This window comes from Paenibacillus sp. B46(2026) (assembly GCF_056786355.1).
Map to the genome: position 1 here is coordinate 173,015 of NZ_CM165907.1, position 115,343 is coordinate 288,357.

At 46.6% G+C, this 115,343-nt stretch carries 93 protein-coding genes, 1 tRNA gene, 1 other RNA gene, 1 pseudogene and 1 riboswitch (2 of these 97 running past the window's edge); of the genes and pseudogenes, 75 read left to right on the forward strand and 21 right to left on the reverse strand.

The window, feature by feature from the left end; translation table 11 throughout:
* The 10 genes from AC1S8V_RS00845 to AC1S8V_RS00890 all read left to right on the forward strand — a co-directional run.
* Positions 1 to 672, forward strand: the final stretch of a protein-coding gene (locus AC1S8V_RS00845; RefSeq protein WP_482072061.1) for a tetratricopeptide repeat protein. 1,062 nt of this gene lie to the left of the window's left edge; only the last 672 of its 1,734 coding nucleotides appear in the window; the start codon falls outside the window, past its left edge; it ends in the stop codon at positions 670 to 672.
* Between the two features lie 175 nt (positions 673 to 847).
* Positions 848 to 1,807 carry a thioredoxin-disulfide reductase gene (trxB, locus tag AC1S8V_RS00850; RefSeq protein ID WP_482072062.1) on the forward strand — a complete coding sequence of 320 codons (960 nt, stop codon included), beginning with the start codon at positions 848 to 850 and terminating at the stop codon, positions 1,805 to 1,807.
* A gap of 162 nt (positions 1,808 to 1,969) precedes the next feature.
* On the forward strand, positions 1,970 to 3,001 hold the full coding sequence (locus tag AC1S8V_RS00855) for an AI-2E family transporter (RefSeq protein WP_482072063.1): 1,032 nt from the start codon (positions 1,970 to 1,972) through the stop codon (positions 2,999 to 3,001).
* Positions 3,002 to 3,444: 443 nt separating this feature from the next.
* Entirely contained in the window at positions 3,445 to 4,395 is a 951-nt protein-coding gene (locus AC1S8V_RS00860) for an ROK family glucokinase (RefSeq protein WP_482072064.1), read from the forward strand.
* Positions 4,396 to 4,446: 51 nt separating this feature from the next.
* Positions 4,447 to 5,346, forward strand: coding sequence for an RNase adapter RapZ (rapZ, locus tag AC1S8V_RS00865; protein ID WP_017691251.1), 900 nt, complete (start codon positions 4,447 to 4,449; stop codon positions 5,344 to 5,346).
* 13 nt (positions 5,347 to 5,359) lie between these two features.
* The gene (locus AC1S8V_RS00870) at positions 5,360 to 6,346 is read left to right on the forward strand and encodes a gluconeogenesis factor YvcK family protein (RefSeq protein WP_482072065.1); all 987 of its coding nucleotides are present in this window, start codon (positions 5,360 to 5,362) and stop codon (positions 6,344 to 6,346) included.
* A 6-nt stretch (positions 6,347 to 6,352) separates the two neighbouring features.
* A complete protein-coding gene (whiA, locus tag AC1S8V_RS00875) occupies positions 6,353 to 7,285 on the forward strand; it encodes a DNA-binding protein WhiA (protein WP_482072066.1) in 933 nt (310 codons plus the stop codon).
* Positions 7,286 to 7,551: 266 nt separating this feature from the next.
* Positions 7,552 to 7,821: an HPr family phosphocarrier protein gene (locus tag AC1S8V_RS00880; RefSeq protein WP_056695263.1), complete on the forward strand. Its 270-nt coding sequence runs from the start codon at positions 7,552 to 7,554 to the stop codon at positions 7,819 to 7,821.
* Between the two features lie 155 nt (positions 7,822 to 7,976).
* Positions 7,977 to 8,729, forward strand: a complete 753-nt coding sequence (locus AC1S8V_RS00885; protein WP_482072067.1) for an SIMPL domain-containing protein — start codon at positions 7,977 to 7,979, stop codon at positions 8,727 to 8,729.
* Positions 8,730 to 9,115: 386 nt separating this feature from the next.
* Positions 9,116 to 10,213, forward strand: a complete 1,098-nt coding sequence (locus AC1S8V_RS00890; protein ID WP_482072068.1) for a stalk domain-containing protein — start codon at positions 9,116 to 9,118, stop codon at positions 10,211 to 10,213.
* Positions 10,214 to 10,379: 166 nt separating this feature from the next.
* Here AC1S8V_RS00890 and clpP read toward each other — a convergent pair whose 3' ends face one another.
* A complete protein-coding gene (clpP, locus tag AC1S8V_RS00895) occupies positions 10,380 to 10,976 on the reverse strand; it encodes an ATP-dependent Clp endopeptidase proteolytic subunit ClpP (protein WP_017691245.1) in 597 nt (198 codons plus the stop codon).
* 177 nt (positions 10,977 to 11,153) lie between these two features.
* A tRNA-Arg gene (locus AC1S8V_RS00900) sits at positions 11,154 to 11,228 on the reverse strand.
* A 427-nt stretch (positions 11,229 to 11,655) separates the two neighbouring features.
* Between AC1S8V_RS00900 and AC1S8V_RS00905 the strand changes: the two genes are divergently transcribed.
* The 6 genes from AC1S8V_RS00905 to eno all read left to right on the forward strand — a co-directional run bounded on the left by AC1S8V_RS00905 (position 11,656) and on the right by eno (position 18,991).
* Entirely contained in the window at positions 11,656 to 12,681 is a 1,026-nt protein-coding gene (locus AC1S8V_RS00905; protein WP_482072069.1) for a sugar-binding transcriptional regulator, read from the forward strand.
* 106 nt (positions 12,682 to 12,787) lie between these two features.
* Complete coding sequence (gene gap / locus AC1S8V_RS00910; protein WP_017691243.1) at positions 12,788 to 13,795, forward strand: type I glyceraldehyde-3-phosphate dehydrogenase; 1,008 nt, start codon at positions 12,788 to 12,790, stop codon at positions 13,793 to 13,795.
* Positions 13,796 to 13,946: 151 nt separating this feature from the next.
* On the forward strand, positions 13,947 to 15,128 hold the full coding sequence (locus tag AC1S8V_RS00915) for a phosphoglycerate kinase (RefSeq protein WP_036674741.1): 1,182 nt from the start codon (positions 13,947 to 13,949) through the stop codon (positions 15,126 to 15,128).
* Positions 15,129 to 15,164: 36 nt separating this feature from the next.
* Complete coding sequence (gene tpiA, locus AC1S8V_RS00920) at positions 15,165 to 15,917, forward strand: triose-phosphate isomerase (protein WP_017691241.1); 753 nt, start codon at positions 15,165 to 15,167, stop codon at positions 15,915 to 15,917.
* Position 15,918: 1 nt separating this feature from the next.
* On the forward strand, positions 15,919 to 17,463 hold the full coding sequence (gene gpmI / locus AC1S8V_RS00925; RefSeq protein WP_482072070.1) for a 2,3-bisphosphoglycerate-independent phosphoglycerate mutase: 1,545 nt from the start codon (positions 15,919 to 15,921) through the stop codon (positions 17,461 to 17,463).
* 241 nt (positions 17,464 to 17,704) lie between these two features.
* A complete protein-coding gene (gene eno / locus AC1S8V_RS00930; protein WP_062837741.1) occupies positions 17,705 to 18,991 on the forward strand; it encodes a phosphopyruvate hydratase in 1,287 nt (428 codons plus the stop codon).
* Between the two features lie 120 nt (positions 18,992 to 19,111).
* Here the strand turns inward: eno and AC1S8V_RS00935 are convergent, their stop codons facing one another.
* Positions 19,112 to 19,483 (reverse strand): DUF8051 family protein, encoded by a 372-nt coding sequence (locus AC1S8V_RS00935; RefSeq protein ID WP_482072071.1) that lies wholly within the window; start codon positions 19,481 to 19,483, stop codon positions 19,112 to 19,114.
* 100 nt (positions 19,484 to 19,583) lie between these two features.
* Positions 19,584 to 20,387 (reverse strand): DUF6597 domain-containing transcriptional factor, encoded by an 804-nt coding sequence (locus AC1S8V_RS00940; RefSeq protein ID WP_482072072.1) that lies wholly within the window; start codon positions 20,385 to 20,387, stop codon positions 19,584 to 19,586.
* 213 nt (positions 20,388 to 20,600) lie between these two features.
* Here AC1S8V_RS00940 and secG point away from each other — a divergent pair, with 213 nt between their 5' ends.
* From secG to AC1S8V_RS01045, 21 genes are all read left to right on the forward strand, one after another.
* Entirely contained in the window at positions 20,601 to 20,834 is a 234-nt protein-coding gene (gene secG, locus AC1S8V_RS00945) for a preprotein translocase subunit SecG (protein WP_062837740.1), read from the forward strand.
* 557 nt (positions 20,835 to 21,391) lie between these two features.
* The gene (rnr, locus tag AC1S8V_RS00950) at positions 21,392 to 24,190 is read left to right on the forward strand and encodes a ribonuclease R (protein ID WP_482072073.1); all 2,799 of its coding nucleotides are present in this window, start codon (positions 21,392 to 21,394) and stop codon (positions 24,188 to 24,190) included.
* Positions 24,191 to 24,451: 261 nt separating this feature from the next.
* Complete coding sequence (gene smpB, locus AC1S8V_RS00955) at positions 24,452 to 24,934, forward strand: SsrA-binding protein SmpB (RefSeq protein ID WP_482072074.1); 483 nt, start codon at positions 24,452 to 24,454, stop codon at positions 24,932 to 24,934.
* 523 nt (positions 24,935 to 25,457) lie between these two features.
* Positions 25,458 to 25,822: a transfer-messenger RNA gene (gene ssrA, locus AC1S8V_RS00960) on the forward strand.
* 109 nt (positions 25,823 to 25,931) lie between these two features.
* Entirely contained in the window at positions 25,932 to 26,582 is a 651-nt protein-coding gene (locus AC1S8V_RS00965; protein WP_482072075.1) for a hypothetical protein, read from the forward strand.
* 97 nt (positions 26,583 to 26,679) lie between these two features.
* The gene (locus AC1S8V_RS00970) at positions 26,680 to 26,877 is read left to right on the forward strand and encodes a hypothetical protein (protein ID WP_310342033.1); all 198 of its coding nucleotides are present in this window, start codon (positions 26,680 to 26,682) and stop codon (positions 26,875 to 26,877) included.
* The gene (locus tag AC1S8V_RS00975; RefSeq protein ID WP_482072076.1) at positions 26,870 to 27,442 is read left to right on the forward strand and encodes an ATPase; all 573 of its coding nucleotides are present in this window, start codon (positions 26,870 to 26,872) and stop codon (positions 27,440 to 27,442) included. The genes AC1S8V_RS00970 and AC1S8V_RS00975 overlap by 8 nt, the downstream gene beginning before the upstream one ends.
* A 213-nt stretch (positions 27,443 to 27,655) precedes the next feature.
* Positions 27,656 to 27,985, forward strand: coding sequence for a hypothetical protein (locus tag AC1S8V_RS00980; RefSeq protein WP_482072077.1), 330 nt, complete (start codon positions 27,656 to 27,658; stop codon positions 27,983 to 27,985).
* A 240-nt stretch (positions 27,986 to 28,225) separates the two neighbouring features.
* Complete coding sequence (locus AC1S8V_RS00985; protein WP_482072078.1) at positions 28,226 to 28,588, forward strand: hypothetical protein; 363 nt, start codon at positions 28,226 to 28,228, stop codon at positions 28,586 to 28,588.
* Between the two features lie 565 nt (positions 28,589 to 29,153).
* Complete coding sequence (locus AC1S8V_RS00990) at positions 29,154 to 31,280, forward strand: cache domain-containing sensor histidine kinase (RefSeq protein ID WP_482072079.1); 2,127 nt, start codon at positions 29,154 to 29,156, stop codon at positions 31,278 to 31,280.
* On the forward strand, positions 31,271 to 33,022 hold the full coding sequence (locus AC1S8V_RS00995) for a response regulator (RefSeq protein ID WP_482072080.1): 1,752 nt from the start codon (positions 31,271 to 31,273) through the stop codon (positions 33,020 to 33,022). Before AC1S8V_RS00990 ends, AC1S8V_RS00995 begins: the two co-directional genes overlap by 10 nt.
* Positions 33,023 to 33,167: 145 nt before the next feature.
* On the forward strand, positions 33,168 to 34,481 hold the full coding sequence (locus AC1S8V_RS01000; RefSeq protein WP_482072081.1) for an extracellular solute-binding protein: 1,314 nt from the start codon (positions 33,168 to 33,170) through the stop codon (positions 34,479 to 34,481).
* A gap of 182 nt (positions 34,482 to 34,663) precedes the next feature.
* Positions 34,664 to 35,533: a carbohydrate ABC transporter permease gene (locus AC1S8V_RS01005; protein WP_076210184.1), complete on the forward strand. Its 870-nt coding sequence runs from the start codon at positions 34,664 to 34,666 to the stop codon at positions 35,531 to 35,533.
* Between the two features lie 15 nt (positions 35,534 to 35,548).
* Positions 35,549 to 36,424, forward strand: a complete 876-nt coding sequence (locus AC1S8V_RS01010; RefSeq protein ID WP_482072082.1) for a carbohydrate ABC transporter permease — start codon at positions 35,549 to 35,551, stop codon at positions 36,422 to 36,424.
* Between the two features lie 186 nt (positions 36,425 to 36,610).
* Positions 36,611 to 37,240 (forward strand): polysaccharide deacetylase family protein, encoded by a 630-nt coding sequence (locus tag AC1S8V_RS01015; protein ID WP_482072083.1) that lies wholly within the window; start codon positions 36,611 to 36,613, stop codon positions 37,238 to 37,240.
* 150 nt (positions 37,241 to 37,390) lie between these two features.
* On the forward strand, positions 37,391 to 39,724 hold the full coding sequence (locus AC1S8V_RS01020) for an AAA domain-containing protein (protein WP_482072084.1): 2,334 nt from the start codon (positions 37,391 to 37,393) through the stop codon (positions 39,722 to 39,724).
* Positions 39,724 to 40,092 carry a DUF2726 domain-containing protein gene (locus AC1S8V_RS01025; protein WP_482072085.1) on the forward strand — a complete coding sequence of 123 codons (369 nt, stop codon included), beginning with the start codon at positions 39,724 to 39,726 and terminating at the stop codon, positions 40,090 to 40,092. The genes AC1S8V_RS01020 and AC1S8V_RS01025 overlap by 1 nt, the downstream gene beginning before the upstream one ends.
* Positions 40,093 to 40,208: 116 nt before the next feature.
* Complete coding sequence (locus AC1S8V_RS01030) at positions 40,209 to 41,462, forward strand: mechanosensitive ion channel family protein (RefSeq protein WP_482072086.1); 1,254 nt, start codon at positions 40,209 to 40,211, stop codon at positions 41,460 to 41,462.
* A gap of 429 nt (positions 41,463 to 41,891) precedes the next feature.
* Positions 41,892 to 42,788: a glycine betaine ABC transporter substrate-binding protein gene (locus AC1S8V_RS01035; protein WP_482074356.1), complete on the forward strand. Its 897-nt coding sequence runs from the start codon at positions 41,892 to 41,894 to the stop codon at positions 42,786 to 42,788.
* Between the two features lie 413 nt (positions 42,789 to 43,201).
* A complete protein-coding gene (locus tag AC1S8V_RS01040) occupies positions 43,202 to 44,014 on the forward strand; it encodes a phosphatidylinositol-specific phospholipase C (RefSeq protein WP_482072087.1) in 813 nt (270 codons plus the stop codon).
* 205 nt (positions 44,015 to 44,219) lie between these two features.
* Complete coding sequence (locus tag AC1S8V_RS01045; protein WP_482072088.1) at positions 44,220 to 45,074, forward strand: aldo/keto reductase; 855 nt, start codon at positions 44,220 to 44,222, stop codon at positions 45,072 to 45,074.
* Positions 45,075 to 45,313: 239 nt separating this feature from the next.
* Here the strand turns inward: AC1S8V_RS01045 and AC1S8V_RS01050 are convergent, their stop codons facing one another.
* Positions 45,314 to 48,484 (reverse strand): alpha-mannosidase, encoded by a 3,171-nt coding sequence (locus tag AC1S8V_RS01050; protein WP_482072089.1) that lies wholly within the window; start codon positions 48,482 to 48,484, stop codon positions 45,314 to 45,316.
* Positions 48,485 to 48,683: 199 nt separating this feature from the next.
* Between AC1S8V_RS01050 and AC1S8V_RS01055 the strand changes: the two genes are divergently transcribed.
* Positions 48,684 to 49,625, forward strand: coding sequence for a helix-turn-helix domain-containing protein (locus AC1S8V_RS01055; RefSeq protein ID WP_482072090.1), 942 nt, complete (start codon positions 48,684 to 48,686; stop codon positions 49,623 to 49,625).
* Positions 49,626 to 49,747: 122 nt separating this feature from the next.
* On the opposite strand, the gene AC1S8V_RS01060 is transcribed toward AC1S8V_RS01055, so the two are convergent.
* The 7 genes from AC1S8V_RS01060 to AC1S8V_RS01090 all read right to left on the reverse strand — a co-directional run bounded on the left by AC1S8V_RS01060 (position 49,748) and on the right by AC1S8V_RS01090 (position 57,812).
* Positions 49,748 to 50,431, reverse strand: a complete 684-nt coding sequence (locus AC1S8V_RS01060; protein WP_482072091.1) for an ABC transporter ATP-binding protein — start codon at positions 50,429 to 50,431, stop codon at positions 49,748 to 49,750.
* Positions 50,431 to 51,552, reverse strand: a complete 1,122-nt coding sequence (locus tag AC1S8V_RS01065) for an ABC transporter permease (protein ID WP_482072092.1) — start codon at positions 51,550 to 51,552, stop codon at positions 50,431 to 50,433. The genes AC1S8V_RS01060 and AC1S8V_RS01065 overlap by 1 nt, the downstream gene beginning before the upstream one ends.
* Positions 51,553 to 51,677: 125 nt before the next feature.
* Positions 51,678 to 52,244 carry a TetR/AcrR family transcriptional regulator gene (locus AC1S8V_RS01070; protein ID WP_482072093.1) on the reverse strand — a complete coding sequence of 189 codons (567 nt, stop codon included), beginning with the start codon at positions 52,242 to 52,244 and terminating at the stop codon, positions 51,678 to 51,680.
* Between the two features lie 376 nt (positions 52,245 to 52,620).
* Positions 52,621 to 53,622 carry a 4-hydroxythreonine-4-phosphate dehydrogenase PdxA gene (gene pdxA / locus AC1S8V_RS01075; RefSeq protein ID WP_341005757.1) on the reverse strand — a complete coding sequence of 334 codons (1,002 nt, stop codon included), beginning with the start codon at positions 53,620 to 53,622 and terminating at the stop codon, positions 52,621 to 52,623.
* Positions 53,619 to 54,914, reverse strand: a complete 1,296-nt coding sequence (locus tag AC1S8V_RS01080; RefSeq protein ID WP_482072094.1) for a four-carbon acid sugar kinase family protein — start codon at positions 54,912 to 54,914, stop codon at positions 53,619 to 53,621. The genes pdxA and AC1S8V_RS01080 overlap by 4 nt, the downstream gene beginning before the upstream one ends.
* Positions 54,915 to 54,977: 63 nt before the next feature.
* Positions 54,978 to 55,964: a 2-keto-3-deoxygluconate permease gene (locus AC1S8V_RS01085; protein ID WP_482072095.1), complete on the reverse strand. Its 987-nt coding sequence runs from the start codon at positions 55,962 to 55,964 to the stop codon at positions 54,978 to 54,980.
* A 165-nt stretch (positions 55,965 to 56,129) separates the two neighbouring features.
* Entirely contained in the window at positions 56,130 to 57,812 is a 1,683-nt protein-coding gene (locus AC1S8V_RS01090) for a PrpR N-terminal domain-containing protein (protein ID WP_482072096.1), read from the reverse strand.
* Between the two features lie 230 nt (positions 57,813 to 58,042).
* Between AC1S8V_RS01090 and AC1S8V_RS01095 the strand changes: the two genes are divergently transcribed.
* The 26 genes from AC1S8V_RS01095 to AC1S8V_RS01220 all read left to right on the forward strand — a co-directional run bounded on the left by AC1S8V_RS01095 (position 58,043) and on the right by AC1S8V_RS01220 (position 92,167).
* Complete coding sequence (locus AC1S8V_RS01095; RefSeq protein WP_482072097.1) at positions 58,043 to 58,261, forward strand: hypothetical protein; 219 nt, start codon at positions 58,043 to 58,045, stop codon at positions 58,259 to 58,261.
* A 240-nt stretch (positions 58,262 to 58,501) separates the two neighbouring features.
* On the forward strand, positions 58,502 to 59,209 hold the full coding sequence (locus AC1S8V_RS01100) for a PspA/IM30 family protein (RefSeq protein WP_482072098.1): 708 nt from the start codon (positions 58,502 to 58,504) through the stop codon (positions 59,207 to 59,209).
* A gap of 128 nt (positions 59,210 to 59,337) precedes the next feature.
* Entirely contained in the window at positions 59,338 to 60,369 is a 1,032-nt protein-coding gene (locus AC1S8V_RS01105) for a TFIIB-type zinc ribbon-containing protein (RefSeq protein WP_047841485.1), read from the forward strand.
* Positions 60,366 to 61,166: a TPM domain-containing protein gene (locus tag AC1S8V_RS01110; protein WP_482072099.1), complete on the forward strand. Its 801-nt coding sequence runs from the start codon at positions 60,366 to 60,368 to the stop codon at positions 61,164 to 61,166. Before AC1S8V_RS01105 ends, AC1S8V_RS01110 begins: the two co-directional genes overlap by 4 nt.
* 78 nt (positions 61,167 to 61,244) lie before the next feature.
* A complete protein-coding gene (locus AC1S8V_RS01115) occupies positions 61,245 to 62,294 on the forward strand; it encodes an SPFH domain-containing protein (protein ID WP_482074357.1) in 1,050 nt (349 codons plus the stop codon).
* A 247-nt stretch (positions 62,295 to 62,541) separates the two neighbouring features.
* Entirely contained in the window at positions 62,542 to 62,772 is a 231-nt protein-coding gene (locus AC1S8V_RS01120) for a DUF896 domain-containing protein (protein WP_341131828.1), read from the forward strand.
* Positions 62,773 to 62,903: 131 nt separating this feature from the next.
* Positions 62,904 to 63,857, forward strand: a complete 954-nt coding sequence (locus AC1S8V_RS01125; RefSeq protein ID WP_482072100.1) for a ring-cleaving dioxygenase — start codon at positions 62,904 to 62,906, stop codon at positions 63,855 to 63,857.
* A 115-nt stretch (positions 63,858 to 63,972) separates the two neighbouring features.
* On the forward strand, positions 63,973 to 65,061 hold the full coding sequence (locus tag AC1S8V_RS01130) for a low temperature requirement protein A (protein ID WP_482072101.1): 1,089 nt from the start codon (positions 63,973 to 63,975) through the stop codon (positions 65,059 to 65,061).
* A 266-nt stretch (positions 65,062 to 65,327) separates the two neighbouring features.
* Entirely contained in the window at positions 65,328 to 68,111 is a 2,784-nt protein-coding gene (locus AC1S8V_RS01135) for a glycoside hydrolase family 3 C-terminal domain-containing protein (protein WP_482072102.1), read from the forward strand.
* A 188-nt stretch (positions 68,112 to 68,299) separates the two neighbouring features.
* Entirely contained in the window at positions 68,300 to 68,491 is a 192-nt protein-coding gene (locus AC1S8V_RS01140) for a hypothetical protein (protein ID WP_062837718.1), read from the forward strand.
* A 444-nt stretch (positions 68,492 to 68,935) separates the two neighbouring features.
* Positions 68,936 to 69,700: a copper homeostasis protein CutC gene (locus AC1S8V_RS01145; protein ID WP_482072103.1), complete on the forward strand. Its 765-nt coding sequence runs from the start codon at positions 68,936 to 68,938 to the stop codon at positions 69,698 to 69,700.
* Positions 69,701 to 69,730: 30 nt separating this feature from the next.
* Positions 69,731 to 71,212, forward strand: coding sequence for an alpha-L-fucosidase (locus tag AC1S8V_RS01150; RefSeq protein ID WP_482072104.1), 1,482 nt, complete (start codon positions 69,731 to 69,733; stop codon positions 71,210 to 71,212).
* The gene (locus AC1S8V_RS01155) at positions 71,193 to 72,962 is read left to right on the forward strand and encodes a beta-galactosidase (protein ID WP_482072105.1); all 1,770 of its coding nucleotides are present in this window, start codon (positions 71,193 to 71,195) and stop codon (positions 72,960 to 72,962) included. The genes AC1S8V_RS01150 and AC1S8V_RS01155 overlap by 20 nt, the downstream gene beginning before the upstream one ends.
* 267 nt (positions 72,963 to 73,229) lie before the next feature.
* Entirely contained in the window at positions 73,230 to 74,096 is an 867-nt protein-coding gene (locus AC1S8V_RS01160; protein WP_482072106.1) for a sugar phosphate isomerase/epimerase family protein, read from the forward strand.
* A 253-nt stretch (positions 74,097 to 74,349) separates the two neighbouring features.
* Positions 74,350 to 75,408 (forward strand): Gfo/Idh/MocA family protein, encoded by a 1,059-nt coding sequence (locus AC1S8V_RS01165; RefSeq protein ID WP_482072107.1) that lies wholly within the window; start codon positions 74,350 to 74,352, stop codon positions 75,406 to 75,408.
* 391 nt (positions 75,409 to 75,799) lie between these two features.
* Positions 75,800 to 77,215: an alpha-L-fucosidase gene (locus AC1S8V_RS01170; RefSeq protein WP_482072108.1), complete on the forward strand. Its 1,416-nt coding sequence runs from the start codon at positions 75,800 to 75,802 to the stop codon at positions 77,213 to 77,215.
* Between the two features lie 432 nt (positions 77,216 to 77,647).
* The gene (locus tag AC1S8V_RS01175) at positions 77,648 to 78,625 is read left to right on the forward strand and encodes an ABC transporter permease (RefSeq protein ID WP_482072109.1); all 978 of its coding nucleotides are present in this window, start codon (positions 77,648 to 77,650) and stop codon (positions 78,623 to 78,625) included.
* Positions 78,626 to 78,640: 15 nt separating this feature from the next.
* A complete protein-coding gene (locus tag AC1S8V_RS01180) occupies positions 78,641 to 79,549 on the forward strand; it encodes a carbohydrate ABC transporter permease (protein ID WP_017691189.1) in 909 nt (302 codons plus the stop codon).
* A 129-nt stretch (positions 79,550 to 79,678) separates the two neighbouring features.
* Entirely contained in the window at positions 79,679 to 81,316 is a 1,638-nt protein-coding gene (locus AC1S8V_RS01185) for a type 2 periplasmic-binding domain-containing protein (protein WP_482072110.1), read from the forward strand.
* Positions 81,317 to 81,493: 177 nt separating this feature from the next.
* Positions 81,494 to 83,713 (forward strand): helix-turn-helix domain-containing protein, encoded by a 2,220-nt coding sequence (locus AC1S8V_RS01190; protein ID WP_482072111.1) that lies wholly within the window; start codon positions 81,494 to 81,496, stop codon positions 83,711 to 83,713.
* Positions 83,714 to 83,758: 45 nt separating this feature from the next.
* On the forward strand, positions 83,759 to 86,071 hold the full coding sequence (locus tag AC1S8V_RS01195) for a glycoside hydrolase family 3 N-terminal domain-containing protein (RefSeq protein ID WP_482072112.1): 2,313 nt from the start codon (positions 83,759 to 83,761) through the stop codon (positions 86,069 to 86,071).
* Entirely contained in the window at positions 86,068 to 89,214 is a 3,147-nt protein-coding gene (locus tag AC1S8V_RS01200; RefSeq protein ID WP_482072113.1) for an alpha-mannosidase, read from the forward strand. The genes AC1S8V_RS01195 and AC1S8V_RS01200 overlap by 4 nt, the downstream gene beginning before the upstream one ends.
* Positions 89,215 to 89,280: 66 nt before the next feature.
* Positions 89,281 to 90,156, forward strand: coding sequence for a sugar phosphate isomerase/epimerase family protein (locus tag AC1S8V_RS01205; protein WP_482072114.1), 876 nt, complete (start codon positions 89,281 to 89,283; stop codon positions 90,154 to 90,156).
* A gap of 12 nt (positions 90,157 to 90,168) precedes the next feature.
* Positions 90,169 to 91,041: a sugar phosphate isomerase/epimerase family protein gene (locus tag AC1S8V_RS01210; protein WP_482072115.1), complete on the forward strand. Its 873-nt coding sequence runs from the start codon at positions 90,169 to 90,171 to the stop codon at positions 91,039 to 91,041.
* 187 nt (positions 91,042 to 91,228) lie between these two features.
* Positions 91,229 to 91,456 carry a hypothetical protein gene (locus AC1S8V_RS01215; RefSeq protein WP_017691180.1) on the forward strand — a complete coding sequence of 76 codons (228 nt, stop codon included), beginning with the start codon at positions 91,229 to 91,231 and terminating at the stop codon, positions 91,454 to 91,456.
* A 282-nt stretch (positions 91,457 to 91,738) separates the two neighbouring features.
* Entirely contained in the window at positions 91,739 to 92,167 is a 429-nt protein-coding gene (locus tag AC1S8V_RS01220) for a VOC family protein (protein WP_482072116.1), read from the forward strand.
* Positions 92,168 to 92,269: 102 nt separating this feature from the next.
* Here the strand turns inward: AC1S8V_RS01220 and AC1S8V_RS01225 are convergent, their stop codons facing one another.
* Positions 92,270 to 93,118: a hypothetical protein gene (locus AC1S8V_RS01225; protein WP_482072117.1), complete on the reverse strand. Its 849-nt coding sequence runs from the start codon at positions 93,116 to 93,118 to the stop codon at positions 92,270 to 92,272.
* Between the two features lie 222 nt (positions 93,119 to 93,340).
* Between AC1S8V_RS01225 and ytxJ the strand changes: the two genes are divergently transcribed.
* The 3 genes from ytxJ (at position 93,341) to AC1S8V_RS01240 (ending at position 95,995) form a co-directional block, all read left to right on the forward strand.
* Entirely contained in the window at positions 93,341 to 93,880 is a 540-nt protein-coding gene (ytxJ, locus tag AC1S8V_RS01230; RefSeq protein WP_482072118.1) for a bacillithiol system redox-active protein YtxJ, read from the forward strand.
* A 112-nt stretch (positions 93,881 to 93,992) separates the two neighbouring features.
* On the forward strand, positions 93,993 to 94,760 hold the full coding sequence (locus AC1S8V_RS01235) for a spr1630 family ClpXP-sensitive toxin (RefSeq protein ID WP_482072119.1): 768 nt from the start codon (positions 93,993 to 93,995) through the stop codon (positions 94,758 to 94,760).
* Positions 94,761 to 94,798: 38 nt separating this feature from the next.
* On the forward strand, positions 94,799 to 95,995 hold the full coding sequence (locus AC1S8V_RS01240) for a spr1629 family repressor/antitoxin (RefSeq protein WP_482072120.1): 1,197 nt from the start codon (positions 94,799 to 94,801) through the stop codon (positions 95,993 to 95,995).
* 168 nt (positions 95,996 to 96,163) lie between these two features.
* Here the strand turns inward: AC1S8V_RS01240 and melA are convergent, their stop codons facing one another.
* Positions 96,164 to 97,465 carry an alpha-galactosidase gene (melA, locus tag AC1S8V_RS01245; protein WP_482072121.1) on the reverse strand — a complete coding sequence of 434 codons (1,302 nt, stop codon included), beginning with the start codon at positions 97,463 to 97,465 and terminating at the stop codon, positions 96,164 to 96,166.
* A gap of 203 nt (positions 97,466 to 97,668) precedes the next feature.
* Between melA and AC1S8V_RS01250 the strand changes: the two genes are divergently transcribed.
* The 6 genes from AC1S8V_RS01250 (at position 97,669) to AC1S8V_RS01275 (ending at position 103,975) form a co-directional block, all read left to right on the forward strand.
* Positions 97,669 to 98,496: an AraC family ligand binding domain-containing protein gene (locus AC1S8V_RS01250; RefSeq protein WP_482072122.1), complete on the forward strand. Its 828-nt coding sequence runs from the start codon at positions 97,669 to 97,671 to the stop codon at positions 98,494 to 98,496.
* Positions 98,497 to 98,573: 77 nt separating this feature from the next.
* Positions 98,574 to 98,766, forward strand: a riboswitch (cobalamin riboswitch).
* A gap of 167 nt (positions 98,767 to 98,933) precedes the next feature.
* On the forward strand, positions 98,934 to 99,872 hold the full coding sequence (gene nikB, locus AC1S8V_RS01255; RefSeq protein ID WP_482072123.1) for a nickel ABC transporter permease: 939 nt from the start codon (positions 98,934 to 98,936) through the stop codon (positions 99,870 to 99,872).
* On the forward strand, positions 99,873 to 100,706 hold the full coding sequence (gene nikC / locus AC1S8V_RS01260) for a nickel transporter permease (protein WP_482072124.1): 834 nt from the start codon (positions 99,873 to 99,875) through the stop codon (positions 100,704 to 100,706). It begins immediately after the preceding gene.
* Positions 100,707 to 100,720: 14 nt separating this feature from the next.
* A complete protein-coding gene (locus tag AC1S8V_RS01265) occupies positions 100,721 to 102,313 on the forward strand; it encodes an ABC transporter substrate-binding protein (protein ID WP_482072125.1) in 1,593 nt (530 codons plus the stop codon).
* Positions 102,313 to 103,110, forward strand: a complete 798-nt coding sequence (locus tag AC1S8V_RS01270) for an ABC transporter ATP-binding protein (RefSeq protein ID WP_482072126.1) — start codon at positions 102,313 to 102,315, stop codon at positions 103,108 to 103,110. The genes AC1S8V_RS01265 and AC1S8V_RS01270 overlap by 1 nt, the downstream gene beginning before the upstream one ends.
* Positions 103,100 to 103,975 carry an ABC transporter ATP-binding protein gene (locus AC1S8V_RS01275; protein ID WP_482072127.1) on the forward strand — a complete coding sequence of 292 codons (876 nt, stop codon included), beginning with the start codon at positions 103,100 to 103,102 and terminating at the stop codon, positions 103,973 to 103,975. Before AC1S8V_RS01270 ends, AC1S8V_RS01275 begins: the two co-directional genes overlap by 11 nt.
* A 385-nt stretch (positions 103,976 to 104,360) precedes the next feature.
* On the opposite strand, the gene AC1S8V_RS01280 is transcribed toward AC1S8V_RS01275, so the two are convergent.
* The 7 genes and pseudogenes from AC1S8V_RS01280 to AC1S8V_RS01310 all read right to left on the reverse strand — a co-directional run bounded on the left by AC1S8V_RS01280 (position 104,361) and on the right by AC1S8V_RS01310 (position 112,885).
* Positions 104,361 to 107,303, reverse strand: coding sequence for a DUF5704 domain-containing protein (locus AC1S8V_RS01280; protein ID WP_482072128.1), 2,943 nt, complete (start codon positions 107,301 to 107,303; stop codon positions 104,361 to 104,363).
* Positions 107,304 to 107,751: 448 nt separating this feature from the next.
* A complete protein-coding gene (locus AC1S8V_RS01285) occupies positions 107,752 to 109,023 on the reverse strand; it encodes an S-layer homology domain-containing protein (RefSeq protein ID WP_482072129.1) in 1,272 nt (423 codons plus the stop codon).
* Between the two features lie 328 nt (positions 109,024 to 109,351).
* Positions 109,352 to 109,681 carry a chaperone CsaA gene (gene csaA, locus AC1S8V_RS01290; protein ID WP_482072130.1) on the reverse strand — a complete coding sequence of 110 codons (330 nt, stop codon included), beginning with the start codon at positions 109,679 to 109,681 and terminating at the stop codon, positions 109,352 to 109,354.
* A gap of 111 nt (positions 109,682 to 109,792) precedes the next feature.
* Entirely contained in the window at positions 109,793 to 110,425 is a 633-nt protein-coding gene (gene udk, locus AC1S8V_RS01295; RefSeq protein WP_433749518.1) for a uridine kinase, read from the reverse strand.
* Between the two features lie 216 nt (positions 110,426 to 110,641).
* Positions 110,642 to 111,208: pseudogene (locus tag AC1S8V_RS01300) on the reverse strand (VanZ family protein).
* Positions 111,209 to 111,249: 41 nt separating this feature from the next.
* Positions 111,250 to 112,368, reverse strand: a complete 1,119-nt coding sequence (locus AC1S8V_RS01305) for a DUF4179 domain-containing protein (RefSeq protein ID WP_482072131.1) — start codon at positions 112,366 to 112,368, stop codon at positions 111,250 to 111,252.
* Positions 112,352 to 112,885, reverse strand: a complete 534-nt coding sequence (locus tag AC1S8V_RS01310) for an RNA polymerase sigma factor (protein ID WP_482072132.1) — start codon at positions 112,883 to 112,885, stop codon at positions 112,352 to 112,354. The genes AC1S8V_RS01305 and AC1S8V_RS01310 overlap by 17 nt, the downstream gene beginning before the upstream one ends.
* Positions 112,886 to 113,217: 332 nt before the next feature.
* On the opposite strand from AC1S8V_RS01310, the gene AC1S8V_RS01315 reads away from it, so the two are divergent.
* Positions 113,218 to 114,054, forward strand: coding sequence for a PRD domain-containing protein (locus AC1S8V_RS01315; RefSeq protein ID WP_482072133.1), 837 nt, complete (start codon positions 113,218 to 113,220; stop codon positions 114,052 to 114,054).
* 139 nt (positions 114,055 to 114,193) lie between these two features.
* Positions 114,194 to 115,343, forward strand: partial view of a beta-glucoside-specific PTS transporter subunit IIABC gene (locus tag AC1S8V_RS01320; protein ID WP_482072134.1) — the 5' portion only. 776 nt of this gene lie beyond the right edge of the window; the window shows 1,150 of its 1,926 coding nt (coding positions 1-1,150); it begins with the start codon at positions 114,194 to 114,196; the stop codon falls past the right edge of the window.

Consider the following 115,343-nt stretch of genomic DNA (forward strand, 5'->3'; position numbering starts at 1 on the left):
CTGCCATTTGATGAGCAGTTCAGACAGTGGGAGAACTATGGTAACGGGATACCTGAAGAAATGAAGAATGATCCACTGATTCGTTCATCGTTCTTCTGGGCTTTGCGTCATGGTGATCGGGCAACGAAGCTGCAGGTTATTCATGCGCTTGGAATGATCGGCGATTATGAGGTACAGCAGGCGCTACAATCTTTCATTGAAGAGCCAGGAGAAGAACCCGATTTACTTGAGGCAGCACGAGTTGTGCTGAACGGATTGAAATCGGTTGAACATGATGATCGGAATACTCAGGTGGTTCGAACCCTGTCTCCTGTAGCCTTGAAGTCCATTGGGAAAGCTCAATCCACATCAGAGCAAACGGAATCTCACTCCACTGCTCATTGGCAAGCTGTTGTTGATCGAGCACTGCAAATGTCTGAGGCAAAGGCCGAGTTGCAGCATGAGATGGAACGGATCTGGACGGATTATGTATCCCGGGTACATCCGGAGGTTCCGGGTACGAAGCAGATTGAGGGTTGGGCTGCAGGACTTGAATATTTGGCTGCAAAGAATCACAGTCGACCCGTCACCTATCAAAGCATAGCTGAGCGGTATGGGATATCGGCATCAACGGTTAGCAAATATGCCAAGCAGATCCATCGCGTGTGCAACAGTAACCCGCCACTTGTATAGAATGTTCAGTGTGCTTCAACTCGTTTTCAGAAAGACATCATCAGGTGAAGGATACAACAACCGGGAAAACGGGTAAACTTAACGAATGGGCCTCGAAAACGCCTGTAGGATATCATCTTGGCAAGTTCATCGCTAGTACAATACACATTCACCTTATCAAGGAGGCTGTATCTATATGTCTAAATACAGAACGATTGTGATCGGAACGGGACCTGCGGGTCTGACAGCAGCGATATATCTGGCTCGTGCTAATCTGAACCCACTGGTTATTGAAGGTCTTCAGCCGGGTGGTCAATTGACGACGACAACGGAAGTTGAGAATTTTCCTGGTTTCCCGCAAGGTATCATGGGTCCTGAACTGATGGATAACATGCGTAAGCAAGCAGAACGTTTTGGAGCGGAATTCAAAAACGGTTGGGTGGAAGAAGTTGATTTTAGCAAACAGCCTTTCAAGATCAAGGTTGGCGGAATCGGCGAATTGGAAGCTGAATCGATTATTATCTCCACAGGTGCTTCTGCTCGTTACCTCGGTATTCCGGGCGAGCAGGAAAATGTGGGACGTGGTGTAAGTACATGTGCAACATGTGACGGTTTCTTCTTCCGCGGCAAAAAAATCGTGGTTGTGGGCGGTGGTGACTCCGCAATGGAGGAAGCGAGCTTCCTGACTCGTTTTGCAACGGACGTCACATTGGTTCACCGCCGGGATGAATTGCGTGCATCCAAGATTATGCAGGATCGGGCTCGCAACAATGAGAAGGTGAAGTGGGCGCTGAACCGTACTCCACTTGAGGTTGTGCCTGAAGCAATGGGTGTCAAAGGGCTGAAGGTACGCAATAATGAGACGGGGCAGGAAGAGTTGCTTGAAGCGGATGGCGTATTCGTTGCCATTGGTCACACGCCAAATACCGGATTCCTGGGTAATGCGATCACACTGGACGAACATGGTTATGTTGTGGTTAAACCGGGAACAACGGAGACCAATATTCCGGGTGTATTTGCCTGCGGTGATGTTCAGGATACGAAGTATCGTCAAGCCATTACGGCAGCCGGATCAGGTTGTATGGCTGCGATGGATTGCGAGAAATTCCTTGAAGGAAGCATTGTGCATGACTGGAGCGAAACGTTGGATAAGTAAGCATGACATCCGTGAGGTTAGGCATAGGCTAGAAATAAGAGACAACGGGAAGTCTCATAAAATGAGAGAAGCCGGAAGGCTTCTCTTTTTTTGAAACTATAGTGGGCATGAGTTCGTATACATATGGGGCATATTAGCTGTGAGGTGAAGATTTTGGGGGAAATGATAAAAGATTGGTTACAAAATGCAACAGTGAGACGGTTTTTGATTCTGCTCTTATTCTGTTTAATTTTGTTCAGTATGGGGAGTATGCTGCACATGATTCTGCTGTTGTTCCTGGTGACGTATGTCATGAACAGGCTACAGCATTTCATTACAGGTGGCCTGAATCGGCTGTTTCCGGTCAACTATAAAGTCGTGGTCATCCTGCTCTATATGATCGTTATCGCAGTGATTGTGCTTGGTATATCCAGATATTCACCGCGGATTGTGGATCAGGTCGTTCAGTTGACGAACGAGATTATGAAATTTCTGGACAGTGCAGATGGTGATAATTTTGCTTCCAAGATTGCGGGTTACCTTCAATCCTTCGATATCAAAAATTATACCAATGATGCATTGAAATATATTTTTGCTTTGAGCAAATGGTTGGAGTTTATACTGCTCGTTATCATTCTGAGTCTGTTCTTCTTGTTGCAGAAGCAGGAGATATCCAAATTTACGTCCAAGTTCAAAACAAGCAAAATCGGATGGTTTTATACGGAAGTAGCTTACTTGGGCGATAAATTTGTTTCTTCTTTCGGTAAAGTGATTGAGGCACAATTGCTGATTGCTGTATTCAATACGGTGCTGACGATGCTGGGGCTCTGGATTCTTGGATATCCGTATTTGTTCGCATTGACCATTCTCGTATTTATGTTAAGTTTGGTGCCTGTGGCAGGGGTGATCATCTCCCTGGTGCCGCTCTGTCTGATTGGGTATCAGATGGGTGGACTGAAACTGAGTATTATCGTGATCATCATGATCATTATCATTCATGCGCTTGAAACCTACTTCCTGAATCCGAAGCTCATGGCACACAAGACGAAATTGCCGATGTTCTATACCTTTATCGTACTGATTCTGTCGCAACATTTCCTGGGGATCTGGGGACTGATCATTGGTATTCCAATCTTCGTCTTCCTGCTCGATATTCTGGATGTGAACAAGATGGAGAAGACAGAAGAGCCGGTACGTGTGGAAACGAAGTTATAATGTAAGAAGATCAACCGAGTTTAATCAAATTCTACAACTTCAAATTTTTATAAAAGTAAGGGCGCCTTCCATCTGCGGAAGGCGCTTTTGTGTTGGCAATACCTTCATTCGGCAGCTCGCTGCATGAGAATGACAGGTGGTGGGGTGGGTGAGATGGGTCACCACTCTGAGGTGACGATGATCATCTTTTACGAATGGAACGAGTGAAGATGCAATATCATGAGTTGAGGCTTCCTCTGCTATGGAGGAAGGAATAAAGCGTACGTTTATAAACGAAGGTAATCCGATTGTATACGTATTCAAAAATGGTGTGTGATGTGGTTCACAACCCTAACGGAGCATAGTGTATCCAAGGTCTTATCGTCTTGACCCAGGCGTATCCTTCAATTATAGTTGGTACGTAGGACTTAAACTATTTTAGATAGATAAAGGTGGCTTGCAGCATGTCTGAGAAAATCTACGTTGGGGTCGATCTCGGCGGAACAGCAATCAAGGTCGGTATATGCGATGAACAAGGTCAGCTAATGCATACGTATGAAGGACCGACTGAAGTGGATAAGGGCGTAGACACGGTCATCGCCAACATCGAGAAGTATGTCCGACATATCGTAGCCAAATCACCTTACAGTTGGGAACAGCTTGAGGGTGTAGGTGCTGGAGTGGCCGGTTTCACGAATGTACGCGAGGGAATTATCGTTCATGCCCCTAACATCGGATTTCGGAATGTAGCCATTCGTTCGATTCTGGAAGAACGTCTGGGCAAGCCAATCAAAATAGATAACGATGCGAATGTAGCTGCACTGGGTGAAGTATGGGCAGGTGCAGGAAAAGGCGTAGACAATTGCGTATGTTATACCCTCGGTACGGGTGTTGGCGGAGGCTTGATCCTGAATGGAAACATCTATCAGGGATTCTCAGGTATGGCGGGAGAACTGGGGCATATTAGTGTTGTACCTGATCTGGAGGCCATCAAGTGCGGCTGTGGTAAAATGGGATGTGTTGAAACGGTATCGTCTGCTACAGGAATTATCCGTATGGCGAAGGATGCAGTAGAACGCGGTGATCATACGTCACTGGCACTCGTCGACAAGATTGCAGCCAAGGAAGTATTCGATGCTGCGAAGGCAGGCGATGAGGTGGCACAGCGCATTGTAAACCGTGCGGCCTTCTACCTGGGCAAGTCCATGGCTACTGTAGCAGCTGTCATTAACCCGGAGATGTTCATCATCGGTGGTGGCGTATCCAAAGCGGGTAATTTCTTGTTTGATGAAATTCGTACCGTATTTGCTAGTTTGACACCGGAACCGCTGCAAGAAGGGGTTCAGATCCTGGAAGCTACACTTGGTAATAATGCAGGTATTGTGGGTGCAGCAGGTCTTCTCTTGCGTTCCTAGTAACCTCGTAACAATATACGAAGACAGCAATATGATAAGGAGGGGACATTTATGCTTGAAGGTGAAGGCTCACCAGGCACAGGCGCCACGCTCATTATCATTACGGGCATGTCCGGAGCAGGTAAAACGATTGCAGTACAGAGCCTGGAGGATTTGGGTTTCTTCTGTGTGGATAATCTGCCGCCGGTATTGATTCCAAAATTTGCGGAACTGATTGAACAGTCGAATGGCAAGATTGGTAAAGTTGCATTGGTTATCGATCTGCGCGGGCGTGAATTCTTTACGGCTCTGTCCGAGTCTTTGAACTATATTAAAGATCATTTTACCATTCATTGCGAAATTTTATTCCTGGATGCTACAGATTCTGTACTTGTTCAACGTTACAAAGAAAGCAGGCGCAGACATCCGCTGGCTCCTGAGGGCATGCCGCTGGACGGCATCCGGCTGGAGCGCAAGATGCTGGAGGAACTCAAAAACTCTGCAACTCAGGTACTGAATACAAGTACGATGAAGCCTGCTCAACTGAAAGAACGCATCATATCTCGCTTTTCTCATCTGGAAAGCCAAATGCTGTCGGTGAATATTACGTCGTTTGGATTCAAATATGGCATTCCAATCGATGCCGATCTGGTGTTTGATGTACGTTTTTTACCGAATCCGCATTATATTGATCATTTGCGTCCGAATACGGGGCAGAATAGTGATGTGTATGAATATGTCATGAAATGGCCAGAGACACAGGCGTTTCTGACGAAGCTGCTGGATATGCTGCATTTCCTGATTCCGCAATACCGGAAGGAAGGCAAAAGCCAGGTTATTATTGGAATCGGCTGTACCGGAGGCAAGCATCGTTCGGTAGCAATATCGGAATATTTGGGCAAGATGTTGGGAAGCAGCGAGACTGAAGCTGTCACCGTGAGCCATCGCGACGCTGACCGGGACCGTCATTGAAGAGGGTGAAGGGATGAAAGAGGCCGGACCACGAAGAGAACGTCCGAGAATAGTTGTAATGGGCGGCGGAACCGGATTATCCGTGATGTTGCGCGGTTTGAAAGAGAAGCCGCTGGATATCACGGCCATCGTCACGGTTGCAGATGACGGTGGAAGTTCAGGCATCCTGCGCAATGAGCTACAGATGCCGCCTCCGGGCGACATTCGCAATGTGCTTACGGCACTGGCTGATGTAGAACCATTGCTTTCAGATATGTTAAAGTACCGTTTCAATACAGGCGCGGGGCTTGCAGGCCACAGCTTGGGAAATTTGATTTTGGCTGCAATGACGGATATTTCGGGCGACTTTGTGACCGCGGTGCGGGAGCTTAGCCGCGTGTTTGCCGTTCGAGGTGAGGTATTACCAGCAGCCGGGCAGGCCGTGGTGTTGCATGCGGAGATGGAAGATGGGACAATTATTACAGGTGAGTCCAAAATCCCTGAGGCGGGTGGACGCATCAAACGTGTCTTCCTTGAACCGGATCACGTGGAGCCGTTGCCAGAGGCAGTAGAGGCCATTCGTCAAGCTGACGCCATTCTGATCGGGCCAGGCAGCCTCTATACAAGCATCCTTCCCAATCTACTCGTACCGAAGCTTGCTGAGGCTGTGGTAGAGGCTGATGCGGTGAAGATGTTTATCTGTAATGTCATGACACAGCCAGGAGAAACAGATAACTATACGGTAAGTGACCACCTTAAGGCGGTACACGAGCATATAGGTCATCAGCTCTTCGACTATGTTATCGTAAATAATGGTGATATTCCGCTGCAAGTGCAGAATAAGTATGCGGAAAAAGGAGCAAAACCGGTTGTACTGGATATGAATGTACTCGAAAGTGTCGGCTATCAGGTGGTTGCAGATACGCTTGTTCTGTTCAAAACCTATCTGCGTCATGATGCCGACAAGTTAAGTCATCACATCTACCAACTGGTACAAAATTGGATGTTACGGAAGAGGTGAAGTCCCATGTCGTTTGCAGCACAGACCAAAAAAGAGTTAACCATGATCGAGAGCGAACCGTGCTGCGAAAAGGCGGAACTTTCAGCCCTCATCCGTATGCTTGGTGCAGTGCAATTATCGAATAAAAAAGTCATCTTGGATATTTCGACGGAGAATGCCGCCATCGCAAGACGGGCATACTCTCTGCTTAAAAAGCATTTTCAAGTGCATACGGAATTACTGGTCCGCAAAAAAATGCGGCTGAAAAAGAACAATGTATATATTGTTCGTATTCCAACCATGGTACAGGAGATTCTCAATAGTCTTCATATTGTATCTGAGGGCTTCCTGTTTACGCCAGGGATTAATACGGAGCTATTTCAGCAGAACTGTTGTAAACGGGCCTATCTTCGCGGTGCATTTCTGGCAGGTGGATCGGTCAATAATCCGGAAGGTTCTTCGTACCATCTGGAGATTGCGTCCATGTATGAAGAGCACTGTCAGGCACTAGTTGACTTGGCCAATGAATTTCATCTGAATGCCCGGTGTATAGAACGGAAAAAAGGATTCATCCTATACATTAAGGAGGGCGAGAAAATCATTGAGCTGCTCAGCATCATTGGTGCTCACCAGGCCTTGTTCAAGTTTGAAGACGTACGAATCATGCGAGACATGCGTAACTCCGTTAACCGGATTGTCAATTGCGAGACCGCCAACCTGAATAAAACGATCGGAGCGGCAGTAAGACAAATTGATAATATCCGGTTGTTGCAAAAGGAAGTTGGTCTGGAATCGTTGCCTGAGAAGCTTCGTGAAGTTGCGGAGGTTCGACTGGCTCATCCGGATATCAACTTGAAGGAAGTTGGCGAACTCCTTAAAGGTACAGTCAGCAAGTCGGGTGTGAACCATCGGCTTCGTAAAATTGATGAGCTGGCTGAAAAAGTACGAGCAGAACGGTAGGGTTAAGGTTAATACGTAGTAGGGTAAATTAACAAGGTCGCTTGTTTTTATGGAACAAACCGTCGGTTTAGTTATGCGTTAAGGAGCGAGAAGAGTCACTCAGGTAACTTGGTGCGATGTACAAAAGGCAAAATGGGGCATGATTATGCCCTTCAAAGTAACCTGAGTTTTTTTCTTCTAGTGTCCTGCACGGGTTAATGTTATAATGTTGTATAAATATAATTGTGTATTTAATGTCCAGATTTCATAATAGGGGGTAAGTTTCCATGACAAAGCACCCGGTAGTTGTCCGTTTGAAAACGGGTCTCCATGCCAGACCTGCGGCACTTTTCGTTCAAGAAGCGAATAAGTACTCATCTGAAGTGTTCGTCGAGAAGGACGACAAAAAAGTTAATGCAAAAAGTATCATGGGGATCATGAGCCTTGCGATTAGCACAGGTACGGAAATCCATATTAGTGCAGAAGGCGCGGATGCCGAACAGGCTGTAAACGCTTTAGTTAGTCTGGTAAGCAAGGAAGAGCTCGAAAACCAATAAGATATGATCATCCAATGAAGAAGTCCCGAAAGGGGCTTTTTTGCGTTTTTCACGTTTATGCTATCGTCAAGTGCAACATTATGGAATTTGTCCCGTCTGTTAAGGTATCAAATCGATTAAAGTTTGAGATGTTAACACATAAGGAGGCTATCGTGATGGGTAAACAATGGATGAAACCGTTCGGTGCGGTGCTGGTGGCAAGTACGTTGCTTGTTGGAGGAACAGCATGGGTTGCACCAGGTAACTATGCATACGCTGCAGAGGTTCAGGGTGTACAACAGAATGTAATTAATGTGGTGGGTAAAGGTGAGATTCAGGTGAAACCTGATATCGCTTATCTGTCCATTGGTGTGAACAGTACTGCGGAGACAGCTGCATCTGCCCAAAAAGCCAATGCTGCTAAAGTTTCCAAAGTAACCAACTTGCTAAAGAATACGTGGAAGATCAGTGCAGATGACATTCAAACGAGTCAGTTCTCTGTACAACCCAACTACACGTATAGCGAAAAAGACGGACAACAAATTAAAGGATACACAGCGCATCATACGCTGACAGTCACATATCGTGAGATGGACAAGATCGGCGAGCTGCTTGATGCTGCTTCGGGTGCGGGTGCCAACAATATTGAGAATGTGCGCTTTACTGTAGAAAATCCGGAAAGTTATGAGTCTCAAGTGATTGAGAAAGCTGTTGCCAATGCAGATGTGAAAGCTGGAGCTATTGCAAAAGCAGTTAAACGTCAACTCGGTGCTGTTCTTTCCGTAAGCCAAGGTGATGCTAATGTGCCTGTGTTCTATGCAAGTGAGGCGTTGATGTCCAAAGCACAAGATACAGCAGGTGGTACGGAGATTGAAACAGGCCAGGTTAAAGTGAGCACAATCCTGAATATCACTTATGAAATGAAATAAACAAGATTGAACTAGATTGTAAGCTCAAGTAACCTTTTCAAGTGTCATTTGAAGGGTACAACGAAATAATGACAAAGACTTTGTCCTGTGGACAGAGTCTTTTTTTTGTTGGAAAAGCAAACTTTGATGAAGTTAGATAGGGGTGTCCCTTTTAGAAGCTGCATGAAATGCTGTTTTTGGTATCTTTTTTGTACAGTTGTTCGTGACAAAAAGGTCATATCCCGTTATTTTTTCCGTCTGATAATCATCAACATTGTAACTCGAGCTGTAAACCTTTCCGAAATCGGGTTAATTATAATAGAGAGGTGAGCGTATGAGATATGCGATCAGGTCAGGATTACATACGCAATGATCCCTAATTGTGAATTCAGAGAGGAGTTTTATATATGACATCATGGAAAAAATGGACAAGTGCGCTGCTTGCAGCAGGAATTATTGTAGGTAGCGGTTCGGTGTGGCAGGATAGTTCGGTTCAGGCAGCATCGGTATCCTCGAAAGTGACAACCCCGGCTGAGGTAACTCTGAAATCGGGTGGAAAAACACTGACTCAAAAAGGACTTCTTCAAGGTGGCTCAACTTGGGTATCTCTTACGGCAGTTAAAGATGTGGCAGGTGGAACGCTGAAATATGATGCGAAAACCAAAGAGTACGCTTTGACAGCAGCCAATAACACGATGACGATCAGCCTATTGGATGGCGAGCCGAGTGTTCGAATTAACAACTATTATCCTCAAGTGGACGCAAAGCTGATCAACGGCAGATTATATATCCCATTCTCAGCAATGAGAGATTATCTGGGTGTACAGGGAAATTGGGATGGCAAAACAAAAACGTTGACACTCAGCAAGGTGAAACAAAATAACGTTAAAATTAAAGCGGCAACAGTTAATGTCACTGTGAAAAATGCTGAAGTAGATGTTCAATATCCACAGGTGAGTGGACTTGCCAGCAAAGAAGCTGAAGCGGCGATCAACAAAGTGCTGAAAGACGAAGTGGATGCTTATGTAGCTGACTTTAAAAAACAGACATCTGAATTCGGCGGTGCAACAGCTAATCGTCCATATGCATTTGAGAGCTCTTATGTAGTGACGTACAACGAAAAAGGCGTGCTGGGACTCATTACACAACGATACCAAGATTATGCTGGCGCTCATGGGATGACATACCGTACGGGCCACACCTTTGCACTGGACACAGGCAAGGAGCTTACGTTAGATGATGTGCTGCAAAATAACAAAACCATGCGCGAGACGTTGAGTAAAAAAGTGGGTGAACAACTGAAAGCCCGCGGCGGGTACCTCGACGGTTACAAAGGATTGAATAAAGATCAAGATTTCTATGTGACACCAACGGGTGTAGTTGTGTTCTTCCAGTTGTATGAATATACGGCATACGCAGAGGGATTCCCTGAAATGCCATTTACGTACAAAGAGCTTCTCCCTAAAGGCACAGAACCTTTCAGTAATGTAACGGGAACCAAATAAAGAATCATTATTATGCACTCTTCAGTTATCTTTCTTATAAAATGAAAAAAAGAAGCCCTCATCATGATTATGATGAGGGCTTCTTCCCGTATAGACAACACAATGAGGTGTTGCTGATTACGTTAGGTGTTGATATGTTAACGCGTAGACCGTGTCTACATTACACTTAGATGCCTTGGGAACCTACGTTTTCAATAACTTTATCAATGATACCGTAATCGGCAGCTTCAGCAGCACTCATGAAGTAGTCACGATCTGTATCTTTCTCAATCCGCTCCAGCGGTTGACCTGAACGCTCAGAGATGATGCGGTTCAAGGTATCACGCATTTTCAGGATACGGCGAGCGCGGATTTCGATGTCGGAAGCTTGACCTTGAGCACCACCAAGTGGTTGGTGAATCATGATTTCACTGTTAGGCAACGCAAAACGTTTCCCTTTTGCACCGGCATTCAACAAGAATGCACCCATGGAAGCCGCCATACCTACACAGATGGTAGATACATCCGGTTTGATGAATTGCATTGTATCATAAATGGCCATACCAGCTGTAATCGATCCGCCTGGGCTGTTGATGTATAAGTGAATGTCTTTCTCCGGATCTTCCGCAGCCAGGAACAACATCTGTGCCATAATGGCATTAGCCACTACGTCATTAACATCGCTACCAAGGAAAATAATACGATCCTTCAGCAATCTGGAGTAGATGTCGTAGGCGCGCTCACCCCGGTTGCTCTGTTCAACGACCATTGGAATAAAACTCACGTGAAAAACCTCCTCGGAATGTAAATGTTATTGGTGTTTCTACTTAAACTGTTACCGTATTACCCACATAATAAACAATTCCAAACAAAAAGTCAAAGAAAGTCAAACTAACTTACAAAAAAAAGAAACCTTTCCGGTTTCATGGGTTAAAAGGGTTATGAGCTGTTAAATAAAAAATGGCGCGCCCGCCAAGAATCGAACTTGGATCTCAGGCTTCGGAGGCCTACGTCATATCCATTGGACCACGGGCGCACATTATGTGACAGCAATACTGATTATAGCTCATGAAATATTTAATTGCAAGCAGTTCATTGTGGATGTGGTTTGGATTGAGCTAAAAATGATCATGATGAAGAAGAATGGATAAAGAGCGCATTTATGTAAATGCTAATAGAGGTTTTGGACATGCCGTATGAAATGTAATTCTGAGCGATATGTAGATGAGAATAATTTATTTCTTCTATATATGGTATGCGTAAGGTAGTCCTTGATCAGGTGAAGTCTAGGATTGTGAAAATAGGCGCGTACAAACGGTAGAAGCGTGTCGAAATAACACGTTGAAACACTTGCATGTCACGTCAGTTTTAGGTAGAATAGACGTGGGACTTAAAAAGTTAACCCGGGACGTTTTAGGGCCACGAAAGAGAGCTTGGAACGAGAACTTGCGGGAGTGGAAAGCATGCGAACGATTTTAGAAGTACAAAAGCAGCTTCTGCCTGATCTCATGGATATCTTGAAAAAGAGGTATACGATTCTGCAACAGATCATGTTATCGGATGTGATCGGACGAAGAACGTTAGCTAATTCCATGCAGATGACCGAGCGGGTTCTGAGGGCTGAGACCGATCTGTTAAAGGCTCAGGGACTTATTGAAATTGACAGTGCAGGAATGAAGATCAGCGAGGCAGGGTATGATTTGCTGCAGCAGTTAGAGCCCGTAGCCAAAGAGTTGTTCGGATTATCCGAGCTGGAAGAGCGCATCAAGCAAGCCTACGGTCTGCAAAAGGTAGTTGTGGTTCCTGGTGATTCGGACGTATCTCCGTTTGCCAAAAGGGAACTGGGCAGAGCCGGAGCGAAGGCTCTCGGCAATATCATGAGTGACAACGACGTTGTCGCCGTTACTGGCGGATCAACAACGGCCGAAGTCGCAGAGCAACTTAATCCACCAACATCTCTCAAAGGTGTCTGGTTCGTACCGGCACGCGGTGGACTAGGAGAAAGCCTTGAAATTCAGGCGAATACGATCGCATCCACAATGGCAAAACGGGTAGGAGCGCAATACAAACTCCTGCATGTACCGGATTTGCTTAGTGATCATGCCTATGAATCATTAATCCAGGACCCCAGTGTTCAGGAGATTCTGCAGCTGATTCGGAAATCGCGGATTGTTATTCATGGAATTGGTGATGCCGTGGAGATGGCGACAAGACGTAAACTTGCGACGGAGATTATAGATGAACTTCAGGAGCAAGGAGCTGTATCTGAATCTTTCGGTTATTACTTTAACGATCAGGGTAAGGTGGTACATACCATGCTTACACTGGGTATGCGACTTCAGGATATTGAACGAACCGATGTTGTGATTGGAATTGCAGGTGGCAAAAGCAAAGCTGCTGCTATACATTCCGTGTTGCGATTTGGTCAGGAAGATATTCTGATTATTGATGAGGCTGCTGCCGAAGTCATCGTTGCTGAATTGGAATAAAAGTTTATTTTTCACCTCAACCATTGTTGTCTTGACGGACTTTACCGTCTGTCTTGAATATATAAGTTTCATAAAAAATTAATCAAAACTTGGGAGGAACTTACTCATGATTAAAGTAGGTATTAACGGTTTTGGACGTATTGGACGCTTGGCATTCCGCCGTATTCAAAATGTAGCAGGCATCGAGGTAGTAGCAATCAACGACTTGACTGACGCTAAAATGCTGGCTCATTTGCTCAAATATGATACAACTCAAGGTCGCTTCGATGGCGATGTTGAAGTACACGATGGCTTCTTCAAAGTAAACGGCAAAGAAGTTAAAGTATTGGCTAACCGTAACCCGGAAGAACTTCCTTGGGGCGACCTGGGCGTAGATATCGTTCTGGAATGTACTGGTTTCTTCACAACGAAAGAAGCAGCTGAGAAACACTTGAAAGGTGGAGCTAAGAAAGTTGTTATCTCCGCACCAGCTACTGGCGACATGAAAACCATCGTTTACAACGTAAACCATGAAATCCTCGACGGTACTGAAACTGTAATCTCCGGCGCATCTTGCACAACAAACTGCCTGGCACCTATGGCAAAAACGCTGCAAGACAAATTCGGAATCGTTCAAGGTTTGATGACTACAATTCACGCTTACACTGGCGACCAAAACACGTTGGATGCTCCACACCCTAAAGGTGACTTCCGTCGTGCTCGCGCAGCAGCTGAAAACATCATCCCTAACACAACTGGTGCTGCTAAAGCAATCGGTCTGGTAATCCCAGAACTGCAAGGCATCCTTGATGGTGCAGCTCAACGTGTACCAGTAGCTACTGGTTCCCTGACTGAGCTCGTAACTGTTCTGAACAAAAAAGTAACTGCTGAAGAAGTTAACGCAGCTATGCAAGAAGCTTCCGATCCAGAAACTTTCGGATACACAGAAGACGAAATCGTATCTTCCGATATCCAAGGAATCACTTTCGGTTCCCTGTTTGATGCAACTCAAACTAAAGTTCTGACTGTTGGCGACCAACAATTGGTTAAAACTGTAGCTTGGTATGACAATGAAATGTCCTACACTGCACAATTGGTTCGCACGTTGGAGCACTTTGCAAAAATGATTAAGTAATATCTGCAATAACATAGAGCGGAAACAGATGCTATATTGTTTCCGCTCTTTATATATCTACATTTTGCAAATTTCTCAAAAACACCAGGATTGACAAGAGATTTTAGCTCTTGATTGGTCCACCAAATACATGGGTGCGGAGGAAATACAGATGAACAAAAAAAGTGTACGCGATATCGAATTGACAGGAAAACGGGCTTTTGTCCGTGTAGATTTCAATGTGCCGCTCGAAGATGGTAAAATTACAGATGACAAACGTATTCGTGCAACGCTTCCTACAATCAACTTCTTGATTGAAAAAGGCGCTAAAGTCATTTTGGCAAGCCACATGGGTCGTCCAAACGGCGAAGTGGTTGAATCCTTGCGTTTGACTCCAGCAGCTGAGCGTTTGTCTGAATTGCTGGGTAAAACCGTTGTTAAAGCTGACGATTCTGTTGGTGATGCTGTTAAAGCTCAAATCGCTGAACTGAACAATGGCGACGTATTGTTGCTTGAAAACGTTCGTTTCCACGCAGGCGAAGAGAAAAACGATCCGGAACTGGCAAAACAATTTGCTGAACTGGCTGACGTTTTCGTTAACGATGCGTTTGGCGCAGCTCACAGAGCACACGCTTCGACTGAAGGAATCGCTCACTTGCTGCCAGCAGTGTCCGGTTTGTTGATGGAGAAAGAACTTGAAGTGTTGGGTAAAGCCATCTCCAACCCTGAGCGTCCTTTCACAGCCATCATTGGTGGATCCAAAGTTAAGGACAAAATCGATGTAATCGACAACCTGCTGAACATTGCAGACAACGTGATCATCGGTGGTGGTCTGACTTACACGTTCTTCAAAGCACAAGGACATGAAATTGGACAATCCTTGCTGGATGATTCCAAACTTGATGTTGCTCTCGGTTTCATCGAAAAAGCGAAAAAATTGGGCAAAAACTTCTACCTGCCGGTAGATATCGTAGTGTCTGACGATTTCAGTGCGAAAGCAAACACACAAATCGTTGACATCGACGGCATCCCAGCAGATTGGGAAGGTATCGACATCGGTCCTAAAACACGTGAGATCTATGCTGACGTGATCAAAAACTCCAAATTGGTTGTATGGAACGGACCAATGGGCGTATTTGAAATCGAGCCCTTCTCCCACGGTACTCGTGCAGTAGCAGAAGCTTGCGCAGAGACAGAAGCTTACACTGTAATTGGTGGCGGTGACTCCGCAGCAGCAGCTGAGAAGTTCAAATTGGCTGACAAAATGAACCACATCTCTACAGGTGGCGGTGCATCGCTCGAGTTCATGGAAGGCAAAGTACTTCCAGGCGTAGTGGCATTGAACGACAAGTAAGTTTTAGTAGTCTATAGCATGAAGGAGTTGAAACCCATGAGAACACCGATTATCGCAGGTAACTGGAAAATGTTCAAAACGGTTTCCGAATCCAATGACTTCATTCAGGAAGTTAAAGGAAAAGCGGAAGTTGAAGGCGTGGAAACTGTAATCTGCGCACCGTTTACAAATCTGCCATCCCTGGTAGAAGCCGTTAAAGGCACAAACATCAAAATTGGTGCACAAAATCTTCATTTTGAAGACAACGGTGCATTCACAGGTGAAATCAGCGGTGTAATGCTGAAAGACCTGGGTGTGGATTACGTCATTATCGGTCACTCGGAGCGCCGTCAATATTTTGCGGAAACCGATGAGACTGTCAATAAAAAGTTGCATGCAGCATTCCGTCACGGATTGACTCCAATCTTTTGCCTTGGTGAGACGCTTGAAGAGCGCGAAGCGAACCAAACGAAAGACGTATGCAAAGTGCAAACAGAAGCTGCTTTGGCAGGTCTGTCTGCAGAGCAAGCGGCACAAGTCGTTATCGCTTATGAGCCAATCTGGGCGATTGGTACAGGTAAATCCTCCACTTCCCAAGATGCGAATGAAGTTATTGCTTACATCCGTACGCTGGTGAAGGATCTGTACAACGAGACGGTTGCGAGTGCAGTTCGTATTCAATACGGCGGCAGTGTTAAACCGGAAAACGTAACAGAATACCTCGGACAAAGCGACATCGACGGCGCGCTTGTTGGCGGTGCCAGCTTGCAGCCGGCTTCGTTCATCGCGCTTGTTGAGGGGGCGAAGTAAGATGACAGCTCCAAAACCTGTAGCACTGATCATCATGGATGGCTTCGGTCTGCGTAACACGGTGGAAGGTAACGCGGTAGCGCAAGCCAAGAAACCTAACTATGACCGTTTCATGAGCCAATTCCCACATACAACGCTCACTGCTTGCGGTGAAGCTGTAGGTTTGCCAGAAGGGCAAATGGGAAATTCCGAGGTAGGTCACCTGAACATTGGTGCCGGCCGGATCGTATACCAGGATTTGACCCGTATCTCCAAATCCATTCGCGACGGTGAGTTCTACGACAATGAAACACTTGTCAAAGCGGTTCGCGAAGCGAAACAAAGCGGTAAAAAACTTCATCTCTACGGTTTGTTGTCCGATGGCGGCGTACATAGTCACATCGACCACCTGTTTGCTATGCTGGATCTGGCTAAAAAAGAAGGATTGAACGATGTATATATTCATGCCTTCATGGATGGCCGTGATGTTATGCCAGACAGTGGTAGAGACTTCATGCAGAAGCTGATCGCCAAGATTGAAGAAGTTGGTGTAGGACAAATCGCAACGGTTCAAGGTCGCTATTACGCGATGGACCGTGACAAACGTTGGGAACGGGTTGAGAAATCATACCGCGCCATCGTTTATGGAGATGGACCGAAATACACTGACCCACTCAAAGCAGTTGAAGAATCGTATGAGAAATCCGTATTTGATGAATTCGTTGAACCAACGGTTATCGTCAAAGCGGATGGTGAGCCGGTAGGTTTGGTGGAAAGCGGCGATTCCGTCATCTTCCTCAACTTCCGTCCTGACCGTGCAATCCAGTTGTCGCAAGTATTCACGAACCAGGATTTCCGCGGTTTCGATCGTGGTCCGAAGTTCCCTGTGGGCTTGCACTTTGTTTGTTTGACTTTGTTCAGCGAGACGGTTGAAGGTTATGTGGCTTATTCGCCGAAGAACCTCGACAACACGTTGGGTGAAGTTCTGGTACAGAACAATAAAAAACAACTGCGTATTGCAGAAACGGAGAAATACCCGCACGTTACCTTCTTCTTCAGCGGCGGTCGTGATGTGGAGCTTCCGGGCGAAACTCGCGTGCTGATTAACTCACCAAAAGTTGCAACGTATGATCTGCAACCAGAGATGAGCGCGTATGAAGTGGCTGACGCATGTGTTCGCGAGATCGAAGCAGACAAACATGACGCCATCATTCTGAACTTTGCTAACCCTGATATGGTTGGACACTCCGGTATGCTGGAGCCTACCATCAAAGCAGTTGAAGTAACAGATGAGTGCATGGGTCGTGTTGTGGATGCAGTACTTGCCAAAGGCGGCGTTGTACTGATCACTGCGGATCATGGTAACGCGGATATGGTGTTCGATGAGCAAGGACGTCCGTTCACAGCTCATACAACGAACCCGGTTCCATTCATCGTTACGGATGCCAATGTAACCCTGCGTGAAGGCGGAATCCTGGCGGATATCGCGCCAACGATCCTTGACCTGATGCAATTGCCTAAACCGGAAGAAATGACAGGTACATCCGTTATTGCTTCCCGTAAATAAGTTACGCAACAACATATATAAATTGGGCAGTTTGGCGTTTGCACATTGAACGAAGGTAAGCAGAAATAGTCTGAAGAAGCAACGCGTTCGCCTTTATCACATGATTTCAACTTATGAAAATAAGTTCAAAGAAATCAGGGGATAACAGCGATCGGAAGACGATTCTGCTGACGTAGTGAAATAAGGGCAAACACAAGGTGGTCCAAAAATTAAATCCCAACTATAAAGGAGATTATCACAAATGACTATTATTTCTGACGTGTACGCTCGCGAAGTCCTCGACTCCCGCGGTAACCCTACAGTAGAAGTTGAAGTATACCTGGAGTCCGGCGCAATCGGACGCGCAATCGTTCCATCCGGTGCATCCACTGGTGCCCACGAAGCAGTTGAGCTTCGCGATGGCGACAAATCCCGTTACCTCGGTAAAGGCGTTCTGCAAGCTGTTAAAAACGTAAACGAAACAATCGCTCCAGAAGTTATTGGTATGGATGCATTGGATCAACTGGGTATCGACAAATTGATGATCACTTTGGATGGTACGCCAAACAAAGGTAAACTGGGTGCTAACGCAATCCTGGCTGTATCCATGGCAGTCGCTCGCGCAGCTGCTGACGCTCTGGACCTGCCATTGTACGTTTACCTGGGCGGATTCAACGCTAAAGCATTGCCAGTTCCAATGATGAACATCATCAACGGCGGTGAGCATGCTGACAACAACATCGACGTTCAAGAGTTCATGGTTCTTCCTGTTGGAGCACCAAGCTTCAAAGAAGCTCTTCGCGTAGGCGCAGAAATCTTCCACAACCTGAAATCCGTACTGAGCTCCAAAGGCTTGAACACAGCTGTAGGTGACGAAGGTGGTTTCGCACCGAACCTTGGTTCAAACGAAGAAGCAATCACTACAATCATCGAAGCTATTGAAAAAGCTGGTTACAAACCAGGCGTTGACGTATTCCTGGGTATGGACGTAGCATCCACTGAGTTCTACAAAGATGGTAAATACACACTTGCTGGCGAAGGTAAATCTTACACTTCCGCTGAATATGTTGACCTTCTGGCTTCATGGGTTGAGAAATACCCAATTATCACAATCGAAGACGGTATGTCCGAAGACGACTGGGATGGTTGGAAATTGCTCACTGAGAAATTGGGAGACAAAGTACAACTCGTTGGTGATGACCTGTTCGTAACAAACACTGAGCGTCTGGGCAGAGGTATCGATGAAGGCATCGGTAACTCCATCCTGATCAAAGTTAACCAAATCGGTACATTGACTGAAACATTTGATGCAATCGAAATGGCTAAACGTGCAGGATACACAGCTGTAATCTCCCACCGTTCCGGTGAGTCCGAAGACAGCACAATTGCTGACATCGCTGTTGCTACAAACGCAGGTCAAATCAAAACGGGTGCTCCTTCCCGTACAGACCGTATTGCGAAGTACAACCAATTGCTCCGCATTGAGGATCAACTGGGTGAACTGGCTCAATACAATGGTCTCAAAGGATTCTACAACCTTAAAAAATAAGCTTATTGAACAGATTAAAGACAGACCAGTTCCAGGTCTGTCTTTTTGTGTTGTAAACTCCAAAAAAGCAACCGGATTCGTTGCTTTAGTCAGATTTGATTTAAGAAGAAATATAGATGCTCAGTGACCAATAGCTGTGACAAAGAGGAAGAGGAAAATAGCCATGGAGATATTCACAATTTCGAGTAATAGTAGTGGTTTGCTCATTTTTGTCGGTGATTTAGGGAAGATACCAGCAAGATCAATGGCATACACAACAAAGTACAGAACGGCAATCACCTGAGCCATCCATATAGCATGAGAGGATGAAACTAACAGAAGATAACTGGTGATGTATGATCCAACTCCAAGCAAAATTAAAAACAAATTAAACCCCCAAAATACGAATCCCTTGAGCTTGGAGAAATCCCGGTTTTCAATGGGCCCGCCCGGAACCAGGATTGCCAGTAAAGTGACATTTAAAAATACGATTATGCTTGCTATAATCATCATACTTGCATGCGCCTTCCTTTCTATTCATCATCGCTGTGGCTAGAGTATATCAGGTCAGAAAGTCCGGTGTATTGTAAAAAATAAGCATGCAGATGAGTAGTCATAATCTATTTTTGCCACGCCACATAAAGCCAAGGGTAAGTTCTTCAATCGAATTCTCAAGTTCGTTTACGGTTTTACCGGCAAATTTTTTGCAAGTTTTAATGAAATGAGACTGATCATAGTATTGTTCATATATGTCGGTGGTGTACATTTGTGTATTCACAACGTTCTGGTGAAACTTCATGATATCTCCATACACTTTCGGGGGTAGACCTACATATCGCTTAAATGTACGCTCAAGCGTACTGATGGAAATCCCGAAAAACGATGCCATGTGAGAGACATTCAGGTTTCCGCATTGCTGCTCGACATAAGAGAGCATGTGATCGGTACGGCGAGTGTCCATTAAATTTGTGCTGATTTTTTCAAGAAAATAATGATTAATAGCTGTAATGAGCAAATCGTGATCTCGGGCAGCGTTGATTTCTTTCCGTAGTTGTTCTATTCCGGGGGCTACGTCGTCTGCTGAGCATATTCGCTCGGTTAGCTGAGAGATGGGGTGTTCAAAGGATTGAATATATCCTACAGGAGTCAATGAAATGCCAATTTGGTGCAGGTTATCTCCGTACTGGACATGCTTTGCCCTCTTAATCTGACCGATCACTGCTGAATCAGGGATTGGAATGCGAATTTTTTGCTCGATGAGATGGTAGGGAGATCCGAAATTAAAAATGATATTGATATGGCCTAATGGCATAATAATGTCTTGTCTGTTCGTCGCTGTGAGCTTGTCTGCTTCTACAATCCATATATAATCGATTATGCCTTTCAGGGCATCTGTGGCTTGAAATGTTCGAATCATTTTGCCCTCCCTAATATGCTGTGCATCAAGGTATGCCCTTGTCTCAGGTGGTATTATAACGTGAGTATGATCATATTGTCATGGTTAACACATGAGATGCATTGCTATTTGGCATTTGTTGCACTACTTGTATCACAACAATAGCTATGTTACAATTAAAGTAACTGTTTTTATGGTAAGATGTTATGCCCACATGGGTAGGAGGTGGAAAGAATGGATATTGCTTTGAAATTGCTGCTCGTTGTCTTCTCGATCGGTCTAATCACTGTAGTATTGCTGCAGCACGGGAAAAGCGCTGGTTTGGCGGGTGCCATCTCCGGTGGTGCGGAACATCTTTTCGGTAAAACGAAAGCGCGCGGATTGGATCTCTTCCTGCAACGTGCAACGGTGGTACTGGGTGCAGGATTTATGATTTTGTCTATTATTGTTACGGTTGTTTCCAAGTAAGACTTGGATCAGCTTGGCAATGAATAGCTCTTAAGCTAACGGCTTAATTGATAAACCTTCGTTTCGTGGAGAAACGGGGGTTTTTTAATAAATTCTTACGCGTCCAAACTTTTCCAATGATGAATAGACTCCATGATTTCGGTCTTCTCCTTAGCTTCTGTTTAGAATTCCTTCCTTAGCGTGAAACACCCCTATCATGTATGGTATGTCCCTCGCTTATTCGTTACGCGAATTCACTCCTTATAATGAATGTCATGTGTACAGAAAATTTTTCGGGTCTAGTCCTTTTCCAGATGCGTACTGCATCTGTGCCGCATAAAATGTCTGTAGAGATATGTGAAAGCGTGATTATAGAGGAGCGCCAGGCCACTGTGGTTTTTTTGCGAGGTACGGATGGTCCGGATTGAATTCGTGTATACTAGGGTATGAGATAGTATGGTTGCACTACTACACTCTACACGGCAGTGGCTATGTGTATCATGAAAATGGTAAGGATTCCGATACATAAAGAGATGAGACTTGAATACACTTTTATGTTTCCCGAGGTGAATATATTAATGATAACAGAACAACAATTGCTCGACTTTATGCGGGAAACCGCTTATAAACCCATGACTTATCAGGAGTTGGAACAGCACTTCGCGATCGAAGATGCAGCTGATTTCAAAGCCTTTTTGATTATGCTTAATACGCTGGAGGAATCCGGTAAAGTTTTACTGACCCGTAACAATCGCTATGGCATGCCAGAACGCATGGATTTGGTACGCGGACGTTTACAGGCTCACGCCAAAGGGTTCGCTTTCCTCATTCCTGAGGATCGGGAGCACCCGGATGTGTACATTCACGCCAATGATATGAAGAGTGCGATGAATGGTGACACGGTATTGGTTAAAGTCACGTCTCAAGGACCTTCTGGCGGTCGCCTTGAAGGTGAGATCATTCGCATTGTTACTCGCGCTGTAACACAAGTCGTTGGTGTGTTCCAAAGCCATGAAGTGTACGGCTTCGTCATTCCGGATGACAAACGGATTAATCGCGATATTTTCATCCCGCGTACCAACTTTGCAGGAGCTGTTGATGGGCAAAAAGTCGTTGCACGTATCGTCAGCTACCCAGAGGGTCGTGCTGCAGCTGAAGGTGAAGTGATCGAGATTCTCGGTCATAAGGATGAGCCGGGCATTGATATTTTATCCGTCATTCGTAAGCATCAGCTGCCTGAAGCTTTCCCGGATGAAGTGGTAGAAGAGGCGGAGAAAGCACCAGACTCCATCACAGATGAGGAAATCGTTCAGCAGGGTCGCCGTGATCTGCGTGGACTTAACATTGTCACGATTGATGGTGAAGATGCCAAGGATCTGGATGATGCTGTTAATGTAGAGAAACTGCCTAACGGTAATTACCGTCTGGGTGTTCATATTGCCGATGTTGGCTACTATGTGCAGGAGAATTCGAAGCTGGATCAGGAAGCCTACAACCGTGGATGCAGTGTGTATCTGGTGGACCGGGTTATTCCGATGCTGCCACAACGTCTGTCCAACGGGATCTGTAGTTTGAACCCGCAGGTAGACCGCCTGACCCTGTCTTGTGAGATGGAGTTCAACGACCAGATGAAGGTTGTGAAACATGATATTTTCACAAGTGTAATCAAAACCAAAGAGCGGATGACGTATTCCAACGTCCGTAAAATCCTTGAAGGTGAAGAGCCGGAATTGCTCGAGCGTTATAAGGATCTGGTAGATGATTTTCATCTGATGAAAGAGATTGCCTTGAAGCTGCGTGCCATGCGTATGCGCCGTGGTGCGGTTGACTTTGATTTTGAAGAATCCAAAATCATTGTGGACGCAGAATGCAAACCGGTGGATATCGTAAAACGGGAGCGTTCGATTGCGGAGCAAATCATTGAGGAGTTCATGTTGGCAGCCAATGAAACGGTGGCAGAGCATTTCCACTGGTTGAAGGTTCCATTCATCTATCGTGTGCATGAAGACCCGGATCAGGAAAAACTGCAAAATTTCCTCGCCTTTGCGGCGAATTTCGGACATCAGGTCAAAGGACGCGGAAACGCAATTCATCCACGTGCGCTTCAATCGTTGCTTGAGGATATCAACGGAACGAAAGAACAGACCGTGATCAGTACGATGATGCTCCGTTCCATGAAGCAGGCGAAGTATGATTCTGAAATGTCAGGTCACTTTGGCCTCGCGGCAGAATTCTACAGTCACTTTACGTCTCCGATTCGTCGTTATCCCGATCTCGTCATTCACCGTGTGATTCGCGAAGTCATTGAAAATAATGGGGCTTTGCCGGAGAACCGTCAGGAGTATTTGGCAGCACGCATGGCCGATATCGCCCAGCAGTCCTCAGAACGTGAACGTGTGGCGGTAGAAGCTGAGCGGGATACGGAGAAAATGAAAAAAGCCGAGTACATGCTCGATAAAGTAGGCGAAGAATTCGAAGGTATGATCAGCAGTGTGACCAGCTTTGGTATGTTCATTGAGTTGGAAAACACGGTTGAAGGTCTGATTCGTCTGAGCGCGCTCACGGACGACTATTACCATTTTGACGATCAGCATATGGCTCTGATTGGTGAACGTACCTCGAAAGTCTTCCGCATCGGTGATGAGGTGAAGATCCGTGTAGCACGTGTAAGCATGGAAGAGTATACGATTGATTTTGAAATGGTGGATATGAAACCTCGTGGTGAACGTCCTGGCGGCTTCGGTGGCGGACGTGGCGGTAAAGGTGGACGCCCAGCAGGTAGTGGTGGCGGACGCGGCGGTGCCAAGGGTGGACCTGGTGGATTCAGCGGCTCGCGTGGCGGTAAAGGCGGCTCAACTGGTGCTGGAGTCAACCGTGGTGGCAGATCAACGGAAGAAAGCAGCAAAGGTGGACGTGGCGGTCGGAGTGCTGCTGCGAGTACAGGAGCCGGTGCAGGTTCATCTGGTGGCTATGCAGGTAAAGGCGGGGGCAAGCCGAAAGGTGAGCGTCGTGCTAGTGATGCTAGTGGATCAACTGGCCGGGGCAAAGGCGCGGTGAGCTTTGGTTTTGGCTCAGGTAAAGGCGGATATGGCTCTACATCGGGTGGATCGGATAGTAGTTCAACCGGTGGACAAGGAAGTGGCCTGAACAGCGGCAGCGGTCGCGGTGAAGGAAGCTTTAAGTCCGGCAAGGGCGGCGGTAAAGGTGGCAAAGGCGGAAGTGGACGCAAGAACACTTCACCTAGCGGCGTATTTATCGGAGAAGCTGCAACACCTGGTGGCACTCAGGAAGGCGGAGCACCACGACGTAAGCGGAAGAAGAGCAAAGGTGCAGCTGGTAACGGCACGGCAGCTTTTGTACGGAAAAAGAAAAAATAATAGCGCTACAGTCACTTGGGAGAAATGGATTGCAATTCGTTCCTCCAAGGTAAGCGTGAGAGAAATCATCACTTCAGTTATGTGTTGTTTCGCACAGTTCGAAAGTGGTGTAATGAGGAGGGGCGGCAGAGGTCGCCTCTTTCTTGATTTTAACAGCCGTACTTGCTACAATTAAGGTCTGGCACGTGGTACGTTAGTGCAACATGGGTGGGCTGCTATAGAGCATGGTACCGGCTTATTTTACGGAGAAGGAGTGAGGACATGGGCAAGAATGATGGACAGAGTAAAGTGCTCGCACAGAATAAAAAGGCTTCCCATGACTACTTCATTGAAGATACGTATGAAGCGGGCATGGTGCTTACCGGAACGGAGATCAAATCTCTTCGCAACGGCCGTGCGAATATTGGTGATGCATTTGCCACGATTCGGAACGGTGAGATTCATATTCACAATATGCATATTAGTCCTTTTGAACAAGGGAACCGAAATAATCCGCTCGATCCTACACGTACGCGCAAGTTGCTGATGCATAAAGTGCAGATTCACAAGCTGCTCGGGCTGTCGAAACAGGATGGGTACAGCATTGTGCCGCTGAAGATCTATATCCGCAACGGATACGCAAAGCTCTTGCTCGGACTGGGTAAAGGTAAGAAACAGTTCGACAAGCGCGAGAGTGCAGCCAAGCGGGATGCACAACGTGATATTCAACGGGTGCTGCGCGAGAAGCAGAAGGTTGCACGTTAAGTGAAGCACTGATTGATGTATGAGTTAAGGAGTCTCAAGGTTTGTCCAGCAATGGGCAAAATTGAGGCTTTTTTATTTTTAGTGGAAAGGGGATGTGATGTGATTAGCCGAAGTGTGCAGTGAGCTGGTTTTTATTGATGTGTGACTAAGAAAAGCTTGGAGTTAAGTGCGGTGATGAATCTAAATTATCAGCTGTTGCGTAGTTTGACTGGAACGTGGGTAAGATACTTAGGTGCAGTTGTTCGTGATGCGATCTGGGCAAACTTTACTTCCGATTGGTGACGCGGTATAATATGTAGACGATTGAGCCTGTTGTATTGGATAACCTTGTACACATGCTCAGCCTGCTGGAATGTCTTCCAGCAATCTGTACTATTTCGGTGATGTGTCCTGTGTTATGATTATTCATGTAGCAGACATGAATGCCGAGTTTGAAAGAAGCATCTTTTTACCTTGGAGGAAAAAGATGTGCAGCACCTTTGCTCCGTATTCACGGATTAATCCTGGAGCCCTTCTTCATTGAGGGGGCGTTTATGGATTCGACGGGGATAGTTCGAGCATGGGTAGCGGGTAGTGGGGACGCGTCCGCTTTATCAACGCTAAAGCCTATTAAACGGCAAACAACAAACAAACTACGCTTTCGCAGCCTAAGAAACTGTGTGCGTGCTTCTACCCTGCATCGCCCATGTGACAGGGATAGGGGCTAACAAGTAGTGGGATACGCTGTCACATCTCCGCCTGGGGTGTGCTGAAGAAGACAATCAGGCTGACCCAACGTATAGCCGGTTACGGGGCGATACTCGGGTGACATCAAAACTGTGACTACACCCGTAGAAGCTTATGTGCCGTTATCTTCGGACAGGGGTTCGACTCCCCTCGCCTCCATTAGCAGTATCAGAAACGGCCACCATTTGGTGGCCGTTTTTGTATATCAATCTATTATTCTGGTAATACTAATTACTATATTAATAGATTTGGAGTGAGGACATTGACCTTAATGACTATTAAGAAGGAAAACCATATTCACATTTCAGATTATAAGAATTTAGTTAGAGAAATAGTCAGGGGAGGATCGTTGTTTTCGTTATTCAAATTTCAAACTGAAATGATACGAAAGTTAACTGCTGATAATGGAACAGACTTCACACAGCAGAGAATTGTTGACTTTTTGAGTATATTAAAAGAAGTAGCTGATGATTGCTTATTATGCAATAAGTGCAATCAAACATATAAATTTAGGATTTGTACCGGACTAAGTTATAAAAAAGACAATGCAATTGAGTTAACTTGTGAAGGGTGTGGCGATTGTTACACTCATTCTGAGGAGCGAAGTCATTTCACCTATTTTAACTTTGAAGTATGGAGAGAAGTAGATAATCTAAGGAAGCGATCTAGGGGATTTACTATAAGCTATCGACTTAGTAGTTCACCTGAGAGATCACTTCTTTTTATAAACGATAATAAAGAGATACGTCCTGAAATATGGATTAATGGCCATCGAGTTTTTCAAGCAAAGGAAGTGAAAAATTACTGGAATTACTCAAAAGAGCTAATTAAAAAATGGAAAAAGAATGAGGAAATACAAGCGAAATATACGCGAAAAGAAAATGGAACGATTTATGAATTAGATGAAAGAAAAAATGGATAAATATTTTAGCTATATAACACCATCAATCAGTGTTCTGATTGGTGGTATTCAGTTTGTGATATAATAGGGATAATTTAAAACTGGAGGGGGACTGAGAATGTTTACAAATCGAAAACAACTCCAAGAAATTTTAAACAAAGCAAGTCAACATGCACGGAAACAAGCTAAAGAATCAGGTGCCTCTATTTATTATATAAAGAATAACAAACGCGTTCGTGAGGATGCTGCCGGTAATAAATTCGAAATTATATTTGATGCTACTGGGAAACGCCAGGAGTTGGAGTATCATGAGTGAAATCAGACCAGTCATGACTGTGTTTGCGGGTACCAATGGAGCAGGGAAAAGCACACTCAGCATGCAAATGAGAGAGTGGCTTGGTGAACTGGTTGATCCAGATCAAATTGCAAGAGAGTTGAAGCCAGAGAATCCGCGCAGTGCTGACCTGTCTGCTGGCAGGGAAGCAGTGAAAAGAATCCGATCTCTCATTAAAAGTGGTACAAACTTTGCTATTGAAACGACATTGTCCGGATCATTTGTTTTGAAACATATGGAAATAGCAAAAGAAAACAATTATGAAATTGTCGTTTACTATATCGGTCTTGAGGATGTTCAAATGCATATAGATCGTGTAGCCTCTCGTGTTGAACAAGGTGGACATTGGATCGCAGAAGAAGACATTCGTTATCGATATGGTCAGTCATTGAAGAACCTTAAACCGGCTCTAGCCATCGCAGATCGGGTTATCATCATTGATAATACATATGAGCCTTTAATTGTTGCGGAAATCATACAAGGTGATTTGATCTATTGTGTTGAGTCCATACCTGCTTGGGCTAATCCTGTTCTTGTGGGTTATTGATACTCGGGTGACATCAAAACTGTGGCTACACTCGTAGAAGCTTATGTGCCGTTATCTTCGGACAGGGGTTCGACTCCCCTCGCCTCCATTAGAGTCAAGAAACCATCAACCAGCGTTCTGGTTGGTGGTTTTTCTGTTTATGCTATAATCTTTGTAAATTAAGCTGATGCAAGCCTGATAAACTTCGTAATCTCCCAAAGGAGGCAAAAAAGCATGAGCCAAACGCAGCAACAGATCGGCGAGTTTGTTGCAGGGATACAAGCATATGTCTCGCCAGTAAATGTGATTAATCCTTGGAGAGATTATGTGACGGGCTATGATATCTGCCCCGAAGCGGTAAAGATTCGTTCGGAACATTTGGTCAGGTATTTGGAACCACGAATGTCCAAGGCTCGGTACATTTTTATTGCTGAAGCCGTGGGATATCAAGGGGCGAGGTTCTCCGGTGTACCCTTGACGTCGGATGACGAATCGGACGCCGACTTTGGCAGAGTTGGAGGATGGTTTGCCATTTGCCAGACAGCTTATACAACTGAATCCTGATGCTCAGATCGTGGCTATTGGCAGAAAGTCAGCAGACACGTTAAGCTCCCATCTCATTAAACATCACCATGTCCCTCATCCTGCAAATGGAAGGGCAGTACAATATCAAAAAGCAGTAAGGTCAATTATCTAGCCCATTTTGAACTGGAGGAATGTAAGGCTAACATATGCACCTTATCGTCCAAGTGCTATACACATAACGTAAAGCCCTATCATATAAAGATTGGTTGGTGAAGCTGAATGAGTGGAAAATACTGGCTTGTGGTGCAATATCCGCTGAAGAGCGCGCAGGGCAGCAAACGAGATCATTGGTTGAAGGAAAAGGTGACGGAATATCTGGAAATCGTTCTGACCCAGGCGGAGTTGGGAGAGGTGGATGGATGTGATCTGGGTAGCCGTGTGGCTGATCCAAAGGAATATGTAATGAACATTTTTTGTGTGGTAACGGACGAAGATCGGAGCTTAGCGCTAATTAAAAAATTGCTGAGGGAGAGTCGGTTGGATTACACCCGCATCCAAATCGCTACGATGCCATATGGCACAGAAGGAAGCTACACGCTGAAATATGCCTCCAAAAAAGGCGTTACCGAATTCTCGCTTTGATCACGATTCGCTGTTTCTTACCATAACGAACTGTACTTCTCCTGCCTGAGGGCGGTTTGCCCCCGACACTTTCCCGACTTAAATTCATCATACGAGAAAACGATAATTGGATTTCCCAACCTTAACCACTCGATCAACACTCTGTAAGTAGTAAGAATTATGCCGTAGATATTGTAATCTTGCTCAAAAGTATGCCATATCAAGGTAGACGTTTATCATCGTCTTTTGTGTATTAAGATCCTCCGCGTTCCCCGTTTCACTCTCCATCCGGCATAAACCACAACTTATTATCTGTACCTCCAAAATTTTATAAAGCAGTGCTTCTTGCGGTTCCAAGTCAAGGGACCTACCCACAGCATTCACAGCAATCGTCTTCCCAAAGCCTCATTCTACTTCACTCAGTCAAGCCATCCGTAAGTGATAAAAAGAGTTGAGCCTGCTCCATACACCGTCCTATAATATACAATTGTATAAAATCCGAGAGAGTGGTGGATATCCCAACAGGTCATCCGATCCCAACCGTTAAACCCATCACACATCGGAACCAAAGGAGGGTCACAGTACAGTGAAACACAGAGCAAAGGATGCAACAACAGAGGTAGAAGAAACAACAGAAGGAGATGCAACAATTGAAGTGAAAGCAACAGCCCAATCAGAAGTCGAGACCGATGCAGAAGTAAACGCAAATACAAAAGCGAACACCAGTGCAATGAAGAAGAATTGGGCTCCCCGTTTCAAAGAGTTCATTCAACGCAAGCCCAAGACGCTGGCTTTTAAAATCCCGTTTGCCTACTTTGTCATTATTCTGCTAACGGTGGCGTTCAGTGCATTGGTGTTGAATCGAATCTCGGAAAGTGATGCGCAGCGAAAGATCAATGAAGCATCACTACAGACGATTACATCCATTGAGACCAACGTTAATCTGATGATCGAGAACGTGAACAATTATTCGAAAATGATTTTCTCCGATCCCAACTTGCAGAACCTGCTGCGGCAGGGCAATGTGTACTCCAATTTACAGACACAGTCCAAAGTCAGCGCTTATTTGACCAATCTTATGCAAGCGGTTCCAATTATCGATTCAGTATATATTTACGATAATTCCGGGCACCGATTCTCGGTTGGTACACAGGAATGGCCCACGTTTATGGAAGCGAATGTGAAGGAAGCGCCGTGGTACGAACAGGCGCTGAAGCACAACGGACGATATCTGCTCAGGCTGAATGGTGGCAACAACGACAGCGGAGTCTCGGCCATGGGGGAGAATGATGGGCAAGAGGTGGTCTCGTTTATTCGGCTCATTCGAGATTTGGATGATACGTCTCCGCTTGGATTTCTGGTCATGAACATCAAGGGCAAATCCATCGCTCAAGCCTATGCTAACCTGTCTGCACCGGATTCATTTCAGGTGGCCATCCTGGATGAGCATCAGCGGGTGATCGCAACCAACGCTACCGATGGAAAGAGGGCCGTGCCTGCTGTATCCGACGAACCCATGTCAGCGGCTTCTGGACAGGAAGGGATGCACGAGATGTTAGAGGCCAATCAGGCCAAGTTAAAACAAACATTTCAAGAGCAATCCTCCGGCTTCATCACCTTGCAATCGGGTGGTCGGGAATATGCGGTGACCTATCGTTCGGCTGGTGATGATCAGTGGAAATTCATCAGCATGAGCCCATATCGGGCTACAGATACCCGCAATAAATCGATGGTGCTGCTTGCGCTGATCCTACTGGCGGTGAACGGGGCTGTCTTTTTCGTCAGTTCATTCATCATTTCGCGCAGCGTCATTAAGCCGATTCACAAGCTGCTTCGTTCCATGCAGAAAGCGCCAAGTGGCAACTTCCGCAAAGTGACGGTTGAGCTGAACAGCTACGAGTTCGCACAGCTATATGGAGGATATAACCAGATGATTGAGCAGATTGACCAGATGCTAAAACGCATCATTCAGGAGCAGCAGACGATCCGCCGAGCAGAGCTGAATACACTTCAGGCGCAGATCAAGCCGCATTTTCTATACAACACACTTGATTCCATTACCTCTCTGGCGATGTCGGGCATGAACGATAAGGTATGTGAGCTGTTAGAAGCGCTTGGAAGTTACTATCGGCTGAGTGTCAGCAAAGGTCGTGAACTGATTACGCTGCACGAAGAGGTTGAGATTGTACGCAATTATCTGACGATCCAGCAGGTGCGATACCCCGGTGTATTTGAAGTGCAGTACGATATCGAGTCAGGCTGTGAACGGGTGATGATTCCCAAGCTTGTGCTCCAGCCGCTGGTGGAAAATTCGCTGTATCATGGTATTCGTCCCAAAGGCAGCCCAGGCACGATACGCATTCAAGCTCGTCGATCCAAGGAAGGTGTACTTCTAACGATCACTGACGACGGAGTCGGCATGTCCGAGGAAGAAGTGAAGCAGGTTCAACGAACAGAAATGAACAGGTCTAACCGTTCTAACTCATCTAACTTATCTAACTTATCTAACTTATCTAACTCTTCTAATACTTCTAATATTTCTAATCCTACCTATAACGCTAAACACAATCCAAGCTTTGGCTTGTGGGGGACGATGGAGCGGCTTCGCATTTTCTATGACAGAGAAGATGGACTCAAGCTGCAGAGCGAGGTTGGAAAAGGAACAACTATTATCATAACGATCCCGAAGGGAGCCGATGAATCATGGAATTAACTATCGAACCAATAAAGGTATTGATTGTGGATGACGAGTACCTCATCCGAAATCTGCTGCGCATGCGTATCGATTGGGAGCAGCAAGGCATGAGCATCATTGGCGAGGCCTCCGATGCTGCAGAGGCTTTGGAACAGGTCGAGCTGTTGCGTCCAGACATTGTGTTCACGGACATATACATGCCAAAGATGGATGGCATTGAACTGAGCGGCATCCTCATGGAGCGTTACCCGAACATAAAAATCGTGGTTGTGACGGGACATGATGAATTTGAATATGCTCGTCAGAGTGTGAAGCTGGGCATATCCGATTTTATTTTGAAACCTATTCGTGCTTCGGAGTTATTACAGGTTACGGCGAAGCTGCGAGCGGCAATCGAGCAGGAGGTTGGGCGGGAGTACGAGCTGATGAAGCTGCGGGAGGAGATGCAGCAGAGTTTGCCTTATCTCAGAGAGAGGTTTGTGAATCAATGGTTAAGCGATGTGGTGCCTGAGGATGAACTACAAGAGAAGGCGCGATTCTTCGGCATTCCCATCTCTTCAGGTAAACCAGGGTTGCGCATTGCAGTAATGGAGGTGGAGGTTGCTGTACCGCAAGCGAAGATAGCTGCACCAGAGGTATATCCACATCTGTCCGAACCATATCACCAAACACACCAATCACAACGAGGGCTTCAACAACAACAACACGATCAACCCCATTTAAGCCAGCATCAGACAGAAGCCCATCCACAACCCGCTGAGGAAATACATATTTTGCTGCGAATGGTAGGCATGAAGCAGGTGCAGACTTTTTATCCGCAGGATTCGCAAACCATTATCGTCATGGACCCGCATAACCGGATAGTTGTGCTCTCGCTTGGTGCGGATACGGAATTTGCCAATCAGGTACAGCAGCTTCAGGAAGAACTTCAACATACACTTAAGCTCGAAGGGTGTGAAGTTGATGTGACCGTAGGGATTGGGCAATGGCAATCAGGATGGGGAAAGGCCTGTGTGGGATACCGGGAAGCTTGTCGCGCACTCGATTATCAGGCTTTTGTGGGGAAAAATCAGGTCATTTGCTTCGAGGATCTGGTCATCGAAGGCGGGAAAAGGCCCTACAAATCGGATGCTCAGCTGCTCCAACAACTGCAATATTACGTCAGTGTTGGTGCAAGGGAAGAAGCCATATTGTTGCTGGAGCATATGCTGTCTGTGCCGTTCTCGGACGTTTCACAGTTTCGGATGGCAGCCATGGATGTGGTTACGGAGTGCCAGCGTGCTGCCATAGAGCAGCAGATTGAGGGAGAGCACGCATTGAACAAAGAGGCCGTCGCGGCCATTTTTACAGCAGATCATCTGCCCGAACTAAAAAGTATGCTGGAGCAGCATGTCCGCACGGTATCGGAAGTTATACAAGCCAAGCGACAGGCCAAGGAAGGCAATCTGATCGACCGGGTGAAGGCTTATCTTGAAGAGAACATGGGCAATACGGAAGTGGGGCTCTCCAGCACCGCGGCTGCTTTTTACGTAAGTTCAGGCCATCTGGGGCGGCTGATGAAAAAAGAAACCGGGCAGACATTTGTGGAATATCTGACCCAACTTCGCATGAAGAAGGCTGAAATGCTGCTGAAACAGACGGATATGAAAGGATATGAGATTGGGGAGCAGGTAGGCATCCCGGACCCGCATTATTTCAGCGTCTTGTTCAAAAAACATATCGGCCGGTCCATGAATGAATATCGGAATGCAAAAACCTGAAAAACGAGAATGCAAACACCCACTTCCAGTTCCACATATGTTCGAATATTACAAATCGATGCCTGTTTTCTAAATGGAGAACAATGCACAGTTTGCCTAAAATATGGGCTAGAACCAACTAAAACACATAGGGAGGTCCATAGAGATGAAAGCGCTATTAAAAAAATCGGCAAGTCTAATTTTTGCTCTGGGGATTGCGGGCAGTCTGGCGGCATGTTCATCCGGTTCGTCCGGTGGTACACAGGGGGAAAGCAATGGCAAGATCAAGCTCACGCTGTGGGATCAATCGGTCGGCAATACCGATCCTTCGGCGAAACTGCTGCCCGAGATTGTTGAGAAATGGAACAGCGAGCATCCAGACATACAGGTTGAACGTACAGGCACGACAGGAGAACAGTACAAAACTAAAGTCAAAACATCGATTGCAGCTGGTGAAGCGCCAGACCTGTTCTATGGCATGGGCGGCGGCAGCTTCATGCAGCCGTACATCAAATCCGGCAATGTGCTGGAAATCTCAAGTTACCTGACGGACGATATCAAAGAACGAATGGGTCCGGGAATGGCTGAGGCGATCAATATGGACGGCAAAATCTACACATTGCCCGTGTACACACATATCGCCAACCTCTACGTGAATATAGAACTGTTCGAGCAGGCGGGTGCCAAGATTCCGACCACCTATAACGAACTGCTGGATGCGGTCTCCAAGCTGAAAGCGGCAGGAATCACCCCAGCTGTGATTGGGGAAAAGGACCGCTGGCCGGGCATGTACTGGTACGACATTATTGCAATGCGTCAGGCAGGCAATGCTGCGGTGATGGAAGCCTTTAAAGATCCGTCGAAGTGGGATTCGCCTGACTTTGTTGCCGCCGCGACCAAAATGCAGCAGCTTGCACAAGCAGGAGCGTTCAACAGCAGCATGTTCAGCATGAGCTATGACGAGATGCTTGGGGCATTTAATGCAGGCAACGGGGCGATGATGTTCCAGGCCAACTGGGTGAATGCAGGAATTGAGGACCCGTCCTCCGCAGTCAAAGGCAAAGTGAAAGTGATTCCGTTCCCGGTATTTGAAGATGGCAGAGGTACAAATACCGAAATATTCGGCGGAGCCGTCGATGGCTTCTACATCAACCAGAATACCAAGCACCCGAAGGAAGCCGTGGAATTCCTCATGTATCTGAGCGAGCAGCTTGGAACGCAAGGTTTCCTGGCTGGAGCCGGTCTGCCAAGCTGGAAAACCGATGCACTCGACACGTCCAGCCTGTCCTCCCTAGATCTATCTGCGGCGGATATTATGAAAACGGCGACCTCATTCATCGCGTGGTGGGATAACATTCTGCCAGCGGAGTCTGCCGAAGCGCACAAAAACCTGATTGCCCAACTGCTTGCCGGCGATGTAACACCGGAGGAGTTTTGCAAACAGATGGCACAGCTCAAACCAACAGAGCTAAGTCTATAGGTTAAACAGGTAGGTATGTGTGCAAGCTTAAAGGCCCTAAAAGGTCCTTATACTAAATTCCCTGTGAAATCTTACGCATAGACCTTGGGAGCTTGCCTAGCTGCCGCTTCTAACCATGAAGATGAACCCAAACAAGGCGTGGTCCGGCATATCCCGGTCACGCCTTTGAGAGGAGAACAACAATGAACTCTGTATTTTCCAATAAAGGCACGATAGCCGTCTTTGTACTGCCCACCCTGATTCTGTTCTGCGGAATTGTGCTTATTCCAATCTTTGTCTCCAGTTATTACAGTCTGCTGGACTGGAACGGCGTAGGCAGGGGTACATTTATCGGCCTGGACAACTATGTAGAGATGTTTAAGGATACCCGTGTGCTGAATTCGATCAAGAACTCCCTGTTATTCGCGGGTGCTTCGGTGTTCATTCAACTGCCGATCTCACTGGTGCTCGCACTGATTCTGGCGTCCAACGTCAAGGGCGAAGGCTTCTACCGGACTGTGTATTTCATCCCGGTGTTGATCTCGACGGTGGTTATTGCCCAGTTGTGGTCAAAAATCTACAATGCCGATTATGGCCTGCTAAATGTGCTGCTGCAAAGTATCGGCTTATCCAGCCTGGCACAGGATTGGCTGGGGCAGAAGGACACCGCGCTGGCGGCATCTTTTATTCCGACCTTGTGGCAGTACGTAGGGTATCACATGCTGCTGATGTATGCAGGTGCGAAGTCCGTGTCTCAGGATGTGCTTGAAGCTGCTCGAATGGATGGTGCTTCCCGTATTCGGACGGCGTGGTCCATCATGATCCCGCTGATGAAGCCGATTCTGAAGGTAAGCCTTGTATTTTCGGTCATCGGCGCATTCAAGGTGTTTGACCTGATCTATGTGCTGACAGGTGGCGGGCCATTTTATACAACTGAAGTGCCAAGCACGCTGATGTACGCTACCATTTTTGATACGTTCCGGTACGGATATGGCAGTGCGATCTCGGTCTTTATCATTGTGGAGTGTCTGGTGTGTACGATCCTCATTAATTCATTGTTCAAAACGGAGTAGAGGGAGGCAAAAGGCATGAGTACCGTAGAAGTCATGTTGCAAAAAAAGCCCAAGCCGAGGTCCATCTCCGGACCGATCGGGAAAGTGTTCCTGCAAGCGTTTCTGATCCTCGTTGCGATTGTGCAGATCTACCCGCTCATCTGGCTGGCGCTGTTTTCCCTGAAGGATAACAGTGAGATTTTCAGCGGTGATGTGGCCGGGTTGCCCAAAGCATTTCTGTGGAGCAACTACACCAAAGCAATGTCCGACGGCCATGTGCTGACCTATTTTATGAATAGTGTGCTGGTTACTGCGGCCTCCATTGTCTTGGTACTGATCCTGTCCTCCATGATGGGATACGCAATCACGAGAATGAACTGGAAGCTCAGCGGGTTCACGATGACGATCATTTTGCTGGGCATGATGGTGCCGATTCATGCGGCGCTGCTGCCATTGTTTATTATTTTGAAGAATCTGAGCCTGCTCAACAGCTACTGGTCTCTGATCATTCCCTATGTGGCATTTGGCATTCCGATGGCGGTATTCATTCTGGGCAGCTTTTTCAAAGGTATCCCAAGAGAGATGGAGGAGTCGGCGGTTATTGACGGCTGCGGCATATACCGGACGTTTTTCTCCATTATCCTGCCGCTTGTGCGTCCGGCCATATCAACTGTAGCGATCTTCACGTTTTTGTCGTGTTGGAATGAGCTGATGTTTGCGGTCACGTTTATCAATAACACGGCTTATCAGACATTGACGGTGGGCATGATGTCGATGGTGGGAACGTACATTACGCAATGGGGCATCATTGGTGCGGGACTGATGATTACGACGGTGCCAACGGTGGTCATCTATCTGCTGCTGAACAAACAGGTGCAGAAGAGCATGATTGCAGGTGCGATCAAAGGTTAGCCGGAGGCTGGACTGGAGGGTGGTAGAAGGGCTTGCTGCTTGCTCGTTCGCTGTACTCTCTTTCTGGTAGATATCAACTTGAGCTGGGAGTTCGCAAGGGGTGATCTCTGGACTAGACCGGAGCCTGTGGACATGGAATAATAAGGGAGTATGTAGCAGGTAGTTGCAGAGAGGGGTCATTATAGTATGGTCAACATCACAATGGTAGAGCAGGAGTCTGTTCGGGAAAAGGTTGTGGCGTTCACGTTTGATGATGGGCCGCATCCGGTGTATACACCTCAATTGCTTGAGATTTTCCGCGGTGCCGATGGGCGGGCGACATTTTTCATGATAGGCCAAGAGATGGAGGCTCACCCGGAGATTGCGGCGGAGGTGCACCGGGAAGGGCATGAAATCGCCAACCATACGTATACGCATCCGGACCTGACCAAGCTGACGCTGGAGGAAGCCGGGGAGGAGCTGCAACGCGCAGAACATCTTGTTCAAGAAGTTACGGGGCAACCTGCCCGCTGCTTCCGCCCGCCGTATTTTGGCGTAAACGATGATATACTGTCTCTGGCGGCGGAGCGTGGATATCGCACGATTGGTGCGGTAAACGGTGATGCGAGGGATTGGGACAATCCCGGCGTTGAGCACATTCTGGAGCATACCCGGTCTGCGGTGAAACCCGGCAGCGTGCTCATATTCCATGACGGGTACGGGGATCGTTCCCAGACGGTGGAGGCGGTTCGTGTGCTGGTGGATGAACTGGTCGCGGAAGGGTACCGTTTGGTGACAGTAAGTGAGTTATTGGAAATAGCTGAGAACATGAAGTAAAATCGAGTGCGATTGAATAGAACGGGCCCATCATTCTGTGGAATGGCAGGGTCCTTTTTGGTTTGGGAGAAGTATAAAAAAGGAAATCATTGCTAGTCTATAGAAGCTTAACTATAGTTACCATAACAATATGAATATAGTGAGGCTTTTATGGATCTGGATAAAATAATGATTATCATTAAAGGTAAAGAAAAGACAGAGCAGGTTACCGACTATAAGGTGGGCCCTTCTGGGGTGAAAATTAAATACAGAAATTCAGATATAGAGTATAACTACTACACTCAAGATGTGCTTATTTTTCAGGAGCCATGTATTCAGGAACCAGGAGATAATATAGCTATTTATCACGATGACGTACCGTTTAACAATGTTAAGCGTGTTTGGGACTTCGGTCTTAAAATTCGAATATGTTTTGAGAATGCAAGTATGCGTATCTATGATAAGGATCGCATTCGATTTGAGCAAAATGTATTAAGTCAGCCGGAGGCCAAATTTATTTTAGAATACTGGCGTGAAATATCAACATATGTAAAACATAAAGATGAAGAAGAGGAACCGGAAACGCATAAGGAAAAAGAATCGTTTCTTTCCAAAGAATTTGCCAAGCTAAACTATGTCGATCCGAATAGTGTTCTAGGCCAGATTATCCAGAAAAATCCGATAAAACAGGAAAAAATGCTAACAGTAGAAACTATTTTTCCCTTCAGTTTTAACTTGAGTCAAAAGAAAGCTCTTGAGCATGCATTGACAAGCAACATCAGCATCATTGAAGGTCCGCCTGGTACAGGTAAAACCCAAACCATCTTGAATATCATAGCAAATCTGGCGATAATGCAAGGCAAGAAGGTTGCTGTTGTTTCCAGTAACAATGCAGCTGTCCTAAACGTACAAGAGAAGCTAGAAAGAAAAGGATATCATTTCTTTGTGGCCAGTTTGGGGAATCAAGAAAATAAAAAGAAGTTTTTTGCAAATTTACCGAAGGTGAACATGTCAGATTGGGATGTTGATATCTCGGAGGCAGAGTGTAGAGATCGAATTAATAATCTTGACAAGCAGATACACCGTTTGATGGAAATGGATCGAGAAAAAGCACAGTGTAAGCAGAAGCTTTCAGCATATTTGCTTGAGCAGGAGCATTTTGAGCATTACTTTGCACGACAAGATGTTTCTCATATTGAGAAATTGTCATTCTACAAACAAACTCCAAATAAAATTTTGGAATTTATGAAGGACAGTTTTCTTGCTGTAGAAATAAAGAAAAAATACAAGTTGTTCTATCCGTTCAAATTATTCTTTAAGCATGGTTTTACAGACTTTAAGAGGTTGAGAAAGCAAGGGCTTGATGTCATTCTGAATTACCAAAGGCAGTTCTATGTTTTGAAAATAGAAGAGCTTTCAAATCAAATTCTGAAGATTGAGGAGGAACTGGAATCATACAATTATCAGGACCTTTTGGATGATCATCAGCACTGTTCCGAAAATCTTTTTAGACTTGAGTTACATAAGAAATACCATAATCGCTCCGTGATCCAATCTAATGAGAAATCGTATACTCACTTAAATTTGTTTAAAGATTTTATTGAGAGCTACCCTGTTGTGCTTAGTACGACACATTCATTGAGAAACTGTGTGCCCCCTAACTATATGTTTGATTATTGTATTATAGATGAGTCATCACAAGTTGACTTGTTAACAGGAGCGCTTGCGTTGTCCTGTTGTAAACATGCCATCATTGTGGGAGATACGAAGCAGTTACCTCATATTGTTGATCTCAAAATTAAAGAGAAACTCAAAAATAGCTTAGATCCTGATATGAGCAGTGCATATGATTATTTTGAACATAATGTATTATCTTCCCTATTGGCTTTGTATGGTGATACCCTCCCAAGCGTAATACTACGAGAACATTATCGTTGTCATCCTGCAATTATCGAATTTTGTAACAGGAAATATTACAATGGCGATTTGATTACGTTCACAGATCTACAAATGTCTGATTCTCCGCTTATGATCTATAGAACAGCAATGGGGAACCATATGAGAAAATTGACACATGGGAAGAAGGGGAGGTTTAATTCAAGGGAACTTGAAGTTATTGAGCAGGAAGTCCTTCAGGGCGGGCTGGATGTTGATGATATTCCTTCGGATATCGGCTTCACAACACCGTATCGCAAACAGCTGGAGAAAGCAGTTCAGCATTTTACAGCCGATATTGAAAGCGACACGATTCACAGATATCAAGGTCGAGAAAAGGATATTATGATTATGTCAACGGTTTTGGATCGGACCAAGTTGGGGAATATGGGAATGAAGTGGGAGACCTTATGCGTTATATGGAATACAGCACACTGGATGACAATGTCGTGGAGAGTGAGATTATATCAATTTTTGATCTGTTATATCGGGAATATTCAGAGAAACTTCGAGAGTTTCGAAATCGTGCTAGTCATTATAATAACTCAAGGCACAAAAGCGAGAACTTAATGGAAGCACTTCTTACTCAAATACTGGAAAAGCCACAGTTTAAGGATTTTACATTATCGAGTCAGGTATACCTGATGAACATTTTCATGGATCTTGATCGTTTAAACGAGGAAGAGCGGAAATTTATTAAGCATCGCTCCTCTGTCGATTTTGTGATTTATCACAAGCTAGATCGATCACTTGCATTGGCGATTGAGGTGGACGGCTTTGAATTTCATGAAAATAAACCGGATCAGATAAAAAGGGATAAAATCAAAGAATCTATTTTCAGAAAATTCGGTTTCACTCTGGCGAGGCTCAAGACAAATGAGAGTGGCGAGAAAAAGAAAATTATAAATTTATTGAACGGTATAATCGATTCTGAGTAAGTTTTCTATCCATGGCGGAGACCGAGAATCAGAAAAGAGTTTTACGCGTATTTTTGCTTACCACCCTGATCTACTCTATAATAATAGGCTAAACTAGATTATGTCAGGAGGAAACAATGGACTTTATCAGAAATCAACTAGAGGGAATGGGCATGAGTGAGCCATCCATTGGGTATCTTTCGAATGTGATCATGGTTGTTTTTATAGCGGTGATCTCCGTACTGGCGAATTTTATAGCCAAAAAAATCGTGCTGAAGACGATTAATCGGATCATCAATAATAATCGGCACAAGTGGGGCCACATTATTGTAGAGAAAAAAGTGTTCCACAAGCTGTCACATCTCGTGCCAGCAATTATCATCTATTATTCTGCTTATATCTTTCCATCCTATCAGGCATTGATTGAAAAGGCTGCGATGACATATATGATCGTTATCATGATCACAGTGCTCAATGCGCTACTCAATGTGTTTGATGATATCTATCGTACCTATGATGTCTCCAAGATCAGACCGATTAAGGGATACATTCAAGTCGCGAAAATTGTGCTATACATCATTGGTGGCATTGTTGTCATTTCCAACATGATCGGACAGAATCCGTTGATTATTCTCAGTGGACTTGGTGCGTTATCGGCTGTACTGATGCTGGTATTCAAGGATTCCATATTGGGTCTGGTAGCCGGCGTTCAACTATCTTCGAATGATATGGTACGCGTAGGTGACTGGATTGAAATGCCGAAATATAATGCAGACGGTGATGTTATCGACATTACACTGAACACGGTAAAGGTTATGAATTTTGATAAGACCATTACGATGATTCCGAGCTACGCCCTGATTTCCGATTCCTTCAGGAACTGGAGAAGTATGCAGGTATCCGGCGGCAGAAGGATTAAGCGAAGCGTCTATATTGATATTAGCAGTATCCGTTTTTGTACCGAGGAGATGGTGGCGGAGTTTGAGAAGATTCACTACCTGACTGATTATGTCACAGCAAAAACAAAAGAAATTCATGCATACAACATGGAGCATCAGGTGAATACGGAAAGTAATGTGAACGGAAGAAAGCTCACGAATGTGGGTGTGTTCAGAGAATATATCCATCAGTATTTGAGAAATCATCCGAAAATTCATAAGGATATGACGCTCATTGTCAGACAACTGGCACCGGGAGATAACGGCCTGCCCCTGGAGATCTACGCGTTCAGCAATGATACTGCCTGGGAAGTATATGAATCGATTCAAGCGGATATCTTTGATCATATCTTTGCGGTTGCTCCGACATTTGGGCTTCGTGCATTCCAGAATCCAACCGGACATGATATTGTGCAACTGAAAGAGGATAAGCAATTTGTGCGAGAGTATTGAGAGATGTATTACACACTACTCTGATCCTCTACGAAATACGGCCACCGCTAGGTGGTCTTTTTTGTGTTTCTCATGTTTTAAAATGACACAAACTACTTCGGAAGGGTCAGTATGAGATTTAAGATTACAGCCTTTTTAACATAAAATATAAAAAAATAAAAAATCTTTTCGGTACAGTACAACGAAGATAAATTTATAGCATCTGGAAGTATATAAGCGTATCCCCGCTTAAAAACAAGTACAGTTTATACAGTTTTTTCTGTATGTACACAACAAACGCTTTTTATTGTTTGAGATCGGTTTCATTATTTGTTATCATAACGGAGTTGGTTGAGCGACTGTCGTATTATGTCTAAGAATGTATACATTTCTGCAGAATGTAACGCTAGTATCTAAACAACACGAGAATGACAGAGGGGAAGACTTATGATGAAGGCAATGAAAAAATGGATGATGGTTACAAGTTTGGTTGCGGTATTCACGCTGGGTGCATGTTCCTCCAATGCTGCTACGGGTGGAGACACCTCGAGTGTCGGGGAGCAGGTTAACTATAAAATTACAGGAACAGACCCAGGTGCGGGTCTAATGAGACTGACAGCTCAGGCAATGGAAGACTATGAGTTGTCAGATTGGACGTTGATGGAAAGTTCAGCAGCAGGTATGACAGCCCAGTTGGATCGATCGTATAAAAATAAAGAACCGATTGTCTTTGTTGCTTGGTCTCCGCACTGGATGTTTAATACCTATGACCTGAAGTATCTGGATGATCCGAAGATGACGTATGGTGAACCTGAAGAGATTCATACGATTGCGCGCCTTGGACTTCAGAAGGACCACCCGGTTGCCTATGAATTCCTGGATCGTTTTAACTGGACGTCGGAAGATATGGGTGAAGTGATGGTAGACATACAGAACGGAATGGAACCGGAAGCCGCTTCGGCCAAGTGGGTGGATGGACATGAAGATAAAGTTCAGGAATGGACTGAAGGACTGAAACCCGTCAATGGAGATCCGTTCACCTTGAGTTATGTAGCTTGGGACTCGGAGCTTGCCAGTACTAATGTCGTCCGTTATGTGCTCGAAGAGAAGCTGGGGTACAAAGCCAAAGCGTTGCAAGTGGAGATCGGACCGATGTGGCTCGGCGTTGCCAACGGCGATGTGGATGCGATTGTAGCTGCATGGCTGCCAGTGACACATTCAGATTATTGGGAGCAATATGGTGACAGACTGGATGATCTTGGCGCTAATATGGTTAATGTAAAATCTGGGTTGGCTGTTCCTTCCTATATGGAAGATGTGAACTCAATCGAAGATTTGCAGTCTTAAGTTCCCATCGATGTTACTTCATGAAAAGAAAGAGTATACCTTTGTTCCGAGGATACTACGAATGGAATTGAGATACGTGACGGTCACCATAATTGGTGGCCGTTTTTACGTATACACCCACTTTCTAAAATTCGTGGTGCAGTTAATTTCAATTTTACCTGGACGTAATAACATGCAAACAATAGCGAAGTAGAGTTGAAGTATAGACATCTAGACATCCATACGGAATTAACGTCAGCCTTTTACAGGTGATGTGATCATCAAGCTGGCGCCGCTTAATGATCAGGGTAAAACAAAAACAAGCAAAGGTGGTATTTACATTGTTCAAGAGAATAAGCCTAGCCCTTGCATTCGTAACTCTCTTTTCATGGACGTTGACTGGTGTTTCTTCCGCTTACAGTAATTCCAATTGGATGGGGTCAATCCCTGCTAACACCCCGCTTTCATCTCTCTCGATCCCAGGAACGCATGACTCCGGTGCCTTGTATGAACCGATCAATGGAACGGCAAAGACGCAGGATCTGACCATTGCCCAGCAATTGAATGTGGGTGTCCGTTTCCTTGATGTTCGCACCAGACATTACGGGGATGCATTCACCATTCATCACGGGGCTATCTATCAGAATCAAAATTTTGATGATGTATTAAATGCAGTTATTGGCTTTCTGAACAGTAATCCATCCGAAACCATTATTATGAGTGTGAAAGAAGAGCATACACCTGCGAATAATACGCGCACGTATGAGGAAACATTCAAATCCTATGTCGCCAAGAATCCTGATAAATGGCTGCTAACCGACCGCGTCCCTACCCTTGGGGAAGCAAGAGGCAAGATTGTATTGCTGAGAAGATTCGATATGAGCCAATCCCCGTATGGTATTAATGCTACTGCATGGCAAGAGAACACCACCTTTAACATTCAGAATGCAGCAAGTATGAAGATTCAAGATTATTTTAAAGTATCTGAGAAGAACAAGAAATGGTCGGATATTCAAAACATGTACAACGAAGCCAAATCCCAGAATCCTGCCTGGTTGTACATTAACTACACAAGTGGTTATGACCCGGGTTGGTTCGGTATTCCGAATATTCGCTCCGTAAAAGACGATATAAATCCGAAAGTAAACACATTCTTTACGACCAATACCAAAGGCCGTTTTGGCATTTCGGTTATGGATTTCATCGACGAGAGTACATCAGCCAAAATTATTGCAACCAATTTCTAATGTAAGATATATCGTGTGCGTTGTGAGGCACTATATTGTAAGACGCTGGTCCTTTGTGACAGCGTCCTTTTTTTACATTTATAAGGAAATCAGCAATAGTTGTGCGATTTGATTCAAGCATATACAAGGGGTTAAGATAATTCGAGAGGGTAAAATTTCTCCAGATAAGGGTAAAAGAAAATATTTCGCAAAGGAGAGTTATTACATGAATCATCAAATTCCGGAATATACATTGAATGATGGCTTGAAAGTACCTGCAATTGGGTTCGGTACCTATAGTTTAAAAGGAGAAGAAGGTGTTAAATCGATCGCATCCGCAATGGATGCGGGTTATCGGTTGATTGATACAGCATACAACTATGAGAATGAAGCAACAGTGGGCAAAGCCATTAAGCAAAGCTCCATCGCCAGAGAAGAACTGCTGATTTCCTCGAAGCTGCCGGGCCGCTATCACGCTCATGATAAAGCACTTGTGGCGATCCAGGAATCCCTGTACAGAGCGGATCTGGATTATTACGACCTGTATCTGATTCACTGGCCCAATCCGAAGAAGGACATGTATGTCGAGGCATGGCAAGCGCTGATCGAAGCCAAAAAGCGCGGATATATCCGATCCATTGGAGTCAGCAACTTCCTGCCTGAGCACAATGAACGGCTGATTAAGGAAACGGGGATAGCGCCGAGTCTGAATCAGATTGAGCTGCATCCATTCTTCGACCAAGCCGATCAGCGGGAACAGGATACGAAGCATGGCATCGTGAACGAATCCTGGAGTCCGATTGGACGTGGCAATGATGCCGTACAGGATATTCTGAAGGATGAGAACATTCTTCGGATTGCGGAAACACATGGCAAAACCCCAACCCAGATCATTCTGCGCTGGCATGTTCAGCTGGGTTCCATTCCAATTCCGAAAGCCGGCTCCCTGCAGCATCAGCAGGAAAATATCGATATATTCGATTTCGAGTTGAGCACAGAAGAGATGCAGGTCATCTCTGCATTTAATCGTCCGGATGGACGGTTGTGGGATCAGGACCCAAGCGAGTACGAAGAATTTTAAGGATGACGTAGCCGATGGCTAAGTTGGTTGCTCTATTAATCTACCATTGGTGATCAGAAACCCCTGTGAATAAACATGGTAAAGCCTGCCGGCTCTATCGATGATATTCCGGGGGTGTTTTTGTGTGCAGAGGAATAGAGGACGTGGTAAAAAAGAAAAAGAGTGCCATTGTCAGTAATGACAAGAAGCACTCGTAATATGAACGGTTACGGCAACATATTTACTTGTAAATGTGCCCGCTACGCTTTCGGAATCCGGAAAGTTAGAATCTCGTACGGTTTGATATCAAAAGAAATCCGCCCGTTTTCCACGGCGCATTCCGCTTCGTTGTTCTCGAGCAGATCACACGCGTACACCGTAGCACCTGATCCCTCAGGCAATTGCAGGGACGCCCGACTGCGGCGGCCGTGTGCTTCATAGAGACGGATGATCATATCATCGTTGTTCTCGGCTTTTTTGATAACCTCCAGCACGACATTATCCTGATCGACCGATGCGAGTGACCATGTTCCCGGCAACGTACCGGTTTGTGGACTTACTTCACGGGCAACCAGCGGACGGTTGAGATCATAAGCGGCTTGGATGACACGTCCTTCACGGAAATCGCCCTTATGTGGATAGAGCGCGTAGGTGAATACGTGCTGCTCTTTGTCGGCATTTTCATTCGGGTACGTAGCGCTCTTGATCAGTGACAGTCGCATCACCGAGTTATGAATGTCATATCCGTATTTGCAGTCGTTCAGCAGAGCAGCACCGTACCCGTTCTCCGCCAGATCGGCCCACTTCTGCCCGCATACTTCAAACCGGGCTTGATCCCAGCTAGTATTACGGTGTGTTGCACGCTCAACGTTGCCGTACTGGATTTCGTAGACTGCTTTCTCACTCCAGATATCGAGCGGGAAGGCGGCTTTCAGCAGCAAATGCTCCTGCTTCCAATCCACGAACGTACGGAAATCAATCCGGCGCGTATGCGCGTAGAAGATGATCGTTTGCTCAATGACCGAGTCCAGGAACTGTCGCTTCACTTGAAGCACGGAACGCACTGGCCCGCTTTCAACCCACTCCAGCGACTGCAGGTCATTAATCTCCCACATATGCTGTTCATAATAATCGTCAATGTTCCACGCCTCGTATTCCGCAGGTCGATCCTCGAACACTTGCAGCACGTTACCACGCTTGCCAGACTGAAGCAGCTCACGGCCCTCCAGCTTGTCCCATACGGATGTGAACTCGGCACTTTCATTCAGGTGAATATCGTACCAAGGTGTATGGATGTGGCGCCGATCTGCTTCCCACTGTGCAACCGATACGCCAGCGCCTAGTTCGGCGGCCAGATCAGGCGTGATCCGGAAGGTTTTATATCCCGAGGCCGGTACATTTTCAGCAAGGAATACCAATCCACCATCCGGTGTGCGCTGACTCGGTACAGGACGATCACCATCATAGACGGTCACATTTCTTGCAAAAGAAGGAAATTCAACCACATCCGTCCGCTCGAAGCCGGTCGTGTTGAATACCACAATGGCTTCACAGTCAGATGTAATGCTGCTTACAATGCCGTTCAGGGTACTGTTCTTCAGCTCATCCGTGACATGAATGACCTCTTCATATTGCTCCTTCGAATCCACATAGATCTGCTCAATGGAGCTGCCGGGCAGAATGTCATGAAACTGATTCAGCATCGTCAGCTTCCATGCGTGCTCCAGTGCAGCGGTTGGGTAGACCGCTCGTGCATCCGCCTCACGATGAATCATGGAATATAGCTCGGCATCCGCCAGCGCAAATTCACTATGCCGGTTATACCGTTTGTTGCGAGCCATGGACGTGTAAGTCCCCCGGTGGTATTCCAGATATAGCTCTCCCGACCAGCGTGGAACGGAACGAACATCGTCCAGATTCTGTTCCAGCTTTTCGAAGAATTCTCGTACAAAAGTACGTTTCACGTCCGGTACGCCTGGCAACCCTTTTTCAAGCCGTCTGCCGTGCTCCAGCATCTCCTCCGTTGGACCGCCGCCTCCGTCGCCGAAGCCGTAGCACTGTAACACATCTGCATTGATGTTTTTGTTCTGATATCGCTGCCACGTACCCTTGACTTGGGATGCATTAAAACGTCCATTGTAGGTCGTTTCGAAGCGGCGCTGCCTGAAATCGGGATGCTTGTCATAGTCTGTTGCTGTGATGAAATGGGTTAAAACTTCAGATCCGTCAATGCCTCTCCAGTACATGGTGTCGTTGGGAATCTGGTTCGTATCGTTCCAAGCGATTTTGGTTGTCATAAAATAATCAATGCCGCTCTTGCGCATAATCTGCGGCATCGCTGCACTATAACCAAATACATCCGGCAGCCAGAGAACACGGTTCTCCACGCCAAACTCTTCCTTGAAGAAACGCTTTCCGTATATAATCTGACGGATCATGGATTCGCCAGAGATCAGGTTACAGTCGGCTTCCAGCCACATTGAACCTTCCGCTTCCCAGCGGCCTTCGGCCACTTTTTCCTTGATTTTCTCATATAGAGACGGGTAATCGGCTTTCAGGTATGCATACAGCTGGGGCTGGGAGGACATGAAGGTATATTCCGGGAACTTGTCCATCAAGTAGAGTACACTTGCAAAACTCCGGATGACCTTTTCCCGTGTCTGATCCAGTGTCCATAGCCACGCCACATCAATATGGGTATGACCGATGCAGTGAACGGTAGGGATGTGATCACCCGCAGGGCGAGTTACACCGTAGATATTATTTTGCATATATAGGCGGGCTTCCAGTACGGATGCACGAAAAGCAGCACTATTTTCCTGGCGTAGATCCAGTAAATTTACCGCCTGATTCAGATGTTCAATCAGCTTCAGTCGCTCCAAGTCATCCTCACGCAGTAGATCCGCGGCATCGAGCGCAGCCTTAAGATCGTAATATAAATCGGTGACAGGCTGATGATGTTCAGCTACATATACATTGAGAAAGACATCCGCTGCCGAAGTACTACAGTACGCATAGAGTGCCAGTTCAAACTCTTCACCTTTTACCGCAGCGGGTGTCAGGTCAATCTCCGTATGGTTAACGTCCAGACCACAGATCAATTCCCCATTAAGGAATGCTAAGAATTGCGGATTATCATAGTTCCAGATATCATCAGCACTGGTGACGATGGCACAAACGACCTTTTTTCCTTCCATATGATCCGGGATTCGAATTCGGGTTTTGAAGCAGCTGTGTACATCCTTACCTCCCCAGCCATCACCTTTACGAAACACGTTCCAGGAGGAAGGGTCCTCATGAACCAGTTCCCAGGAGTGGTAACCACTTTCTTTATGATAAAGCTCCGGTATATATGTCTTGGAGGTCAGTCGTGCGCGTTCCAAGTGTTTCACAATGGTATGGATTCGAGTATACAAGGAATTCATTTTCATGTTGGTTTCCCACCTCGGTTTATAGTAAGTACAGGCTGTAGTCGTTGTTGGAGCGATAATACTGCAAGCGCTAACATATCAACTCTATCATAACAAAAGAGAAATGGACGAAACTACGTATTGTATGCTGAAAATAACGTCTTTTTATTGCATTTCATGCTAAAATAAAATCATTAGAATCAGGATAGGGGGCATGTCCATGACACCATCGGTTTTGGCATACGAGCAGGGATATGCGATCCATGTAAACCAGCCTGGAGATTCACTTTTTTATCATCTGGATTATGACGAGCGTTCCCATGAACTGAATATGGAATTTCAGCATTTCCATGATTTCTATGAAATCTGTATCCTTCTGGATCGCACAGCTGCGCACATCATTGAAGGCAGTTTATATGAGATCCAGCCTCTCGATATCGTTCTGCTGCGGCCTTCTTTGCTGCATAAAACGCAATATCCGAAGGGTGCCCCGCCGAAACGATTGATGATCACCTTTGCCATGCCACGTAATATACCTGGTCTTGAGAGCGGTTACACAGAACTGTTTTCGATTTTTGATAAACCGATCCCGATATTCCGATTTACAGAAGAACGGCGCAAGGAAGTCCTCGCGCCGATCAATGATATTTTTGCTATATCGCAGCAGCCTTCTGCACTTCAATCGGTTATGATTCATAGCAAGTTCGTGGAGTTTCTCTGTGCCCTTCATCGGTACTCGGCAGAGAATGGATATGTGCGTGAAGAGACAGGATCATCGATGTCCCGACGCATGTATGCCATTGCCTCTTATATTCATAGTCATTATCAGCAAGATTTATCTTTGGATGAAGTATCCAGGCGCTTTTATGTAAGTGCCCATCACTTGTCTCGCCAATTCACTAAGGTTACCGGCTTCACCTTCACGGAGTATGTGCAGATGACCCGTATTCGCAATGCCCAGCAAATGCTGCTGAATTCGAGTGAAAAAATTACAGATATTGCTGCACAGTGTGGATTCACAAGCTTCTCCCAGTTCAATCGTATCTTCAACAAACAGAACGGAATGTCACCAAGTGCATATCGCCGAAGCAAACATTCACAGAGCGAGCGTGACGTGATGCTTGTGGGTGAGAGACCCGAGCCACTTGGGTGTCTAGAGTGAGAGGGGCGAGGAGAGTGATGGACAGACCCAAAATACTACGTAACTTGTTACTTTTCTGGATAGAAGCTTTTTATAAAAGAAAGAATAGAGAAGAGCAATGGTAGATTGTCGGGTCCATATATTTAAGATTCAGCTAACGACAATCCCCCATCACTCATCCGGTATACTTTATCGCAATATTCAAGCATGCGCTCATCATGGGTAACCATAATGGCCGCCTTTTGGCGTGACTTAACTTCTTGTGCGATTAGACTGACCACTTCATGAGCTCGTTTAGTATCTAAGCTTGCGGTCGGCTCATCCGCCAAAATGATGTTGGGGTTATTCATTAAAGCTCGAGCTATTGCTGTCCGTTGCTTCTCACCACCTGAAAGCTCATCCGGAAAGCTTTTTAATTTCGAGCCCAGACCCAGCTCGTTCAGCAGCTTAGTGGCAAACTCCCTATCCTCCCTTTTAATCTTTCCCGACATCCTCTTTACGATTAGCAATTGATCAAGAACATTTAAATAGGGAACTAAATTCGAGGATTGCATAATAAATCCAATTTCTTGCAACCTTATATTAGACAGCTCTTTCTCAGTTTGCGTGGAGATATTATTTCCATTCAGCCTAACATCTCCTTCGGAGGCTTTCAGCAGCGCTCCAGCAATGGATAAGAACGTACTTTTACCCGAACCAGACGGTCCAACTACAGCAACAAACTCACCCGGTTCTACTGATATGGATACATGATCGAGTGCCGTGATGCGATTGCTTCCTTCGGCATAATACATTGTGACTTCATTCATTTGCAATCCTTTAATCATTATTCAACCCTCCCGAGCGCCTTGAGCGGATCAACTTTTGTGATTTTGCGAACGGATACCAGCGAACTTAATATAGCGATAATTAACAGAATAACAGAATACGTGACAACAAGACTTGTCTCCAACTTGAACGGCATACCTTTTGGCATGATGGCTGCTGTTCCATAAGTCAGTAAGATTCCAACAACAATGCTAGTCAGTGAAAGTACAAACACTTGTGTGATAATGGCTCTGCCCAAAAATCGGTTACTAGCGCCTATAGCTTTCATAATGCCGAACTGATTGGTCTTTTGCATCGTAATTACGTAAAAGAATACACCAAGTACAAATGCGGAGATGGCTAGTAGAAATGCAAACATCATTAAAATAGTACCGTTTTCTTCTTTGTACCCTGGCATACCTTGAACGGCTGCTGCTCGGGTAACCGTATCCGTATTTGATAGCTTGCTGTTAATTACGGTTGGATCGATATCCTTGCCTTGTAACATTATCGCATTAACGGGACCTGCAACTCCTTTATCTGAACCCGGAGCTGCGAAAGCTATCTTCCGCCATTCAGTCATTGGGGTAAATACGGAGGCAACGTGGTTATACGTCTGATTCTCCACATATCCGATAATCTTCAACGATTCAGTCGTTCCATCTAATTGAAAAGTATCACCAAGGTTATAGCCCTCATCCTTCATGGTCGAATTCACCACGACACCTGTAGGATTCTCGGAAGATAGACTTTCACCTTCTACAATAGGTGGTTCCAAGAAGCTTCCAGGGTTAATTCCTATAATCGCTATGTCCACCTTATCTTCATTCTTCGTACTTTTCTCCTTCAGAGCCGTCGCCATCGTACTTCCCATGGGTGCGGCAGCATCCACATTGGGTAGCTGTTCCACCTCTGCCACTAATTGATCTGACAGCAGCGATTTGCTCATTGAAGACTGTGGCCCTTCTTCAAAGACGACATAATCAGACTTCATGGTCTTGAATGTGGACGCAGCTAGCGTAGATAATCCATTCCCCAGGCCGGATAAAATGAAGACCAACCAAGCGATTAGTACGAAAATAATGATAATCATCAAAAATTTCATTTTACTATGCATTAATTCCTTCATAGCTAAAAGCATGATCTTTTCAACTCCTTCTTTTGTTTTTTTATTGACATATGTGTCAAATTAGGGGTGTGGCCGCGCGGTTTATATAATTAAACGATATAAATGACACATGTGTCAAATTAAATCCAAGAATAAATCTAGCTCTTGGCTCCTCCAACCCACATTTGAAACAATAGCTTCCCCCAATCAGGCGTAGGGATATTTAGCATATTAGGCGTATTAATTAAGTTAAAAAAAACACCAATAAGTACAGGTAGAGGAATATCTTGTCGCAGAGCTTGATCCTGCTGTGCGCGTTCAAATAAGCGTGATAATTGAATTTTAAGAGTCATATGTGCTTTCTCAATAAATTCAAGATCTCTCGCTGCTGCGGAAGAATTAGCCGTATTAATTTTGCTAGCATCTCCCAAAAGTTGATGGAGCGTAGATTCTTCTGCGTAAATGAGGAGCAATTGTTCGAGAGCATCCATTGGATCAGTCTCATCAATGGCTAATGAATTCTCTAATACGGTTGATATTGAGCGCTTCATGCAAGCAGCGACGATCTCTTCTTTATTCGCGTAATATTGATATATCGTGCTCCGGGCTCCAGACAGATGCTGTGAGAGCAGCTTGAGATGAAAACCGTCATAGCCATGCTCAAGTATTAATTTTTTTGTTGTGTCCAGTAGCTCTGTCTCAGTAAAAGATTGTTTTCTTCCCATTAAATCTCTTCCTTTTTATCATTTGAAATATATGTTGATATTAGGTAATCGATGAGTATTGTAAATGTAAAGGAGTACTGTGATGCTCTTGCTTATTGTGATTAGTTTAGCATATGTTCGATAGGCATCATACAACACAAGACCATCTGTCATAATAATAGGTGTTGACCCGATTACTGAATCTGGATCTAAAAGTGATTGGAAGGTCATACTATCATCGGATTGCTGGTGCGAACTATCCTTCCCTCAACCTATAACTTCGGATGATAGACAAAAAGGAAAACCCTTAACTTAACATAGGGTTTTCCTTTTTGTTATATATAACACATCTCCATAGGAATGATTCTCTATCAAGTTCAATTATGTCCAAACGTAGTTATACTTGATCCTTCGGCGCCAGCTCAATAGCAGAGCGGATGGCAGCCAGCATGCTTTTATCATCGGCGATATTTTTGCCGGCGATATCGAAGGCCGTACCGTGGTCGACAGACGTACGGATGATGCCGCCTTTCAGGCCAACGGTGATGTTCACACCTTCCTCGATGCCCATTACCTTGATCGGTGCATGGCCTTGGTCGTGGTAGCAGGCTACAACGATATCGAAGTCGCCGCGACCAGCGCGGAAGAAGAGGGTATCCGCCGGGAGTGGACCAACGACGTTAATGCCTTCCTGCTGCGCACGTTCGATACCGGGCTGCAGTTTCTCTTCTTCTTCTCCGTTGCCGAACAAGCCGTTCTCTCCGGCATGAGGATTGATTCCGCATACGGCTACGCGCGGATTCTCAAAGCCTGCTTTTTTCAGCGTATCATGAGCAAGCTTCACGACAGTGTAGGTTCTTTCCGGGTTAATACTCGCAATAGCATCGATTAGACCCATGTGTGTTGTCAGGTGAATGACTCTCAGATTAGGCGTTGTCAGCATCATGGAGAAGTCCTGTGTATCCGTCAGGTCAGCCAGAATCTCGGTGTGTCCCGGATACAGGTGCCCCCCTTGATGTAAAGCTTCCTTGTTCAAAGGCGCCGTGCAGATGGAGTGAATCTGCTGTTTTTTGGCAAGATCAATGGCTTTGGCGAGAAACTGGAATGCTGCATCTCCAGCCACGGCAGATACTTTACCGTATTCCAGATCCGCAGGAACGAGATTCAGATCAATCACATCCACAGTACCGAATTCATACTTGGCTTCGGAAGGCTCTTGAATAGCGTTAACGTTCAGATTTGAACCGATAACCGGCAATACACGCTCCAAAATTTTCGCATCACCGATAACGAGTGGATTACACTGATCGTACATTTCTTGATGACCCAGTGCTTTCATAATAATCTCCGGACCTATGCCTGCTGCGTCGCCCATCGTAATTCCAATTGTAGGTTTCATACGAGAATACCCCCTTTTAATTTTTGAATGGCATGGATAAAGACATCGGGTTTGCCGAATCCGCCAGCTTTGGTAATCACATGCAGATCATCAATCCCGATAAACTTGGAGATCGGCACGCCGATTTCAAGCTCATCCAGCAGCTCGAAGCCGCTGATATTCCATTTCAGACAGATTTGTTTTGCCGTATCGCCACCGGTCATGGATACCCCTTTGAAAAGTCCCTCTTCCAGCAGTCTGGCACAGATCTCACCCATCGCAAGTACAATCTCGTTGCTGACTTCCGTGTGATTGAGACCGCGAATTTCGCCCGTTGCCCGTGCCAGTTCGATATCCACTTGTTCTGCCGTGGAGTAGAGGACCACATCTTGTCCTTCCAGCGCTTTGTCTCGTACCTCGTTATAGACACGTTCCATCTCTTCCGCGCGGTCAGCGGTTGCGGATACCGCTTTGAAGGAATGGAAGGAGACTGAAGCCACGCGGGACTTGCGCATCAATCGATGCAGCTGCTCACGGGAGTTTTTGTTCACGCTGCCGACCACCGTTAGGATTGGACCGGAATTCTCCGGGATGTCAAGTGACGCAGCCCTGGATTCCAACTCGTAATGAGCGGGGAGGTAATTGGCAATGCCCGCCGAGCCTGCCCAAGTAAAGGTATAATCCAACTCGCGAGTCATCTGCAGAATCAGTTCCAGATGTCTTTCTTCGGTGGAGTCTACCATTACATACGGGATGTTATTTGTTTTCAACTGCTCTAGCTTGGTGCGAATATGATTCTGCCCAGCTTCCAGATCGGCGACGGTGATCTCACCAACTTCGTACTTGGTCTGTTGTTTCAACAAGTCCGGAAGGTAGGAAATCGTTACAGGTGTCTTCGGATCATGGGCAATTTCAGTATCTCCCAGTGGAACGCCGTTCAGGTAATGAATTCCTTCCAATATCGTTCGGTTATTTTTTGGATAACCCGGGGCAATCATCATAAAGTCCGGCTTAACTACATCATATACAGCATCAATCTCTATGCCGATATTTCCACGCATGGTGGAATCCATCTTTTTGAAAATCGTCTCAAATCCATGGTTCGTCAACAATTCAGCTGCCCGATATACACGGTCATACGCTTCCTGCGGGGATATGGAACGACTATCTGTATCAAAGACGACGGCATCGTAACGTATAAGAGGCTCCTCATCCATATTAAAAAGAACACTGGTCTTCAAGCCATGACGGGCAAGCTGCACCCCGCTGTCATTGGCACCGGTCAAATCATCTGCAATAATGGCTAATTTCATGCAGTCATCCCTCCTTATAAGCACAATTTTATAAAAAATCCGTTCAGATCAGGTGATACCCATTTATGTGCTTGGTCTTTGATTGTATTTCTCGACTCCGCCTGATTTCTCCAGTCGTTTGGATAGGAACCCGATGAAGATCGGCAACAGGATAGCCGTAGTAACAACACTCGCAGCAATCTGTACCGTTGCAATCTCAGCAATAGGGCCAAATGAAGCATTAGCAGCCACGATGGCCGCAGGTGTACCTACCGCATTCCCGGCAGTTGAACCTTCGGAAGCACCAACGATGGGATTCCAGCCAATGGCTTTGAACAACAGGTATCCGATTCCGCCTGTGAGAAGCACGGTCAGAACACCAAGCATAATTCCACCAAGTCCACCTTGGATGATCGAGGAGAAGTTGATTCCCATACCCAGTGAGAAGGCGAAGAACGGAACAAGTTTGTCGCTGCCTTTGTGCAGCCACTCCGCCAGATTGCGGTCCAGATTACCAATAATGACACCAACGATAAGCGGAAGCAATACAGCAACGAATGCCATAGGAGAGAACATGCCGTTGGCAAAGCCCATCGCACCAAAGATGGAGAGCGCTACCATGGTTAGGAATGGACCGTCACTAAGCGCGAGGAACGGATAGGCTGCTTTGTCATCTTCCTTACCGTATTGACCAGCGAGTGCAATGTACAAACCGCCGTTGGAGTTGGTCATTGCAGCAATAATGGCAAGTGGAGCCAGACCCAGGAATAACCCGCTTGGGTCGGCAAACAAAATGGCAATGAGACCGATTGCTGCACCGATTGCCCATTTTACGACAAGCAAGGTAACACCCTTGCCGACCGATGCACCTGCTGTTTTGAACGTAATCTGTGTACCGGCAATCAACAGGAACAGTGCAATCAGCGTACTGGCGCTGTTAACGAAAAGAGCTTCCGTGAATCCGCCAATGCGCAAGGCATTCGGGAAGAATGTATTGATGGTTGCACCAAGTAACAGGGGAACGACCATCATACCGCCAGGGATGCGATCTAATGCTGCTTTAATGTTCATAGTAGTAGCTCCTTATGAAGTAATCGTTTTTATGAAGCGCTTGCAGGAATTATGTTATCCCATATCGTTTAATATAGCAACAATAAATTATTGTAAATTTTAAATACATGCTAAACTGTTTAAAAATGCAACATATAAGGCGGTAAAAAAGACGTAAACTTAAAGTTAATCTTTAAGTTTACGCCATAATGTGGCCCGGTTAATCCCCAGACGCTCTGCGGCCTTCGATTGATTATTATTTTCCTCCTGGAGAACGAACTGAATAACTTCTTTCTCAATCTCCTTCAGCGTACCGTTCAACCTCATTTGGCTTGAAGCGGGTTGCTGATCCAGCAAGCGGGACAAGGTAGCCGTGGTGATGACATAATCCTGTTCGTTGAGTGCAGCCTGCTTGATCAGATGCTTCAACTGGTTGACGTTCATCTGTGTAATCTGATCCCGAATCAGCTGTAGCGCATCTTCTTTTATTCTCACGGCAGTGGTTCCGTACTTCTGGTAGTAACCCGTAAGGAAATGCTGCATCAGTGGAGCCAGATCTTCCGGTCTATCCGCAAGATTCGGCATCATGATGGTATTAAGCTCCAGATCGAGTGACCACTGTGGGTTCAAGGTCTGTTCCCCGAGTATAAACACCCCAATCTGACTTTGAAGGCAGTTTTGGATAAAGGAGAGTAACTCCGGATCTTCTATACGTGCTTCCATATGATTAATCTCAACATTTCGAACCTTGGCGAGTGGTATCTTGTGCAAATGACCGAGCGGAACTTGTGAGAGATCTATCTGTAATAGTAGTCCGCCACCGGAGTACATTTGATGAATATGTTTGACCAGAAAAGATTTACCGGAATCCGCTTCACCCAGCAGATAGATCGGTTCATGATTCTCGTAGAGTGCCCGAATGTTCTTCAATACCGACTGCATGGCAGGGGACTCAGCAACAATGGGCTCCATCGATGCGTCCGTAAAAGTTGTTATGCCGAATTGTGCAAAGGCATAGGGTTGTCCTTTTTCCAGCATATATACCTTGTAGCTCTTGTTGTTCAGAGTCGTTTCATAGGCGTTGACCGTGAGCTGGTAATCGTCCACCATGAACACATTTTGGATCTGGGATTGATGGAATTCCAGACTGGTGTTGGTCAGATATATGTGATTATCGGTCAGCGGATTTTCCTCAAAATCGGTCAGGTTCTCGAATACGACTTCATTCCGTTCATTTAGAATAAGCAAATTCGGATGTTCCTGTGTAACCAGGTCATTCAGTATGATTGATATCGCATGATTTTTGCTCAAATAACGGTAGACCAGCAGTGCATCCTCCATCGCTCTTAGGATGGATTCCTGGCCGGATTGGATCAACAATCCCTCTAAGCCATAGGTCTTCGCAGTGTTAACGGTGATCACATCTCCGACAATCTGGCGATAACCGGAGGCTTTTAACTCCAAAAGTAACCGTGCCACATCTTCTGAGCTATGTATGGTATAGACCTTGAGAGGCAGATCCATCAGATCAATAATGGATTGTGCACCAGAGGTGATGTTGGAGAAGCCAACGATGGCTGTCTGGCCGTTAAACTGGCTTGCCAGGGTAAGTGAACGAATCATATCGTAGCCCGATAACTGTACATCAATGACGGGAATAGTCACTGCTTTCTTAATCAATTGGGCCGTTCCGCCACGACTGATGATAATCTCTGCACCGTTTTTCTCAGCTTGAGTTGCTAATTCCACACCGTTCGCCAAATCGCCCACGTCCGTCTGAATGGTTAACTGGGGAAAGCGAGGAATGCACTCTTGTATAATAGGAATCATCGATTCGTAGGGAGCGATAAAATGAACTCGTGTACGCATAATTTTCCTGCCTTTTATAGAAATCATTGATCCCCTTATTATAGCCAACTTGCGGAGGAATGGCACCTTTGGGGAGAACCAACACGGTCATGTCTGCAAAATGCCTAAGTGGTATGTCGCCATAACTCTTCGAGTGGCATGTGATGAAGTACACTGAATCGAACCGTTATCTATTTCAAAATTAATGGATAATTGCACACGATAAGTGCGGAGAAATGAGGAGATTTCATATGGGAGATATTCATAATGTAGCTGAGCCGGATCACATCATTAAGGATGTTGTCGGAAAATTCCCTTGCAGGGTGCTGTGGAGTGAGGGCCGCCCATGCTTGGAGTATCAGAGGGAAGAGGGTGTGGCGTTAATAACCGAATACGTTCGCACAGTGTACAATGTTGAATTGCTGGATGTGTTTTTCACAGCGGTGGAGAGCCTTCCGGTCGAACCATAGATCAGGTAATGATTTATTAGAGTTAGAAAAGGATTAGATCTTAAGGAATGTTCGCATTTTTTGTGTGTTTTTACAGGATCATGAGGTGACACTATAAGTGCTCGTCTTTTCTTATATTGCGCAATTATGGTGTGGATTTGAAACGTAGGGACTCCACTTGCCATCGTGAAATGTGAAACGTATGTGGCCGTATTCATGTATTATAGTATACATATGAACTTTTCGGAGGAGGAACAAGTCATGGGAATCTTATCGAGGTTTAGAGACGTGATGAAGGCGAATGTGAACCACATGTTGTCTCGGGCGGAAGACCCGGAGAAAAGCGTGAATGAATATATGCGCAGTCTGAGTAGCGATCTGGGTCAGGTAAAAGCGGAGACGACAGCGGTATTGTCGGATGAGAGCCGGGCGAAGCGAGCATTGGATGAGTGCAACGCCGAGGTCAAGAAGTTACAGCGGTATGCGGAGAAATCGGCGGAGTCGGGAGACGAAGACAAGGCACGTGGTTTTCTGGAGAAGAAAGTGAAGCTAGCTGACAAATTGAACGAATTACAAGCCGCCTATGAACGTGCTTCCGCCAAAGCCAAGATGATGAAGCATATGAACGATAAACTGGTTGCAGATCTGGGGCAACTGGAAGCGCGGCATGCAGAACTGAAAGGTCGAATGGCAGATGCGAAGGCACAGCAGCAGGCCAATGAACGGAGTGCATCTGCGGGCAGAGCTGATGCTGCATTGAAAGCCATGGAAGACAAGGCGAACCAGGCGCTGAACGAAGCAGAGGCTTTGGCAGAACTTCGCGCTGGAGCACCGGAAGATGATTTGGACGAATTAATTGCCCAATTGGAGAGGGACATGAACGCGGATGCGGGTAATAATGAGAATGCGTCGCCAAGTGCAGAGGAAGAACTCGCAGCGATTCAGGAAAAGCTGAAGAAGCGGAGCTAAAAGCTTTTCGAAAGAAAGCTGCACCGGAAGCAAACACTTCGCCTTTAAGAGCGATCGGAAGGTTGTTCTGCCAGCGAAGTTATACAGTGTCAATTAGAATCATATTTCGTTAACATTGAGGTGAGCAGATGCCGGTTATTGAATATAAATGTCCAAACTGCGGCAGTGGCATGATCTTTGACAGTGTGTCAGGTGCATTATCCTGTCCCAGCTGCGGCCGCCAGGACAACATAGAGCAGATCCCCGATCCCCTGAAGAGACAAGTATTCACCGAAAATGAGGTCAAAGAATACCACTGTAACAGCTGCGGAGCTGACATTGTGACGGAGCCGGAGACCAGTGCGACGACTTGCAGTTTCTGCGGTGCAGCGGTTGTACTCAGTGATCGGCTGACGGGCAATCTGGCCCCCGCGATGGTGATTCCCTTTTCCATCAACAAGGATCAAGCCAAGCAGGCTTTCAAAAAGTGGTGCAAAAACGGTCTGTTAACGCCAAGTGGCTTCATGTCCGCCGATCGGATTCAGAGCATTACCGGCATGTACGTGCCGTTCTGGTTGTATGAGTTACATAACAAAATCGAAGTGCATGGACGTGGCACCAAGGTGAGATCTTACACCCAGGGCGACTACCATTACACGGAAACACAGCATTTCGATATATACCGCCGAATTCGGCTGAATTACGTGAATCTGCCCATTGATGCATCGGAGAAAATGAAGGATGAACTGATGGATAAGCTGGAGCCTTTTCCATATAACCAGTTGAAACTGTTCAAGACCCCGTATCTGGCGGGGTACATTGCGGAAAAATACAGTTATACGGACGAGGAACTTTTCCCACGGGCCAAAGATAAAACGAGATCTTATATTGATTCTTATATTGCTTCAACCGTATCCGGATATAGTAGCGTGAGCTACACGGACAAACAGATTGATACCACACTCAAAAATGCAGATTATGTGCTGCTCCCGGTATGGATGGTCAACTATGACTATAATCGTGCACAGTACACGTTTGCCATGAATGGTCAGACAGGTAAAGTGGTCGGCAAACCGCCGATCAGCAAAGCCAAAGTGGCCGGATGGTTCGCAGGAGTCTCTGCGGTCTCGTTGTTGTCACTGAAGCTGGTTTCCTGGATGATGGGAGGTGGATTCTTATGAGAAAAAGAATCCCTCTGGCCGTGATGGCTACGCTCATTTTACTGATGATCACCCTTGTTGCTCCGTTGATTCCCATGTCATCGGCATCCGCAGCGGAGAGCAAAAATCTCATCTACGATGAGGCCAACCTGCTGAGTGAGCAAGAGATAAGTGAACTGAATACACTTGCGAATCAGTATGGCGTGGAACGGCAGACGGACTTTGTTATCTATACCTCCAATAACGGGGAGCATAAAAGTGAAATACTGCTTACCGAGGACTTTTATGACGATCAGGGATTTGGTTACGATAAAACGCATGGAAACGCAGTTATTCTTACAATAGACATGTACAATCGGAAGATGTATCTGGCTGGTTTTTACAAAGGGGAAGAGTATATCGACAATGGCAGAGCCGATAAAATTACGGCCAAAATTGCCCCAGATGTATCGGATGGAAATTATAGATTGGCTTTTGAAAAATATTTGGAGCTCTCCTACGAATATATGGATCTTAAACCCGGGGTAAACCCGGATAATATCCTCTTCAATACGTGGTTTCAACTTGCTGTATCCTTGGCAATCGGAGGAATTGTAGTTGGTGTAATGACCCATCGTTCTGGCGGGCGAGTTACTGTCAATCGTGCAACGTATGAGGATTCCAGTAATTCCAGTGTAATTGATCGTCAGGATCGGTACATTCGTACAACTGTTACCAAACGCAAGATTGAGAAGAACAATAATAACGGTGGCGGAGGCGGCGGTGGAGGAACCACCCGAGGTGGCCATTCCCATAGCGGTAGCAGCCGATCTTTCTAGCATCACGGACAATCGCAATAACTTAACGCAGGCATGATGGCACACAATGCTTACTAAATAGAAGGGATGGAAACGAATATGGGATTTTTCAGAAATCAATTTTCGAATGTGGTGGAATGGGAAGAGTTCAGAGATGACATGATATTTTGGAAGTGGAGCAACCGGGAGATCAAGAAGGGGAGTAAACTCATTATCCGTTCCGGTCAGGATGCCATTTTCCTGAATAACGGTAAAGTGGAGGGGATTTTCGAGGACGAAGGATCGTTTAATATCGATTCCGAGATCATTCCGTTTCTTTCTACATTAAAAGGATTTAAATTCGGATTCAACAGCGGCATGCGGGTCGAAGTATTGTTTGTAAATACAAAAGAGTTCACCGTGCGCTGGGGCACACAAAGTCCGGTGTTGATTCCAACACCACAACTCCCGGGCGGGATGCCGATTCGGGCCAACGGCACATTTAATTTTAAAGTAAGTGACTATGTGACCCTGATTGATAAGATTGCAGGCATCAAGCAGAGCTATCTGGTCGAGGATGTCAAAATTCGAATCACTTCCGTGCTGGATCAGCTTCTAATGAAGTGGATTAGCCGTGAAGGGAAGGATATGTTCAACCTGCAGGCGAATGCATCGGATATTGCCAAAGGTATTCAGGAAGATCTGGATATGCAGATGATGGACATAGGCATTGGGATTACCGGTTTCCAAGTGATGAGCTTCAATTATCCAAAAGAGATTCAGGATATGATTACAAAGACCGCTTCGCATGAGATGATTGGTAATCTGCAAAAGTATCAGCAGGTCAGTATGACAGACGGTATCTCATCCGGTAAAGTACAGGGCGGCGGCGCAGCTTCGGATATGGCGGGCATGATGATGGGTATGAACATGGCCAATGAAATGATGAAAAACATGAACCAGAACCAAGGCCAGAATCAGAACCAGAACAACAATGCGGGTTCGTCTCAGAATCAGAATGCCGACCAGAAGCCAGAGGGCAATAGCAACGGTGATTCGAATACCTCTTCATCAACAGAAGGCAACAAGAAGCCAAACTTCTGCCCGAACTGTGGAGCCAAAAATGAAGGAGCCAACTTCTGTCCGAACTGTGGTCAAAAGCTAGGCTAATCAAATAAATACATGTAGGGCTAGTCCAGCAGTGATTGAGATATTGCGGAGCTAGCCCTTTTTCTTGTTTCGATTCATAGTTAAAGCAACATGGCGCAGAGCGGAAAGCAGGTTCATTTATTTTATTTTGATAAAAGAGTTGACAACCGATCACAAATCATTTATCTTTAATTTAAGATATTTAATTTAAATATAAATATCAACCCAAAACAAATATCTTTAATCCATTACATGAGGAGAGATCAAGATGATAATCCCAACATTGACCAGAATAAATGAACTTTCAAGAAAAGCCAAAGAGGGCGGATTGACGGAGATGGAGAAAGAGGAACAGGTTCGTCTTCGCCAGGAATATCTGCAAACTTTTCGCGGTTCGGTCAACGACATTCTGCTGAATGCAACCATCTATGATCCAAACGGCGATGACGTGACTCCTGATAAATTGAAACAAGAACAGGCCAATCAAAATAAAAACTAGCATATAATTCGCTAGATCATATATCTTAATTTAAAGATAATACAAACTTACTATAAATCAATTAACTAACTCAAATACTCTAACACCTACTCAATTCAAAACATGCTTACCAAACCAAGGAGGAATTAATCATGACTATTCAAACAGCAGGTATTCACCATATTACAGCTTTCGCAGGAGATCCACAGGCCAACGTTGATTTTTATGCCGGAGTTCTGGGACTTCGTCTCGTGAAAAAAACAATCAACTTCGATGCACCTGATGTGTATCATCTGTACTTTGGCGATGAACACGGAAGCCCGGGTACCATTATCACCTTCTTCCCATCCGCTGGATCACCACGAGGTAAAATTGGCGGAGGGCAGGTCGGCATCACTTCCTATGTCATTCCTCCTGGGTCGATTGGCTTCTGGCAGAATCGGCTGGAACAGTATAACATTGAGGTAACCAAAACAAGTCGCTTCAATGAAGACCTGCTTCAATTCGAAGATGGCGAAGGCCTGCGGCTTGAGCTTGTTGAACGGGAAGAGGGAGCAACCAGCACTTGGGCGCACGAAGGCATTCCAACAGATAAAGCAATCAAAGGCTTCGGTGGTGCTGTCCTGTTCAGTGTTAACCCGCAAAGAACGATGGATGCTCTTGAGAAAATCATGGGATTTGTCAGAGTGAGTGAAAATGAAGAGTATGCTCGTTTCCGGTCCAGCGGGGATATCGGTAATGTCGTAGATGTTCCAGTGACCCGTATGGCTCTGGGTATGGGCGGCGCAGGAACCGTGCACCATATTGCATGGCGCGCCAAAGATGATGAGGAGCATGCACAGTGGAGTGAAGCTGTACGTGATTACGGGTACCAACCGACTCCAGTTCGGGATCGTCAGTACTTTAATGCAATTTACTTCAGAGAAGCTGGCGGCATTCTGTTTGAAATTGCTACAGATCCTCCGGGCTTTGCCAAAGATGAACCTGCTGATTCGCTTGGACAAAAATTGATGCTGCCTGAGTGGTTTGAGAAATACCGCCCTCAAATTGAAGGCAATCTGCAACCAATTGAAGTAAGAACGCTCGTACCTGCTACAGTACAATGAAGTAAGGTAGATGGCGCTCAGAGCTTTTCCTCTGGGCGCGTCACCAAGTCAGCGGGTAGGTAACTGAGTGAGCAACAGGCGTCGGATTATGAGAAAAACCAAAGGAGCATGAAGGATGATGGAGAAAAAGGTTACCTGGCTGGAGCTGTTTTACGATCTGCTCTTCGTAGCAGCGGTCGCCAAAGCGGGTCATGTCTTGTTGCATGCTGAACACGGAGTAATTACGTTTGAATATCTAATGAAGTTTGTGCTTATTTTTATCCCTGTTTGGTGGGCATGGGTCGGTCAGACCTTGTTTATTAACCGTTATGGGCAAGACATCCTGATCCATAGAATATTTCTCATCCTTCAGCTCCTGTCCGTTATGGTTATGACAGCGAGCCTCTCTACCCATTTTGACCAATACTACCTGTCCTTCTTCATAGGGTATATCGGTTCACGGGCTTTTACGGCCATTCAGTATCTGACGGTTCACAAGTCGAAAAGCGAGCATCAACAGCAAGCTGCTCGTTACTTGGGCACCTGTTTCCTCATTGGTATATTGATCTCATCGGGTTCATTATTCTTCGATTCCTGGTTACGCTACGTGATTTTGTATGCGGGGATTGCCGTGGATATTGTACTTCCGCTGATCGGACGCAAAAATCTGGTAAAAGTACCGGTTCAGACCCATCACTTGTTGGAACGTTTTGCGCTCTTTACACTCATCCTGCTGGGTGAATCGGTAGTTAGTATTATCGCAGTGCTGCAAGCTGATCATTGGGATATGAAATCCATCTTGTTTGCTGCCTTTACGTCCATATTTGTCATTGCGATATGGTGGCAATACTTCGACAACGTGGAGAAAAAGGTCAGCAAAGAGATTCAGACTGCCGGGCAAGCGATCATATACGGCCATCTGTTCATCTACATCTCCATGAGTATGATCGCTGCTTCAATTCAGCTGTTGTATCAGAATCAGTTAAACTATGTGTTCATGCTGGGGTTTGTGTTTGGATCGGCGCTACTGTACTTTCTCTCGACATCACTTGTGTTCCATCGTTACAGACATGCACATCTACGACTCGGCCCACGTCATCTGGCGGTCATGGTAGGGCTGCTGGTGGCATTTGTCCTTGTTGATCTGATCTATCGGGTTCCGGGTTATGTCATCATGGGCGAAGAGATGTTATTCTTCCTGGTATATGCGAAACTTACAACTTGATATAGTGATCTAAAATGGAGAAAAGTCACGGACGACAGGCGTCCGTGGCTTTTTGTTATGCCATTAATCGTGGACAAGCCTTCATAATATAAATTAAGCGCAAATCTAATTTAATTTCTTCTATAGAATCTGTTAATATGAGACTATGTACAAGTGAATCTACCAGATCATAGAATATCTTTTTTATAAAATGAGCGTACGTTTTGTTAGTTCATTTTATATATAGCGATTCGTAGATATGGGGATGACAATCAGGAGGGAAATCATTGAGCACACATCAAATCGGAGTTCCATTGGAAGGGTTTGCAGAGTTTAGTCGTACGGTTGCCGCAGAAGGAGCCGTTTTACTCAGAAATGAAGGCCAAGTGTTTCCACTTCGCGAAAACGAAAACGTTTCAGTTTTTGGTCGAATTCAAGTCAATTATTATCGCAGCGGTACAGGTTCAGGCGGTAGTGTTCATGTGGCTTATACAACGAATCTACTAGATGGTCTTCGCAGCAAAAAGAATATAACGGTCAATGAAGAGCTTGCAGCTGTCTATGAGAAGTGGATTGAGGAAAATCCATTTGATGACGGCGGAAAAGTATGGGCGGCCGAGCCATGGAATCAGAAAGAAATGCCTTTGACCGATGAACTGGTTGCACAGGCTAGAAGCAAATCCAGCAAAGCCATTATCGTGATTGGGCGTACAGCAGGAGAAGACCAGGATAACGCGGATGCGCCAGGAAGTTACCAACTGACAGAAGATGAGAAAGCGATGTTGAAGCAAGTTACTTCACAATTTGAACACACGATCGTTGTGTTGAATGTCTCGAATATCATCGACATGAGCTGGTTAAACGAAACGTATCTACATCCGATCCAAGGCGTAATTTACTCCTGGCATGGCGGTATGGAGGGTGGAAACGCAATTGCCGATGTACTGGCGGGCGACGTTACACCGAGTGGTAAACTGACAGATACGATTGCATATTCCATCGAAGATTACCCTTCGACCAGCAACTACGGCAATGAGTTCAAGAACCTGTATCAGGAAGATATCTATGTAGGTTATCGTTATTTCGAAACGTTTCGACCTGAGCGAGTACAGTATGAATTCGGTTACGGCCTGTCTTATACGACGTTTTTGACCCAGCATGAAGAAGCGAAATCCGTGTCCAAAGACGGCGAAACCTACATTGAAGTTCGTGTGAATGTGACCAACTCAGGTACAACATATGCGGGCAAAGAGGTTGTGCAGGTCTATTATGAAGCACCACAAGGCAAACTGGGACAACCGGTAAAAGCTTTGGTAGCTTTCGGCAAAACAAGATTGTTGCAGCCAGGCGAGTCGGAACTACTGGTAATCTCTTACCCGGTCTATGACATGGCATCTTACGATGATGCGGGTGTTACAGGCCATGCTTCCGCATACGTATTGGAAGAAGGCACATACCGACTGCATGTAGGAACCAGCGTGAAACAAGTGCAGCACATCCGCATCGATGGTCAGGATGGATATATAATTGAATCCCTTCAATTGGTGGAGCAACTGCAAGAAGCGATGGCACCAACCGAAGATTTTACACGGATGAAGCCAGGTCCGCGCAAGGAAGATGGATCATATGAACTGACTTATGCCGAAGTGCCGAAGCGTAAGGTATCCATGGCGAACTGGATTGAGCAGAATCTTCCGCAAACGCTGGAGCAGACGGGTAATCAGGGCTACAAGCTGAGTGACGTTAAGGCTGGCAAAGTGAGTCTGGAAGCCTTTATCGCCCAACTAAGTGATCAGGATCTGGCGGCGATTGTCCGTGGCGAAGGCATGAGCAGCCCGCTCGTTACTTCGGGAACGGCATCCGCATTTGGGGGTGTCAGCGACAGCCTGTTTAACTACGGTATTCCGGTAGCATGTACGGCAGATGGCCCGTCCGGTATTCGTATGGATAGTGGCGAGAAGGCAACACAGGTATCCATTGGTACGTTGCTTGCAGCGACATGGAATAAAGATCTCGTTGAAGAGTTGTATGTGATGGAAGGACAGGAACTGCTGAGAAATCAGGTGGATACCCTGCTCGGACCTGGACTCAATATCCGCCGGAGCCCGCTCAATGGCCGGAACTTTGAGTACTTCTCCGAAGATCCACTGATCTCGGGTGTATTTGCGGCAGCATGTACGAAAGGTATTATGAAGGGTGGTTCCAATGCCACACTGAAACACTTTGCCTGCAATAACCAGGAGAAACACCGCAGCAAAGTAGATGCCGTTGTCTCCGAACGTGCACTGCGTGAAATTTACCTGAAAGGGTTCGAAATTGCAGTAAAAGAGGGCGGAGCCAACTCCATCATGACCTCCTACAATCCGGTTAACGGACACTGGGCGGCATCCAACTACGACCTGAACACCACAATTTTGCGCGGTGAATGGAATTTCGAAGGTATCGTAATGACGGACTGGTGGGCGATTATGAATGATGTGACCGAAGGTGGAGAGGCTGATCGCAAATACACCAACTGGATGATCCGTGCGCAGAATGATCTCTACATGGTTGTACCGAACTACGGCGCAGAGATCAACGGCTGGGACGACAATACGATTGAATCCTTGGAAAATGGAACATTGACTCGCGGAGAGCTGCAACGCTCGGCGATCAACATCTGCAAGTTCATCATGAATGCACCAGTGTTCGGCAGAAAACACGAGATCGTGGAGAACGTCGCTTCGTTCCAAGCGAATGCATCCCTATCTGCTGCACAAGCTCAGGCGCTGGTTGAAAACGCACAGGTAAAACCTGCGGTAGCTGAACCCGTCTACATGAAAGTGGACGAGGCAGGCCATTATCGGATTATCGTACAGATCATGTCTCCTGAGCCGGAATTGGCTCAAAGTGCATGTAACCTGCTCCTGAATGACCAGTTGGTAACCACCATCCAAACGAATGGTACGGAAGGCAAATGGATCAGACAGAAGCTTGTCAAAGTAGACCTTGAAGCAGGACTGTATGAATTGAAACTGGACTTCACGAAACCTGGCCTCCAGATTGATTGGATCGAATTCAAGCAGGTGTAGAAGAGAATCGAAATATCAGGTGATAACAGCAATCGAAAGGTTGTTCTGTCATCCAAAGCAGAATACGTTGGTATATGACAAAGGACACTGTACGCGGGTGTCCTTTGTTGTAACACAGAATAGCTACTGTTATGATAGTGTTATGAGATTCGTAGTTCTGAACAATGGGGTCAGGGGTGTTGCGAAGAATGAGAAATTATAATTTTTTGAGTCCAATCCTGCTGGTTGTGGTGGCGCTGATTGTAAGAGGCCTGGTGACTAACCTGGGAGTTCTTTTCGGCTTATCACAAGAAGTAGCGAGTAATATTGCCATGATTGCCATGATCATTGCTGCACTGATCATGTTTAATCGAATGACGAAGGCTAGGCGTAAAAAATAGAAAAAGCTCGGATAACCAGAAGGTTATCGTAGACATGAAGACACCCTCCAGGTGTCTTTTTTTGTATTGACGTTCTGATCCTAACGTTTTAGACTATTGCTAATAAATAATAACATTATAAATAACAAAAATAACAAAACTCATTAGATAAAGTGATGAAATCCGTTGCGCTCTCTATTTGCTAGCCCATTCCGGTCCCCAAAGGAGAATCCAATCATGAAGATCATTGCCGACAAACCATATATCGTTCAGGAAGGTCAGCCTTTACAGATTGCGAAGCTGACTATCGTCAAATAATGATGAAGAAGGACCGCAGGAGCGCTGATGAAGCGTTCAGTCGGTCCTTTATGTCATGGAGCAGGCTGTGTGCAGTTCGAGAGATGTCTATCGATACGGGTTAACGGTTCTGGAATAATCTACGATGAAGTGAAGGGAGCGATCCTTATGAAGAGACAGCCGGTATTGGAAGTCATTGCTGTGGATGTGGAAGATGCCAAGGCAGCTGAGGAGGGAGGGGCCGATCGGATTGAGCTGGTGTCTGCGATGTCCGAAGGAGGGCTTACCCCCAGTTATGGCGTCATGGAGCAAGTGCTGTCCCAAATCTCCATCCCAGTGTATGTCATGATCCGTCCGCATAGCCGCTCGTTCCGCTATAGCGCAGATGACATCCACGCCATGACCCGGGATGTACGTGTGGCAAGGGAACTTGGAGCCGCTGGCATCGTGATCGGCGCCCTCACCGGAGCTGGTGAAGTGGACCTTTTATCCATGCAATCATGTATGGCCGAAGCTCAGGGTTTGGGCGTTACGTTTCATCGTGCAATTGATGTGAGCGCAAGTCTCACTGAGGCGCTCAAGGCCATTAACACATTGGTCAACGTGGAGCGTGTGCTTACATCGGGAGGGAAACGGACAGCGCCTGAAGCCATACTGGAACTGAAACAGCTTCAGGAACTGGGGCAAGCACTGAACATCGCTGTCATGGCAGGGTCGGGGGTCACCATAGAGGGAATTCAAACACTAGTGAGTCAGACGGGTATCACGGAAATCCATATGGGATCAGGCGTGAGGTACGAAGGCAGCTTTAATTATCCCATTGATCGACATTTGGTTGAAGAAGCCAAGCAGCAGTTATTGCTTGCATCACAGCCATTCATGGACAGTAGTGCACTGAGTAGCGGTCCAAGCAAGGGTGGTCCAATGATATAGGGATGGGCTAAATAAAAGGAGTGATACGCCATGAATTATGAACTGCAACCAGCCGAATGGATTAAGTCCGCAGCACAGGTCAGCCCATCCGAACGCCAGCTGAGATGGCAGGAGATGGAGTTCTACGCATTTATTCATTTTACGGTAAATACATTTACGGATCAGGAATGGGGCACTGGGGAGGAAGACCCGGCGATTTTCAATCCTTCTGAACTGAGCGCAACGCAATGGGTGCAGGCGTGCAAGGCTGCGGGGATGAAGGGGCTGATCTTGACGTGTAAGCATCATGATGGATTTTGTTTGTGGCCAAGTCAGTTTACAGCGCATACGGTCGCGGCTAGTCCGTGGAGGAACGGTACGGGGGATTTGGTTCGGGAAGTCGCCGATGCCTGCCGTGAGGGCGGATTGAAGTTTGGCGTGTACCTGTCTCCTTGGGATCGGCATGAGGCCACTTATGGGGATTCCGAGAGGTATAACGAGTTTTTCCTCCATCAGTTGCGCGAGCTGCTCACGGATTATGGCGACATCTTCTGTGTATGGTTCGATGGTGCATGTGGTGAGGGTCCGAATGGCAAAAGGCAGGTCTATGGCTGGGACGCCTATTATGCGCTTATTCGTGAACTTCAGCCCGAGGCTGTCATCTCAGTATGTGGTCCGGATGTTCGCTGGTGTGGCAATGAAGCGGGACACACACGGGAATCGGAATGGAGCGTTGTGCCAGCGCATATGCAGGATAATGAGAAGATTCAGGAGCAATCGCAGCAGGTGGATGATGGTGAGTTTGCCACAAGGATCAATACGCAGGACAGTGACTTGGGAAGCCGGAAGGTCATTCGTTCCCAAGGTGACCAACTGATCTGGTACCCTGCCGAGGTGAATACTTCGATTCGCCCAGGATGGTTCTATCATGCCAGTGAGGATGATCAGGTCAAAACATTGGAAGAACTGCTCGCCGTCTATTATGGCGCAGTGGGGGGCAACGCCACCTTTTTGCTCAATCTGCCACCGGATACGCGTGGTCTCATTCACGAACGGGATGTGGAGCGACTACAAGAATTGGGAGATTCACTGCGTACCATTTTTCAGGAAAATTTGGCCTTGCAGGCGCTGGTAAAAACATCTGAGACGATGGATGAACAGCATACCGTATCGGAGGTGCTGACGGAACGACGGGATAGGTACTGGTGTCCTCATGAAGGAACGGAGCAGGCTTGGATCGAGCTGGATTTGCAGGAGGAACGATCATTTGACCGGGTGGTGCTGATGGAACATATCCAGACAGGCCAACGGATTGAGCGTTTTACACTGGAGTCACAGAGGGCAGATGGTGGTTGGGTAGAGTTCTATACGGGGACGGTGGTGGGCTACAAGCGAATTTGCTGTTTCCCAAAGGTCACATCGAGAAGGGTGCGATTAACCATTCATGAATCCAGATGGTATCCTGCGTTGTCCGGGTTAGGCATATATCTGAGCGAGCGGGGAGGGTTGTCAAATGGCGTTGCTAACGTATAAAGGTTCACATTTCATGTATTATGGCGAGCCCATTCGGATTTTGTCGGGTGCTATCCATTATTTCAGAGTGGTCCCCGAATATTGGGAGGATCGGTTACTCAAGTTGAAAGCCTGCGGTTTCAATACAGTGGAAACGTATGTGCCGTGGAATATTCATGAGCCGCAGCCGGCGCAGTATTCTTTTGAAGGCATGGCTGATCTGGAACGATTTATTCGTATTGCGGGAGATGTGGGTCTACATGTGATTGTTCGTCCAAGTCCTTATATATGTGCGGAGTGGGAGTTTGGCGGATTACCTTCCTGGTTGCTCGCTGATGATGATATCCGTCTGCGGTGTAATGATGCAAAATTTCTGGCGAATGTGGATCGGTATTATGATGTGCTTTTGCCCAAATTGAAACCTCTTCTTAGCACCCATGGCGGGCCGATCATCGCAATGCAAATTGAAAATGAGTACGGCAGCTTCGGGAATGACGCGAGTTACCTGCAATATTTACGTGATGGCATGGTAGAGCGCGGTATGGATGTGTTGTTATTTACCTCGGACGGACCGACAGACCACATGCTGCAAGCGGGATCGGTACCGGGGCATTTGGCTACGGTCAATTTTGGATCAGGGACGCAGGGAGCGTTCAACAAGCTGCGTGAATATCAGGCGTATGAACCTTTGATGTGCATGGAGTACTGGAACGGCTGGTTCGACCACTGGGGAGAGTCACATCATACCCGAGAAGCCGCAGATGTGGCTGGTGTGTTTGAGGAGATGCTTCGAGCAGGAGCTTCGGTTAACTTTTATATGTTCCACGGCGGAACGAACTTTGGATTTTACAACGGGGCGAACTGTCAGCAGAAGGATCAATACGAACCCACAATTACAAGTTACGACTACGATTCACTGCTTAGTGAATCCGGGGAGCCGACAGCGAAATTCCATGCCGTACGTGATCTTATTGCTCGGTATAGCGATGAAGATCTGGTTGAGCTTGTGTTGCCAGAATCGACGGGGACCATCGCTTATGGGCGAGTGGAGTTGAATCAGCAGGCGTCATTACTTACACAATTGGACCGGATATCCGTCCCCGTGCAGCGTACGAATCCGGAACCGATGGAGAAGCTGGGTCAGGATTATGGCTTTATTTGTTATCAAACCCGAATTTCCGGGCCTAGGGAGCAACAGGAACTGGTGGTTCAGGAGGTGCGTGACCGTGCGCTTGTGTTTGTTGATGGGCAATTTCAGGGCGTGTTGGAACGGGGGAATATAGCAGTATCGATTTCTTTTGAAGTACCGCCAGAGGGAGCAGAACTATTGATCCTTGTTGAAAATATGGGGCGAATCAACTATGGTCCGTACCTGAGAGATCCGAAGGGCATCACCGAGGGTGTGCGACATGGCTTTCAATTTTTATATGATTGGACGATTCATTGTCTGCCATTAACTGATCTGTGGGGTTTACAATTCAGTGATGTGATTAGCGAAGCAATTAACGAAGCACAGGAACCGACTTTTTATCGAGGAGAGTTTAATATCACGGATGTAAGAGATACTTTTCTGCGTCTGGATAGCTGGACCAAAGGGGTTGTATTTGTAAACGGATTCAATCTGGGGCGCTACTGGAATAGAGGGCCGCAAAAAACGTTGTATGTACCTGCCCCGCTTCTTCGTGAAGGTGAAAATGAAATCATGGTATTCGAGCTTCATCAGACGTCTGAACTGGCCGTAACGTTTGTGGATACACCAGATTTGGGCTAGGAAAAGGAAAATAGTAGAGCCAAACGATTATTGAGAATTGTCGTGTCCGCCAGAAAAAGGTATACGTTGGGTATGGACATCGACTAGGGCGTGTCTGAAAACTCCGAAGGACGCAGATTTTGCCGAATTTTCGTTCCAAGCAAGGAGATTTTCCGCAGGCGTGCCGGGGCACGTCAAGGGAAAGTGACGCAGCAGGGGGCGAAAAGGCGGTAAAAGATGCACTTCAGTGAGTTTTGAGACACGTCCTACAGGAGAGGATGAGGGAAAATGAAAGTTGGACTCAGCACCTACAGTCTACAACAAGCACTGGATCGCAAAGAATTAACCGTGCCGGATGCCATTCGCTGGATTGCCGATCAGGGCGGGGAGCATGTGGAGATTGTTCCGATGGGATTCAGTCTGATCGAACATCCGGAGTTGATTGATGAGATTAAAGCTGTGGCAAACGAGGTCGGGATCGACATTTCCAATTATGCCATCGGCGCTAACTTTGCTGTGCAGGAGGACGCCGAAGCGTTAGAGCAAGAGATCCAGAATGTGATGCGACATGTAGATGTGGCCGCTGCGTTGGGAGTGAGACTGATGCGTCATGACGTGGCTTTCCGCCCTGCACCAGAGGGAACCGTAGCCCAGTTCGAGGTTGACCTACCATTACTGGTGAAGGCCTGTCAGCGGATAGCCGATTATGCAGCGGGTTTTGGAATTACAACAAGCGTGGAGAACCATGGGTACTATGTGCAGTCGAGTGAGCGAATTCAGCGTTTGCTACACGAAACAGCGCGGAGCAACTTCAAGACCACGCTGGATGTCGGCAATTTCCTCTGTGTGGATGAAGATCCGGTGAGTGCGGTGAAAAATAACATTCGGTACGCGTCGATCGTGCACGCCAAAGACTTCTACTGGAGACCTTCCTACCGGAATCCCGGTGAAGGTTGGTTCCAAACCTCGCATGGCAATTACCTGCGCGGTGCCATTGTGGGCCATGGCGATATCGACATGCCAGAGGTATTCCGTGTGTTGAAACAATCCGGGTATGATGGATATATCTCGATTGAATTTGAAGGCATGGAGGATTGCAAAACGGCCTCACGCATTGCCATGGATAACGTCCGCCGCCTATGGGAAGAGGCATAGGGCTGAGTACTTGTTTTAAATGAATAAAATTGAATCAAATTTTAAAGAAGGCGTGAGTAACAGAGGGGAAGCTTGGAACTGTAGGAGCGTTAGCGACCGCCTTTGTCTGCGGATTTCAACCGCTAGAGCGGTCAATAAAAGAAATTTGCAGACAACAGCGGCCGAAAGTCCAAGCATTCACCGTCGTTACGTTAAGCCGAATATTATAATTTCTTGAGTTAATTCATATGAAAACGATGGAGGAATCAGCACTATGTCCAAATTGAAAGTCGCCGTCATCGGTGCCGGATCCATATCCGATTGCCATTTGCAAGCCTATGCCAGTAACCCTGACGTTGAAATATACGCCATCTGCGACCTGAATGCAGAACGTGCTGCAGAAGTCGCGAAGCAATATGACGCACCTCACGTGTTTACCGATTACAAGGAACTGCTCGCAATGCCCGAGATTCATTCCGTCAGCATCTGTACATGGAACGACTCCCACGCGGAGATCAGTATTGCTGCCCTGGACGCGGGCAAAAACGTGTTATGTGAGAAACCACTCTGCCAAACGGTGGAGGATGCCCTCGAGGTAGAGAAGGCCGTTCATCGCAGTGGAAAGCTGCTGCAAGTTGGTTTTGTTCGCCGCTATAGCGACAATACACAGATTCTGAAGAAGTTTATCGACGAGGGTGAACTGGGCGAGATCTATTATGCCAAAGCCTCCAGTCTGCGTCGTCTGGGCAATCCGGGTGGCTGGTTCTCGGATATCAACCGCTCCGGCGGCGGTCCACTGATCGATATCGGGGTACATGTGATCGATATCTGCTGGTATCTGATGGGCAGACCAAAGGTAAAGTCCGTCTCTGCTAACGTGTCCAACCGATTGGGGAACCGCTCGAACATTAACAATCTGTCGTTCTACAAAGCAGCGGACTATGATGCGAAGCAGAACACCGTTGAGGACATGGCGAACGCTCTGATTCGTTTCGAGAACGGTGCGAGCCTGCTCGTGGACGTCAGCTTCACACTTCATGCCAAAGCGGATGAGACCTCGGTCAAACTATATGGAGACAAAGGCGGTGCCGAGCTGGAGCCGGAAATTTCGATTATTGGCGAGAAATTCAATACCATTTTGAATATGACCCCACAGGTGGATTTCAAATCTTTCGACTTTATGGGCTCGTTCCGCAATGAAATCAACCATTTTATCGATAGCACGCAGGGCCGCAAAGAAACCCTTAGCCCCGTCGAGGACGGCGTCGAGGTCATGAAAATGCTCTGCGCCATCTACGAATCAGCACGCCAAGGCCGCGAAATCACGATATAAAAGGGACACAACAACACGAAAATGCTACGACACTCACAACGATGTGCAGACTACACCCCTAAATATTTAAACTAAACGTTTACGCCAAAACGGAAAGTGAGAACCAATCCGAAGCAGCGAAGCTAAAGCTTCGGGAGATCCTACTACACTAAAAGTGACAGGATTTGATATGTCCTTCTTAGTTGAACTAAACGTTTACACGATAACGGAGAGGGCAGAAAAAATCTGAAGAAGCGGAGCGCTCGCCTTTATCCCCGGATTTCCCCTTTAGGGAAATAATCATAAAAATCTGGGGATAACAGCGATCAGAAGATTATTCTGACCGCGCAGTGGGCTAGTGTAAAGCTATGTGTTCAGCGTATGACATCTAATCCCAAGGAGATGAAACAGGATGAGCGAAACCAAAGAAACCGTACTGGAGCAGGAAGAGCAGATTGTCGAAGCCGGGGTGCACAATTTTAGCAAAGAGGAAGAGTGGATCAAACCGGAAGATCCACTGCTGAATGAGCGGTTGGAGTGGTTCAAGGACCAGAAGCTGGGGCTGATGATGCACTGGGGGCCGTATTCCCAGCTTGGCCTCGTCGAATCCTGGGCGCTGAGCGACGAGGATGGCGATTGGTCGCGCGATGACATCGACTGGACGGATGACATGGAAGACTTCAAGCGGGAATACTTCGATCTGAACAAAACCTTCAATCCGATTCGTTTCCAACCCGAAGAATGGGCACAGATGGCGGCAGATAACGGGTTCAAATACTTCCTGTTCACCACCAAGCACCATGACGGTTTCTGCATGTGGGATACCAAGACGACCGATTACCGGATTACGGGCAAGGACACGCCTTTTCATACCCATAAGTATGCGGACATTTGTCGAGCACTGTTTGACGCTTTTCGGGCCAAAGGACTGGGCATCTCAGCGTATTTCTCCAAAGCGGACTGGCATACCCCGTATTACTGGGCACCGGGCATGGAGCGTGGACGTCATATGTGGCGCGGGCCCTCGTATGACCCTCATAAGTATCCGTGGCTGTGGGAGCAATTCGTGGAGTTCACACATGAACAAATCATGGAGCTGCTGACGAATTACGGACGGATCGAATGTCTGTGGCTGGATGCTGGATGGGTGCGCGAAGGTCGCCATGGTCAGGATATACGGCTCGGCGAAGTCGTGGAACGGGCGCGTCAGACCACACAGCCTTGGCTCCTGTCTGCAGATCGCACCGTGGGTGGGCCGTATGAGAATATCGTTACCCCCGAGCAGACCATACCGGAACATCCGATGAACATTCCATGGGAGAGCTGTATTACCGTGGGGAACTCCTTTGCCTTCGGATTCGATGATCAGTATAAAACGGGAAGACAGCTGGCACATATTCTACTCGAAGTCGTGTCCAAGGGTGGTAACCTGGCACTGAATGTAGGACCGCAACCCGATGGACGTCTGCCAAAAGGGGCAATTCGAGGTATTAAGGGCCTTGGTGAATGGCTGGGTACTCACGGAGAAGGCGTCTATGGAACCCGGATATGCGGGCCATATTTTACGAAAGATTGGGCTTTCACGCAGAAAGAAGAGATCAACACCGTATATGCCTTCCGTATATACCGAAACGAGAATGAGACCGTACAACCACAGTTAATCATTCCTTATCTTGAAAAGGTAGAGCAGATCGAACTCATCGGTAGCGATGATGTACTTTCGTATCAGCAGACAGAAGATGGGCTTCTTGTGGATCTGCCCCAATCCGTTGCAACCAGTGCAGCACCCATCACACATACGTTCAGGCTAGTCACAAGAAGCGCATAGAGGTTGTTCAAAAAGTCCCCAATTGATCACGAAGTAGCCCATGAAGCGAACTCGACATCGAATCTTACGTTCACCTTCTCGGTGCTGAATCGTTGACTTTTTGAACAGGTACGCATAGAATGCCATGTTAATTCCGGGGGAGATATAGCAGCCTCCGGGATTTTTATATTCATACATAAGGGACACAATTCCCAATAGAAAAGGCCCGCAATCGCTTGCTACATAAGGGTTTTTAGAATAAAGAGAAGTCGGAGAAAATTGCAAATTGATAAAAGATTACTGTACGAGGTACTATCAAATCAAGAAAGCGCTACCTGATATGAATGTTTACATCATATTTGTTGAAGAAGGAACTAAGAACAGAAAAAAGGATGTTTAAGGGATGTAAATGTAATGTATTATTACACTTGAGGTGTAGAAGGAGTGACGCAAATGAGTCGAGCTACGGAAAGCATACCCGCCAAGATGGAACTCCAGCAGAGGAAACATGTGGAGCCCAAGCGGCAGCATCCATTCATCAAAAGCCTCAAGAAGCACTGGGAGCTATACCTGCTCGTGCTGCCCCCGGTGTTGTACCTGTTGATCTTCAAGTACATTCCTATGGTGGGTGTCCAGATCGCCTTCAAGGACTTCAGTGTAGTCAAAGGAATCTGGGGAAGCCCGTGGGTCGGATTCAAACACTTTGAAGCCTTCTTCCAATCTCCAAACTTCTGGCTACTGATCAAGAATACGATAGGCATCAGCTTCTATTCCTTACTTGCGGGTTTCCCCATTCCGATCCTGCTGGCCCTGGCGCTGAATGAGATTCGAACGGGTTACTTCAAGAAGACCGTACAGATGGTTACCTACGCTCCGCATTTTATCTCCACTGTTGTCATGGTATCCATTATCATTCTGATGCTTTCCCCGCATGTGGGCGTGGTAGACAAGCTATTTACACTGCTCGGCTTCCCGATGACCAACTTCATGGGCATTCCAGAATACTTCAAATCGATCTATGTCTGGTCAGGTGTCTGGCAGGGCATGGGATATTCATCAATCATATACATTGCAGCCCTTGCTGGTGTTGATCCATCTCTCTATGAAGCAGCAAAGATGGACGGCGCATCAAGGCTTCGGAAAATCTGGCACATCGACCTTCCAACACTCGTTCCAGTCACCGTCATCATGCTGATTCTGAGTCTGGGAAGCATTATGGGCGTGGGCTTTGAGAAAATATACCTGATGCAGAATCCGCTCAACACTAGCGCTTCGGAGGTTATCTCCACGTATGTGTACAAGGTCGGTCTGATCGGGGCGAATTTCAGCTTCTCCTCGGCAGTAGGATTCTTCAACTCCATTATCAACCTGATCCTGCTGGTTATCGTCAACGGCATATCCCGCAAAGTATCCCAGAACAGCTTGTGGTAAAGGAGGAGCTTATCCATGTTCAACCTGATTAATCGTAACCGGATCAAGGACCCGCTCGGTGACCGCATTTTCATGACATTCAACTATATCTTTCTGTTCGCCATACTGCTAACGGTGTTTTATCCGCTCTTGTATATCATCAGTTCTTCGTTTAGCTCTTCACGCGCCGTGACATCCGGTCAGGTGTGGCTGTTCCCGGTAGACTTTAACATCAAGGCCTATATCTCCATTTTCAAAAGCCAACAGCTTATGCTCGGTTTCTATAACACGATCATCTATACCGTGGTGGGCACGTTCATTAACGTGGTGCTGACCGTCATGCTGGCGTATCCCTTGTCACGAAAATCGTTCTATGGACGAGGGGCCATCATTATTTTCATGATGATCACGATGTTCTTTGATGGCGGTCTGATTCCCACATATCTGCTGATGAAGGATTTGCACCTGCTGGATACACGTTGGGCGATGTGGCTGCCCGGGGCGCTCGCGGTGTTCCAGGTCATCGTGGCAAGGACTTTCTTCCAATCTTCCATCCCGGAAGAGCTTGGAGAGGCCGCAGAAATGGATGGGTGCCGGGATATCCGGTATCTGATCAGCGTGGTTCTCCCCTTATCGAAGCCCATTCTGGCGGTCATGACACTGATGTATGCCGTAGGTCACTGGAATGCGTACTTTGATGCACTGATCTACCTACGTTCGGAGAAATTGTTCCCTCTGCAATACGTGCTTCGCAATCTGCTCATCCTGAACGCGGCTGATCCGGCGATGCTTGCCAATACCAGCCAACAGATGCGGGATCAAGGGTTTGAGCAGGTGTTGAAATATGCACTGATCGTTGTTGCGAGTATTCCCATTCTAATCATGTATCCATTTGTACAGAAGCATTTTGTCAAAGGGGTCATGGTGGGTTCCCTCAAAGGTTAATCCTTGTGAGTTAAGCCCGGTTGCCTCTTGAAAGGAGGTGGATGGAACACGCCGGCTTCCGGGAGCGATTTTATACGTGTGTACTACAAGTTAATAATTTGCCGTTATGAACAAAAAGGAGGAGTCAGATTGAGAAAATCTTGGATTTCGATGTTGTTTCTGGTCTTTGCTTCGATGGCTTTGTTGTCCGCATGCAGTTCATCCGAGGAATCGGGTGGAAGTAGCGACAGTAGCGGGGAGAGCGGCGGTCCTGTGACCATGACCTTCTTTGCTCCGCAAGGTAAAGCGTCCATGGAAGAGAATGAATTCACCCAATTTATCGAAGACAAGTTCGACGTGACCCTGAAATGGGATCTGGCCCCAACGGACGCCTTGCAGGATCGTAGACAATTGCTGCTAGCCAGTGGTGATTATCCCGAAGTGTTTCTTCACGGCAAGTTCACGACCTCAGACCTTCAAACCTATGGAAAACAGGGCGTATTCCTTCCACTACAAGATCTGATTCAGGAGTATGGTCCGAATCTGACCAAGATTATGGAAGAGAAACCATACTTCAAAGAAGCCATCACGGCACCGGATGGCAACATCTATGCGCTGCCGATCTTCAATGAATGTTACCACTGTACCTATGCGCAAAAATACTGGATCAACACGGAGTGGCTCGATAATCTGGGTCTGAAAATGCCAACCACAACAGATGAACTGTATACCGTTCTGAAGGCGTTTAAGACACAAGATCCGAACGGCAACGGGAAAGCGGACGAGATTCCACTCACGGGCGCACCGAACAAGTATGTATGGAATGGCAACATTGATGCCTACCTGATGAATAGCTTTATCTACAATGACAACGACAAGTACCTGATCGTGAACGATGGCAAGGTGAGTTTTGCCGCCAATCAGGAAGGTTGGAAGAAAGGGCTGGAGTACATGAACAAGCTGTATGCAGATGGCCTGATTGATCCGGCTTCCTTCACACAGAACGATCAGGCAATCGGACAACTGGGTAACAAGGAAGGTGATGAAGTGGTCGGCTCCATTACGACGGCGCTGGTCAGTTATCTTGTGAATACCTATGACAAAGACATCACCCGTCACCAGCACTGGGAGATTGTTCCTCCATTGAAAGGACCGGATGGAGTGCAGACGACAGGCGCCACACAGAGCGTAGGTGAGTTTGAATTTGCCATCACGAACAAAGCGACAGAAGCACAGCAGATTGCTGCCATCAAAATTGTCGACTACATGTTCAGTGAGGAAGGTGCGCTGTACGCGGAGTATGGTCCAACCGAAGGCAAGGGCTGGAAGAAGGCAGATGCAGATGAGAAAAACATCAATGGTGAACCTGCCAAATACAGCTACTACAACCTGCCTGAGCGTGATCCAAATGTGGTGGTGAACGAGAGCTGGTCACAGATCGGAGCGCATGACTTGTCCAACACATTCCGTAATCTGTTCGCCGAAGGACAGAATCCATTAGAAGCAGAGGGTTATGGTACACGTCTGGCTCAAGCAACCAATGTGTATGAACCTTATGCACCCAAAGAAGTATACCCTTCGAATGTATTTATCCGTCCGGAGGATACGGAATCAGCTGCACAACTGACTACCGCCATCAAGGATTATGTGCAGACGAATATGGCACAGTTCATTATCGGTAGCAAGAACATTGAAAAGGAATGGGATTCGTATGTCAAAGGCTTTGATGGCCTTGGACTGAGCAATTACCTTGAGATCTACCAGCGTGCCATTGAGAAGAATCAATAATTGTTAAGGATTCAATATAGAGGCTGTCCCGCCTGTCACCCGTGACCGGGACAGTCTTCTCCTATGACAACCCCACGTCATCCGATATAATTTACTGAATATCTAAGGGTATATAGCGACCAGCGCGAGTGGTTGTCGTCATTCAACATGAACAGTAATGGTGGGGGGATCTCGGAGATGAACAACAATTGGTTTAGGCGGTTGCTGTTATCGTATTTACCTGTTTTCTTTATTGTGATGACCATGCTGTTCTTTATTTTCTTCCAGGTATTCAACGAACAGAATCGAAGAGAAGCGCTCAAGGCCAATGAATTTCTAGCTTCACAGGTCACGCAATATCTGGACAACTCCTTGCGCTCCATCGACTTTAAGGTGCTGCGTGAGATTTTGACCAACCCTAACTTGAAGAATTATTTCTCGGCATCTGGCAGCGAAGATGTGTATGCTGGCATGCAGGCCGTCCAGGTGATTGATGAATTAAAAATAGAATATCCACTCGTTGACTCGGTTTATCTCGTTCGATACGGGGATGGCACAGTCTTCAGTAACGGGAAGGCTGTCCCGATTGAAGAGTTCCCGGATGCAGAATTTATTGCGGATAGCCAGGCGAGGGACGAACAGAAGTGGGCAGGGGCACGAGCGTTCCGAGCTTTCCCTTCGCAAGCGGCTGAGCAGGTGATTACGATTGTGCGAAGTGTAGGGAACGGCAAAGGACTTGTGGTCACGAACGTGGACCTGAATACCCTAAGGAAATCCATCATGCAGATGTATGATCCGGAATTTACGTTTGTGAACATCTTCAACCGTTCGGGCGGGAATCTGTGGGATAGCAGTATGCCCGAAGGGGTTACAGTTTCCACTAAAACCACGTCGGGAGAAGTCTTCTCCGAATTTACGTCGAGTTATAGCGGTTGGAAGGTGCAGACAGGTCTTAATAACGGCAAAATCGTCAAATGGGCACTGCAATTTTATAATATCTGGTTTGCCTTTGCGGTAGTGGTTGTGTTGATCGGGGTGGTGTGGGTGATCTATGTGACTCGCAGAAACTATAAGCCGATTCAGCAGATTGTCACGCTAATTCAGACGGTGTCCTCGCAGAAGCAATCGGGGCTGAACTATGGCAAGGAGAATGAGTTCCGATTCATCCATACAACACTGGAACGCATGATTGATCAGACAAGGCAATATCAGGAGGAGCATGAAGAGAATCTGATTTTGCAGAAAAAAATGTTCTTTCAGGAGTTGCTGGAGGGCACACGAGACTTTACGAGCACTGAGCTGACAGCGGAGATGAAGAAGTTCAAACTGCCTGAGCTGGAGCATCATTGGGCCGTCCTGGTAGTCGAGATGGATCGGTATGATGCATTTGTGACGGAGTATCAACATCAGGACCAATCCCTCTTGAAATTCGTGTTATCCAGCATTCTGCAGGAGAGTGCACGTCATGAAGGAACGGAAGTGTGGGCTGAATGGGTCTCCGATCAGCGTCTGTACGCCATCCTCTGGATTCCGGAAATGGAACAGGCTGAGGAGACCGAGCATCGATTGCTCGCTGGTTATCTGGACAGAATCGATCAGTATCTGAATTTCACCGTGACTATCGGTGTTGGTCGGGTCGCCGTCGATATTCGGGGGCTGAGAGCTTCATTGAAAGAGGCCGTGCACGCGCTGGAGTACAAGGCTGTACTTGGGATGAATCGCATCATTCCATGTAGTGATGTGCCGAATTCGACCAATGATGTGTATGAGTTCCTGAAGACCATCTCGCTGCTGGTACAGGCGATGCGCTTATCGGACGATGTGTGGGAAAAACATTTTGAAAGGCTATTTGAACAGATTAGTGAGTCTGTCCTGTCCCGTCAGGAGATTATGAATACGATCCAATTGTTATTTCAGCATTACAACCGGGAATTTGCCGAACTTCCACGGGAGTATCAGGATTCGTGGGCTGCGATATTCACCCCGCTTCTCCCAAGGCTGGAGGGCTGGGAGACGTTAGACGATCTGCGTGAACTGTGCTGGGAAGGATTCAGCGAACTGGCGCTGCAGATGCAGACGCTGCATTGTTCCCGGAAACACAGATCACATATTCTGGAGATTCGCAAATACATCGAAGAGCATTACAACAATCCCGATCTGTCACTGAACTACCTTAGTGATTTATTCGATATTAATCCGAAGTATCTGAGCAAGCTTTTCAAGGATGAGATTGGGGAGAAGTTTGTGGATCTGCTCATTAGTCATCGCATCGAAAAAGCCAAGCTACTCATGCAGGAGACCGATAAGGCTATTCAGGAGATCAGTGAGGAAGTGGGTTACACGAACTATAATTCGTTCAACCGGGCTTTCAAAAACGTGGTGGGTGTGGCACCAAGTGACTACCGCAAAGCCATGTGAGTGCATGCGCCTAACTAATTCCGAACGCATAAGGAGAATGTGCATATGGACTATAAAGATGCTTCGCTTCCCATTCAGGAACGGGTTCAGGATCTGATCGGACGGATGACAACGGCAGAGAAGATCGGGCAACTGATCCAGCCGATGGGATGGAAGACGTATGTAAAGGCAGCAGATGGTACAGTACAGGTGACGGAAGAGTTTAAAACGGACATCAAGCAGGGCGGTGTAGGTTCTCTATATGGTGTGCTTCGGGCCGACCCATGGACTGAAGTGACGCTTGAGACGGGGCTGTCCCCACGGCAGGGAGCTGTCGCAACGAATGTCATTCAGCAGTATGCCATGGAGCATTCCCGGCTGGGCATTCCCATTTTGTTCGGAGAAGAGTGTTCCCATGGACATATGGCGATTGGAGCGACTGTGTTTCCTGTACCGTTAACAGTAGGTAGCACGTGGAACATGGAGTTATATCGCAAGATGTGTGAAGCCATCGCTGTGGAGACCCGGAGTCAGGGGGGAGCGGCAACCTACTCTCCAGTGCTTGATGTGGTGCGTGACCCGAGATGGGGACGGACAGAGGAGTGTTTTGCCGAAGATCCATACTTAATCGGTGAATTTGCAGTAGAAGCCATGAAGGGGCTACAGGGTAATCGCCTCAATTCCAATCAGACGATTGTCGCGACACTCAAGCATTTTGCGGCTTATGGCAGCTCGGAGGGTGGGCGTAATGCAGCACCTGTGCATATGGGATTACGTGAATTGCATGAAATAGATCTGTTGCCGTTCAAAAAGGCAGTGGAAGCCGGAGCATGCTCTGTCATGACCGCGTATAACGAGATTGATGGCGTGCCTTGCACGTCCAGTACGTATCTGCTGAATGACCTTTTGCGTGAGCAGTGGGGGTTTGATGGGTTTGTCATTACTGATTTTGGAGCTATTCAGATGCTGGTCCACGGACATAACACCGCCGAGAACGGGGAGCAGGCCGTAGCACAGTCCCTTCAGGCAGGGGTAGACATGGAGATGTCCGGGTACATGTACCGCAAACATCTCGGTCAGGCGTTGGAGCAGGGGCTGATCGAAGAGAAGGATCTGGACTTGGCTGTGTGGCGGGTGCTGGAGATGAAATTCAGACTCGGGTTATTCGAACAGCCTTTCGTAGATCCTGACTTTGCAGAACAGGTCATCGGATGTGAAGACCATATTCAGCTGGCGAGGGAAGTTGCGCAAGAGGGAATTGTTTTACTGAAAAATGAAGGGGCTACCTTGCCACTCTCCAAAACAGGCACGAAGCTAGCAGTCATTGGTCCGAACGCGAACCATATCTATAACCAACTTGGGGACTATACCTCGCCACAGCCGAGAGAGCAGATCGTCACGGTACTCGATGGCATTACGCGCAAGCTTGGCGCTGATTCGGGTCAGGTGCTGTACGCGCCTGGCTGCCGGATTAAAGGCGACTCCAGAGAGGGTTTTGCGCAAGCGCTCGCCTGTGCGGGACAGGCGGATGCCATTGTGATGGTGATGGGCGGGTCCAGCGCACGCGATTTTGGCGAAGGTACGATAGACTTGCGGACAGGTGCGTCTGTGGTAACAGATGATCCATGGAACGACATGGAGTGCGGTGAGGGCATTGACCGGACATCCCTGAATCTCATGGGTGTTCAATTGGAGCTGGTGCAGGAGGTACATAAGCTGGGAAAACCCGTTATTGTGGTGTATATTAACGGCCGCCCTATTGCTGAACCTTGGATTGATGAGCATGTTCATGCCATTGTGGAAGCGTGGTACCCAGGGCAGGAAGGCGGTAACGCAATCGCGGATATTCTATTTGGCGATGTGAATCCCTCGGGTCGCCTGACCGTCTCCATTCCTAAGCATGTTGGTCAACTCCCAGTCTACTATCATGCCAAACGTACTCGTGGCAAGCGGTATCTGGAGATGGATCTTGCGCCGCAGTATCCGTTCGGATATGGACTGAGCTATACCGAATTCAAATACGAGAATGTAAGGGTTATACCGGACGTAATCGGCCCGGAAGATGAAGCACAGGTGATGGTTGAAGTCACGAATACTGGAGCAGTTGCGGGAAGCGAGGTTGTGCAGTTGTATATCACGGATGTATCGGCTTCGGTCACGCGGGCTGAAATGTCACTGAAAGGTTTTCGTAAAATCCATCTGGAGCCAGGACAGACCCAAACCGTTACGTTCTCTGTGCAAAAAGAACATCTCACACTGGTCGACTCCCGTCTCCAGTCTGTCGTGGAACCGGGCGAATTCAGGCTCATGGTTGGCCGCAATTCCATGGACTGGACTGCTTGTAGTCTGCAGATCCAGAAGGTAGGGGTGGAGGTATGATTCGAATTCAGCGATTCATTGAGGATATGAACCGGTCGCAGTGGCTGGATACGATCGAGCTTCCAGCGTGGGAGATGCAGCGGGCCAGATATATCCGGCCAGGGGAATACGAGTACGAACAGGTATATGAAAATAAAGATGAGCAGACAGACAAGGCAATGCAAAACTTGAATCCGCTGAACAGTGTCCATGGAACGACGTATTTTTTGAGCAAATGTGTGGAGATTCCGGCGGAATGGCAAGATCAGGCTGTTGGGCTGATCTTCGAGGCCGGAGGAGAAGGGCTGCTGAAGGTGAATGGCATACCTTATCACGGACTGGATCGAAATCACGGATTCGTACCTCTTCCGAGAAGTCGGGTAGGGAATACGCCGCAGTTGGAGATTGAACTCTACGATCCGATTCCAGAGCCGCATGATCCACTCAACCGACAAGCCGTTATTCAGCCGCCTATTCAGGGCATCCGGGCAGCACTGGTTCATATCAATCAGCCATTGCAGAGCCTGATGTACAGCGTGACGGTACTCGCCGAGTCGCTCCGGACATATAACGAGAAGGAGCCCAAGCGGATGGCATTTGTTCAGGCCATTCATCGGGTGATGGATGAGATGTACAATGATCCGGACCGCTGGAGTGATGCAGCCTGGATACAGAACTTCGAACATGGATTAGTACAGTCGGTACAGCAGGAAGACCCGGAGGAATATCGAAGTGGATTCATGCATCTGGTTGGACAATCCCACATTGATATTGCCTGGCTGTGGCCTGTACGTGAGACGGTTCGCAAGTCCAGTCGCACGTTCTCGACCATGTGTACGTTGATGGATACGTACCCGGATTTTGTGTATTCCCAGAGCCAGCCGCAGCTGTATGCCTTCGTGAAGGATCATTACCCGGAGCTGTACGAGCGAGTTAAAGCCCGTATTGCCGAAGGCCGCTGGGAATTGGTTGGAGGCATGTGGGTGGAGCCGGATCTGAATATTCCGAGTGGTGAGTCGTTAGTTCGGCAGATTCTGTATGGACAGAACTTCTATCAGGCCGAGTTTGGCAAACGCTCCAACATCGAGTGGCTGCCGGATACCTTTGGCTACTGTGCTTCTTTGCCGCAGATGTTGAAACTTGCGAATATTCCTTATTTTATGACCACCAAGCTGAATTGGAATGATACCAATGCGTTTCCTTATGACCTTTTCGACTGGGTAGGCATTGACGGAACTTCCGTGCTGGCGTATCTGAATCATGGGGTGAATGAGCATACGCGTCCCAAAGATGTGGATGAACATTGGCAATCATTTAAACAAAAGGATGTGCACCCCGAGCAAATGTTGCTTTACGGTCATGGCGATGGTGGTGGTGGCGTAACCCATGAGATGGTGGAGTTTGCGGAGCGGTCCCATTTGATGGTGGGACAGCCGATCAGCAAATTCAGCACAGCAGGCGCTTTTTTTGAAGATATATCAATAAATAAACCGACGTTGCCAAAGTGGCACGGGGACTTGTACCTGGAGCTACATCGCGGAACATACACAACTCATGCGAGGAACAAACGTAGCAACCGGAAGGCAGAGGTATTATATCGGGAAGCGGAGATCTGGGGGCAGTTTGCCGGAGCTTGCGCCGCACACACGAAGAATAATCTGGATGAGGGCTGGAAGCTGATCATGCTCAACCAATTCCATGACATTATTCCAGGAACGTCGATTCCTGAAGTATACGTAACGTCCACTGAGGAGTACACGAAGGTATTTACATTAGGTACATCCGCACTGCGGGAAGCGCTGGATACCCTTGCGGACAGGGTTATGACAGATGGAGCGGATGGTCTCCCCTACATTATATTCAACAGCCTTGGCTGGGAACGTGGAGAGAATATCACCATTACAGGTGATGCGAATCTCACCACGGTGGCTGCATTTGATCGTGAAGGTAACCGTCTGGCCTGTGATCTTGAGCAAAAGGAAGATAACTACACGCTGCTCGTGCATGTTCCATCGATTCCTGCGTTTGGGTATACAACCATATGGCTGCGCGACGCATCGGATGTTATCCTTCCAGTAAGGGAAGAAGAACAATTCCCTTCTACATGGGAGACTGAATTCTATACTCTTGAGTTCAATGACTTGGGAGAGATCACCAGATGGTATGACAAAACAGCAGAACGCGACTGGCTGAAGCCCAGTGATCGGGCGAATGAGTGGCAGTTTTTCCACGACAAACCGACGTACTGGGATGCATGGGATATCGATCCACGATTTGAATCCCAGCGGGCAGGTGCAGTGCAGTTGATCTCCAGAGAGGTTGTACAGCGTGGGGCTACGCGAGATGTACTGCGTTTTGTCTGGAAGCTGAATCACTCTGAGATCAGCCAGGATATCATTTTGCATCGCCACCAGCGGCGTGTTGATTTCCATACGAGAGTGAACTGGAATGAGAGCCATAAGCTGCTCAAGGTGGCATTTCCGGTGGATCTGGTGGCAGCCAAAGCGGCCTATGAAATCCCGTTTGGAGCGTTGGAGCGTCCGACCCATAACAACACCAGTTGGGAGCAGGCGCAGTTCGAGGTCTGCGGGCATCGCTGGGCGGATATCTCGGAGGGCAACAGTGGTGTGAGTTTGCTGAATGATTGTAAGTACGGGTATGACATCAAGGATCGGACGATCCGCCTGTCCCTGCTTCGTGCTCCAAAATGGCCGGATGAACATGCCGATCAGGGTGAGCATGAATTCACATATTCGATTCTGCCCCATCAGGGCGATTGGCGACAGGCCGCCGTGGTTCGCCGGGCGATGGAGCTTAATCATCCGGTGGGGGTTGTTGCAGCGAGTCAGCACTCCGGTCCATTGCCAGCCGAACACGCTTGGGTTCAGTTCCAGAGTGAACATGTCATTCTGGATGCAATTAAGGCTGCAGAAGATGGCTCGGGAACAGTACTACGTTTCTATGAATCATCAGGAAGTCGAGAAACGGTGCATGTCCAGTGGGCTGAAAAGGAAATTAAGGCATCCATCATTAATTTGTTGGAGGATGAGATCCATCCGTTGGCTTGTCCGAACGGAGCATTCGAACTGACCTTCAAACCGTATGAGATTAAGTCGGTGAAACTTGTTGATATCAGTAATGAGTCGAACCTAACATTTACATGAGAACGTATAGGGCAGAAATAAGTTAGAGAAGCGCATAGTTGCTCATCCAATCACGGGAGGTATGACATGAAATTAACGAACAAGATCGGTGTCATCGTGGATAGCTTTGGCGTAGGCGTACGGGAAGGGTTGAACAAAGCCAAAGACGTAGGTGCAGAAGGTGTGCAGATCTACGCTGTCAAGGGAGAGATGGACCCGGATAATTTGTCGCCTGCGGCGCGCAAAGAGCTAAAGAGTTACATCGATTCTCTGGGTCTTGAAATTTCAGCATTGGTCGGCGATCTGGGCGGACATGGATTTCAGGTCAAGGAAAATAATCCGTGGAAAGTGGAGAAGTCTAAGCGGATCGTGGATCTGGCCCTCGATCTGGGCACCAACATTGTCACAACACATATCGGTATTGTTCCACATGACCCTTCATCGGAAGTTTATGCTACACTGCATGCTGCTTGTGAGGAATTAGGTCAGTACGCCAAAAGCGTTGGCGCATACTTTGCCATTGAGACAGGACCGGAAACGGCTGCTGACTTGAAAGGATTTCTGGATACACTGTCGACCAACGGAGTATCGGTGAATTTTGACCCGGCGAATATGGTGATGGTGACCGGAGATGATCCGGCGCGGGGTGTTCATCTGCTTAAGGATTACATCGTACATACCCATGTGAAGGATGGGGTACGGCTGAAAGAAGTTGATCCGCGAGACGTATACGGAGCGGTCGGTTATGCCCCTATGGATCACGATAAGATTGCCGAGATGGTCTCTTCCGGGACGTTTTTCCGTGAGGTTCCACTGGGCGAGGGTGGCGTTGATTTTGACGGATACTTTGCGGCTCTTCAGGAGATTGGTTACACCGGTTATCTGACGATTGAGCGTGAGGTAGGCGATCAGCCGGAGAGGGACATTCGCAAGGCGGTTCAATTTATCCAACAATATCGATAGGGAGCTGAGCAGATGAAAGTGGGCCTGAGCACGTATAGTTTGTTGAATGATTTGAATTCGGGTGAGATGACGGTGCTGGATGTAATCGACTGGATTGCGGCGAACGGTGGCGAGCATATGGAGATGGTGCCTTACGGTTATACCGTAGAGGATAATCACGATCTGGCTGATGCGATTCGGGAGCGGGCGGCGTCTGCGGGTATTGAACTGTCCAACTACTCGATGCCAGCCAATTTCGTGCAGGAGACGGAAGAGGCGTTTGCAGAAGAGATGGCTCGGGTCAAAAGGCATGTGGATGTCGTACACCGGATGGGTGTAAAACATATGCGTCATGACGTCACGGCGTTTACCCTGCCGAAGGAGAAGATGACCATTGCCTGGTTCGAGGAACATCTGCCGCTGATGGTGCGGGGAAGCGAGATCATTGCGGACTATGCCGCGCAGTTTGGTATCACCACAACCATTGAGAATCACGGCTTCAGTGTGCAGGCGAGTGACCGGGTGCAACGTGTGCTGCATGCCGTGGACCGTCCGAACTTCAAAACAACACTTGATATTGGCAACTTCATGTGCGTGGATGAGAATCCGATCATCGGTGTCATGAAAAATCTGCCGTACGCTTCCCTGGTCCACTTCAAAGACTTCTACTTCCGTCCTTATGATGAGCATCCGGGTGAGGGTGAATGGTTTCTGACAGCCTACGGCAACTTCCTGCGTGGTGCCATCGTTGGACAAGGGGATATTCCGATCCGCAAAATTGTAAAGCTCATCAAAGATTCCGGTTACGATGGCAACATTACAGTGGAGTTCGAGGGCATGGAGGAATGCAAGTCGGCATCCAAGATTGCCATGGACAACCTGCGTCGCTTCTGGGAAGAAGCGTAAGAATATCATGGAGATACTATCAAGGGCCACGTTCAGAAGTGGCTCTTTTTGTTATGCTACAGCAGTCGAATAAGCCTAACAGATTATGGTTCTGTGCAAGGATTAAGCTACAAGTAGCACAAGTATGGTATAATAGATACATTCAGCCTGATAATAACTGGCTATGGATAGGAGAGGTCGCTGATCTATGCAGGTATTCGAGGACTGGAATCAGAAAGTAAAGAGGACGTTTAATGCTACGAACCCAGAGGTAGTATTGACGGTATCGGAAGCAGGAAGTTTGCTCGGTTTGACCAAAGACCAGATGAAACTGTACGTGGACAAGAACAAACTAACGAAGGTCCCGATCATGAGAAGTGTTCACCGATACCTCTTATTGAAAAGTGAAATAGATAACATCGTTCAAGCTCGATAACTTCATAGGATTGAACACAACCATTTTACCGACAGGATTCGGGAGAGTGGTCTTTTTTTTGATAAAAGGGACATGATCCAAAACCTCTTATGCCGGGACAAGAGGCGTTACCTGATCACCAGCAGGATGGAAAAAGAATATATTGGTAACCCTAATCGTGTAAAGGTTCAAAGGGATGAGTGCAGGAATATACGCTTGTCAAAGGACAACCTGTTCATATATACTCATGTCGCAAGTGGCGTGAATCGTATAATTACATGAGCCCAAGGAGATGAAGAACGCATGTCAATCAGCTTGAATGTGTATCTGGTAACAGACGGGAATGGACGTGAAGCGGTAGAATTTTATCAAAAGGCATTTGGAGCCGAAGTGCTGGCGCTGCAAACATTTGGCGACGGTCCATCTGACCCGAATCACCCCATCCCGCCAGAAGCTAAAGACCGTATTATGCATGCTTCTTTGCAGATTGGCAGCTCGGTATTAATGTTGTCTGATACGTTTCCAGGTATGCCGTACACTGTAGGTAATCATGTTACGGTTACGGTGAACACGGATACGGCGGAAGAAGCCAAAGCGATTTTCAACCAACTGGAAGATGGCGGCGAAGTGAAAATGCCGATACAAGAGACGTTCTGGAGTCCAGCCTACGGTTCGGTCGTTGACAAGTTTGGTGTACAGTTTCAGATTAGTGCTACGCCGGGACAAGCTTAAGAGCGTACTCTTCACTAAATAAAGCTTTCAAATTGCAAAAACCTCCGCGATCTGCTTTGAGCAGTTGTGGAGGATTTTTGTTTTTTCCTGTACGGAGTGAGATTAACCTTCCTTCTGAATCTTGGAAGGGTTGTTGATTTTATAAGGAACCGGGTTACGTGTCAGCTTCTTCTTGATAATTTTCGCTTCAAACGTGATAACATCTCCCACTTCCAGTTCTTGTTTCTTCACAGTAGCACTGTGGCTCGACCAGGCTTCCCCAACATCGATGACGTCTGGCTCCGTGATGGTAACTGCTTCATAGATGATGACTTCATCGTCATTGTCAGAGAAGTGATTCGGCACAGTGGTGAATTCTTTGACAACGGCACTCATCTTCACTTTGCCTTCTGGCAGATCAATCTTGACGGTCTTGGCTTTGCTCGCTTTAGGTTTGGCTTCACTGGCTGCCCCGGTTTGAGGTCCAATATACTCTTCTACCAGCCCATCCGGATCACCCTTCAGCCCCGAAGAGAGTTCATCTGTGTCCGTGTCGTCCAAATCGGCCAGATCCGCCGGAATTTCATCCGGGTTAACCAGTGCATCGGGAGTTGGCGTAACATCGGCAGGAGCGCCTGGTGCGACTGTATCCGAAGTTGAGGGTTCTGTGCTTCGATCTGACCCGGCATTACTTATGCTTCTGGCGCTGTAACTGGACGCTTGCATTTCCTTCAGATAAGACGGGTGAATACAATGCTTTTGTCCATTATCCAGTTGAATAACGGCTGCCATGTGATCGACATATCCAATGATGGTGCACGGCATGTTCAATCCGTTTCCTTTATAATAGAACGTTTTGAGTTTGGTCGCTTTACCGGAAAGCAGGCCCCACTCCTGACATTTCTCAATCAGCTCGTCTTCGTTATCCAGCGCAATAAAATCCTGCGGTTCAATCATAAATGCATATGTCATATGGAATTTCCGCCCTTCCAATCCATTCTTCATGTTCATCGTTTCCAAATTACAACCAGTGTATCACAAATGAGCATTTTGCATAAATCCAAACGCTGAAATCTGTACCCGGAGATGAAGATTATCAAAGCCCACTCGCAGAAGCCTATGCTATAATTTGATCAGAATATAAGGTGGGAAGTTATAGCCCTGATATACATAGTTTAAGAAGGGAAGATCTGCATGAAGAAAAAAGTGAATCATCAAGCCGTATGGCTGGCTATAGGTGTTGCCATGGGAGTCAGTATTGGTACGGCTACGCAACAGCTTGGACTCGGGATTGCTTTTGGCTTGGCGCTCGGTATTGTGATTGGTTCGGTGGTTAGCAAACGTGCGGGGGCGGACTCGGAACATATGCTCAGCGAACATGTCCGTGAGTTGCACAAACCGGGTGACTGGGAAGACGCGCTTCATCGCTCGCAGGATCATCCGGTGCTTATCCTGAAGCACAGCACGACGTGTCCAACCAGTGCGAGAGCGTACAGAGAGTTTATGGCGTTTGTGGCCACCAATGCATCCGATCCCAAACAACCCATGGATTACCGCATCGTTAAAGTAATTGAAAATCGCTCGTTGTCCCGCCATATTGCGGAAGAGACAGAGGTTCACCATGAGTCACCACAGGTACTTCTGGTCGATCAGGGACAAGTGGTCAAACATACCTCCCATGGCAAAATCACGAAAAAGAGATTGTTGCAGTGGGCACAGAATCCGTTTGGATGAATGACATTGAAATCAGTTCCACTTTAAAAATAACAAAAAAAATCATATCCTTGTATGCAAATTTCGATTAAAATATAACTTGTCTTCATATTTCTGAATCGGAGTGATCCATATGGAACAATATAAGTTCAAGTCGGAACATAGTCAGATGATTGTTGATGCTATTGTTGAAGGATACCATGACTATATTGAGCACCGTAAAGATCGGAAAGCGAACATGAAGATTAGTTCAGCCTTTGCCTGGACAAAGGGTAATTTTATCGAAAGCAAAATCGCAGATTATTGCGTTGAACGCGGTGAACAAGGATTCACTCACAAAAAATCCAAAGCAGGTTTAACGTGGGATTATCTTCAGTTCACACACGAAGATTCAAAAGTTCTGTTCCTGATTAAGAACGCTGCCTACTTTAACGAAAATAGTTTTTCCAGAGCCAAGATACCTACGGGTGGCGATAACAAGGGTGCGTTCCGTACGTATCTACATGATCTCTCCAAGATTAATAAAGATTTAAAATTCTCTTTAACCCAACCAATCCATGCTGAACATGGTAAGGTCGAAAGAGTAGAGCAACTGTCTTTTCCCCTCTCAGAGAGTCAGGTCAGTCGTGTGAAAGAAGAACTTGAACATTTTGCATCTACGTATAATGAATTTCATATACTCACTTATGCCATTGATGATGCATACCAAATTTCGAAGGTTCAGCATTATCTGCCCAATCCGCATGATAATATCGCTTATTTTATAGAAGATTTGTCGGATCTGATCTCAGGTGCTGAGTTAAATGAGAGTGACCGTGAGGTACTTGCACCAGATATGGAAGATATCGTTGATCCGGCGGCTTATGATATTGAAATTTTGGAAGAAGAACAGCGGGGTTGATTCCTTGGTAGTTCGCAGTCCAGTAAGGAGGGAGCAGCATGTTCGTTGGTGAAAATTTGACCAATTTACGGATCATGCATGGATATTCGAGAAAGCAACTCTCCGAACAATTAGGTGTGACAGAACAAGCAGTCTGGCAATATGAAAATGCGTATACCTCTCCCAAAGTGCCAATTGTGAATGAGTTGAAACGCATTTTCAGTGTGAAAAGCAAGTATTTTTATGCAAAAGATATGTTAGCACAGCATATGAATTCCGCCAATATTGATGTCATGAACATTGCCTATCGTTCAAAGGTGTTGAATGTAATCTCAAAGACACAGACAGAAGCAAAACACGTAGAATATTTGGATACGTTCATTAATTATATCACCGCTCAGATTAGCCTCCCCACGCTGAACATCATCAAGTTGCGGGAAGAGATCATTGAATATATGAATCATTCAGATGATGATCGTGCGACTCAGATCTATCATGCTGCACATCTTGCGCGGCAGCGGCTTAATCTGGAGCCATCTACGAATGAGAACCTCATGTTTTGGATTGAAAAAAGTGGTGTGTACGTTTTTGAGAAGGCGATTGGTGAAGATATTGATGCGTACAGTCTTTGGACGCGGAATGATCGTCCTTTTATCATACTGGGTAACATCAAACGTTCCGCGGTTCGCAGGAATTTCGATATTGCACATGAACTTGGTCATTTGCTGCTTCATTATCGTCTTGAGTTTGTCAATCTGGATCGGAAAGAACACAAAATGATCGAGAATGAAGCCAATCTGTTTGCGGGTGCCTTTTTATTGCCTGAAGAAGAGTTCGCAATGGACATGAATGATATCACTCACAAGACGAATCCCGACCAATATCTTGACTTGAAAAAGAAATGGAAGACTTCACTACAAGTGCTGGGGTACAGAGCAGCGCATTTAGGGATGATGGAGGCAAAGGATCATCGCAATTTCTATGCAGCGATGCACCGAAGAGGATATTTGGAAAAGGAACCTTTCGATCATACAATTCCGCTTCAAAAACCGATGCGAATCAAAACCATTATTGATCTGCTCTCTAAGAAAGGTCTTGTGGATATCCGATATATGATTGAGGAGGATTGGAAAGTGGAGACTTCCTTCTTTCATCATATGACAGGAATAAACACGGACTTTTTTAACAAGTACATGACGGACAAGCGAGAAAATAGCCTTCAAAATGTTAGGAACATGCCTACACGTAGCTCTTGAAATTGACTATATCCGGTGAATCAGATAGAGTGGCGCGCTTGTTTTCAAGAGTCATCTGTAGTGGATGATTCCTTAACCAAATTGGAATACACACATTTTATAATGATTTCAACAATTAAAGTACAAAGCACCGTCCCCTTTAGCTGCAAAGGAAACGGTGCTTTTATATTATGACGTGTATTTTGGCAACCAGTCGCCGTGAGCCTCAATCAACTCATCACACATCGCTACGATGTCATCGATAGAAAGCTCGGCAGCCGTGTGCGGATCAAGCATGGCGGCGTGATAGATATGTTCCTTCTTGCCAGTGATTGCCGCTTCAATTGTCAGCAGTTGCGTGTTGATGTTGGTCCGGTTCAATGCCGCGAGTTGTGGTGGCAGATCCCCAATGTACGTAGGGCTGATTCCTGATCCATCGACCAGACAAGGTACCTCGACACAAGCCTCACGCGGCAGGTTCGTAATCAGTCCGTTGTTCATAACGTTTCCGCCAATCTTGTACGGGTTATTCGTCTCCATCGCTTCGATAATATGCGATGCGTATTCACGGCTCCGGGTATGCTCAATATTTTCGCTGGCAAACAGCTTGGTACGCATTTCTTTCCAGCCTTCAATCTGGTTCACACAGCGACGTGGATACTCATCCAGTGGAATGTTGAAGCGTTCGATCAGCTCCGGGTAATTCCGCTTGATGAAGTAAGGGTGGTACTCGGCATTGTGTTCGGAGGATTCCGTTACATAATAGCCAAAACGCTGCATCAGCTCAAAACGAACCATGTCGTCATGTTGTTCCTTCTGTTTTTCCTTCGCCAAACGTTTAATCTCGGGGTACAGATCCTGCCCGTCTTTGGTAACTTCGAGCAGCCACGCCATGTGGTTGATCCCTGCAATCTTAGCCACGACACCTGTCTGATCGATCCCCAGTGCATCGAACAGATGTGGTACACATACCTGCACACTATGGCACAACCCTACGGTTTTGATCCCACCATGCACGTTCATGACGTTGGTAAGCACGGCCATCGGGTTGGTATAGTTCAGGAACCATGCATCCGGACATACTTCCTGCATATCCCGGGCAAAATCCAGCATGACCGGAATCGTCCGCAAGTTACGGAAAATTCCGCCGATACCGAGTGTATCTGCAATCGTTTGACGCAGTCCGTATTTCTTCGGAATTTCGAAGTCCGTAATGGTGCATGGATCATACCCACCCACCTGAATGGCGTTGATGACATATTTGGCTCCGCGCAGCGCTTCTTTGCGGTCATGATATACGTTAATGACACAACGACTTCCAATCGAATGGGCCAGACTGGTCAGCAAACGCTCTGAATCGCTCAAACGCTGCGCATCGATATCGAACAATGCCAACTCAAAATCCTGCAGTGCTTCAGTCATCATGACATCACCCAATACATTTTTGACAAAGACGGTGCTTCCTGCACCGAGAAACGTAATTTTGTTCATCTTAAGTTCAGCCTCCCTGAAAATGTTGTACCCCAACTATAGGCCGATTCGGCACATATAACTATGGCTCAACCCCTCTCAAACATGGCATAATCCCATTTTTGTTTCCGTTTTCAACTAATATTTATGCACTTTAGCTGTTATAATTTATATTAGCGTATAGATGATGATCCGCGGAAAGAAGTAAGGAGGGAGGGCATAAAATGAGTCCAATTGAGATGAATGTGGTTCCCACAGGTTGGACACAGATGGAGCTGGTCCTGCTATTTTTCGGGTGGGAGGCGTGTGACCCTGCCCATTATTGGGGACCGGGTGTACGTGATTCCTACGTTGTGCATTACATCCATGAAGGACGGGGTACCGTGTACATGGAGGATCAGGAATACAAGCTTAGCGAGGGACAGGGTTTTGTCATTCTCCCAGATACGCTTATTCATTATGAGGCAGATCCGAAGGAGCCCTGGACGTATTCGTGGTTCGGTTTTAAAGGCGTACAAGCCAAAGCATTCATGCAACGTGCCCAATTGAGCCCGGAGTGCCCGATATATGATGCCCATGATACGAATACGATGGAACAGTTGTATACGGAGATGGTCCAAGCTTCCACACGACCGGGAGGCGATGTGTTGAACCAGAGTCTCTTGTACCGCTTGATGGCAGAATTAATCTCTTCTTCGCCTGTGGAGGAACAAATAGGGCAACTCCTTTCAAATAAAGAGACGTACATCCGGCAGGCGGTGCAGTTTATGGAGAACAGGTACAGCCAGCGAACCTCCATTCTGGATATTGCCCAAGCTGTGGGGCTGGATCGCACGTATCTATCGGGATTGTTCAAAGAGCGATATGGCATGTCGCTACAGTCCTTTTTTCTGGAGTACCGTATGAATCGTGCTGCCGAACTTCTTCAGAATCCAGGGCTGTCGGTCAGTGAAGTGGCCCATTCTGTCGGTTACACGGACCCATTATTGTTTTCCAAGATGTTTAAGCGTGTGACGGGCGTATCTCCGAAGGGGTCGAGAATTCGCGATTAGCTGCACCTATTGCTTCAAATTTAAAAGAAAAGTTTTGATCATTAAACGTTGTCCCGCTATACTGATACAGTAGTGTAATTGAATATGTGGAACTTGGTGCTTTGCCCGTCAGGGTGGAAGCTTAATAGGGAAGTCCGGTGTAATACCGGCGCGGTCCCGCCACTGTAACAGAGGAGTCAGGTAGCGATAATCCACTGGTTTAAGCCGGGAAGGAGCTGCAAGTGACGATGATTCTGGAGCCAGGAGACCTGCCAGGTTTAACAAACACAGTAGTACCCTACGGGAGATAGGAAGGTGTTTAGAGAGCATGATTTTTTCTGAAAATCTGTTTATTTAAGGCGTCCTCATCCAGTAACACGGAGAGGGACGCCTTTTTTGTTATGGACGGAGAACATCATGGCACATACATAAAGTTTTGGGGAAGGACGTTTGAGCACTTGAGCAGATATATCGTTAAACGTTTATTACAACTGGTTGTCGTATTGTTCGGCATCACGTTTCTGACGTTCCTGCTAACCTATCTGTCTCCTGGAGATCCGGCCAGACTTATGCTCATGTCTACAGGAGTAACGCCATCGGATGAGCTGGTCATGCAGGTGAGGTCAGAGCTTGGATTGGACGAACCTTTTCTCTACCGATACGGGACATGGCTGGGACAGGTGGTGACCGGAGACTTTGGTACGTCATATAAATACAATCGTCCCGTACTGGACGTGCTCATGGCACGGCTCCCGGCAACGCTTTGGCTAACAGGAAGCGCTATGCTTCTGGTTATTCTGGTCTCATTTCCACTAGGAATGCTGTCGGCTGTCTACCGTAACCAATGGCTGGATTATGTCATTCGTCTGTTCTCTTTTGCCGGATTATCGATGCCCAGCTTCTGGTTGGGGATGTTGCTCATGTTGGTCTTCGGTGTACAGCTGAAGTTGCTGCCAGTGATGGGCAATTCTGGATGGAACAGCCTGATTCTGCCTGCATGTACACTCGCGATTCCACTTGTTGCCCAGTACAGCAGACAGATTCGTACGGTCCTGCTGGAGGAGACAAGCCAGAACTATGTGATCGGGGCAAGATCCAGAGGTGTGAAGGAGTCGATCATTATTTTGCGTCATATTCTCCCTAATGCCCTGCTGCCGATTGTTACCCTTATGGGCATGACGACAGGTGCTTTGTTAGGTGGTGCAGCGATTGTGGAAAGTTTATTTGTGTGGCCGGGCGTTGGACAGATGGCCGTGGATGCGATTTTCACAAGGGATTATCCGCTGATTCAGGGGTATGTCATCTGGATGGCGATTATATATGTCACGCTGAATCTGCTGGTTGATGTATGGACACATCTTCGTGATCCCCGAATCCGACTGGATGTGGATGTATAGATGAGAACCTTCGGACTTGTATTACTGCAAAATCGCTGGTTCACATTCCTGCTGTCTCTGACCGTCTTCTGGATTATTCTTGCCATGGTTGCGCCGCTGCTCGCACCACATGATCCACTTGCAACGAACTTTGCCAAAGTGTTGCAGCCATCCAGCGCCGAATATCCGCTCGGAACCGATCAGCTAGGCCGCTGTGTATTGTCACGCCTTCTGTACGGGGCACGGACTTCGCTGCTGTTAACCTTTATGATGATTGGCATTGTGTTCGTACTAGGTGTAGCGATTGGGGTCTTCGCCGGTTTCGCTCGGGGTGTGACGGATATGGTGCTCATGCGCCTGTCTGATACATTAATGGCATTTCCGGGCTTGATTTTTGCGATCGCCGTAGTGGGGATGCTCGGGCCGGGATTGTTCAATACCGTGCTGGCACTGTCGGTTGTCTGGTGGGCGAAGTATGCACGGATGGCCAGAAGCCTGGTGATTTCCCTTCAGCAAAAGGAATATGTCGCTGCCGCTGCTTTCAGCGGAGCACGCAAGATACAGATCATGGGCAGGACCATCCTGCCCAATATGATGTCTCCACTCATCGTCATGGCGATGATGGATGTGGGTGGTATGATGCTGTCCATCTCGGGGTTATCGTTTCTCGGGCTTGGCGCGCAGCCACCGAACCCCGAGTGGGGGGCTATGTTAAATGAGGGCAGAAGATATCTGCAGACTGCGCCGTGGCTGTTGATATATCCGGGCCTGGCGATATTTAGCACCGTTATTATTTTTAATTTACTGGGAGACAGTCTGCGAGATGTGCTTGATCCCAAGAAAAATACAGCTTAACTGGAGGAACCAGAATGAAGAGGAATTTTCAAAAATCAATCCTGCTTACCATCATATCCATGTTTGTTGTGTTCTTGCTTGCAGCTTGTGGCACCACCAATAATCCATCGACCTCGTCTGATGCAACGGAGAAGTCGGCGGCTACGGACAAGGGTACTACAAGTGCACCAACTCATCTGAATGTGGCCTTGTTCTGGCTTGGAAGCAATCTGGACCCGGCAGAAGAATGGAATGGCTGGACGCTTACGCGTGCAGGGATTGGTGAGACGCTGATTCAGTTTGACGAGAATATGAAGCTGGTCCCTAAAATTGCAGACACTTGGGAACGTGTGGATGATACGACATGGCATTTTCATATTCGAGAGGGTGTAACCTTCCATAACGGAAATAAGGTAACCGCAGAAGCGGTGAAAAAATCGATCGAACGCTCCATAGAGCTAAACGAGAGAGGACAAGCAACTGTGCCAGTGGCCTCGATGACTGCTGAAGGGCAAGATTTGACGATCAAGACGACAGAGCCTTATGCGTCCCTGCCTGGTAATATTGCCGAGCCACTGTTTATCATTGTCGATACTGGTGCAGATACATCGAAATTCAAGAGCGAGCCAATTGCTACCGGGCCATTTATGGTGACAGGTTATACGCCGGATCAGGAGATTCAGGTGAAAAAGTATGACGGGTATTGGGGTGGTGCGGCAGATGTCGACACATTGACGTTCAAATATATCAAGGATGACAGCACACGTGCACTGGCTCTGCAATCCGGAGAGATTGATGTAGCAAGTAACGTGGGACGCAGCAGTTTGGCATTATTCCAGGACAAGAATCAATACACTATTGACGAAATTCCTAGCTTGCGTACCCAATTCGTATGGTTCAACACAACCAATCCGCTGCTGAGTGATCCGGAGGTTCGCCGTGCGATCTCATATGGTATTGACCGGGAGATGTACGCAAATACGCTGGTGGGCGGTCAGGCAGCCAAAGGACCATTCACATCAGCTCTACCTTTTGGTTATGACAAGATCAAAGGATATGATTACGAACCGGAGAAAGCCAAACAGTTGCTGGATGGGGCTGGTTTCAAAGATGCAGATGGCGATGGCATTCGTGAAAAAGATGGAAAGAAGCTGTCGCTACAGCTGATTCTCAACTCCGCTTACGAGTCCGATTCGATTGTGGCTGCTGCGATGCAGTCCCAGCTTAAGGAGATTGGTATTCAGCTGGAGATGACCTCTTATGAGGATCTAACCGATCATCAGAAGAGCGGAAATTACGATCTCGCTTTAACAAGTATTAATACAGGTATCACAGGTGACCCGCAGTATATTCTGGATTTCTACTTCATGACGGGGGCGGAATGGAATGTGGGCGGCTATAGCAATCCGAAGCTGGATGAGGTAATTACACGCCTTCACTCCGAGTTTGACGTGGAGAAAAGGTATGCCCTTGCAACAGAGGCCCAGCAGATGATTCTGGATGATGCAGCCTATATGTTTTTGACCTATACCCCGATTAATATTGTGAGTAAAAGCAACGTTCAAGGCGCGACGATGTATCCCATCGACTTCTATCTGCTGGATCGTAATATTAAGGTTGGCCAGTAATGAAGCCCTTGCTTAGTGTCAATCATCTGTCCGTAACCTATAAGGGTGATTCTCTGGCTCTACAGGACTTATCCTTCTCCATGAATAAGGGGGAGATTATCGGGATTGTAGGTGAAAGTGGCAGCGGAAAGTCGACCCTGATTCGGGCTTTGCTTGGCCTGTTACCAGAAGGTGGTCGATACGTCGAAGGGGAGATTTCTTTTCAGGAAAAAGTGCTTCTACGTCAGTCGCGGTTGGATTGGGCTGGAGTGCGAGGGAAGCGGATTGCCATGGTGTTTCAGGACAGTGGTTCGTATCTTAATCCGATTCGCAGCATCGGCAGTCAGTATATTGAAGCGATTCGTACTCATTTCACCGTGTCCAGAAAAGCTGCTCAGACCATGGCTGTGAATATGCTCTCGGACATGGGATTGGAAGATCCCGAACGAATCATGCGTGCCTATCCCTCGCAGCTTAGTGGGGGCATGAAACAACGAACGGCGATTGCTATGGCGGTTACGATGGAGCCTGAACTTTTACTTGCAGATGAGCCGACGAGTGCACTGGATGTGACGACACAGAATGAAGTGATAAACCGATTGAGCGAGCTTCGTTCCCGCCAAGGGACAGGCATGATCATCGTAACACATAACATTGCCGTTGCAGCTCATATGGCGGACCGAATTGGTGTCATGCAGGGTGGTACATTGGTTGAGATGGGAGATACTTTCGGCGTCATATCCGATCCTCAGCATGACTACACCCGCAAGCTGCTGAGTGCTGTACCTGAATTGGAGGGAATTGTTCATGGCTCATGAGAAGTTACCGATTCTGGAACTGAGAAACCTGTGCAAAACCTATGAGTTAAAGGGACATAGGGCAGTCGACGCACTGAAAGCTGTTCATTTGGAGCTGTATCCCGGGGAGTGTCTGGGGATTGTCGGGGAAAGTGGTAGCGGGAAGAGCACACTCACCAGATGTGTAACCCATTTGGAGCGAGTGACTTCAGGACAGATTCGCTATCGTCAGCAGGATATTACCCGATTGAACGGAAAGGCACTACGTCAACAACGGAAACAGATCCAGATGGTATTCCAGGAGCCTTCGGCTATCTTTAATCCGCGAATGAAGATTGGAGCTTTTATTCGAGAGCCACTCATCAATTATAAAATAATGAAAGGCCAACAAGCGGAGCAGGAAGTGCTCAGGCTGTTGCAAAGGGTAGGATTGTCTGCCGCTACGGCGGATAAATATCCGCATGAACTGAGCGGGGGAGAGCAGCAGAGAGCAGTCATTGCTCGTGCGATTGGAGTAGAGCCAGACATCATCCTGTTCGATGAAGCCACCTCTGCACTGGATGTTTCCATCCAGCAGCAGATCCTGGATCTGTTGGTGGAGTTGAGAAAGGAAACAGGCATCTCATCCATTTTCATATCGCATGATCTCGCGGTGGTGCAACAGGTAAGTGATCGAATTGCCGTCATGTACCAGGGTGAAGTCGTTGAGGTCGTGGAGAGTTCAAAGCTGACCAGCTCAGCGAATCATCCCTACACCCGAAGCCTGATGGCCTCGGTGTTGTCCGTGAGGGAAATGAAGCATAGGATGCGGGTACAGAATCTAGAAGAGGAACAAGAACAGGAACAAGGGCAGATGGGGGTTCTTCAAGAAAGTCTGTCAGGATAACTCGATGCCCTGGTTCGTTATAAGTCGGGTTATACAAAGAGAATGACACAAAAAGGATTCCCTTGAAAGTCTATTGATGACTTTCAAGGGAATCCTTTTGTTGTATAACAGGCATATTGTGTGTAGTTGGGACGTGATACAGGAAGAGTTTGTTAATGCTTCATCGTATATCATTCAGTGCATCATAGTTTTACGCAGGCTGCATAATACTTTGTCTGGCACTTCATAGCTAATTGATCATACATTTATATATTGCTTCATTGGGTGCTTATCGCTAAACGGATATTCAGTCTATTTTGGAGAGGTACTCCGCATTAGACTCTTTTGTCCACATGTAGTTGTCTACATCTGCTTAGTCAGTTGTATTAACTTCGGTGATTCAGAACTAGTGTGGTACCTGGGATTGGAAATCATTCCGGCTGGACTGATCAGCATGGTAAAAGACAATATCGCCATCCTTCAGAGACCAGGTTCTGCCTTGACTGTCTGTTGGCGCTTTGTTGAAACCTTCCAACTGCCATTGATTCATCAGTGGTGCATGAATATATTGCAGATGGGGCGCATCTGTATTTCCATTTCGCAGGCTTTCCATGTTGAAGTTGACCACGATATAACCATTCTTTAGAAAAATGTTCGATTTCTCATCCAGTTGATTTTGTCGAGCGATGGGTTCGAGATCCGTACCTTTTGGTACGGCATATACATCGGCCGGTAAGCTGTACTCCCCGTACCAGCGTTGGATTGCTGCATTGGCCCGGTCCACGTTGACCCCGGAAGGAATGTCCGTTTTGGGCCCAATGAGTGTCCGAATCGGAGCGGACAGGATCATCCAGTTATAACGACCTGCCCATGTTTTTTGATGAGAAGTCTGATCAACCAGACGAACCATATGTTCCGCCAACGTACGCTGGTTGCGTTCCTCCGCTGACAGTTCATAAGTATACTGATAACGCGCTGTATCACCTAACTCTGTGCCGGGTACATTTCGAAGCCGCGAGTTCAGGACAACAAAGCGTTTCTCCAGATCCTGCATCGATCCGATACGGATAAAGCGTTCCTGGCTTCGATGGTAGTACAGATCCACTTCTTGCCGGGAGGAGCCGTCTATACTCACAAAAGCAAAAGTGGGTGTAATGCGAATACCATCCTGTTTGCCAAACATATTGCCCTTGGTCTTCAGATCGAACTTGAAATGGTACCCTGTCTTCACAGTTGCGTTAGCAAATCCCTGCACCGGATGGCTTCCTGGTCGAATAGGTAATACAAATGGAGCCAGGTTACCTCGTGGATCACCATCAATGCTATTCATCCCAGTCCAGTAGCTATAGCCCGTTGGTTCGGGACTGCCCAATCGCTTGCGAAATACATTTTCCCAGTTGTAATCGGAGATATCAGTGACGTGAAAATCATATAACCTTCCGATGACATCTACCGGTACGGTGTCCGCTGCAACATGATATGCCAAATTGGTATTGGCATCCTGTTGCTCGGTAAAGTTTGCAGGTGCATTCTCTGCAATATTGCGGAATACAATGTGATACTTGCCTTCGTCTACCCATACAGGGAGATAGAATGTGGTGTCCAGTTGATTGACCGGAATATCCACCCATGTCTTGGCGGGGATAAACTGACTCCGGTCAGCGTTGTAGACATCAAACGGGAATTGCACCTGTTTGATCCGAAAATATTTGGCATAGTCCCGATTTCCATAACCGGGATAACTCGCTGCGTCCAAATGCTGTCCCGATGTAGGGATTCGCACAATGAACGGGCGTTCCAGAATGAGTGCAGCGCTGGTTGGGTCCGGTGCGGTTTTCTGATTATGCGGCTGATCATCCGACACCCAAGCGTAGTTGACGACAGGAGTGTGTACCGTGACGGTGTTGATGCCGTTGATCGGCAATATTTTGTTGGCGCCGCCATTCACGTTACCCGGTAGCAAATCATAATAGATCTCACCCGAGCTTGTGGTGTTCGCTTTATTCAGCAGGGAATTGCTGATCATGTTACCCGGTTTGTACAGTACATCGCGCCCGATCGTCGTTGGATTAGGAATATTGGATGGTGTTGGGCCATCTTTGGTTGCTTCCACATCATTCATAATGGTTGTGTTGTTGAATTTCACTAAATCATTATTCACTTTACTTTGAGGTGTGTTGGACTCAGCCATCCCTTTTAACCGTGATGTATCATCAGGTACACTGGGAGGTTGGTTCAAACCACCTGTTAATTTGGGTGGAGTATATGAGATTGAAGTGGTTTGCCCTGGTCGTACATGGCTTTCTACGGATTCATCATTTGTAGACTCCAGTGTTGGTGGTGTGTATCCTGTTGGATTCATCGTAACAGTCTCACCGGGCAAAGCGTAATTATTCATGGTTGCTTTAGCGATCTTGTATACTTCCAGATTGTTAATTTTCCAGTAGGAGTAGTCTCTTGTGATCTGGAAGTTGTATGGCTTGGGTACATTGTCGTTCGCGGGTGCAGGTGGTCCTGGTGTACAACCATCATCGTCACATATTTCTGGTCCAGGTACTGTCCATTCTCTATCATAAGAGATCGTGATATTACAATTGTATGTAACTTTACCGCTCATTTTCGCCCAAGCTTGTTTGAAAAGATAATTATCAGCAAAGGCATTCGTGTAGAGTGACTCGGAAGTAGGGATTCCTTTTAATACATTGAATGTCTCATTATCTCTGTTATCTGACTTAATGACACCGTTGGCATTTGGATCGAGATCATTCATGCTCATGATGGTTCCAGCAGAAGGTGGTCCAATCGTTGGAGTACAACCACCACTGCCGCCTCCGTTACCGCCATCCCCACCAGGACCGGGATTTTCTTCTACACCAATGTTTGTTGTGGTAGTTAACTCAAATCCATCCTTCTTCCACAATACGGTGATGGTTGTGGTTCCTCTGCTGACTGCTTGGACTACTCCGGAGTTACTAACCGTAGCGACACCCGGGTTAGAAGATTCCCACGTAGTTGTACCACCGCTGCCAGTGTTTACATTGGTCTCCGCTCCAAAGTTTCCATCTCCAGTTTTCGTTTTGACCGTAGCATTAAGTTGTTTAGACTGATTTAGGCTAAGTTGCCCGCCAGCTGTGAGGTTGATCTCTTTGGTTATTTCGGCAAAGGCCCGCCAATATATATCAGTATTAAATACGTAGTCAGCAGAGTATTTAGGTGGATTGTAGGGTCTGTGAGCTGTTGGTTCAATCGCACCTCCGATTTGAGTTGTAAATTTCACCGTATCACCGTCAAATGATTCTACACTAACCAAGATTGGTTTTCCTGGTAAGTAATATTGTGTGTTATCCATGTACATGGGCTTTAATGAAATTGAAGTTAATTCACTTCTAGAATACCTCTGACCTGAACGATCAAAGTACTCAGCGGGCCTATAGCTTGGTGCATCTAGTGAAAGGTTTACGCAAACTAATGATGAGTTTGGTTTGTTGGTATCGGGGTTATTGCTTAATGTTTGGCCGTTGCATTCTCCATCTACACTCCATCTTAAATTATCGAGCTGGTAAACATAAACACCGATATTAGACATTCCACTACCCTCAACAGGACTTACTTTTTTTTGAGATTTAGCGGGTGTCGAAGGTAGAAAATGGGGGGCTTTTAATTGTGGTTTTGTTCCAGGCCCCCCTCCAGCAAAAATAACTGAAGGGGTCGGGAACAATATACACAATATTATATATGCTATTAATAATTTTTTTAATATTTGATAGAAACGCACATTGGAACACCCTTTTCATAGTTTAATTTGGAACTACAGTATAGTTTGTTCCATCTTTTAGCGTCAGGCGCACTCCAGGATTTAGTGACTTGTCAAAATGTAAGAGACCATGGCCCCAGTAAACAGGGTTCTTTACGACAAACACGCCTTTGGGTCCGAGTAAATCATTTATATGTTTAGGTCCATACTCGCTAAAAGCTTTGGTGCTTGGTGAAGTTAGAGCATTAATAGTTGGGGAATGGATAAGACTACCGGCTTGCAGTTGATTCATAGAGTTCTTAATACTAATATCAAACTCTGTAAAAGAATAATAAGCGCCTCTTAGTAATCTATCTTTTTCATCAACGAAAACGGGGTAATAGATACTTCTCTCAGTCTCTTTCACATATGGATTGACGATGATCCAGTTCTTGACCTTCAGATCTGCATAATTCGTTACTGTAACTAATTCTTGATTACGAACTTTCACAAAATCGCCAGTTACTTTGCTGTAATCATACGAATCAGAAAATTTTTCTGGTCCTGCTTTCTGATACTTAGGTGCAATAATATTCAAATTCGTCCCCGTCAATCCCACTTCCCGTAACTCATTCAAACCCTGAAAATCGGCAGGCTTAGTCTTGGCAACTGCTGCATAACGGGCAATTAACACAGCAACTTCCGCTCGAGTGGTGGTACGATCAACACCAAATGTTTTATCGTTTGCCACACTCATTAGTCCCGTTCCCAGGGCAACGGCTACTGCATTTTTTTGAGCGCTTGCGAGTTTACCTGTGAAATATTCCTTTGCAGGAACAACGGTGTTCGTCACATCAGAGAGTGCTTGCTTGTACTCAGGATCAACAACGGTTAATCCTTGCGTCAGCCATGTAGCCATTTCGCCTCGTTGAAGGGCACCTTGTGCATCTAGCTTCCCCTTATAATTAGAAGGGCTGATAAAACCTTTCGCAATAGCAACAGAGACACCGCTTTTTGCCCACTCGGGTATGTCCGTGAAATTGTTTTGTTCTTGTGTTGATGCATTAGGCTGGTCGGATAGACGTCCCAGGATACTTGCCATTTCAGCTTTGGTAACCGGTGAACTTGGTTTAAATGTCCCGTCGGCATACCCCTTGAAATAACCTTGTTCCACGGCCAAATTAATCGCTGAGGATGCCCAGTGTGTAGCCGGAACGTCCTTGAATTTAGTGGTAGCTTGTGCGGCTTTTACAGAACTCCCCACTCCTCCAAAACCTAAGATGCCCCCTGTTAATAAAGCTAATGCCGTTACCCCGGAAATCATCATTTTTTTCATGAATCTTGCCCCTCTCGATTGTGATTTTCTGTCTTAGATATGTACTGTTCAGGCTACTAGATACTAAATTTGTAATAATAATCAATATTCTACCATGTAAAACTAGGCTGTTGGTATGAATTATCAATATATTTCCTCCTCATCATGGATCACAACTAATCCTCCAGACCTATTTCTCCTCAAAAAAACACAAAAAAAGGCCACGAATCCGCAGATTCATAGCCTTATGCTTTAAGGTCTCAACGTATGTAGTTCTTTCATCAATAAAACTAGGATACTCGATTTCCAAACATTTGAAAAGCCCTATTCTTCTTACTCAAAAATAAAATCAGGCTATCGGTGTTCCATTAGGTAATGGGCTATCCGGTGTGAGCAAGACAACATCGCCTTCACCAGGCACGCCGCCCAGTACGAGTACTTCAGAGACAAAACCGGCAATCCGCCGAGGTGGAAAACTAACTACAGCAACGACCTGTTTGCCAATGATCATGTCAGGCGTGTATCGCTGGGTAATCTGAGCACTGGAACGTTTAAGACCAAGTGGTCCGAAGTCGATCGTCATTTTAATAGCGGGTATGCGAGCCTTGGGGAAGGGTTCAGCTTCCACCACGGTACCAACGCGGATGTCATGCTGCATGAATTCATCAAAAGTAGCCATAAGGGAGATCTCCTTTTCAATTATGGGGAGTATTATAAATGAACAATTAACAAAAAATCCAGATTACGCTGTATCGTAACCTGGATTTCTGTTGGGGTGCTTTGCATTAAATTAAGCGCCGTTCCAATTCTCTCCGGTGAGGTATTTCTCGGTGAGGATGGATAACATCTGAATGCCTACTTCATTATGTCCGCCTTCTGGAATAATGATATCGGCATACTTTTTGGATGGCTCGATAAAAGCATCGTGCATCGGTTTTACCGTTTCTAGATATTGTTTGTACACGGATTGGATCGTGCGTCCGCGTTCTTCAATGTCCCGCAGCACTCTACGTAGAATCCGCACATCAGAATCAGTATCAACAAATACTTTGATGTCCATCAAACTGCGAAGATGTTCGTCAATCAGTACATGCAATCCTTCTACAATGACAATGTGGTTCGGTGCCAGTTCAACCGTCTCACCTGCAGCACGGTTATCTATGGTGAAGTCATATACGGGAGCATATGCCGCTTGGCCTTTTTTCAACAGGGTGAGATGCTCAATCAACAGATCATTATCAAATGCAAACGGGTGATCGTAATTGGTGAGTCGGCGTTGCTCAGGTGTGAGCTGCGACTGGTCCTTGTAATAATTGTCTTGGGATATAAACGTAACCTTACCTGATCCCAGACGGTCTATGACGGAGCGAGCTACCGTCGTTTTACCGGAGCCGGTTCCTCCGGCGATACCAATAATGAGCATGGTTGTTCCATAAGCCTCCCTAGAATGGCAGCATAATCATGGATAAAGAGCACTGATTCAGAATCAATTCAGCTCCTTTACCCACATGTCTGTCTGTGAATACACAATTCTTTCATTGTACCACAGCGCTTTACTTTTTTCATCTGAGGGAAGTGACCATGTTTTGGCTGATTAGATCTCCGGTTTTAAGAGGCGGCTTGCTTGCTACGCATGTTTTCAAAGGGATCGATCTGCGAGTCTCCATGGGGAGATCATACGCCGGCCTATCGCGAGTTTTGTAAGTCTGTGAAAAATGAGATAACCAATGATGCTTCCCGCCGTATTCGCGATCAGATCGTTTATGTCCGTAGTACGGCCATTACCCAGAGTAACCCGGATGATGAGCTACAGTATTTCGATGGAAGAGCTGAAGATCAACCCGATCCACACAGCTTTTCTCACCGAGCCTGCCGAAGACCTAATCAGAGGCAGCATGAAGCCGAGTGGCATAAACATTAGAATATTCAGTGCAAAACTGGGGATATCCAACGTAAGAATGGGAATGAACTGAATGGTTTTGTACCATGGCGTCTGATTGGCATACATACCAATATTGACGTCGATGGGGAAGAAGACAAAATGCATAACCGCCAGAATATACACAGCAAATGTAATGATAGAGAGGTATTGCCTTATCGTGTACCTGATCTGGTTTGCCCTGGTGTAAAACACCAGAGCAATCAGGAACAGAATAAATAGTGGACCCAGTATAGTTATGGACTCAACCGTATGTTGAATGGACATTGTAAAGACTCCTTTATGAACGGAAGAACGATGGTTAACGATTAATCAAGCTCGATTCTCATGTCCATTCCCTTGATGAACTGCCGATCTTTAATCTCTTCCGTAAAATCATCCTCAATCTCAAATGGCTTCACGACCAAATATGTTGAGTTGCCAGGTGTGGTGGCATAGATTCGTTCAGATTTTAATTGATTGCCCTCATACAAGCCCTCCGCATTTAATGCGGTCAATTGCCGGCCCTGATCATCGTAAATTGCAAACCCTATATTTCGTAATTGCTCTTCATCTTTAGCCGTGAGCATGCTCTTACCATGAAGTGAGATCACCGTGGACAGACGTGTTGTAATCGGCGTAACCTGGGCTTCCATAACGGATGCGGTAATCAGGTCATTGGAGACGATGACGTTGGGTTCAATATGCTGAATATCCTCAGTCGTTTTCGTGAACGGGATGCTCAGCTCAAATTCGTGATCAATGCCCTGCAAAGTGAATGTGACCTCAGCATTGAACTGATCTGGCAGTCCGGCAGCAGCCTGGTTAGCGGGAATTACTTGCTCAAACAGTAATGTATCCGGCTGCGTTTGTCCTGCAGGGCCGTAGAATAAGCCTCCCTCCTGGCCTGTACCATTGACGTTGAAAAAGACATTATCCATTCCATCGCTAAGCTTCACGATGTCCTTGCCATTGTCATACTCACCATTTTTCAGGTTGGGTGCAGTGACATGAACCAAAAAGGCTGCACGAGTACCATCATATACGGTCTCCTTCACTTCCAGCTTCACGTCGTTGAACGATACATTGCTGTTTACGAATTTCGTCAGACCTTCGTCTCCTGCGGTGCGCAATCCCATATCGGCTTCAATAGAACTGAAGAGACTGCCCACCAGCGGGATGCTGCGCAAAGAATCAGCCATGACGGGAGACACGAATCCAGAGGCAAAGACAGTTATACCTAACACTCCCGCTGCAATCGTTGCTGCGGCTGTACGACGTAGACTTTTACGAAGACGCGGGTTACGAGAATGTCCTGAAATCAGCATGGGTGATTCCGGCAGTGATTCCAACGTGGCATCGATTCGATTGCGCACAATTTCTGACATGACGGGTCGCTCCTTCGCCTGTTCTCTTAATTCCTGATCGATATTAAACGGGTTTGACATGTAGTTTTACCTCCCGAAAGTTTTTGAATTTGTGATACAGCTCCTGTCGTGCACGGCTTAATCGCATTTTTACCGCGCTTTTGGAGATATCGAGCGCCTCTGCTACCTGCCGCAGGGAGAGATCTTCGAAATAATGCAGCACGATGACAACTCTCTTTTGTTCGTCAAGCCGATCAACGGCTTCTCTCATATCTACCTCATCGAAGGGACTGGAGGATTCCTGCTTTGTGGGCACCTCCGCATAGGACGTGGAGAGGGAGCGACGGGACAATAGGGTGTTGCATTCATTAATCAGAATACGGAATATCCACGTTTTGAAATATTGAGGTTCCCGAATCGTATGGAGTGATTTATAGGCTTTCAAAATCGTCTCCTGAATGGCATCAGCTACATCCTCCTCTTTTCGAAGCATGGATTTTGCCGTATTGTATAGAGAGTTTTCAATTTCTCTGATGAGCCTGATAAAGGCATCGCGATCTCCTGATATCACCTGATGAATGAGATCGGTTGGACCCATGGATAGCAACTCCTTTCTTGGGTTACAGGGATTCAACTCCCCGTTTGTTTTTACATGAATTAGACTTCCGGTGGGCTTATATGGTCACAATTATTTTTTTATAGTCAAAAGATGCTGTTATATATGACGTATTCCTATGGCATGTCCCCTTCAGTCAGAGAAGAGCATATTCTTTCCTGATATTGACGGATTGACTTTTTGAAGAACAGGCCTATAATAATAAATATATTCATAACACGGACTGTTACTGGGCGAACCAGGCATGACCGAATTCGATTATTTAACTGTAATCGCTTTCGGTCTTTTTTTATTTTCGTCGGGGGGTGAGGACAATGAAGGTTATTAAGAAAGTGAATAACAATGTGGCTATTGCCATTAATGATAACAACGAAGAAGTATTCGTCGTAGGTAAAGGGGTCGGATTTCTGAAAACGCCCTATGAGCTGACGGAGACGGACTTGGTGGAGAAAATTTTTGTGGCACCAAAGAACATCCGTATGTATGACCTGCTGAACAGCATTCCGATTGAGGATATTTATCTCGCTGAGGAAGTGATCAAGCTGGGCAGTCAGATTCTGAATAAACAATTTAACCCGAACCTGCTTCTCACCCTGTCTGACCATATCAGTTTTGCATTAACCCGAACCAGAGAAGGCATCAGTATCAAAAATCCGCTGGAATGGGAAGTGCGGACACTCTATCCGGACGAGACCCGGGTGGGGGAGGCTGCGCTGAAGCTGATTCAGGAAAAAATGGATATTGCTCTGCCGACAGCCGAAACAACACTGATTGCTCTGCATTTTGTTAATGCACAGGTTGGCTCGGGAGAGATGACGGATACCACCAAGGTAACCACAGTTACGGGCGAGATCCTGTCCGTGATCAAATATGCGCTCAAAATTGATTTTCAGGAAGACTCTATTCACTTTATGCGATTTGCGACACATATCAGATATTTCATCATGCGACAGATGAGCGGTACATCGCTCAAGGATGAGAATGAATCGCTTTTCCTGATGGTCAAAGAGAAGTTTCCGAAGGAACTGGCTTGTGTGGAGAAGATTGCTGATTTCCTGAAAAATAATTACGGCTGGACCTGTTCTGATGATGAAAAGTTATATCTGATTCTGCATATCCAGCGATTGATTTCGAATGAACCAACGGAATAAAGCTGGTGAAGAAACTAACCGAATAATCCATATTGGACTGTTACTGATTCGATCAGGCATGACCAAGCGTAGGGAATGACGATTCCCCGGCTTGGTCATTTTTTATATATCCAATTTATTCATGTAGAGGAGAAGGGTCATGAACAACAAAGACTTGGCTAAAAACGTACTTGATCTCGTTGGTGGCGAGCAAAATATATCCGGGCTTACACACTGTGCTACCCGTCTGCGTTTTGTATTGAAGGATGATGGCAAGGCCGATCTGAATGCACTCAATCAGCTTGAAGGTGTGCTTAAGGCGCAGAATTCCGGGGGACAGGTTCAGATTGTCATTGGTGCCAAAGTAGACGCGGTATACAGTGAAGTGAAGAATCTAACTTCTGACAAGATTGGCGAACTTGCGGAGTCCACAGATCGTGGACCGAAAATGAGACGCAACCCTGTCAATGTAGTACTTGAAACCATTGCAGGTATATTCACGCCCGTGCTGCCAGCACTTGTTGGTTGCGGGATGATCAAATGTCTGGCCACCGTTATAGCTGCCATGGGGTATCTGGAGGGTTCAGGCTTTCTGACGATCATTAACATGATCGGGGACTGTATTTTCTACTTCATGCCGTTCTTCCTGGCTGTTAGTGCAGCAAACCGTTTCAAAACCAATCCCTATTTGGCAGTAGCTCTTGCTGCGGGGCTGATGCACCCCATCATTCTGAACGCTGCGTCCCAGATTGCCGAGACGGGTGTGAACAGCATTGATTTTCTTGGCATGCCGATCCTGTTGATGAAATATTCATCTTCCGTCATTCCCATCATTCTGGCGGTATGGATCATGAGTTATGTGTATCCAATCGTCAATCGAGTGATTCCCAAGTTTCTGCAGGTCCTGCTTACCCCAATGATTGTTTTGTTTATTATGATTCCTCTGGAATTAATCGTGCTTGGCCCAGTAGGATCATATATCGGTGACTGGTTGACCAATGGTATCAACTCATTGTTCTCCACCGCAGGTGTTCTAGCTGGTGCGATTCTTGGATTTTTCAAACCGATCATGGTCATGTTCGGTATGCACTATGCCATCATGCCGATTCAGGTTCAACAGGTGGCTACACTGGGCGCAACCGTGCTGTTACCAACGGCACTGGCGGCAAATTTGGCTCAGGCTGGAGCAGCCTTCGGTGTGTTTGTACTGACGAAGAGTAAAACGATGAAATCAGCGGCGGCTTCGAGTGGATTCACCGCGTTGTTCGGGATTACCGAGCCGGCGATCTATGGTGTAACGCTCAAATATA

Coding starts and splice junctions, on each gene's coding strand:
- trxB (WP_482072062.1), top strand. CDS start 848: ATGTCTAAATACAGAACGATTGTGATCGGAACGGGACCTGCGGGTCTG.
- AC1S8V_RS00855 (WP_482072063.1), top strand. CDS start 1,970: ATGATAAAAGATTGGTTACAAAATGCAACAGTGAGACGGTTTTTGATT.
- AC1S8V_RS00860 (WP_482072064.1), top strand. CDS start 3,445: ATGTCTGAGAAAATCTACGTTGGGGTCGATCTCGGCGGAACAGCAATC.
- rapZ (WP_017691251.1), top strand. CDS start 4,447: ATGCTTGAAGGTGAAGGCTCACCAGGCACAGGCGCCACGCTCATTATC.
- AC1S8V_RS00870 (WP_482072065.1), top strand. CDS start 5,360: ATGAAAGAGGCCGGACCACGAAGAGAACGTCCGAGAATAGTTGTAATG.
- whiA (WP_482072066.1), top strand. CDS start 6,353: ATGTCGTTTGCAGCACAGACCAAAAAAGAGTTAACCATGATCGAGAGC.
- AC1S8V_RS00880 (WP_056695263.1), top strand. CDS start 7,552: ATGACAAAGCACCCGGTAGTTGTCCGTTTGAAAACGGGTCTCCATGCC.
- AC1S8V_RS00885 (WP_482072067.1), top strand. CDS start 7,977: ATGGGTAAACAATGGATGAAACCGTTCGGTGCGGTGCTGGTGGCAAGT.
- AC1S8V_RS00890 (WP_482072068.1), top strand. CDS start 9,116: ATGACATCATGGAAAAAATGGACAAGTGCGCTGCTTGCAGCAGGAATT.
- AC1S8V_RS00905 (WP_482072069.1), top strand. CDS start 11,656: ATGCGAACGATTTTAGAAGTACAAAAGCAGCTTCTGCCTGATCTCATG.
- gap (WP_017691243.1), top strand. CDS start 12,788: ATGATTAAAGTAGGTATTAACGGTTTTGGACGTATTGGACGCTTGGCA.
- AC1S8V_RS00915 (WP_036674741.1), top strand. CDS start 13,947: ATGAACAAAAAAAGTGTACGCGATATCGAATTGACAGGAAAACGGGCT.
- tpiA (WP_017691241.1), top strand. CDS start 15,165: ATGAGAACACCGATTATCGCAGGTAACTGGAAAATGTTCAAAACGGTT.
- gpmI (WP_482072070.1), top strand. CDS start 15,919: ATGACAGCTCCAAAACCTGTAGCACTGATCATCATGGATGGCTTCGGT.
- eno (WP_062837741.1), top strand. CDS start 17,705: ATGACTATTATTTCTGACGTGTACGCTCGCGAAGTCCTCGACTCCCGC.
- AC1S8V_RS00935 (WP_482072071.1), bottom strand. CDS start 19,483: ATGATGATTATAGCAAGCATAATCGTATTTTTAAATGTCACTTTACTG.
- AC1S8V_RS00940 (WP_482072072.1), bottom strand. CDS start 20,387: ATGATTCGAACATTTCAAGCCACAGATGCCCTGAAAGGCATAATCGAT.
- secG (WP_062837740.1), top strand. CDS start 20,601: ATGGATATTGCTTTGAAATTGCTGCTCGTTGTCTTCTCGATCGGTCTA.
- rnr (WP_482072073.1), top strand. CDS start 21,392: ATGATAACAGAACAACAATTGCTCGACTTTATGCGGGAAACCGCTTAT.
- smpB (WP_482072074.1), top strand. CDS start 24,452: ATGGGCAAGAATGATGGACAGAGTAAAGTGCTCGCACAGAATAAAAAG.
- AC1S8V_RS00965 (WP_482072075.1), top strand. CDS start 25,932: ATGACTATTAAGAAGGAAAACCATATTCACATTTCAGATTATAAGAAT.
- AC1S8V_RS00970 (WP_310342033.1), top strand. CDS start 26,680: ATGTTTACAAATCGAAAACAACTCCAAGAAATTTTAAACAAAGCAAGT.
- AC1S8V_RS00975 (WP_482072076.1), top strand. CDS start 26,870: ATGAGTGAAATCAGACCAGTCATGACTGTGTTTGCGGGTACCAATGGA.
- AC1S8V_RS00980 (WP_482072077.1), top strand. CDS start 27,656: ATGAGCCAAACGCAGCAACAGATCGGCGAGTTTGTTGCAGGGATACAA.
- AC1S8V_RS00985 (WP_482072078.1), top strand. CDS start 28,226: ATGAGTGGAAAATACTGGCTTGTGGTGCAATATCCGCTGAAGAGCGCG.
- AC1S8V_RS00995 (WP_482072080.1), top strand. CDS start 31,271: ATGGAATTAACTATCGAACCAATAAAGGTATTGATTGTGGATGACGAG.
- AC1S8V_RS01000 (WP_482072081.1), top strand. CDS start 33,168: ATGAAAGCGCTATTAAAAAAATCGGCAAGTCTAATTTTTGCTCTGGGG.
- AC1S8V_RS01005 (WP_076210184.1), top strand. CDS start 34,664: ATGAACTCTGTATTTTCCAATAAAGGCACGATAGCCGTCTTTGTACTG.
- AC1S8V_RS01010 (WP_482072082.1), top strand. CDS start 35,549: ATGAGTACCGTAGAAGTCATGTTGCAAAAAAAGCCCAAGCCGAGGTCC.
- AC1S8V_RS01015 (WP_482072083.1), top strand. CDS start 36,611: ATGGTCAACATCACAATGGTAGAGCAGGAGTCTGTTCGGGAAAAGGTT.
- AC1S8V_RS01020 (WP_482072084.1), top strand. CDS start 37,391: ATGGATCTGGATAAAATAATGATTATCATTAAAGGTAAAGAAAAGACA.
- AC1S8V_RS01025 (WP_482072085.1), top strand. CDS start 39,724: ATGGAAGCACTTCTTACTCAAATACTGGAAAAGCCACAGTTTAAGGAT.
- AC1S8V_RS01030 (WP_482072086.1), top strand. CDS start 40,209: ATGGACTTTATCAGAAATCAACTAGAGGGAATGGGCATGAGTGAGCCA.
- AC1S8V_RS01035 (WP_482074356.1), top strand. CDS start 41,892: ATGAAGGCAATGAAAAAATGGATGATGGTTACAAGTTTGGTTGCGGTA.
- AC1S8V_RS01040 (WP_482072087.1), top strand. CDS start 43,202: ATGGGGTCAATCCCTGCTAACACCCCGCTTTCATCTCTCTCGATCCCA.
- AC1S8V_RS01045 (WP_482072088.1), top strand. CDS start 44,220: ATGAATCATCAAATTCCGGAATATACATTGAATGATGGCTTGAAAGTA.
- AC1S8V_RS01050 (WP_482072089.1), bottom strand. CDS start 48,484: ATGAAAATGAATTCCTTGTATACTCGAATCCATACCATTGTGAAACAC.
- AC1S8V_RS01055 (WP_482072090.1), top strand. CDS start 48,684: ATGACACCATCGGTTTTGGCATACGAGCAGGGATATGCGATCCATGTA.
- AC1S8V_RS01060 (WP_482072091.1), bottom strand. CDS start 50,431: ATGATTAAAGGATTGCAAATGAATGAAGTCACAATGTATTATGCCGAA.
- AC1S8V_RS01065 (WP_482072092.1), bottom strand. CDS start 51,552: ATGCTTTTAGCTATGAAGGAATTAATGCATAGTAAAATGAAATTTTTG.
- AC1S8V_RS01070 (WP_482072093.1), bottom strand. CDS start 52,244: ATGGGAAGAAAACAATCTTTTACTGAGACAGAGCTACTGGACACAACA.
- pdxA (WP_341005757.1), bottom strand. CDS start 53,622: ATGAAACCTACAATTGGAATTACGATGGGCGACGCAGCAGGCATAGGT.
- AC1S8V_RS01080 (WP_482072094.1), bottom strand. CDS start 54,914: ATGAAATTAGCCATTATTGCAGATGATTTGACCGGTGCCAATGACAGC.
- AC1S8V_RS01085 (WP_482072095.1), bottom strand. CDS start 55,964: ATGAACATTAAAGCAGCATTAGATCGCATCCCTGGCGGTATGATGGTC.
- AC1S8V_RS01090 (WP_482072096.1), bottom strand. CDS start 57,812: ATGCGTACACGAGTTCATTTTATCGCTCCCTACGAATCGATGATTCCT.
- AC1S8V_RS01095 (WP_482072097.1), top strand. CDS start 58,043: ATGGGAGATATTCATAATGTAGCTGAGCCGGATCACATCATTAAGGAT.
- AC1S8V_RS01100 (WP_482072098.1), top strand. CDS start 58,502: ATGGGAATCTTATCGAGGTTTAGAGACGTGATGAAGGCGAATGTGAAC.
- AC1S8V_RS01105 (WP_047841485.1), top strand. CDS start 59,338: ATGCCGGTTATTGAATATAAATGTCCAAACTGCGGCAGTGGCATGATC.
- AC1S8V_RS01110 (WP_482072099.1), top strand. CDS start 60,366: ATGAGAAAAAGAATCCCTCTGGCCGTGATGGCTACGCTCATTTTACTG.
- AC1S8V_RS01115 (WP_482074357.1), top strand. CDS start 61,245: ATGGGATTTTTCAGAAATCAATTTTCGAATGTGGTGGAATGGGAAGAG.
- AC1S8V_RS01120 (WP_341131828.1), top strand. CDS start 62,542: ATGATAATCCCAACATTGACCAGAATAAATGAACTTTCAAGAAAAGCC.
- AC1S8V_RS01125 (WP_482072100.1), top strand. CDS start 62,904: ATGACTATTCAAACAGCAGGTATTCACCATATTACAGCTTTCGCAGGA.
- AC1S8V_RS01130 (WP_482072101.1), top strand. CDS start 63,973: ATGATGGAGAAAAAGGTTACCTGGCTGGAGCTGTTTTACGATCTGCTC.
- AC1S8V_RS01140 (WP_062837718.1), top strand. CDS start 68,300: ATGAGAAATTATAATTTTTTGAGTCCAATCCTGCTGGTTGTGGTGGCG.
- AC1S8V_RS01145 (WP_482072103.1), top strand. CDS start 68,936: ATGAAGAGACAGCCGGTATTGGAAGTCATTGCTGTGGATGTGGAAGAT.
- AC1S8V_RS01150 (WP_482072104.1), top strand. CDS start 69,731: ATGAATTATGAACTGCAACCAGCCGAATGGATTAAGTCCGCAGCACAG.
- AC1S8V_RS01155 (WP_482072105.1), top strand. CDS start 71,193: ATGGCGTTGCTAACGTATAAAGGTTCACATTTCATGTATTATGGCGAG.
- AC1S8V_RS01160 (WP_482072106.1), top strand. CDS start 73,230: ATGAAAGTTGGACTCAGCACCTACAGTCTACAACAAGCACTGGATCGC.
- AC1S8V_RS01165 (WP_482072107.1), top strand. CDS start 74,350: ATGTCCAAATTGAAAGTCGCCGTCATCGGTGCCGGATCCATATCCGAT.
- AC1S8V_RS01170 (WP_482072108.1), top strand. CDS start 75,800: ATGAGCGAAACCAAAGAAACCGTACTGGAGCAGGAAGAGCAGATTGTC.
- AC1S8V_RS01175 (WP_482072109.1), top strand. CDS start 77,648: ATGAGTCGAGCTACGGAAAGCATACCCGCCAAGATGGAACTCCAGCAG.
- AC1S8V_RS01180 (WP_017691189.1), top strand. CDS start 78,641: ATGTTCAACCTGATTAATCGTAACCGGATCAAGGACCCGCTCGGTGAC.
- AC1S8V_RS01190 (WP_482072111.1), top strand. CDS start 81,494: ATGAACAACAATTGGTTTAGGCGGTTGCTGTTATCGTATTTACCTGTT.
- AC1S8V_RS01195 (WP_482072112.1), top strand. CDS start 83,759: ATGGACTATAAAGATGCTTCGCTTCCCATTCAGGAACGGGTTCAGGAT.
- AC1S8V_RS01200 (WP_482072113.1), top strand. CDS start 86,068: ATGATTCGAATTCAGCGATTCATTGAGGATATGAACCGGTCGCAGTGG.
- AC1S8V_RS01205 (WP_482072114.1), top strand. CDS start 89,281: ATGAAATTAACGAACAAGATCGGTGTCATCGTGGATAGCTTTGGCGTA.
- AC1S8V_RS01210 (WP_482072115.1), top strand. CDS start 90,169: ATGAAAGTGGGCCTGAGCACGTATAGTTTGTTGAATGATTTGAATTCG.
- AC1S8V_RS01215 (WP_017691180.1), top strand. CDS start 91,229: ATGCAGGTATTCGAGGACTGGAATCAGAAAGTAAAGAGGACGTTTAAT.
- AC1S8V_RS01220 (WP_482072116.1), top strand. CDS start 91,739: ATGTCAATCAGCTTGAATGTGTATCTGGTAACAGACGGGAATGGACGT.
- AC1S8V_RS01225 (WP_482072117.1), bottom strand. CDS start 93,118: ATGACATATGCATTTATGATTGAACCGCAGGATTTTATTGCGCTGGAT.
- ytxJ (WP_482072118.1), top strand. CDS start 93,341: ATGAAGAAAAAAGTGAATCATCAAGCCGTATGGCTGGCTATAGGTGTT.
- AC1S8V_RS01235 (WP_482072119.1), top strand. CDS start 93,993: ATGGAACAATATAAGTTCAAGTCGGAACATAGTCAGATGATTGTTGAT.
- AC1S8V_RS01240 (WP_482072120.1), top strand. CDS start 94,799: ATGTTCGTTGGTGAAAATTTGACCAATTTACGGATCATGCATGGATAT.
- melA (WP_482072121.1), bottom strand. CDS start 97,465: ATGAACAAAATTACGTTTCTCGGTGCAGGAAGCACCGTCTTTGTCAAA.
- AC1S8V_RS01250 (WP_482072122.1), top strand. CDS start 97,669: ATGAGTCCAATTGAGATGAATGTGGTTCCCACAGGTTGGACACAGATG.
- nikC (WP_482072124.1), top strand. CDS start 99,873: ATGAGAACCTTCGGACTTGTATTACTGCAAAATCGCTGGTTCACATTC.
- AC1S8V_RS01265 (WP_482072125.1), top strand. CDS start 100,721: ATGAAGAGGAATTTTCAAAAATCAATCCTGCTTACCATCATATCCATG.
- AC1S8V_RS01270 (WP_482072126.1), top strand. CDS start 102,313: ATGAAGCCCTTGCTTAGTGTCAATCATCTGTCCGTAACCTATAAGGGT.
- AC1S8V_RS01275 (WP_482072127.1), top strand. CDS start 103,100: ATGGCTCATGAGAAGTTACCGATTCTGGAACTGAGAAACCTGTGCAAA.
- AC1S8V_RS01280 (WP_482072128.1), bottom strand. CDS start 107,303: ATGGATAACACACAATATTACTTACCAGGAAAACCAATCTTGGTTAGT.
- AC1S8V_RS01285 (WP_482072129.1), bottom strand. CDS start 109,023: ATGAAAAAAATGATGATTTCCGGGGTAACGGCATTAGCTTTATTAACA.
- csaA (WP_482072130.1), bottom strand. CDS start 109,681: ATGGCTACTTTTGATGAATTCATGCAGCATGACATCCGCGTTGGTACC.
- udk (WP_433749518.1), bottom strand. CDS start 110,425: ATGCTCATTATTGGTATCGCCGGAGGAACCGGCTCCGGTAAAACGACG.
- AC1S8V_RS01305 (WP_482072131.1), bottom strand. CDS start 112,368: ATGTCAAACCCGTTTAATATCGATCAGGAATTAAGAGAACAGGCGAAG.
- AC1S8V_RS01310 (WP_482072132.1), bottom strand. CDS start 112,885: ATGGGTCCAACCGATCTCATTCATCAGGTGATATCAGGAGATCGCGAT.
- AC1S8V_RS01315 (WP_482072133.1), top strand. CDS start 113,218: ATGAAGGTTATTAAGAAAGTGAATAACAATGTGGCTATTGCCATTAAT.